General features: G+C 60.9%; 111 protein-coding genes (1 of these 111 running past the window's edge). 54 read left to right on the top strand and 57 right to left on the bottom strand.

The window, feature by feature from the left end:
- Positions 1-354, bottom strand: partial view of a response regulator transcription factor gene (locus CQ002_RS00555; protein ID WP_034110498.1) — the start only. The gene continues 369 nt to the left of window position 1, outside the view; 354 of the gene's 723 nt are visible here — the first part of the coding sequence; its start codon is at positions 352-354; its stop codon lies off the left edge, out of view.
- A gap of 287 nt (positions 355-641) precedes the next feature.
- Here CQ002_RS00555 and CQ002_RS00550 point away from each other — a divergent pair, with 287 nt between their 5' ends.
- Both CQ002_RS00550 and CQ002_RS00545 read left to right on the top strand, forming a co-directional pair.
- Positions 642-1,574 (top strand): FecR domain-containing protein, encoded by a 933-nt coding sequence (locus tag CQ002_RS00550; protein ID WP_105161404.1) that lies wholly within the window; start codon positions 642-644, stop codon positions 1,572-1,574.
- A 3-nt stretch (positions 1,575-1,577) separates the two neighbouring features.
- Positions 1,578-3,857: a CHASE2 domain-containing protein gene (locus tag CQ002_RS00545; RefSeq protein ID WP_105161405.1), complete on the top strand. Its 2,280-nt coding sequence runs from the start codon at positions 1,578-1,580 to the stop codon at positions 3,855-3,857.
- Positions 3,858-4,038: 181 nt separating this feature from the next.
- On the opposite strand, the gene CQ002_RS00540 is transcribed toward CQ002_RS00545, so the two are convergent.
- From CQ002_RS00540 to glyQ, 4 genes are all read right to left on the bottom strand, one after another.
- Positions 4,039-4,809 carry a 1-acyl-sn-glycerol-3-phosphate acyltransferase gene (locus CQ002_RS00540; RefSeq protein ID WP_034110504.1) on the bottom strand — a complete coding sequence of 257 codons (771 nt, stop codon included), beginning with the start codon at positions 4,807-4,809 and terminating at the stop codon, positions 4,039-4,041.
- 82 nt (positions 4,810-4,891) lie between these two features.
- Entirely contained in the window at positions 4,892-5,428 is a 537-nt protein-coding gene (gmhB, locus tag CQ002_RS00535) for a D-glycero-beta-D-manno-heptose 1,7-bisphosphate 7-phosphatase (protein ID WP_012721458.1), read from the bottom strand.
- 2 nt (positions 5,429-5,430) lie between these two features.
- Positions 5,431-7,485, bottom strand: a complete 2,055-nt coding sequence (glyS, locus tag CQ002_RS00530; RefSeq protein ID WP_069078628.1) for a glycine--tRNA ligase subunit beta — start codon at positions 7,483-7,485, stop codon at positions 5,431-5,433.
- Positions 7,482-8,435: a glycine--tRNA ligase subunit alpha gene (glyQ, locus tag CQ002_RS00525; protein ID WP_003187265.1), complete on the bottom strand. Its 954-nt coding sequence runs from the start codon at positions 8,433-8,435 to the stop codon at positions 7,482-7,484. Before glyQ ends, glyS begins: the two co-directional genes overlap by 4 nt.
- A gap of 81 nt (positions 8,436-8,516) precedes the next feature.
- On the opposite strand from glyQ, the gene CQ002_RS00520 reads away from it, so the two are divergent.
- Positions 8,517-9,074, top strand: coding sequence for a DNA-3-methyladenine glycosylase I (locus CQ002_RS00520; protein ID WP_034110508.1), 558 nt, complete (start codon positions 8,517-8,519; stop codon positions 9,072-9,074).
- 40 nt (positions 9,075-9,114) lie between these two features.
- Positions 9,115-10,002: a lysophospholipid acyltransferase gene (locus CQ002_RS00515; protein ID WP_034110510.1), complete on the top strand. Its 888-nt coding sequence runs from the start codon at positions 9,115-9,117 to the stop codon at positions 10,000-10,002.
- A 130-nt stretch (positions 10,003-10,132) separates the two neighbouring features.
- Here CQ002_RS00515 and CQ002_RS00510 read toward each other — a convergent pair whose 3' ends face one another.
- The 5 genes from CQ002_RS00510 to def form a co-directional block, all read right to left on the bottom strand.
- Positions 10,133-10,444, bottom strand: a complete 312-nt coding sequence (locus CQ002_RS00510; RefSeq protein ID WP_034110512.1) for a tetratricopeptide repeat protein — start codon at positions 10,442-10,444, stop codon at positions 10,133-10,135.
- A gap of 54 nt (positions 10,445-10,498) precedes the next feature.
- Positions 10,499-11,872 (bottom strand): Trk system potassium transporter TrkA, encoded by a 1,374-nt coding sequence (trkA, locus tag CQ002_RS00505; RefSeq protein ID WP_034110514.1) that lies wholly within the window; start codon positions 11,870-11,872, stop codon positions 10,499-10,501.
- A gap of 22 nt (positions 11,873-11,894) precedes the next feature.
- Entirely contained in the window at positions 11,895-13,205 is a 1,311-nt protein-coding gene (rsmB, locus tag CQ002_RS00500) for a 16S rRNA (cytosine(967)-C(5))-methyltransferase RsmB (protein ID WP_034110516.1), read from the bottom strand.
- Positions 13,202-14,155: a methionyl-tRNA formyltransferase gene (fmt, locus tag CQ002_RS00495; protein WP_098465466.1), complete on the bottom strand. Its 954-nt coding sequence runs from the start codon at positions 14,153-14,155 to the stop codon at positions 13,202-13,204. Before fmt ends, rsmB begins: the two co-directional genes overlap by 4 nt.
- Before the next feature lie 69 nt (positions 14,156-14,224).
- Positions 14,225-14,731, bottom strand: a complete 507-nt coding sequence (gene def, locus CQ002_RS00490; protein ID WP_034110518.1) for a peptide deformylase — start codon at positions 14,729-14,731, stop codon at positions 14,225-14,227.
- A 135-nt stretch (positions 14,732-14,866) separates the two neighbouring features.
- Here def and CQ002_RS00485 point away from each other — a divergent pair, with 135 nt between their 5' ends.
- From CQ002_RS00485 to CQ002_RS00475, 3 genes are all read left to right on the top strand, one after another.
- Positions 14,867-15,643 (top strand): peptidoglycan-binding protein, encoded by a 777-nt coding sequence (locus CQ002_RS00485; RefSeq protein WP_105161406.1) that lies wholly within the window; start codon positions 14,867-14,869, stop codon positions 15,641-15,643.
- Positions 15,644-15,706: 63 nt separating this feature from the next.
- Positions 15,707-16,801, top strand: coding sequence for a DNA-processing protein DprA (dprA, locus tag CQ002_RS00480; protein WP_105161407.1), 1,095 nt, complete (start codon positions 15,707-15,709; stop codon positions 16,799-16,801).
- Positions 16,802-16,855: 54 nt separating this feature from the next.
- Complete coding sequence (locus CQ002_RS00475) at positions 16,856-17,413, top strand: L-threonylcarbamoyladenylate synthase (RefSeq protein WP_034110523.1); 558 nt, start codon at positions 16,856-16,858, stop codon at positions 17,411-17,413.
- A gap of 131 nt (positions 17,414-17,544) precedes the next feature.
- Here the strand turns inward: CQ002_RS00475 and CQ002_RS00470 are convergent, their stop codons facing one another.
- Positions 17,545-18,522: a quinone oxidoreductase gene (locus CQ002_RS00470; RefSeq protein WP_069078632.1), complete on the bottom strand. Its 978-nt coding sequence runs from the start codon at positions 18,520-18,522 to the stop codon at positions 17,545-17,547.
- Positions 18,523-18,681: 159 nt separating this feature from the next.
- Here CQ002_RS00470 and hemF point away from each other — a divergent pair, with 159 nt between their 5' ends.
- Positions 18,682-19,614: an oxygen-dependent coproporphyrinogen oxidase gene (hemF, locus tag CQ002_RS00465; RefSeq protein WP_105161408.1), complete on the top strand. Its 933-nt coding sequence runs from the start codon at positions 18,682-18,684 to the stop codon at positions 19,612-19,614.
- Positions 19,614-20,432, top strand: a complete 819-nt coding sequence (gene aroE, locus CQ002_RS00460; RefSeq protein WP_105161409.1) for a shikimate dehydrogenase — start codon at positions 19,614-19,616, stop codon at positions 20,430-20,432. The genes hemF and aroE overlap by 1 nt, the downstream gene beginning before the upstream one ends.
- A 64-nt stretch (positions 20,433-20,496) precedes the next feature.
- Here the strand turns inward: aroE and CQ002_RS00455 are convergent, their stop codons facing one another.
- From CQ002_RS00455 to betC, 3 genes are all read right to left on the bottom strand, one after another.
- Entirely contained in the window at positions 20,497-22,065 is a 1,569-nt protein-coding gene (locus CQ002_RS00455; RefSeq protein ID WP_069078633.1) for a SulP family inorganic anion transporter, read from the bottom strand.
- 157 nt (positions 22,066-22,222) lie between these two features.
- Positions 22,223-23,137: a choline ABC transporter substrate-binding protein gene (gene choX, locus CQ002_RS00450; RefSeq protein ID WP_034110533.1), complete on the bottom strand. Its 915-nt coding sequence runs from the start codon at positions 23,135-23,137 to the stop codon at positions 22,223-22,225.
- An 18-nt stretch (positions 23,138-23,155) separates the two neighbouring features.
- Positions 23,156-24,670, bottom strand: a complete 1,515-nt coding sequence (gene betC, locus CQ002_RS00445; RefSeq protein ID WP_105161410.1) for a choline-sulfatase — start codon at positions 24,668-24,670, stop codon at positions 23,156-23,158.
- A 103-nt stretch (positions 24,671-24,773) separates the two neighbouring features.
- On the opposite strand from betC, the gene CQ002_RS00440 reads away from it, so the two are divergent.
- The 6 genes from CQ002_RS00440 (at position 24,774) to CQ002_RS00415 (ending at position 30,437) form a co-directional block, all read left to right on the top strand.
- Complete coding sequence (locus CQ002_RS00440; RefSeq protein ID WP_034110536.1) at positions 24,774-25,724, top strand: LysR family transcriptional regulator; 951 nt, start codon at positions 24,774-24,776, stop codon at positions 25,722-25,724.
- Between the two features lie 31 nt (positions 25,725-25,755).
- Positions 25,756-26,082, top strand: a complete 327-nt coding sequence (locus tag CQ002_RS00435) for a DOPA 4,5-dioxygenase family protein (protein WP_034110537.1) — start codon at positions 25,756-25,758, stop codon at positions 26,080-26,082.
- 152 nt (positions 26,083-26,234) lie between these two features.
- A complete protein-coding gene (locus CQ002_RS00430) occupies positions 26,235-27,194 on the top strand; it encodes a 2-dehydro-3-deoxygalactonokinase (protein ID WP_105161411.1) in 960 nt (319 codons plus the stop codon).
- 1 nt (position 27,195) lies between these two features.
- A complete protein-coding gene (locus tag CQ002_RS00425; protein WP_034110541.1) occupies positions 27,196-27,816 on the top strand; it encodes a 2-dehydro-3-deoxy-6-phosphogalactonate aldolase in 621 nt (206 codons plus the stop codon).
- A 49-nt stretch (positions 27,817-27,865) separates the two neighbouring features.
- Complete coding sequence (gene dgoD / locus CQ002_RS00420) at positions 27,866-29,014, top strand: galactonate dehydratase (protein ID WP_003170741.1); 1,149 nt, start codon at positions 27,866-27,868, stop codon at positions 29,012-29,014.
- 115 nt (positions 29,015-29,129) lie between these two features.
- Positions 29,130-30,437: an MFS transporter gene (locus tag CQ002_RS00415; protein WP_034110543.1), complete on the top strand. Its 1,308-nt coding sequence runs from the start codon at positions 29,130-29,132 to the stop codon at positions 30,435-30,437.
- Between the two features lie 53 nt (positions 30,438-30,490).
- Here the strand turns inward: CQ002_RS00415 and CQ002_RS00410 are convergent, their stop codons facing one another.
- The 3 genes from CQ002_RS00410 to trpB all read right to left on the bottom strand — a co-directional run bounded on the left by CQ002_RS00410 (position 30,491) and on the right by trpB (position 33,101).
- Entirely contained in the window at positions 30,491-30,931 is a 441-nt protein-coding gene (locus CQ002_RS00410) for an anti-virulence regulator CigR family protein (RefSeq protein ID WP_034110545.1), read from the bottom strand.
- A gap of 134 nt (positions 30,932-31,065) precedes the next feature.
- Positions 31,066-31,875 carry a tryptophan synthase subunit alpha gene (trpA, locus tag CQ002_RS00405; protein WP_034110547.1) on the bottom strand — a complete coding sequence of 270 codons (810 nt, stop codon included), beginning with the start codon at positions 31,873-31,875 and terminating at the stop codon, positions 31,066-31,068.
- The gene (trpB, locus tag CQ002_RS00400) at positions 31,875-33,101 is read right to left on the bottom strand and encodes a tryptophan synthase subunit beta (protein ID WP_034110549.1); all 1,227 of its coding nucleotides are present in this window, start codon (positions 33,099-33,101) and stop codon (positions 31,875-31,877) included. The genes trpA and trpB overlap by 1 nt, the downstream gene beginning before the upstream one ends.
- 111 nt (positions 33,102-33,212) lie before the next feature.
- On the opposite strand from trpB, the gene CQ002_RS00395 reads away from it, so the two are divergent.
- Positions 33,213-34,109, top strand: a complete 897-nt coding sequence (locus tag CQ002_RS00395) for a LysR family transcriptional regulator (protein WP_034110551.1) — start codon at positions 33,213-33,215, stop codon at positions 34,107-34,109.
- Between the two features lie 11 nt (positions 34,110-34,120).
- Here CQ002_RS00395 and CQ002_RS00390 read toward each other — a convergent pair whose 3' ends face one another.
- Positions 34,121-34,447 (bottom strand): YqjD family protein, encoded by a 327-nt coding sequence (locus CQ002_RS00390; protein ID WP_003170746.1) that lies wholly within the window; start codon positions 34,445-34,447, stop codon positions 34,121-34,123.
- Between the two features lie 155 nt (positions 34,448-34,602).
- Between CQ002_RS00390 and CQ002_RS00385 the strand changes: the two genes are divergently transcribed.
- Together CQ002_RS00385 and CQ002_RS00380 are read left to right on the top strand one after the other, a co-directional pair.
- Positions 34,603-34,818 carry a dodecin gene (locus CQ002_RS00385; RefSeq protein ID WP_005783406.1) on the top strand — a complete coding sequence of 72 codons (216 nt, stop codon included), beginning with the start codon at positions 34,603-34,605 and terminating at the stop codon, positions 34,816-34,818.
- Between the two features lie 115 nt (positions 34,819-34,933).
- On the top strand, positions 34,934-35,161 hold the full coding sequence (locus CQ002_RS00380) for a DUF1161 domain-containing protein (protein WP_034110552.1): 228 nt from the start codon (positions 34,934-34,936) through the stop codon (positions 35,159-35,161).
- Positions 35,162-35,221: 60 nt separating this feature from the next.
- Here the strand turns inward: CQ002_RS00380 and CQ002_RS00375 are convergent, their stop codons facing one another.
- Positions 35,222-36,223 carry an LLM class flavin-dependent oxidoreductase gene (locus CQ002_RS00375; protein ID WP_105161412.1) on the bottom strand — a complete coding sequence of 334 codons (1,002 nt, stop codon included), beginning with the start codon at positions 36,221-36,223 and terminating at the stop codon, positions 35,222-35,224.
- A gap of 217 nt (positions 36,224-36,440) precedes the next feature.
- Here CQ002_RS00375 and CQ002_RS00370 point away from each other — a divergent pair, with 217 nt between their 5' ends.
- Both CQ002_RS00370 and CQ002_RS00365 read left to right on the top strand, forming a co-directional pair.
- Positions 36,441-36,872 (top strand): OsmC family protein, encoded by a 432-nt coding sequence (locus CQ002_RS00370; RefSeq protein WP_034110556.1) that lies wholly within the window; start codon positions 36,441-36,443, stop codon positions 36,870-36,872.
- 236 nt (positions 36,873-37,108) lie between these two features.
- On the top strand, positions 37,109-37,348 hold the full coding sequence (locus CQ002_RS00365) for a DUF1161 domain-containing protein (protein ID WP_034110558.1): 240 nt from the start codon (positions 37,109-37,111) through the stop codon (positions 37,346-37,348).
- On the opposite strand, the gene CQ002_RS00360 is transcribed toward CQ002_RS00365, so the two are convergent.
- Positions 37,349-37,771, bottom strand: coding sequence for a hypothetical protein (locus CQ002_RS00360; protein WP_034110560.1), 423 nt, complete (start codon positions 37,769-37,771; stop codon positions 37,349-37,351).
- 141 nt (positions 37,772-37,912) lie between these two features.
- Here CQ002_RS00360 and CQ002_RS00355 point away from each other — a divergent pair, with 141 nt between their 5' ends.
- On the top strand, positions 37,913-38,956 hold the full coding sequence (locus tag CQ002_RS00355; protein WP_105161413.1) for an aminopeptidase: 1,044 nt from the start codon (positions 37,913-37,915) through the stop codon (positions 38,954-38,956).
- Positions 38,957-39,052: 96 nt separating this feature from the next.
- Here the strand turns inward: CQ002_RS00355 and CQ002_RS00350 are convergent, their stop codons facing one another.
- Together CQ002_RS00350 and CQ002_RS00345 are read right to left on the bottom strand one after the other, a co-directional pair.
- Positions 39,053-39,712 (bottom strand): HAD family hydrolase, encoded by a 660-nt coding sequence (locus CQ002_RS00350; RefSeq protein WP_034110564.1) that lies wholly within the window; start codon positions 39,710-39,712, stop codon positions 39,053-39,055.
- Positions 39,709-40,251, bottom strand: a complete 543-nt coding sequence (locus tag CQ002_RS00345) for a gamma carbonic anhydrase family protein (protein ID WP_058424404.1) — start codon at positions 40,249-40,251, stop codon at positions 39,709-39,711. Before CQ002_RS00345 ends, CQ002_RS00350 begins: the two co-directional genes overlap by 4 nt.
- A gap of 102 nt (positions 40,252-40,353) precedes the next feature.
- Between CQ002_RS00345 and prlC the strand changes: the two genes are divergently transcribed.
- Positions 40,354-42,405, top strand: coding sequence for an oligopeptidase A (prlC, locus tag CQ002_RS00340; RefSeq protein WP_105161414.1), 2,052 nt, complete (start codon positions 40,354-40,356; stop codon positions 42,403-42,405).
- Positions 42,402-42,677, top strand: a complete 276-nt coding sequence (locus CQ002_RS00335; RefSeq protein WP_034110570.1) for a YheV family putative zinc ribbon protein — start codon at positions 42,402-42,404, stop codon at positions 42,675-42,677. Before prlC ends, CQ002_RS00335 begins: the two co-directional genes overlap by 4 nt.
- Positions 42,678-42,711: 34 nt before the next feature.
- On the opposite strand, the gene CQ002_RS00330 is transcribed toward CQ002_RS00335, so the two are convergent.
- Positions 42,712-43,401 (bottom strand): tyrosine-protein phosphatase, encoded by a 690-nt coding sequence (locus CQ002_RS00330; protein ID WP_105163092.1) that lies wholly within the window; start codon positions 43,399-43,401, stop codon positions 42,712-42,714.
- A gap of 273 nt (positions 43,402-43,674) precedes the next feature.
- Between CQ002_RS00330 and CQ002_RS00325 the strand changes: the two genes are divergently transcribed.
- The 6 genes from CQ002_RS00325 to CQ002_RS00300 all read left to right on the top strand — a co-directional run bounded on the left by CQ002_RS00325 (position 43,675) and on the right by CQ002_RS00300 (position 51,257).
- Positions 43,675-44,427: a gluconate 2-dehydrogenase subunit 3 family protein gene (locus CQ002_RS00325; RefSeq protein ID WP_034110574.1), complete on the top strand. Its 753-nt coding sequence runs from the start codon at positions 43,675-43,677 to the stop codon at positions 44,425-44,427.
- Positions 44,428-44,429: 2 nt separating this feature from the next.
- Positions 44,430-46,214 carry a GMC family oxidoreductase gene (locus CQ002_RS00320; RefSeq protein ID WP_069078642.1) on the top strand — a complete coding sequence of 595 codons (1,785 nt, stop codon included), beginning with the start codon at positions 44,430-44,432 and terminating at the stop codon, positions 46,212-46,214.
- 12 nt (positions 46,215-46,226) lie between these two features.
- Entirely contained in the window at positions 46,227-47,525 is a 1,299-nt protein-coding gene (locus tag CQ002_RS00315) for a cytochrome c (protein WP_105161415.1), read from the top strand.
- Positions 47,526-47,606: 81 nt separating this feature from the next.
- The gene (locus tag CQ002_RS00310) at positions 47,607-48,665 is read left to right on the top strand and encodes a PA0069 family radical SAM protein (RefSeq protein ID WP_034110580.1); all 1,059 of its coding nucleotides are present in this window, start codon (positions 47,607-47,609) and stop codon (positions 48,663-48,665) included.
- Between the two features lie 227 nt (positions 48,666-48,892).
- On the top strand, positions 48,893-49,624 hold the full coding sequence (locus CQ002_RS00305) for a carbonic anhydrase (protein WP_034110582.1): 732 nt from the start codon (positions 48,893-48,895) through the stop codon (positions 49,622-49,624).
- A gap of 85 nt (positions 49,625-49,709) precedes the next feature.
- Positions 49,710-51,257, top strand: coding sequence for a SulP family inorganic anion transporter (locus tag CQ002_RS00300; protein ID WP_034110584.1), 1,548 nt, complete (start codon positions 49,710-49,712; stop codon positions 51,255-51,257).
- 68 nt (positions 51,258-51,325) lie between these two features.
- Here CQ002_RS00300 and CQ002_RS00295 read toward each other — a convergent pair whose 3' ends face one another.
- Complete coding sequence (locus CQ002_RS00295; RefSeq protein ID WP_034110585.1) at positions 51,326-51,973, bottom strand: hypothetical protein; 648 nt, start codon at positions 51,971-51,973, stop codon at positions 51,326-51,328.
- A gap of 367 nt (positions 51,974-52,340) precedes the next feature.
- Between CQ002_RS00295 and coxB the strand changes: the two genes are divergently transcribed.
- The 4 genes from coxB (at position 52,341) to CQ002_RS00275 (ending at position 56,738) form a co-directional block, all read left to right on the top strand.
- Positions 52,341-53,468 carry a cytochrome c oxidase subunit II gene (coxB, locus tag CQ002_RS00290; protein WP_105161416.1) on the top strand — a complete coding sequence of 376 codons (1,128 nt, stop codon included), beginning with the start codon at positions 52,341-52,343 and terminating at the stop codon, positions 53,466-53,468.
- Positions 53,469-53,526: 58 nt separating this feature from the next.
- Positions 53,527-55,113 (top strand): cytochrome c oxidase subunit I, encoded by a 1,587-nt coding sequence (ctaD, locus tag CQ002_RS00285; RefSeq protein WP_034110589.1) that lies wholly within the window; start codon positions 53,527-53,529, stop codon positions 55,111-55,113.
- A 150-nt stretch (positions 55,114-55,263) separates the two neighbouring features.
- Positions 55,264-55,815 (top strand): cytochrome c oxidase assembly protein, encoded by a 552-nt coding sequence (locus CQ002_RS00280; protein WP_034110591.1) that lies wholly within the window; start codon positions 55,264-55,266, stop codon positions 55,813-55,815.
- Between the two features lie 35 nt (positions 55,816-55,850).
- Positions 55,851-56,738 (top strand): cytochrome c oxidase subunit 3, encoded by an 888-nt coding sequence (locus tag CQ002_RS00275; protein ID WP_034110593.1) that lies wholly within the window; start codon positions 55,851-55,853, stop codon positions 56,736-56,738.
- Between the two features lie 6 nt (positions 56,739-56,744).
- Here the strand turns inward: CQ002_RS00275 and CQ002_RS00270 are convergent, their stop codons facing one another.
- On the bottom strand, positions 56,745-56,948 hold the full coding sequence (locus CQ002_RS00270) for a twin transmembrane helix small protein (RefSeq protein ID WP_012721507.1): 204 nt from the start codon (positions 56,946-56,948) through the stop codon (positions 56,745-56,747).
- Positions 56,949-56,976: 28 nt separating this feature from the next.
- Between CQ002_RS00270 and CQ002_RS00265 the strand changes: the two genes are divergently transcribed.
- From CQ002_RS00265 to CQ002_RS00245, 5 genes are read left to right on the top strand one after another with little or no spacing between them, the layout of a single operon-like run.
- Positions 56,977-57,741, top strand: coding sequence for an SURF1 family protein (locus tag CQ002_RS00265; RefSeq protein WP_034110595.1), 765 nt, complete (start codon positions 56,977-56,979; stop codon positions 57,739-57,741).
- A complete protein-coding gene (locus tag CQ002_RS00260) occupies positions 57,707-58,291 on the top strand; it encodes a hypothetical protein (RefSeq protein ID WP_034110700.1) in 585 nt (194 codons plus the stop codon). The genes CQ002_RS00265 and CQ002_RS00260 overlap by 35 nt, the downstream gene beginning before the upstream one ends.
- Positions 58,292-58,301: 10 nt before the next feature.
- On the top strand, positions 58,302-59,381 hold the full coding sequence (locus tag CQ002_RS00255; RefSeq protein ID WP_105161417.1) for a heme A synthase: 1,080 nt from the start codon (positions 58,302-58,304) through the stop codon (positions 59,379-59,381).
- Complete coding sequence (gene cyoE / locus CQ002_RS00250; RefSeq protein WP_105161418.1) at positions 59,369-60,268, top strand: heme o synthase; 900 nt, start codon at positions 59,369-59,371, stop codon at positions 60,266-60,268. The genes CQ002_RS00255 and cyoE overlap by 13 nt, the downstream gene beginning before the upstream one ends.
- Positions 60,265-60,900 (top strand): SCO family protein, encoded by a 636-nt coding sequence (locus CQ002_RS00245; RefSeq protein ID WP_034110600.1) that lies wholly within the window; start codon positions 60,265-60,267, stop codon positions 60,898-60,900. The genes cyoE and CQ002_RS00245 overlap by 4 nt, the downstream gene beginning before the upstream one ends.
- A gap of 87 nt (positions 60,901-60,987) precedes the next feature.
- Here the strand turns inward: CQ002_RS00245 and CQ002_RS00240 are convergent, their stop codons facing one another.
- From CQ002_RS00240 to CQ002_RS00230, 3 genes are read right to left on the bottom strand one after another with little or no spacing between them, the layout of a single operon-like run.
- The gene (locus CQ002_RS00240) at positions 60,988-61,758 is read right to left on the bottom strand and encodes a MetQ/NlpA family ABC transporter substrate-binding protein (RefSeq protein ID WP_069078648.1); all 771 of its coding nucleotides are present in this window, start codon (positions 61,756-61,758) and stop codon (positions 60,988-60,990) included.
- Between the two features lie 49 nt (positions 61,759-61,807).
- Complete coding sequence (locus tag CQ002_RS00235) at positions 61,808-62,482, bottom strand: methionine ABC transporter permease (RefSeq protein ID WP_034110605.1); 675 nt, start codon at positions 62,480-62,482, stop codon at positions 61,808-61,810.
- Positions 62,482-63,489: a methionine ABC transporter ATP-binding protein gene (locus CQ002_RS00230; RefSeq protein WP_034110607.1), complete on the bottom strand. Its 1,008-nt coding sequence runs from the start codon at positions 63,487-63,489 to the stop codon at positions 62,482-62,484. The genes CQ002_RS00235 and CQ002_RS00230 overlap by 1 nt, the downstream gene beginning before the upstream one ends.
- 244 nt (positions 63,490-63,733) lie before the next feature.
- Here CQ002_RS00230 and katE point away from each other — a divergent pair, with 244 nt between their 5' ends.
- Positions 63,734-65,896, top strand: coding sequence for a catalase HPII (gene katE, locus CQ002_RS00225; protein ID WP_256589265.1), 2,163 nt, complete (start codon positions 63,734-63,736; stop codon positions 65,894-65,896).
- A 94-nt stretch (positions 65,897-65,990) separates the two neighbouring features.
- On the opposite strand, the gene CQ002_RS00220 is transcribed toward katE, so the two are convergent.
- From CQ002_RS00220 to CQ002_RS00205, 4 genes are read right to left on the bottom strand one after another with little or no spacing between them, the layout of a single operon-like run.
- Positions 65,991-66,710, bottom strand: coding sequence for a PA5502 family lipoprotein (locus tag CQ002_RS00220; RefSeq protein ID WP_034110611.1), 720 nt, complete (start codon positions 66,708-66,710; stop codon positions 65,991-65,993).
- Positions 66,711-66,747: 37 nt separating this feature from the next.
- Positions 66,748-67,536 carry a zinc ABC transporter permease subunit ZnuB gene (znuB, locus tag CQ002_RS00215; RefSeq protein ID WP_034110613.1) on the bottom strand — a complete coding sequence of 263 codons (789 nt, stop codon included), beginning with the start codon at positions 67,534-67,536 and terminating at the stop codon, positions 66,748-66,750.
- Entirely contained in the window at positions 67,529-68,314 is a 786-nt protein-coding gene (gene znuC, locus CQ002_RS00210) for a zinc ABC transporter ATP-binding protein ZnuC (protein WP_034110615.1), read from the bottom strand. The genes znuB and znuC overlap by 8 nt, the downstream gene beginning before the upstream one ends.
- Positions 68,314-68,796, bottom strand: coding sequence for a Fur family transcriptional regulator (locus tag CQ002_RS00205; RefSeq protein ID WP_034110617.1), 483 nt, complete (start codon positions 68,794-68,796; stop codon positions 68,314-68,316). The genes znuC and CQ002_RS00205 overlap by 1 nt, the downstream gene beginning before the upstream one ends.
- A 58-nt stretch (positions 68,797-68,854) precedes the next feature.
- Here CQ002_RS00205 and CQ002_RS00200 point away from each other — a divergent pair, with 58 nt between their 5' ends.
- The gene (locus CQ002_RS00200) at positions 68,855-69,784 is read left to right on the top strand and encodes a zinc ABC transporter substrate-binding protein ZnuA (RefSeq protein ID WP_034110619.1); all 930 of its coding nucleotides are present in this window, start codon (positions 68,855-68,857) and stop codon (positions 69,782-69,784) included.
- Positions 69,785-69,867: 83 nt separating this feature from the next.
- Here the strand turns inward: CQ002_RS00200 and CQ002_RS00195 are convergent, their stop codons facing one another.
- Both CQ002_RS00195 and CQ002_RS00190 read right to left on the bottom strand, forming a co-directional pair.
- The gene (locus CQ002_RS00195; protein ID WP_034110621.1) at positions 69,868-70,821 is read right to left on the bottom strand and encodes a homoserine kinase; all 954 of its coding nucleotides are present in this window, start codon (positions 70,819-70,821) and stop codon (positions 69,868-69,870) included.
- Between the two features lie 56 nt (positions 70,822-70,877).
- On the bottom strand, positions 70,878-71,168 hold the full coding sequence (locus CQ002_RS00190) for a DUF2782 domain-containing protein (protein WP_012721523.1): 291 nt from the start codon (positions 71,166-71,168) through the stop codon (positions 70,878-70,880).
- Positions 71,169-71,242: 74 nt separating this feature from the next.
- On the opposite strand from CQ002_RS00190, the gene polA reads away from it, so the two are divergent.
- On the top strand, positions 71,243-74,020 hold the full coding sequence (polA, locus tag CQ002_RS00185; protein WP_105161419.1) for a DNA polymerase I: 2,778 nt from the start codon (positions 71,243-71,245) through the stop codon (positions 74,018-74,020).
- Positions 74,021-74,289: 269 nt separating this feature from the next.
- On the opposite strand, the gene yihA is transcribed toward polA, so the two are convergent.
- A complete protein-coding gene (yihA, locus tag CQ002_RS00180) occupies positions 74,290-74,931 on the bottom strand; it encodes a ribosome biogenesis GTP-binding protein YihA/YsxC (RefSeq protein WP_025854318.1) in 642 nt (213 codons plus the stop codon).
- Positions 74,932-75,123: 192 nt separating this feature from the next.
- Here yihA and CQ002_RS00175 point away from each other — a divergent pair, with 192 nt between their 5' ends.
- The 6 genes from CQ002_RS00175 to CQ002_RS00150 all read left to right on the top strand — a co-directional run bounded on the left by CQ002_RS00175 (position 75,124) and on the right by CQ002_RS00150 (position 80,701).
- A complete protein-coding gene (locus tag CQ002_RS00175; protein WP_034110625.1) occupies positions 75,124-75,426 on the top strand; it encodes a cytochrome c5 family protein in 303 nt (100 codons plus the stop codon).
- Positions 75,427-75,460: 34 nt separating this feature from the next.
- Positions 75,461-76,087 (top strand): cytochrome c4, encoded by a 627-nt coding sequence (locus CQ002_RS00170; protein WP_034110627.1) that lies wholly within the window; start codon positions 75,461-75,463, stop codon positions 76,085-76,087.
- 168 nt (positions 76,088-76,255) lie between these two features.
- The gene (dsbA, locus tag CQ002_RS00165) at positions 76,256-76,891 is read left to right on the top strand and encodes a thiol:disulfide interchange protein DsbA (RefSeq protein ID WP_033899253.1); all 636 of its coding nucleotides are present in this window, start codon (positions 76,256-76,258) and stop codon (positions 76,889-76,891) included.
- A 10-nt stretch (positions 76,892-76,901) separates the two neighbouring features.
- Complete coding sequence (locus tag CQ002_RS00160; RefSeq protein WP_034110630.1) at positions 76,902-77,780, top strand: endonuclease/exonuclease/phosphatase family protein; 879 nt, start codon at positions 76,902-76,904, stop codon at positions 77,778-77,780.
- Positions 77,777-79,834, top strand: a complete 2,058-nt coding sequence (locus CQ002_RS00155) for a GGDEF domain-containing protein (RefSeq protein ID WP_105161420.1) — start codon at positions 77,777-77,779, stop codon at positions 79,832-79,834. Before CQ002_RS00160 ends, CQ002_RS00155 begins: the two co-directional genes overlap by 4 nt.
- Before the next feature lie 90 nt (positions 79,835-79,924).
- Positions 79,925-80,701 (top strand): N-acetylmuramoyl-L-alanine amidase, encoded by a 777-nt coding sequence (locus CQ002_RS00150; RefSeq protein ID WP_034110634.1) that lies wholly within the window; start codon positions 79,925-79,927, stop codon positions 80,699-80,701.
- Here the strand turns inward: CQ002_RS00150 and CQ002_RS00145 are convergent.
- Complete coding sequence (locus CQ002_RS00145; protein WP_034110635.1) at positions 80,698-82,485, bottom strand: ATP-binding protein; 1,788 nt, start codon at positions 82,483-82,485, stop codon at positions 80,698-80,700. The two genes, CQ002_RS00150 and CQ002_RS00145, sit on opposite strands and share 4 nt — an antisense overlap.
- Positions 82,486-82,495: 10 nt before the next feature.
- Positions 82,496-83,842 carry a sigma-54-dependent response regulator transcription factor AlgB gene (algB, locus tag CQ002_RS00140; protein WP_025854310.1) on the bottom strand — a complete coding sequence of 449 codons (1,347 nt, stop codon included), beginning with the start codon at positions 83,840-83,842 and terminating at the stop codon, positions 82,496-82,498.
- A 386-nt stretch (positions 83,843-84,228) separates the two neighbouring features.
- On the opposite strand from algB, the gene CQ002_RS00135 reads away from it, so the two are divergent.
- The 5 genes from CQ002_RS00135 (at position 84,229) to CQ002_RS00115 (ending at position 88,616) form a co-directional block, all read left to right on the top strand.
- Positions 84,229-84,513 (top strand): hypothetical protein, encoded by a 285-nt coding sequence (locus tag CQ002_RS00135; protein ID WP_034110702.1) that lies wholly within the window; start codon positions 84,229-84,231, stop codon positions 84,511-84,513.
- Positions 84,514-84,592: 79 nt separating this feature from the next.
- Positions 84,593-84,757 (top strand): DUF1328 domain-containing protein, encoded by a 165-nt coding sequence (locus tag CQ002_RS00130; protein WP_003170804.1) that lies wholly within the window; start codon positions 84,593-84,595, stop codon positions 84,755-84,757.
- A 2-nt stretch (positions 84,758-84,759) separates the two neighbouring features.
- On the top strand, positions 84,760-85,227 hold the full coding sequence (locus tag CQ002_RS00125) for an inhibitor of vertebrate lysozyme family protein (protein WP_010207846.1): 468 nt from the start codon (positions 84,760-84,762) through the stop codon (positions 85,225-85,227).
- A 729-nt stretch (positions 85,228-85,956) separates the two neighbouring features.
- Positions 85,957-87,288 (top strand): glutamate/aspartate:proton symporter GltP, encoded by a 1,332-nt coding sequence (gene gltP / locus CQ002_RS00120; protein WP_034110638.1) that lies wholly within the window; start codon positions 85,957-85,959, stop codon positions 87,286-87,288.
- Positions 87,289-87,386: 98 nt separating this feature from the next.
- A complete protein-coding gene (locus tag CQ002_RS00115) occupies positions 87,387-88,616 on the top strand; it encodes a nucleoside recognition domain-containing protein (protein WP_034110640.1) in 1,230 nt (409 codons plus the stop codon).
- Positions 88,617-88,719: 103 nt separating this feature from the next.
- Here the strand turns inward: CQ002_RS00115 and CQ002_RS00110 are convergent, their stop codons facing one another.
- The 20 genes from CQ002_RS00110 to CQ002_RS00015 all read right to left on the bottom strand — a co-directional run bounded on the left by CQ002_RS00110 (position 88,720) and on the right by CQ002_RS00015 (position 109,297).
- Positions 88,720-89,331 carry an ABC-type transport auxiliary lipoprotein family protein gene (locus tag CQ002_RS00110; protein WP_034110642.1) on the bottom strand — a complete coding sequence of 204 codons (612 nt, stop codon included), beginning with the start codon at positions 89,329-89,331 and terminating at the stop codon, positions 88,720-88,722.
- Positions 89,328-90,266 (bottom strand): MlaD family protein, encoded by a 939-nt coding sequence (locus CQ002_RS00105; RefSeq protein WP_069078660.1) that lies wholly within the window; start codon positions 90,264-90,266, stop codon positions 89,328-89,330. Before CQ002_RS00105 ends, CQ002_RS00110 begins: the two co-directional genes overlap by 4 nt.
- A 1-nt stretch (position 90,267) precedes the next feature.
- A complete protein-coding gene (locus tag CQ002_RS00100) occupies positions 90,268-91,071 on the bottom strand; it encodes an ABC transporter ATP-binding protein (protein WP_034110645.1) in 804 nt (267 codons plus the stop codon).
- Positions 91,068-92,216, bottom strand: coding sequence for an ABC transporter permease (locus CQ002_RS00095; protein ID WP_034110647.1), 1,149 nt, complete (start codon positions 92,214-92,216; stop codon positions 91,068-91,070). The genes CQ002_RS00100 and CQ002_RS00095 overlap by 4 nt, the downstream gene beginning before the upstream one ends.
- A 54-nt stretch (positions 92,217-92,270) precedes the next feature.
- The gene (locus CQ002_RS00090) at positions 92,271-93,302 is read right to left on the bottom strand and encodes a DUF5924 family protein (RefSeq protein ID WP_034110649.1); all 1,032 of its coding nucleotides are present in this window, start codon (positions 93,300-93,302) and stop codon (positions 92,271-92,273) included.
- Between the two features lie 72 nt (positions 93,303-93,374).
- Complete coding sequence (locus tag CQ002_RS00085) at positions 93,375-94,757, bottom strand: pitrilysin family protein (protein WP_105161421.1); 1,383 nt, start codon at positions 94,755-94,757, stop codon at positions 93,375-93,377.
- 57 nt (positions 94,758-94,814) lie between these two features.
- Positions 94,815-96,473, bottom strand: coding sequence for a Na/Pi cotransporter family protein (locus tag CQ002_RS00080; protein ID WP_034110651.1), 1,659 nt, complete (start codon positions 96,471-96,473; stop codon positions 94,815-94,817).
- A gap of 252 nt (positions 96,474-96,725) precedes the next feature.
- The gene (locus CQ002_RS00075; RefSeq protein WP_014716354.1) at positions 96,726-97,493 is read right to left on the bottom strand and encodes a TerC family protein; all 768 of its coding nucleotides are present in this window, start codon (positions 97,491-97,493) and stop codon (positions 96,726-96,728) included.
- Positions 97,494-97,561: 68 nt separating this feature from the next.
- Positions 97,562-98,869 (bottom strand): CitMHS family transporter, encoded by a 1,308-nt coding sequence (locus tag CQ002_RS00070; RefSeq protein WP_003187405.1) that lies wholly within the window; start codon positions 98,867-98,869, stop codon positions 97,562-97,564.
- Between the two features lie 377 nt (positions 98,870-99,246).
- Positions 99,247-101,208: a DUF4105 domain-containing protein gene (locus tag CQ002_RS00065; RefSeq protein WP_034110653.1), complete on the bottom strand. Its 1,962-nt coding sequence runs from the start codon at positions 101,206-101,208 to the stop codon at positions 99,247-99,249.
- Positions 101,205-101,525, bottom strand: a complete 321-nt coding sequence (locus CQ002_RS00060) for a DUF2388 domain-containing protein (protein WP_034110655.1) — start codon at positions 101,523-101,525, stop codon at positions 101,205-101,207. Before CQ002_RS00060 ends, CQ002_RS00065 begins: the two co-directional genes overlap by 4 nt.
- 25 nt (positions 101,526-101,550) lie before the next feature.
- Positions 101,551-101,859, bottom strand: coding sequence for a DUF2388 domain-containing protein (locus tag CQ002_RS00055; RefSeq protein WP_034110704.1), 309 nt, complete (start codon positions 101,857-101,859; stop codon positions 101,551-101,553).
- Between the two features lie 80 nt (positions 101,860-101,939).
- Positions 101,940-102,260 (bottom strand): DUF2388 domain-containing protein, encoded by a 321-nt coding sequence (locus CQ002_RS00050; RefSeq protein WP_025854295.1) that lies wholly within the window; start codon positions 102,258-102,260, stop codon positions 101,940-101,942.
- A gap of 136 nt (positions 102,261-102,396) precedes the next feature.
- Positions 102,397-102,582 (bottom strand): DUF1127 domain-containing protein, encoded by a 186-nt coding sequence (locus tag CQ002_RS00045; RefSeq protein ID WP_098465488.1) that lies wholly within the window; start codon positions 102,580-102,582, stop codon positions 102,397-102,399.
- Positions 102,583-102,844: 262 nt separating this feature from the next.
- Positions 102,845-103,060, bottom strand: a complete 216-nt coding sequence (locus CQ002_RS00040; protein ID WP_010168694.1) for a DUF1127 domain-containing protein — start codon at positions 103,058-103,060, stop codon at positions 102,845-102,847.
- Positions 103,061-103,378: 318 nt separating this feature from the next.
- Positions 103,379-104,872, bottom strand: a complete 1,494-nt coding sequence (locus tag CQ002_RS00035) for an acetyl-CoA hydrolase/transferase family protein (protein ID WP_105161422.1) — start codon at positions 104,870-104,872, stop codon at positions 103,379-103,381.
- Between the two features lie 179 nt (positions 104,873-105,051).
- Positions 105,052-106,488 (bottom strand): NAD(P)(+) transhydrogenase (Re/Si-specific) subunit beta, encoded by a 1,437-nt coding sequence (locus tag CQ002_RS00030; protein WP_034110663.1) that lies wholly within the window; start codon positions 106,486-106,488, stop codon positions 105,052-105,054.
- Positions 106,488-106,808, bottom strand: coding sequence for an NAD(P) transhydrogenase subunit alpha (locus tag CQ002_RS00025; RefSeq protein WP_003233786.1), 321 nt, complete (start codon positions 106,806-106,808; stop codon positions 106,488-106,490). Before CQ002_RS00025 ends, CQ002_RS00030 begins: the two co-directional genes overlap by 1 nt.
- A gap of 15 nt (positions 106,809-106,823) precedes the next feature.
- On the bottom strand, positions 106,824-107,945 hold the full coding sequence (locus tag CQ002_RS00020; protein WP_105161423.1) for a Re/Si-specific NAD(P)(+) transhydrogenase subunit alpha: 1,122 nt from the start codon (positions 107,943-107,945) through the stop codon (positions 106,824-106,826).
- Between the two features lie 452 nt (positions 107,946-108,397).
- Positions 108,398-109,297 carry a LysR family transcriptional regulator gene (locus tag CQ002_RS00015; RefSeq protein WP_034110666.1) on the bottom strand — a complete coding sequence of 300 codons (900 nt, stop codon included), beginning with the start codon at positions 109,295-109,297 and terminating at the stop codon, positions 108,398-108,400.
- A gap of 158 nt (positions 109,298-109,455) precedes the next feature.
- Between CQ002_RS00015 and CQ002_RS00010 the strand changes: the two genes are divergently transcribed.
- Together CQ002_RS00010 and CQ002_RS00005 are read left to right on the top strand one after the other, a co-directional pair.
- Positions 109,456-110,637 (top strand): acyl-CoA dehydrogenase, encoded by a 1,182-nt coding sequence (locus CQ002_RS00010; protein ID WP_003170842.1) that lies wholly within the window; start codon positions 109,456-109,458, stop codon positions 110,635-110,637.
- Positions 110,638-110,649: 12 nt separating this feature from the next.
- Entirely contained in the window at positions 110,650-111,870 is a 1,221-nt protein-coding gene (locus CQ002_RS00005) for a CaiB/BaiF CoA-transferase family protein (protein ID WP_105161424.1), read from the top strand.
- Positions 111,871-112,094 lie beyond the last annotated feature (224 nt).

Below are 112,094 nucleotides of genomic sequence, written 5' to 3'. Positions count from 1 at the left end.
TCGAGCCTTCAATTCGTTAGGGCGAAAGGGTTTGCTGACGTAATCATCTGCCCCGCTGTTGAGTGCAGTAACGATATCGCTCTCGGCATCACGGCTGGTGAGCATGATGACGGCGGGCGGTGACTCCATGTGTTCACGCGTCCATCGCAACAGTGCGATACCGGTGATATCGGGCAATTGCCAGTCGAGTATCAACAGGTCGAAGGTTTCCCGGCGAAGTTGGCGAAGCAGGTCTTCTCCGCGTTCGAAGCAATGCAGTGTCCAGGGCTGTTCGGCTGTGCTGGGGATTTGTCGCAGTGTCTGTTCAACCCGACGCAGTTCCGCGGGTTCGTCATCCAGTATTGCGACACGCATGGGTGGATCCTTTCTTCTTGAGAGTACGGCAGCCGTCGGCCTGATCGTTCATGGGCACGTACTGCGCAGATGCCGGTCTTTGAATCTGAAGAATTGTGCTCAGATTCGTCGACCCCTTGGATCTCTCGGTACGCTGGAGTCAATAAGGGGTTAACCCGTATAAGTCCTCGTGACCGATGTAGGAAAGATACCGGCTCCCGAGAGTAAGGAAAAGGATCAGCCGACGCATGCGCTGTCGTAAACTCCTGTGCGCTGATGTCAGATGCCCTCTGGAACCCCCAACCTTGATGAGCGCCATGATCCTTTCACCGAACCGATTGCGCTGCGCCCTCCCCTCATTGCTGATCATGATGGTCGGCACTGCGGGTGCTGCCGCCAAGGCGCGTTCCCCTTATATCGATGACCACTTAATGTGCCGGGCACAGCCATTGCCGGCGGTGGTCCAGCACCTCACCGGGCAGGCGTGGAAACTCGACACCAAGGGCAACTCAAGCCCCTTGCTGGAAGGCATGACCATTGATGAGCAGGAGGGTGTGAAGACATCGGCGTCGGCGTTCGTCAGCCTGTTGCTCGGTGATGGATCCCGGGTGGTATTGCCGTCCAGTTCCCAGGTGCGACTGCATCTGGAGAAGAAGCAATCGATTCCCCAGGTCGTACTCGAACAAGGCCAGGCGGAGGCGTATGTGATCAAGCGCGCCAGCGACCATGATCGTTTCCAGATCGTGACGCCAGTGGGCGTGCTGGGTGTTCGAGGCACACACTTTCGAGTGCGTAACGACGCTGAGCAATCGGTACTCGAGGTGTTGGATGGGCAGGTCGCCGTCAACCGCGAGGTCAAAACCCAACCGGTGGAACAGGAGACCAAAGTTGGCGCCCGGCAAGGTTTGCTCTTCAAGAAACAGGGCGAGCTGAAACCCGTTGAGTTACTCGCTGCACCGAAGCTTGTAGGTCAAGATGGGCAAAAAGGCGATGCGCCGGTATGGAGCTTGTACCTCCGGCCTTTGGAGGGTGCCCAGCGATACCGTGCCCAGGTTGCTACCGACAAAGCCTTTATGAACATCAAGCAGGAAAACTTCTCCAGCGCGCCGAAAATGAGCTTCACTGGGCTCAAAGCCTCGTTCTATCACGTGCGCTTGTCGGCCTACGATGAAAACGGCCTGGAGGGAGAAACCGGGGTCTATGACATCTTCTACTACCCACCAACCGCCCAGGCACGTTGACCTATGATGCTCTGGGGCAAAGCCGAAAAACGTCAACCCACCCATGCCCAGCGCCTGTTCCACGGCCTGGTGCGTGAATGGCTGTGGATTGGTTTGCTGCTGCTGCCGATCACCGCGTACCTGTCCTTGAGCCCGGGCCTGGCGTTGAACAACCCCTTGTATGACAGTCTGCGCCGCCTTACACCGCTGCCCGTAGACCCCCGTATACTGCTGGTGACCATTGACGATCCCAGCCTGAAAAAGCTTGGCCAATGGCCCTGGCCGCGCAGCCTGCACGCCGACCTGATCGACCGCCTTAGCGCTGCGCAACCGGCAGGTATTCTGTTCGACGTGATCTTCAGTGAGGCCGGCGACCCCGCCAATGACAAACGCCTGGCCGAAGCGGTCTGCAATGCCGGTAATGTTCTGCTACCACTGGTACGTGAAGGCACTGCGAGCTACAGCCAGCCCGGCGCGCAGATGCTGCCGTTGCTCCAATGTGCCAAAGGGGTGGGCCATATCAATGTGGAGGCCGACAGCGACGGCGTGGTCCGCAGCCTTTATCTACGTGAGGGGCCGCCCGATGCCACAGCGCCACAGCTGGCTTGGCTGGCTTACGAGATGAGCGGCGATTTGTCGGATATGCCGGGCGAGCCGCGGCGGCCGCTCACGGAGCATTGGCACCGTGAACACGCTATCCGCATCCCTTTCATTGCGCCTCATTCCCATTTTCCCAGTGTTTCATACGTCAGCGTATTACGCGGTGAAGTGCCGCCAGAACAGCTGCGCAACCGCCTGATCCTGGTGGGGTCGACGGCCTCCGGGATGGGTGATCGTTTTGTCACGCCGCTGTCCTCCACGGTAGGCACAACGGCCGGCGTGGAGATTCAGGCCAATGTGCTCAATGGCTTGCTGCAAGGCCGCAGCATCGTCGACCTACCGAGCTGGCTCGCGGCGCTGATGGCGACTTCCCTGGTGGCATTGCTGCTGGGCTTGCTGCTCTATCGCCCGCGCTATGCGCTGTGGATGACCCTGGGCTGCATGGCCACCGCCCTGCTTGGCTCCTGGGCCCTGTTACGCCTTGGCCACTGGTGGTCGCCCGCAGCCTGCCTGATCGGTTTGTTGCTCAGCTACCTGATCTGGAATTGGCGTCGCCTCAGTGTGATCCTTGCCTATTTCGGTTGGGAACTGGCGCGGCTGGACAACGAACCTAAAGTCCTGCCCGAACGCCGCCGTGCGCCCGCCAGCAAAGGTGACGTGTTGCAGGCGCGTATCTTCGCCCTGGAGCAAGCCGTAAGTCGCACGCGCGACACGCGGCGTTTTATGGCCGATGGCCTGGAGTGTTTGCCAGTGGCGACGCTGATTACCGATCCCAAGGGTAATATCCTGCTGGCCAACCGCATCGCCCGTGACATATTCGGCAATGACCTTGTCACCGAGAACCTGTTGGAGCAATTGGCCGACCTCGGCTATCCGCCGCTGCACAATGGTGTGCGCCCTGCCCTTTCGGCGTTGGAGCTCGTCGAGTTTCGGGATATCCACCAACGTAGCCTGCGCATGGAGCTTGCGCCCTTGCTGCCGGCTGAAGGCGATGTGGCGCTTGGCTGGCTGTTGAGCCTTACGGATTTGAGCAAGGAGCGCGAAGCCCAGCAACATCGCGAGACGATGTTACGGTTCCTCTCCCACGATCTGCGGGCGCCGCACTCGGCGATCCTCGCGCTGCTGGATGTGCATAACGGCGAATCGCCGGTGTTCACGCAGATCGAACAACAAGTTCGCCGCGCCTTGAGCCTCACAGAGTCTTTCGTCCAACTGGCCAAGGCCGAGGCTGACGGTTACCAGTTCCAGCCAACGTTGTTCGCGATGTTGGTCATGGATGCTTTTGATCAAGTGGCATTGATCGCCCAGCTCAAGGGGATCCACTTGGTTCACGACCTGGATGAGGCCGACGAGGGCATGGTGTCTGCGGATCAATCGCTGCTCACTCGAGCGTTGTTCAACGTCCTGGAGAACGCTATTAAATACTCACCCTCCGGTACAACCGTGCGTTTGAGGCACAGCAGTGCGCAGGGCTGGTTGGAATGTCGGATCAGTGATCAGGGGCCGGGTATTGCCGCAGAGGATTTGCCGGAACTGTTCAGCCAATACCGTCGCTTTGATTCGGCCCAGGGCAGTGAGGGGCTGGGGTTGGGACTGACCATGGTCAAGGCTGTGGTGGAGCGCCACGGTGGACGTGTCAGCTGTGAAAGTGTGGTCGGCAAAGGCACCACTTTCAGCCTGCAACTGCCCCTGTTGGACGACTGAAAAACGTACTTTCCCGTTGTGCATAAAAAACCGGTCGCCAGGACCGGTTTTTTTATGCGGGAAAAACTTATGCACCTTTTCCGCGATTTTATGAGCTTAGGAAATATGTAAGTAAATCAGCTTCTTATAAGTCAAAAAGGCCAATTCGCCAACAAACCGTGCACAGGTTATCCACAGATGCTCAAATCACCGGAGTGTCGACTACAACCGGCTCGGGCGGCAGTGAACCCATGGCGCGTTGCTGCGCTTCGTTCCATGCCGCGGCACGGTCATTGAGCGCAGCAATTGCTCGTGGTCCTTCACCTTCGGCGTACATCGGTTCGCCGATCACCACAGTGATGGTGCCTGCGCGTTTGGCCCAGCCGGTTTTTGGCCAGAACTTGCCGGCGTTGTGGGCAATCGGCAGCACGGGCAGGTTGGCATTTACCGCCAACGCTGTACCACCGCGTGAGAACTTGCCTACAGTGCCGAAAGGCACGCGAGTACCTTCGGGGAAGATCAGCACCCACACACCGTCCTTGAGCAGCTCGTCGCCCTTCTTGGCCACGTGCTTGAGTGCGGCCTTGGGGTTGTCACGGTCGATGGCGATCGGACGCAACATGGCCATGGCCCAGCCGAAGAACGGTACATACAGCAACTCACGCTTGAGCACCTGGCTCAACGGCGAGAAGTACGCCGAGAGAAAGAACGTCTCCCAAGTGCTCTGGTGGTTCGACAGGATCACGCAGGGCTGGTCCGGGACGTTTTCCGCGCCCTTGATCTCGAAGCGAATGTTCAGGAACACCTTGGTCAGCCACAACGCGCAGCGGCACCAATAGACGTTGATGAAGCGATAGCGCGCCTTGAACGGCAGGAAGGGCGCGATAAAAAAGCTCAGGGTGCACCAGAGAAACGAACTGGTGCCCAACAGCAGGTAAAAGAAAAAGGTTCTGATGGCCTGCAAAATCGACATGGCGGCATTTACCGTTGCGGGACAATGCCCGCCTGCTAAAAGCGCACTCCCGAACAGTCCTTGGTCAGGAAGTCGAGGGCGGCTAGTTGTTGATAAGTTCTGCGGCAACAGCCGCCAGATCGTCAAAAATCAAAGTGCCTACCGGCAGGTTTTTCGCCTGGGTCTTTTCGCCTTTCCCGGTCTTAACCAAAACTGGCTGAGAGTCGACGGCTTTGGCCGCCTCCAGGTCACCGAGGCTGTCCCCGACGAACCATATCCCAGCCAACGGCACCTTGTAATGTTCTGCAATGGTTTTCAACATGCCAGGCTTGGGTTTGCGGCAATCGCAGCCCTCATCCGGCCCGTGGGGGCAGTAGACCACCAGCCCCACCTCACCGCCCTGCTCGGCCACCAACGTGCGCAAGCGCGCGTGCATGGCGTCCAGGGTGGCGATGTCGTAATAACCGCGGGCAATGCCGGACTGGTTGGTGGCGATGGCCACCGTCCAGCCGGCTTTGCTTAACTGCGCGATGGCCTCGATCGAGCCAGGCAGTGGAATCCACTCCGCGACCGACTTGATGTAAGCGTCGGAGTCGTAGTTGATCACCCCGTCCCGGTCGAGAATCAGCAGTTTCAGCATGGTCAGCTCAGCGTCGAAATGTCAGCGATATTGACGAACAGACCACGCAGGCGCGCCAGCATGGCGTAGCGGTTTTTGCGCACGCCGGCATCTTCGGCATTGATCATTACCGCTTCAAAGAACGCGTCCACCGGCTCACGCAAGGTTGCCAGGCGCGCCAGTGCTTCGGCGTAGTTGCGTTCAGCGATCAGCGGCTTCACGGCGTTTTCAGCCTTGGCGATGGCCGAGTTCAGCGAGAACTCCTTGGCATCGGCAAACAGGCCAGGGTCGACGTCGGCGTTGCCCAGGCCTTCGGCCTTGCCCAGCAGGTTCGACACACGCTTGTTCACGGCGGCCAGGGCGTCGGCTTCCGGCAATTTGCGGAAAGCCTGCACGGCTTGTACGCGTTGGTCGAAGTCCAACGCCGAACCCGGCTGCAGGGCACGTACCGACAGGTACACCGACACGTCCACGCCTTCGTCTTCGTAACGCGCGCGCAGGCGGTCGAACACGAACTCCAGCACTTGCTCGGCCAGGCCGGCCTGCTTGACCTTGGCACCGAACTGGCCGACGGCGAACACCACGGCCTGGGTCAGGTCGAGGTCGAGCTTCTTGTCGATCAGGATACGCAGCACGCCCAGGGCCGCACGGCGCAGGGCATACGGGTCTTTGCTGCCGGTTGGCAACATGCCGATACCGAAGATGCCCACGAGCGTGTCCAGCTTGTCGGCAATAGCCACGGCTGCACCGGTCAGGGTGGTCGGCAGTTCAGCACCGGCACCGCGCGGCATGTACTGCTCGTTCAGCGCCAGGGCGACATCGTCCGGCTCGCCATCGTTGAGGGCGTAGTAGTAGCCGGCAACACCCTGCATCTCCGGGAACTCGCCGACCATCTCGGTGGCCAGGTCGCACTTGGACAGCAAGCCTGCCCGTGCAGCCCAGGCAGCATCACCACCAATGCGCGGCGCAATATAGGCCGCCAGCTTGGAAACCCGTACGGCCTTGTCGTAGACGCTGCCGAGTTTTTCCTGGAACACCACGTTTTGCAGGCGCAGGTTGAAGTCTTCGAGCTTCTGCTTCTTGTCTTGCTTGAAGAAGAACTCGGCATCGGTCAGGCGCGGGCGAACGACTTTTTCGTTACCGGCGATGATCTGCTGCGGGTCCTTGCTCTCGATGTTGGCCACGGTGATGAAGCGCGGCAGCAATTTGCCGTCCACGTCCAGCAGGCAGAAATACTTCTGGTTGTCCTGCATGGTGGTGATCAGGGCTTCCTGTGGCACGTCGAGGAAACGTTCCTCGAACGAGCACACCAGCGGCACCGGCCATTCAACCAACGCCGTCACTTCGTCGAGCAGGCTTGGCGGCACGATGGCGGTGCCTTCCTGCAGACGGGCCAGCTCTTCGGTGCGTTTGCTGATCAGCTCGCGACGCTCGTTGGCGTCAGCCAGCACATAGGCAGCGCGCAGGTCGTTGAGGTAGTTGGCCGGCGACGTGATGCGCACGGCTTCTGGGTGGTGGAAGCGGTGGCCACGGGAGTCACGGCCGGCCTTTTGGGCGAGGATGGTGCAGTCGATGACCTGGTCACCGAGCAGCATCACCAGCCATTGGGTCGGACGCACGAACTCTTCCTTGCGTGCACCCCAGCGCATGCGCTTGGGGATCGGCAGGTCGTTCAGGGAATCTTCGACGATGGTCGGCAACAGGCTGGCGGTCGGCTTACCGGTGATGACTTGGCTGAAACGCAGTTTCGGGCCGCTCTGGTCGATCTCGCTCAGTTCCACGCCACACTTCTTGGCAAAGCCAAGTGCGGCTTGGGTCGGGTTGCCTTCGGCGTCGAACGCCGCCTGGCGCGGTGGGCCGTCGAGGTTGATGCTGCGGTCCGGCTGCTGGGTTTCCAGCGCGGTCAGCAACACGGCCAGGCGACGTGGCGCGGCGTAGACTTTCTTCGCTTCGAACTTCAGGCCAGCGCTGTGCAGGCCTTTTTCGATACCGGCCAGGAACGCGTCGGCCAGGGTATTGAGTGCCTTGGGTGGCAGCTCTTCGGTGCCCAGTTCAACCAGGAAATCTTGAGCACTCATTGTGCAGCCTCCAGCTTAGCCAACACTTCATCACGCAGGTCTGGGGTCGCCATCGGGAAGCCCAGCTTGGCACGCGCCAGCAGGTAGGCTTGAGCGACGGAACGCGCCAGGGTGCGCACACGCAGGATGTATTGCTGGCGTGCGGTGACCGAGATAGCACGGCGCGCATCCAGCAGGTTGAAGGTATGGGACGCCTTCAACACCATTTCATAGCTCGGCAACGGCAGCGGCTGGTCGAGTTCGATCAGGCGCTTGGCTTCGCTTTCATAGAAGTCGAACAGTTCGAACAGCTTGTCGACGTTGGCGTGTTCGAAGTTGTAGGTGGACTGCTCCACTTCGTTCTGGTGGAACACATCGCCATAGGTCACTTTACCGAACGGGCCGTCGGCCCACACCAGGTCGTAGACCGAGTCGACGCCTTGCAGGTACATGGCCAGGCGCTCGAGACCGTAGGTGATCTCACCGGTCACCGGGTAGCACTCGATGCCACCGGCTTGCTGGAAGTAAGTGAACTGCGTCACTTCCATGCCGTTGAGCCAGACTTCCCAGCCCAGGCCCCAGGCGCCCAGGGTCGGTGACTCCCAGTTGTCTTCCACGAAGCGGATGTCGTGCACCAGTGGGTCCAGGCCCACGTGCTTGAGCGAGCCCAGGTACAGTTCCTGGAAGTTGTCCGGGTTCGGCTTCAGTACCACCTGGAACTGGTAGTAATGCTGCAGGCGGTTCGGGTTTTCGCCGTAGCGGCCGTCAGTCGGGCGACGACTGGGCTGCACATAAGCGGCGTTCCAGGTTTCCGGGCCAATGGCCCGCAGGAATGTAGCGGTGTGGAAAGTGCCGGCGCCTACTTCCATATCGTAGGGCTGAAGTACCACACAACCTTGCTCGGCCCAGTATTGCTGGAGGGCGAGGATCAAGTCTTGGAAGGTACGCACGGCTGGCGTAGGCTGGCTCACGAAATTCACCTGTTACTTGGGCTGCGATTTAAAGAGCGGGAGTATACCCGATTCGGCCGCGCCACCATCCCCTGGAGCCTTATGCCACGCTGCTTTTGGTGTTCTGAAGATCCGCTGTACATGGCTTATCACGATCAGGAGTGGGGAACGCCGCTGCGCGATGCGCAGGGTTTGTTCGAGTTGCTTTTGCTCGAAGGGTTCCAGGCGGGCCTTTCCTGGATCACCGTTTTACGCAAACGCGAGCATTATCGAAAGGTCTTGTTCGGGTTTGATGCGCAACGTCTGGCGACGCTGACCGATGCGCAAATCGAGGCGCTGATGCTTGATCCGGGCATCGTACGCAATCGCCTCAAGCTCAACGCCACTCGACGCAATGCCGCCGCCTGGCTGGCGCTGGAGGACCCGGTGGGGTTGCTCTGGTCCTTTGTCGGCGGCCAACCCAAGGTCAATCATTTCAAGGATCGCAGCGAAGTCCCGGCGATTACGCCCGAGGCCGAAGCGATGAGCAAGGCGCTGAAAAAAGCCGGCTTTACCTTCGTCGGGCCGACCATTTGCTACGCCTTCATGCAGGCCTCGGGCATGGTCATGGACCACACTCAGGACTGCGACCGTTACGCGGACTTGGTCAACGCCGGTTAGAATGCCGGCTTTGCGCACCACACACGATCAGGAGTGACCTGTGGAAAAGTTTAAAGGCGCCTTGCTGGTAGGCGCTCTCCGGCTGTTTGCCCTGCTGCCTTGGCGCGCTGTCCAGGCGGTAGGCACGGCCATCGGCTGGATCATGTGGAAAACCCCCAACCGTTCCCGCGACACCGTGCGGATCAACCTCTCCAAGTGCTTCCCGGAGATGGACCCCGTTGAGCGCGAAGCGCTGGTCGGCCGCAGCCTGATGGACATCGGCAAGTCCCTGACCGAAAGCGCCTGCGCCTGGATCTGGCCGGCCCAGCGCTCCATCGACCTGGTGCGTGAAGTCGAAGGCCTGGAAGTGCTGCACGAAGCCCTCGCCTCAGGCAAAGGCGTGGTTGGCATCACCAGCCATCTGGGCAACTGGGAAGTGCTGAACCACTTCTATTGCAGCCAGTGCAAACCGATCATTTTCTACCGTCCGCCCAAGCTCAAGGCGGTGGATGAGTTGCTGCGAAAACAGCGCGTGCAGTTGGGCAACCGCGTGGCGGCGTCTACCAAGGAAGGCATCCTCAGTGTGATCAAGGAAGTGCGCAAAGGCGGCCAAGTGGGTATTCCCGCCGACCCGGAACCGGCTGAATCCGCCGGGATCTTCGTGCCGTTCTTCGCCACCCAGGCGCTCACCAGCAAGTTTGTGCCGAACATGCTCGCCGGCCACAAAGCCGTGGGTGTGTTCCTGCATGCCCTGCGGCTGCCGGATGGCTCGGGTTATAAAGTGATCCTGGAAGCGGCACCGGAAGACATGTACAGCACTGACACCGCCACGTCCTGCGCGGCGATGAGCAAGGTGGTGGAGCGGTATGTCGGCGCGTATCCGAGCCAGTACATGTGGAGCATGAAGCGCTTCAAGAAGCGCCCGCCGGGCGAGGCGCGGTGGTACTGAGCCACCCCTGACTCAAGACCCATGCAGATCTAATGTGGGCGCTGGCTTGCCTGCGATGGCATCAACTCGGTTTAACTGAAAGACCGAGTTGCCTGCATCGCAGGCAAGCCAGCTCCCACAGGAGATCGGCTCAAGGTTGGCGATCGAGTTTCTTCAGGAACACCGCCATCTCTTTCTCGGCCTGCTTGTCGCCATGGGCTTGTGCCGCTTCGATGCCCTTCTCCCAGGCTTGTCGGGCTGCCGCGCTATCGCCTTGAGCGTGGTGCGCCTTACCCAACAGCTTCCACGCCGCCGAATACTTCGGATCGAACTCGACGCATTTCTGCAGATGCTCCGCTGCCTTGCTGTTGTCCTTCGCGTCCAGGTAACCCTTGCCCAAACCAAAACGCAGCAGCGCGTTATCCACACCCTTGGCGAGCATTTTCTCCAGTGACTCAAGCATACAGAACCCCCTTGTAGGCGCCGGGGGGACGCCTATTCCTTGCCGGCGACGGCGTCAGAAAAAACTCAGCCCCACGTGGAACAATTTCTCCACGTCGCGAATATGTTTCTTGTCCACCAGGAACAGGATCACATGGTCACCCGTGGCGATCACCGTATCGTCGTGGGCAATGATCACCTCTTCGTCACGAATGATCGCGCCAATGGTGGTGCCTGGCGGCAAGCCGATATCGCGGATGGCCTTGCCGATCACCTTGCTCGACTTCGAGTCGCCGTGTGCAATCGCTTCGATGGCTTCCGCCGCGCCGCGCCGCAGGGAGTGCACGCTGACGATATCGCCGCGGCGCACGTGGGCGAGCAAGGTGCCGATGGTGGCCAGCTGCGGGCTGATGGCGATGTCGATATCGCCGCCCTGGATCAAGTCCACATAGGCCGGGTTGTTGATGATGGTCATCACTTTCTTCGCGCCCAGGCGCTTGGCCAGCAACGACGACATGATGTTGGCTTCGTCATCGTTGGTCAGCGCGAGGAAGATATCGGCGTCGGCGATGTTTTCTTCCATCAGCAGGTCGCGGTCCGAGGCACTGCCTTGCAGTACGACAGTGCTGTCCAAGGTGTCAGACAAATGCCGGCAACGAGCCGGGCTCATCTCGATGATCTTTACCTGGTAGCGGCTTTCGATGGCTTCGGCCAAACGCTCGCCGATCTGCCCGCCACCCGCGATGACGATGCGTTTGTAGGTCTCGTCGAGGCGGCGCATTTCACTCATGACGGCGCGAATATTCGCCTTGGCCGCGATGAAAAACACTTCGTCGTCAGCCTCGATCACTGTATCGCCCTGGGGCAGGATCGGGCGGTCACGGCGGAAAATTGCGGCTACGCGGGTTTCCACATTGGGCATGTGCTCACGCAACTGGCGCAGTTGCTGGCCCACCAGCGGGCCACCGTAATAAGCCTTCACCGCGACCAATTGCGCCTTGCCACCGGCAAAGTCGATCACCTGCAAGGCGCCCGGGATTTCGATCAGGCGCTTGATGTAATGAGTGACCACTTGTTCAGGGCTGATCAGTACGTCCACCGGAATCGCGTCGTTGTCGAACAGGCCGGCGCGGGTCAGGTAGGCCGCTTCGCGCACACGAGCGATCTTGGTCGGGGTATGGAACAGGGTGTGGGCGACCTGGCAGGCGACCATGTTGGTTTCATCGCTGTTGGTCACGGCGACGAGCATATCGGCATCGTCGGCACCGGCCTGGCGCAGCACTGTCGGAAACGACGCTCGACCCTGTACCGTACGGATATCCAGGCGGTCGCCGAGGTTGCGCAGGCGCTCGGCATCGGTGTCGACCACGGTGATGTCGTTGGCTTCGCTGGCCAAATGTTCGGCCAGCGAACCGCCGACCTGCCCTGCCCCAAGGATGATGATTTTCATCCGGTCACTCCCTTAAAACCATTCAGCCGCGCGCGGCGGCGATCTTGATCAGTTTGGCGTAGTAGAAGCCATCATGTCCGCCTTCTTGCACGAGCAATTGGCGGCCATGGGGCTGCTTGATGCCAGCCGTGGTGGCGAGGTCCAGCTCCCGGGCGCCGCTGGTGCGGGCGAGGAAGGCTTCGATGACCTCGGTGTTCTCGGTGGGCAAGGTGGAGCAGGTGGCGTAAAGCAGGATGCCGCCGACTTCCAGGGTCGGCCACAGCGCGTCGAGCAGTTCGCCTTGCAGCACGGCCAGGGCGGCAATGTCGTCGGGTTGGCGGGTGAGTTTGATATCCGGGTGCCGGCGGATCACGCCAGTGGCTGAGCACGGTGCGTCCAGCAGGATGCGCTGGAACGGCTTGCCGTCCCACCATGCGGCAGTGTCGCGCCCATCGGCGGCGATCAGCTCGGCGCTCAAGCCCAGGCGCGCGAGGTTTTCCCGTACGCGCACCAAGCGCTTGGCTTCAAGATCCACAGCCACTACACCGGCCAGGTCTTTTTCGACCTCCAGGATGTGGCACGTCTTACCGCCGGGCGCACAGCAGGCGTCGAGTACGCGCTGGCCGGGAGCCAAGTCGAGCAAGTCGGCGGCCAACTGCGCAGCCTCGTCCTGCACACTGATCCAGCCTTCGGTAAAGCCCGGCAGGCTGCGTACATCGGCGGCGGCCTCGAGCACGATGCCGTCAGTGCTGTACACGCACGGCGTAGCGTTGATGCCGGCGTCGGTGAGCAATTGCAGGTAGGCATCACGGCCGTGGTGACGCCGGTTGACCCGCAGGATCATCGGCGGATGTGCGTTGTTGGCCGCGCAGATCGCTTCCCATTGCTCGGGCCAGAAGGCTTTCAGGGACTTTTGCAGCCAGCGCGGGTGAGCGGTACGCACTACTGGATCGTGTTCCAGCTCGGCCAGCAGCGCTTCGCTCTCGCGCTGGGCACGGCGCAGCACGGCATTGAGCAAGGCCTTGGCCCAGGGCTTTTTCAGTTTGTCGGCACAACCGACGGTTTCACCGATGGCAGCGTGGGCCGGCACGCGGGTGTAGAGCAACTGATAGAGGCCCACCAGCAACAGTGCCTCGACGTCCGCGTCCGCGCCCTTGAACGGCTTTTGCAGCAGCTTGGCAGCCAGCGCAGACAAACGTGGTTGCCAACGGGCGGTGCCAAAGGCCAGGTCCTGGGTGAAACCGCGGTCGCGATCCTCGACTTTATCCAGCTGTGTCGGCAGTGAGCTGTTCAGCGAGGCCTTGCCGTTGAGGACAGCGGCGAGAGCCTTGGCGGCGGCCAGACGTGGGTTCATTGAGCGGCCACCCCAAGGATCGTGCCCAGGGCAAATTTCTCACGACGGCTGTTGAACAAATCGCTGAAGTTCAGCGCCTTGCCGCCGGGCAATTGCAGACGAGTCAGGCACAGTGCCTGTTCACCGCAAGCCACCACCAGGCCATCTTTGCTGGCGCCGATGATTTCCCCTGGGGCGCCTTTGCCATCGGCCAACGTCGCGGCGAGTACCTTCAAGGCTTCGCCGTCGAGGCTGCTGTGGCAGATCGGCCACGGGTTGAACGCACGCACCAGGCGTTCCAACTCCACGGCGGGACGGCTCCAGTCGATGCGCGCTTCGTCTTTGTTCAGCTTATGGGCGTAGGTAGCCAGGCTGTCGTCCTGGACTTCACCTTGCAGGGTGCCGGCCGCAAGGCCGGTGATGGCCTGGATCACCGCGGGCGGGCCCAGTTCAGCCAGACGGTCGTGCAGGCTGCCGCCGGTGTCTTCGGCGGTGATAGGCGTGGTGACCTTGAGCAGCATCGGGCCGGTGTCCAGGCCCGCCTCCATGCGCATCACGGTCACGCCGCTCTCGCCGTCGCCCGCTTCCACGGCGCGCTGGATCGGCGCTGCACCGCGCCAGCGTGGCAACAGCGAAGCATGACTGTTGATGCAGCCCAGCCGCGGAATATCCAGCACCGCCTGGGGCAGGATCAGGCCGTAGGCCACCACCACCAGCAAGTCCGGTTGCAGCGCGGCCAATTCAGCCTGGGCTTCTGCGTTACGCAGGGTCGGCGGCTGCAGTACGGGAATAGTGTGCTCCAGCGCCAACTGTTTGACCGGGCTCGGCATCAGTTTTTGCCCGCGACCGGCCGGGCGATCCGGCTGGGTGTACACCGCGACGATGTCATGAGGGCTGGCAAGCAGCGCCTTGAGGTGTTCGGCGGCAAATTCGGGGGTACCGGCAAAAACAATGCGCAGTGGCTCGGTCATGGGAGGTCTCGGTTAAAAGCAGTCACAAAAGAAAAAGGCTTGCCGCAGCAAGCCTTTGGAAGAAGGGCATCAAGCTTGCTGGCGATGTTTTTTTTCCAGCTTCTTCTTGATCCGGTCGCGCTTGAGCGTGGACAGGTAATCGACAAACAGCTTGCCATTGAGGTGGTCGCATTCGTGCTGGATGCACACTGCCAACAGGCCTTCGGCAATCAGCTCGAACGGCTTGCCGTCGCGGTCCAGGGCCTTGATCTTCACGCGCAGCGGGCGCTCGACGTTCTCGTAGAACTCCGGCACCGACAGGCAACCTTCCTGGTATTCGCCCATCTCGTCGGTCAGCGGTTCGAACTCGGGGTTGATGTACACCATCGGTTCGCTGCGGTCTTCCGACAGGTCCATGACCACGATGCGCTGATGCACGTTGACCTGGGTCGCGGCGAGGCCGATGCCCGGGGCTTCATACATTGTTTCAAACATGTCATCGACCAACTGACGAACCTTGTCGTCCACTACGGCCACCGGTTTGGCGATCGTGCGCAGGCGCGAGTCGGGGAATTCGAGGATGTTCAAAATAGCCATAAGCGTAATTGCTGCACATGTGAGGTAGAGGCAAATCGGCGTTGGGATGGACCCAGACAGCCGGTGTGAAGCGCCCCGAAGCCGCGAAGGCTCTGGCATTTCACGCGAACGCACATAATAAAGGAGATTGACCCCATGAGGAAATCGCTACTCGTCTTGCTGCTGTGGGCCCCGTTCGCGATGGCCCTGCTGCCGCAGCCCGTCCAGCGACTGGATCAGCCGACGCAACACGCTATCCAGCGGTTTTTACTGCATAACCGCCTGCTTGATTCGCCCCAGGATCTGGACAACGCCCCGTACATTGTCGCCGCCGATGCAGGACGCGTGCTGGGTGCCAATGGCGAGCGGGTGCATGCCCGAGGCAACTTGGACCCTTCCCAGCCCGATTACGCAATCTTCCGACGGGGTAAGGTCTACACCGACCCCCACACCCAGGAACTGCTGGGCATCAATGCCGACGACATTGGCACTGCGCGATTTGTCGTGGCCGGTGACCTGACGACCCTGGCCGTACAGCGGATCACCCAGGAGGTACGTCCCGGCGACCGCCTGCTGCGCGTGCAGTCTCCCGTCGCCCCGACGACCTTTGCAGACACGCCGGCAGCGGCTTTTGTCGAAGGGCAAATCATCGATATCCCCAAAGGCGTCACTCAGATCGGCGTACTCGATGCAGTCACCCTGAACAAAGGCCGTCGCGACGGCCTGGTCGAAGGCCAACGCCTCAGTGTGATCAAGACTGGCGCTACCGTGCGCGACATCTTCACCGCAGCCCCGGTGAAACTTCCCGATGAACACGCCGGCGTCCTACTGGTGTTTCGCACCTACGAAAAGCTCAGTTACGCCCTTGTGCTCAGTGCCTCACGACCGTTGGCGGTGATGGACCGATTCGAGACTGCCCATCAAACACAATAAATAGCCTGCTAAATAAGTTACCAACAGAGTTATCCACAGCTTGTTCCGGTCAAGGATGATCAAATGAATCCGATAAACTGTCATGAAATATCCCCGTCAGAACTGGAAGCCCGACTACGCTTGCACAGGCTGCCGGAACTGGGTCCCAAGCGCTTTCGCTTGCTGATCGAAGCGTTCGGCTCTGCATCCAAGGCTCTCAGTGCACCCGCCAGTGCCTGGCGTTCACTGGGTGTGCCGGCCATCAGTGCCGACGCCCGTCGCAGCCATGAAGTCCGCGAGGGTGCCCGTTCGGCATTGGCCTGGCTGGCGTGCCCGGGCCAGCATTTGCTGATGTGGGACCAGCCGGAGTACCCCGTGCTGCTCGCCCAGATTGATGACGCGCCACCGCTGTTATTCGTCGCCGGTGACCCCCTGATCCTGGAAAAACCGCAACTGGCGATGGTGGGGAGCCGCCGCGCAACCCGTCCTGGCATGGACACGGCGGCCGCGTTTTCCCGCAGCCTGGCGAGTGCCGGTTTTGTCATCACCAGCGGCCTGGCCTTAGGCATCGACGGCGCAGCTCATCAAGCCGCATTGGACGTGGGCGGCCAGACAATCGGGGTACTCGGCACCGGGCTGGAAAATTTTTATCCACAGCGTCACACACGCCTGGCGGCGGCGATGATTGACCAAGGCAGTGCCGTGGTTTCCGAGTTTCCCCTGGACGCACCGCCCCAGGCCGGCAACTTCCCCAGGCGTAACCGCATCATCAGCGGGTTGTCCCTGGGCGTACTGGTGGTGGAAGCCAGCATGGCCAGTGGTTCGCTGATCACCGCGAAACTGGCGGCCGAGCAAGGCCGCGAGGTGTATGCCATTCCGGGGTCCATTCATCATCCCGGCGCCAAGGGCTGTCACCAGTTGATCCGTGACGGTGCGGTACTGGTGGAAACCATCGAGCACATTCTTGAAGGTTTGCGTGGCTGGCAGGCGCTGTCCCGACCGACGCCGATGCCTGTCGTGCATCCGCTGGTGGCGCTGCTGCACGCGGCGCCCCACACCAGTGAAGGCCTGGCGATTGCCAGCGGCAGGCCGTTGTCCCAGGTGTTGGCGACCCTGACCGAGCTTGAACTCGAAGGCCAGGTCATCTGCGAAAGCGGGCGCTGGCTTGCGCGCTGCTAGGTTTTGTAACGAAGATCGGTAAACTGCGCAGAGCTTTAGTCTGGAGAGTGAACCATGGTCAACCGGTGGCGTGTGCTGGAAACCGCACGAGAAATTCGCGCAGGCGCGGTGATTGCCTACCCAACCGAGGCAGTTTGGGGCTTGGGCTGCGACCCGTGGAACGAAGAAGCAGTGGACCGTTTGCTCGCCATCAAGAACCGTTCGGTGGACAAGGGCCTGATCCTGGTGGCGGACAACATCCGTCAGTTCGACTTCCTGTTCGAAGATTTCCCGCAGGATTGGATCGACCGCATGGCCAGCACCTGGCCGGGCCCGAACACCTGGCTGGTGCCTCATCAGGACATGCTGCCGGAATGGGTAACGGGTGTTCACGACACCGTGGCGCTGCGGGTAACCGATCATCCACTGGTGCGCGACTTGTGCTCGCTGGTGGGGCCGTTGATTTCCACGTCGGCCAACCCCCAGGGACGTCCGGCGGCGCGCTCGCGGATTCGCGTGGAGCAATACTTCCGTGGCCAGGTAGACCTGGTATTGGGTGGCGCCCTGGGTGGGCGCAAGAACCCGAGCCTGATTCGCGATCTGGTGACGGGTGAGGTGGTGCGGCCTTCCTGAGGCCCAGGCGCGGCCATCGTGGGCAAGCCCGGCGCCCATACTTGATCCGTGTTCGTCATGACAACACGGTCAAATGTGGGCGCCGGGCCTGCCCGCGATGAGGCGTTTACAGGCTCCAGATATCGATTGTCCTACGGCAACAGAATGGTCGACCCTGTCGTGCGCCGCCCGGACAACTCGGTCTGTGCCTTCGCCGCATCCGCCAGCGAATAGCGCTGGTTGATATCAATGCGCACCTTGCCGCTCTTGATCATCGAGAACAGGTCATCCGCCATTGCCTGCAGGTTCTGCGGGTTATTGGCGTAGGTCGCCAACGTCGGCCGGGTGACGTACAGCGAGCCTTTGGCCGCCAGAATCCCCAGGTTCACCCCGTCCACCGCACCCGACGCATTACCGAAACTCACCACCAGCCCCCGCGGCGCGACGCTGTCCAGTGACGTCAGCCAGGTGTCCTTGCCAACGCCGTCGTACACCACCGGGACTTTTTTGCCGTCGGTCAATTCCAGCACGCGCTGTGCGACATCTTCCTTGCTGTAGTCGATGGTTTCCCAGGCTCCTAAGGATTTGGCCAACGCGGCTTTTTCCGGCGAGCTGACGGTACCGATCAGCTTGACGCCCAGCGCCTTGGCCCATTGACAGGCCAGGGAGCCTACGCCGCCTGCGGCGGCATGGAACAGGATGGTTTCGCCGCCTTTCAGTTCGTAGGTCTGGCGCAACAGGTACTGCACGGTCAGGCCCTTGAGCATGGCGCCGGCGGCTTGTTCGTAGCTGATCTCATCCGGCAGGTGCACCAGGTTGGCGGCGGGCAACACGTGCAGCTGGCTATAGGCACCCAGCGGGCCGCTGCCATAGGCCACGCGGTCGCCGACCTTGAATTGGGTGACTTCGCTGCCGACAGCGTCGACCACACCGGCGCCCTCTGCGCCCAACCCCGATGGCAACGCGGGCGGCGCGTACAGGCCACTGCGGAAATAGGTGTCGATGAAGTTCAGGCCGATCGCCTCGTTACGCACACGCACCTGCTGCGGGCCCGGCTCCGCCGGCGTGTAGTCCACATACTCAAGCACTTCGGGGCCGCCATGGGCGCTGAACTGGATACGTTTTGCCATCTGCCTTCTCCTTGGGTCGAATTCGCGTAGCCCACTATCCCACTCCTAAGCTTGATCTTCGTCAACTGCGGCGCAATGGGGTGCAGTGGTATCCTGTGCGCCCATTTGCCGCCGACGCCCAATGGCCTCGCGTAGCTTTGCCCGATTCAAGGTGATGCCATGACTACCCGCACCGAGGCTGTAAAGGCCTACCTGCTAGACCTGCAAGACCGCATTTGCAGCGCCCTGGAAACCTTCGAGACGGACACTCGCTTTATCGAAGACGCCTGGACCCGGCCTGCCGGCGGCGGTGGTCGCACCCGTGTGATCGAGAACGGTTCGGTGATCGAAAAAGGCGGCGTTAACTTCTCCCACGTGTTTGGTAGCGGCCTCCCACCGTCCGCCAGCGCGCATCGGCCTGAACTGGCCGGTCGAGGCTTTGAAGCCCTGGGCGTGTCGCTGGTGATCCATCCGCATAACCCACATGTGCCGACTTCCCACGCCAACGTGCGGTTTTTCATCGCCGAGAAAGAGGGTGAAGAACCGGTATGGTGGTTCGGTGGTGGCTTCGACCTCACGCCTTACTACGGCAACGAAGAAGACTGCGTCCACTGGCACCGCGTGGCCGAGCAGGCCTGTGCGCCGTTCGGTCCGGATGTGTATTCGCGCTACAAGGCGTGGTGTGACACCTACTTCCATATCAAGCACCGCAACGAACCGCGCGGTATCGGCGGCCTGTTCTTCGATGACTTGAACGAGTGGGGCTTCGACACCTGCTTCGCCTTCATCCGGGCCATCGGCGACGCTTACATCGACGCCTACTTGCCGATCGTGCAACGCCGCAAGGCCCTCGCCTACACCGAGCAACAGCGCGAATTCCAGGAATTCCGTCGCGGTCGCTACGTTGAATTCAACCTGGTCTATGACCGTGGCACCCTGTTCGGCTTGCAGTCGGGTGGGCGCACCGAGTCGATCCTGATGTCGCTGCCGCCGCAAGTGCGCTGGAACTACGACTGGAAGGCCCAGGCCGGCAGCGAAGAGGCGCGTCTTACCGACTACTTCCTGCAAGACCGCGACTGGCTCGGCATCGCCGCGCCCAAGGCGGCTGTCTGATGGACCGTTACGTCGTCTTCGGCAACCCCATCGGCCACAGCAAGTCGCCGCTGATCCACCGGATGTTCGCCGAGCAGACGGGCGAGCAACTGGACTACAGCACCTTGCTGGCACCGCTGGAGGATTTCACCGGCTGTGCCCGTGAGTTTTTTCAACACGGCCGTGGCGCGAACGTCACGGTGCCGTTCAAGGAAGACGCCTACCGCCTGGCCAACACCCTGACCGAACGCGCCCAACGCGCGGGCGCGGTGAACACCCTGAGCAGGCTGGCCGACGGCAGGCTGCTGGGTGATAACACCGACGGCGCCGGCCTGGTGCGTGATCTCACGGTCAATGCCGGGCTGAAACTGCAGGGCCAGCGCATCCTGCTGCTGGGTGCCGGCGGTGCGGTACGTGGCGCGCTGGAGCCGCTGCTGGCCGAGCAACCGGCCTCGCTGATCATCGCCAACCGTACCGTGGAAAAAGCCGAGTTCCTCGCCGAGTTGTTCGACGACCTGGGCCCGGTGTCTGCCAGCGGTTTCGACTGGCTGCGTGAGCCGGTGGACGTGATCATCAACGCCACGTCCGCGAGCTTGTCAGGCGATGTACCGCCGATTGCCGGCAGCCTGATCGATCCGGGCAAGACCTTTTGCTACGACATGATGTACGCCAAGGAGCCGACCGCGTTCTGCCGCTGGGCGACTGAACAGGGCGCGTCCGTGACCATGGATGGCTTGGGCATGTTGGTGGAACAGGCGGCGGAAGCGTTCTTCCTGTGGCGCGGCGTGCGCCCGGATTCGGCGCCGGTGCTGGCCGAGTTGCGCCGGCAGTTGGCCTGACGCTATCTGACATGGGCACGGCACTGTGGGAGCAGGCAAGCCAGCGCCCACAGTTCAATGGTGTTTAGTCTTCGAACTGGATGGGGCACTTGTCGGCCCCTTCCAGTTTCCTCAACTCCTCCACCACCTGCGGCCTGGCCCTGCGCAACGTCAGGCTGCGTCCCAAGCCCTTCAGGCGCCGCGCTTCCTGATGCAGCATCTCCACCCCGGAATAGTCGATAAAGTTGATCTGCTGCGCCTCGATCACCACCCGTTCGCCCTGCAAACGTTGCAGGCGTACTTGCAGGTAATGGCTGGCGCCGAAAAAGATCGAGCCACCTACCCGCAGCACATCTTCGTCACCCTCACGCCACTGCTGCACTCGGGGTTGCGAGGTGCGCTTGAGGTAGAAAAACAGTGACGCCAGCACCCCGGCATAAATTGCCGTCTGCAGCTCCAGCAGCAAGGTGGCCACGCACGTCAGGCCCATCACCACAAACTCGGCGCGACTGACACGGAACAACGCACGAATGCCGCGATGGTCCACCAGGCCCCAGCAAATCAGCAGGATGCTCGCGGCCATGCTCGGGATCGGGATGTGTGCGATCAGCGCCGCCCCAAACACCGCGAACACCGCCACCCACAGCGCGGAAAACACGCCGGCCAATGGCGAGCAGGCGCCGGCCTCATAGCTGAGGCCGGAGCGAGTAAAGGACCCGGCTGACAAGTAGCCGGAGAAAAATCCGCCAACGATATTGGATAAACCCTGCGCGCGTACTTCTTGGTTGGCATCGAGCAATTGCTGTGAACGGGCCGACAGCGAGCGGGCGATCGACAGGCTGGTGACCAGCCCGAGCATGCCCACTGCCACGGCGCTGGGCAGCAGGCGAAGAATCATGTCCAGGTCCATCGGCAAGGGGCTGAACGGCGGCAGTTTGCCAACAAATGAACTGACCCGCGCCACATGCCCGAACATTGCCGGCCACACCCATGCGACCACGCTGCCCAGTGCCAGTGCAATCAACAGCGTTGGCCAGCGGGGTACCAGGTACTTGAGTAGCGCGCCCACCAGCAACGTGCCCAGCCCAAGGGCGAGGGACGCATGGTCCCATTCGCCGCTGTGGTGGATCAGTGCCAGCAGGCTATTGATCGCCGTAGCCTGGCTGGGTAAATCCAAACCCAGCAGGTTGGGCAACTGCCCCAGGGCAATCACCACGGCGGCACCCAGGGTGAAACCGAGCACCACCGAGTGAGAGACAAAATTCACCAGCGCGCCAAAGCGCAGCATGCCCAGCAGCCACTGGAAAACGCCGGCGAGGAAGGTGAGCAGCAGGATCAGGGTGATGTAGTCCTGGGACCCCGGCACGGCCAGGGGGCTGACACTGGCGTAAAGCACGATGGAAATGGCCGCCGTGGGGCCGCAGATCAGGTGCCAGGATGATCCCCAGAGGCAAGCGATCAGGACCGGGATAATCGCGGCATACAAGCCGTATTCGGGAGGCAGGCCGGCAATCAGTGCGTAGGCGATCGACTGCGGCAGGGCGAGCACGGCGCCGCTCAGGCCGACCAGTGCGTCACGGCCGACGCTGGCACGGGTCTGGCGCGGCAGCCAGGCGAGGAACGGAAAGAGTGATTGGCGGTTGGGCCGGGGCATCGCAGACTCGGGTCGGAAAAGGTGTGAGGCAGAGTATCAGTACACGCAAGCCCCTGTGGGCGCTGGCTTGCCTGCGATACTGGCACCTCGGTGTTACCGGAACACCACAGTGATGCTATCGCAGGCAAGCCAGCGTCCACCGGAGTGGCGGCGGCCGTCAGAGTTTGGCTTTTACAGCGGCCAGCGCATCCTTGCCATCCACGGTTTTCACGCCGTCCAGCCACTTGTCCAACACTGCCGGATTCGCCTTTAGCCACGCCTTGGCCGCATCGGCGTTGCTGACCTTTTTATTGGCCACCTCGGCCATGATGCTGTTCTCCATCTCCTGGGTAAAACTCAGGTTGGTCAGCAATTTTCCGACATTTGGGCAGGCCTGCGCATAGCCCTTGCGGGTCAAGGTATACACGCTGCCGGTGTCACCAAAGTATTTCTCGCCGCCCTTGAGGTAATGCATTTTCAATTGCACGTTCATCGGGTGCGGCGTCCAGCCGAGGAAGGTCACGAATTTCTGCTTCTTCACCGCTCGCGACACTTCGGCCAGCATCGCCTGTTCGCTGGACTCGATCAGCTTCCATTGGCCGAGGTCGAAGTCGTTTTTCTTGATGATCTCTTGCAACGAGATATTCGCCGGCGCGCCGGAGCCAATGCCGTAGATCTTCTTGTCGAACTTGTCGGCAAACGTGTTCAGGTCAGCAAAGTCATGCACACCGGCGTCCCACACGTAGTCGGGCACGGCGAGGGTGAACTCGGTGCCGTCGAGGTTTTTCGCCAGTTGCACCACATCGCCATTGGCCACGAACTTGTCGTAGAAGCCCTGCTGTGCCGGCATCCAGTTGCCCAGGAACACATCCACCTGGCCGTCCTTGAGCCCGCCGAAGGTGATCGGCACCGCGAGGGTGTCGACCTTGGCCTTGTAGCCCATGCCCGTCAGCAGGAAACCGGTGATGGCATTGGTGGCCGCGATATCGCTCCAGCCTGGATCGGCCATCTTTACCGTTTCGCAGCTGGTATCCGCGTACACGTTGACGCTGCTCAGCGCCAAGATGCCCAATACCACAGTCAACTTTTGCATGGCCTTCCCTCTGTCTATTTATGGGTGTTGGCAGGGTTGTGGATAACGTGCCTTGCGCTCCAGGTCGTCGAGATCGATATGGTTGCGCATGTATTGCTGACTGGCGTCCACCAGTGGCTGGTGATCCCAGCTCTTCAGCTTGCCCTGGGTCAGTGCTTCAAACACCAGGCGACGCCGACGTTGGCTGGCGAGCACCTGTTGGTGGATCGCCGGGATGTCCCATTTGGCCCGCGCCTCGTCCAGGAAGGCTGCAAACAGCGCCTGATGCTGCGGCGACTGGCTGAGTTCTTCCTGCTCCCGAGGGTCGTTGCGTACATCGAACAGTAGACAAGGGTCGTCTTCGCTGTAGATGAATTTGTAGGCGCCACGGCGAATCATCATCAGCGGGCTGATGGTGCCTTCGGCCATGTACTCGCCAAACACTTCGTCGTGCCCGCCCTGCCCCTGCAAGTGCGGCACCAGTGAGCGGCCATCCAGTGGCAGTCGCGGGTCCAGCTCGCCGCCGGCCAGTTCCACCAGGGTTGGCAACAGGTCGGCGGTGGACACCGCTTTGCTGACGCGGCCCGCCGCGAACTGCCCTGGCGCACTGACCAGCAGCGGCACGCGGGCGGCCATTTCAAACCAGTGCATCTTGTACCAGAGGCCCCGCTCGCCGAGCATGTCGCCGTGATCGCCGGAGAAGACAATGATGGTGTCATCGGCCAGGCCTGTGTCTTCCAGGGTCTGCAGCAGCTTGCCGACATTGCTGTCGATGTAGCTGCATGCGCCGAAATAGGCGCGGCGTGCATCGCGGATCTTATCCACAGGCAGCGGCTTGTCCCACAAGTCGTAGACCTTGAGCAGGCGCTGGGAGTGCGGGTCGAGATCGGCTTGGGCCGGCGTGGTAGGCAATGGAATGTCGGCGTCGTCGTACAGGTCCCAGAAAGGCTTGGGAATGGTGTACGGGTCGTGCGGGTGCGTCATCGACACGGTCAGGCAGAATGGCTGGTCGCCGTCTTCGCGGATATGGTCGAACAGGTATTGCTGGGCCTTGAACACCACCTCTTCATCGAAATCCAGCTGGTTGGTGCGCACGCATGGCCCGGCCTGCAGCACCGACGACATGTTGTGGTACCAAGTGGGGCGCACGTCTGGCTCGTCCCAGTTCACCGCCCAGCCATAGTCGGCGGGGTAGATGTCGCTGGTCAGGCGCTCTTCGTAACCGTGCAATTGGTCGGGGCCGCAGAAATGCATCTTGCCCGACAGCGCCGTGCGGTAGCCGAGGCGGCGCAGGTAGTGGGCGTAAGTCGGCACGTCGGCGGGGAAATCCGCCGCATTGTCATAGGCGCCGATTTTGCTCGGCAGTTGCCCGCTCACCAGGGTGAAGCGCGACGGTGCGCACAGCGGGCTGTTGCAATAGGCGGCGTCGAACACCACGCCTTGTGCAGCCAGACGGCTCAGGTTCGGCAGTTTGATCGGCGAAGAACCATAGAACGGAAGCAACGGTGCGGCCATTTGATCGGCCATGATGAAAAGAATGTTCTTGCGCTTCATGATCTATCGGCATTCCATAGGCAGTGTTTATGCGACTGAGCATGCAGCCCATGGAAAATGGGGTAAAGCCCATGAAAAGCAATGTCTAGGATAAGCACAGCTTATGTATGAAGCCCTCGGTGACCTGTCTCTCGATCTGCTGCGCGCCTTTGAAGCGGCAGCGCGTCATCGCAGCTTTACCGCCGCCGCGATGGAACTGGGCACCACCCAGCCAGCGATCAGCCAGCAGATCAAGCGCCTGGAAGAACAACTGGCGATCCGCCTGTTTGATCGCATCTACCGTGGCATCGAACTGACCGATGCTGGCGCCTTGTTGTTCGAGCATGTGCAAGGCGGTTTGCAGGCCATCAACGCCGGGCTCAGTGCGATCACCCAGCAGGATCAGCACGAAGTGCTGCAAGTGGCCACCGACTTCGCCTTCGCCGCGTATTGGTTGATGCCGCGCTTGCATCGCTTTCATGCGGCCAACCCTCAGGTGGATGTGAGCCTGGTGACCAGCGAGCGCAACCACGCCACCTTGCGCAGCGACATCGACGTGGCCGTACTGTTTGGCGATGGTCGTTTCAAGCAGGGCGACAGCCTGTGGCTATTCAACGAGGAAGTGTTCCCGGTGTGCAGCCCGCAGTGGCTCAAGGAACAGGCCAGGCCGTTGTCTGTACAAAATTTGCACGATTTTCCGTTGCTGCACCTTCGCCAGGAGAACAACAGCCAGTGGTTCGACTGGAGCGGCGTGTTTCGCGAACTGGGCATCGCCAGTGCACCGACGCCCGGCCAACTGCGCTTCGACAACTACACGCTGTTGATTCAAGCGGCGATTGCCGGCCAGGGCGTGGCTATCGGCTGGCGCCACTTGGTGGATAACCTGCTGGAACAGAACTGGTTGTGTCGGCCGATCAGCGACACCGTGATCTCGCGTTTTGGCTATTACGTGGTGCAACCGCAACGCAAACGCCGGGGGCAGTTAGTGGAGCGTTTTGTCGACTGGCTGGTCGCCGAGCAGGCCAGTAGTGCGCAGTCCTTGACCGGGCTGGCCCTGCCGTCGATTGCGGTCTAGCATCTGGCGCATATTGGATCCGGAGTCCGTCATGCAACGTATCAAGGGTTACCACGCCCATATCTACTTCGACGCAAACACGATCGACCAGGCGCGCACCCTGTGCGAAGACGCCGCCAAACTCTTCCCGCTGCGTATGGGGCGCGTGCATGAGCGGCCCGTGGGCCCGCACCCGGACTGGAGCTGCCAACTGGCGTTCGATGCCGAGTACATCGGCGTGGTGCTGCCGTGGTTGGTGATCAATCGGAATGGGTTAGTGGTGTTCCTGCATCCCGATACTGGCGATGACCTCAAGGACCACACCGATTACGCGATCTGGATGGGCGCGATGCGCGAGTTGGATTTGTCTATTTTTTAATCGATCCCGTCACCTGGCTGCGCAAAGGGACGGGATTTTTATTGCCTTCTCCCACTATATGGGACTGTTATTTATATATTGAGATATAGCTAAGCATAGGTTTATATTCGCCCATCTGCTTTTTTCAGCACCCACTCAATTCAGGTGAAGCGATGCAGGCGCAATTGATCGCGCTCGATTGGGGTACCAGCTCCCTTCGTGCTTATAAACTCGGCCCCGCAGGCGTGGTGCTGGAACAGCGCTCGCTGGCGTGGGGCATCATGCATTTGCCCACCGAGCCCCGCGATATAGCCGGCGTACGCTGCAGCGATGGCTTCGAGTTGGCGTTCGATGCGGCCTGCGGGGATTGGCTCGACGCCGCGCCCAACGTGCCGGTGATCGCCTGCGGCATGGTCGGCAGCGCCCAGGGCTGGAGCGAAGCGGCCTACCGCAACACTCCGGTCGATGTTGCGAGCCTTGGCCAAGCGCTGCATCGCGTGCGCAGTGTGCGTGGCGTCGACGTGCATATCGTGCCGGGCGTGATCGAGCGGGTTGGCTTGCCCAATGTGATGCGCGGCGAAGAAACCCAAGTATTGGGCGTGCTGCAAGGGTTGGGCGCCAATGGGTTGATCGGCCTGCCCGGCAGCCATTCCAAGTGGGTCGAGGTGGTCGAGGGCTGCATCACCCACTTCGACACCTTCATGACCGGCGAGCTGTTCGCGGTGCTGAGCAAACACAGCATCCTGGGGCGCACCCAGCAACCCAGCGAACAATTCCAGGCTGACGCCTTTGACCGAGGCGTGCACGTAGCGCTCTCCAAAGACGGCCAGCGCGGTGTGCTGTCGACCCTGTTCAGCGCGCGCACCCTTGGACTTACCGCGCAACTCGCCCCCGACCAGCAGCCTGATTACCTCTCGGGTTTGCTCATCGGCCATGAACTCGCCGGTTTGCCCGGCCGCGCAAAACACCAGCCGATCATCCTGGTCGGCGCCGCTCCCCTCTGCGCCCGCTACCAACGCGCCCTCACCCTTTGCGGCTTTGCCCACGTCAGCCTGGCGCAGGAAGCCACCGAGCGTGGCCTGTGGCAATTGGCCGTGGCAGCCGAGCTCATTCAACCTGTAACGGAGGCCTGACATGCTCAAGCAAGCACTCGCGCAAAACGGTTTGATCGCCATTCTGCGCGGCATTCGCCCGGACGAAGCCGAGGCCGTCGGCCAGGTGCTGTATCAGGCCGGGTTTCGCGTGATCGAAGTCCCGCTGAACTCGCCCGACCCTTACACCAGCATCCGCACCCTGCGCGATACCCTGCCCGCCGATTGCCTGATCGGTGCCGGTACGGTGTTGCTGCCTGAGCAGGTCGAGCAAGTGAAGGCCGCCGGTGGCCAGGTGATCGTGATGCCCCACAGCGATGCCAAGGTGTTGCGTGCCGCCAAAGCCGCGGGTCTGTTCCTGTCGCCGGGTGTGGCGACGCCCACCGAAGCCTTTGCCGCATTGGCCGAAGGCGCCGACGTGTTGAAGCTGTTCCCAGCCGAGCAAATGGGCCCGGCGGTGATCAAGGCGTGGCTGGCGGTATTGCCGGCCGGCACCTTGTTGCTGCCGGTGGGCGGCATTACTCCGGACAACATGCAGGTGTTTATCGACGCTGGCGCCAAAGGCTTCGGGCTGGGCTCCGGGTTGTTCAAACCGGGCATGACCGTGGATCAGGTAGCGAGCCGCGCCCAGGCTTATGTCGCCGCCTGGAAAGCCCTGAGCTGAATTCAAGTTCCGCGCCCACAGGCGCTGCATCTAATAAGAGAGATAACAGATGAAAATCACCAAACTGACGACCTTTATCGTCCCGCCGCGCTGGTGCTTCCTCAAGGTCGAGACCGACCAGGGTGTGACCGGCTGGGGCGAGCCTGTCGTCGAGGGCCGCGCCCACACTGTGGCGGCGGCCGTCGAAGAGCTGTCCGACTACCTGATCGGCAAAGACCCCCGCAATATCGAAGACATCTGGACCGTGCTCTATCGCGGCGGCTTCTACCGGGGCGGTGCCGTGCACATGAGCGCCCTCGCCGGTATCGACCAGGCGCTGTGGGACATCAAGGGCAAGGCCCTGGGTGTGTCGGTCAGTGATCTCTTGGGTGGCCAGGTGCGTGACAAGATTCGTGTGTATTCATGGATCGGCGGCGACCGCCCGGCCGACACCGCCCGCGCCGCCAAAGAGGCCGTGGCCCGTGGCTTCACGGCGGTGAAAATGAACGGCACCGAGGAGCTGCAGTTCGTCGACAGCTTCGAAAAAGTCGACCTGGCCCTGGCCAACGTGGCCGCCGTGCGTGATGCGGTCGGCCCCAACGTCGGCATTGGCGTCGACTTTCATGGCCGCGTGCACAAGCCCATGGCCAAGGTGCTGATGAAGGAACTGGACCCGTACAAGCTGATGTTTATCGAAGAGCCGGTGCTCAGTGAAAACTACGAAGCGCTGAAGGAACTGGCACCGCTGACCAGCACCCCGATTGCCTTGGGCGAACGCCTGTTTTCGCGCTGGGACTTCAAGCGCGTGCTCAGCGAAGGTTACGTCGACATCATCCAACCGGATGCGTCCCACGCCGGTGGCATCACCGAAACCCGCAAGATCGCCAACATGGCCGAAGCCTACGATGTGGCGCTGGCCCTGCACTGCCCGCTGGGCCCGATTGCGTTGGCGGCCTGCCTGCAACTGGACGCGGTCTGCTACAACGCGTTCATCCAGGAGCAAAGCCTGGGCATTCACTACAACGAGAGCAATGACCTGCTCGACTATGTGCGCGACCCGGGCGTGTTCGACTATGACCAAGGCTTTGTGAAGATCCCCAACGGGCCGGGCCTGGGCATCGAGATCAACGAAGAGTACGTGATCGAACGCGCGGCCATCGGCCACCGCTGGCGCAACCCGATCTGGCGGCATGCCGACGGCAGTTTTGCCGAGTGGTAATTCCTGACTGACGCACAACAGGTGGGAGCGGGCTTGCCCGCTCCCACCTTGTTGATCCGGTTTATCCCGTCAGATCCATTTCAGACCTCAATAAGCATAAGAAGAGGCGACCCCCATGCACCCTGAATCCTTCACCGGGCAGGCTTCTTTAGTCACGCCTACCAGAAAGCGCTTTTTCATCATGCTGCTGTTGTTCATCACGGTGGTGATCAACTACCTCGACCGCAGCAACCTGTCGATCGCCGCGCCGGCGCTGACCAGCGAACTGGGTATCGACCCCGTGCACGTCGGGCTGATTTTCTCCGCGTTCGGCTGGACCTACGCCGCCATGCAAATCCCCGGCGGCTGGCTGGTAGACCGTGTGCCGCCGCGCATCCTCTACACCGCCGCGTTGTTGCTGTGGTCCATCGCCACCGTGATGCTCGGTTTCGCGGCCAGCTTCATCGCGCTGTTCGTGCTGCGCATGGCCGTCGGCGCCCTGGAAGCCCCGGCCTATCCGATCAACAGTCGCGTGGTCACCACCTGGTTTCCCGAGCGCGAGCGCGCCACGGCGATTGGCGTGTACACCTCCGGGCAGTTTGTCGGGCTGGCGTTCCTCACACCGGTTTTGGCTTGGCTGCAACACGCGTTTGGCTGGCACATGGTGTTTGTCGCCACAGGCGGCGTGGGCATTGTGTGGGCGATCATCTGGTACGCGGTGTATCGCGAACCCAAGGACTTCAAAGGCGCCAACGCAGCGGAGATCGAGCTCATCCGTGACGGCGGCGGGCTGGTGGATATGCAGGCGAAAACGGTCAAGGCGCCGTTCAGCTGGGTCGACTTGGGCATCGTGTTGAGCAAGCGCAAGCTCTGGGGCATCTACCTGGGGCAGTTCTGCCTGAACTCCACGCTGTGGTTCTTCCTGACGTGGTTCCCGACCTACCTGGTGAAATATCGCGGCATGGACTTCATCAAGTCCGGCCTGCTGGCGTCGTTGCCGTTTCTCGCGGCGTTTGTCGGCGTGCTGTGTTCCGGGGTCTTTTCCGACTGGTTGATTCGTCGCGGCGCGTCGGTAGGCTTTGCACGCAAATTGCCGATCATTGGCGGGTTGCTGATCTCCACGGCGATCATCGGCGCCAACTATGTGGACTCGACGGCGTGGGTGATTGCGTTCCTGGCGCTGGCGTTTTTTGGCAATGGCCTGGCGTCGATCACCTGGTCGTTGGTGTCGACCCTGGCGCCGGCGCGGCTGCTGGGGCTGACCGGTGGGGTGTTCAATTTCATCGGCAACCTGTCGGCGATTGCCACGCCAATCGTGATTGGCTTTCTCGCCAGCGGCGATTCGTTTGCGCCGGCAATTACTTATATTGCGGTGCTGGCGTTGCTCGGTGCGCTGTCCTACGTCTTGCTGGTTGGTAAGGTCGAGCGCATCGAACTCAAATAACCACCGCCCAACCTTGCAGGAGCCGGCAAGCCGGCTCCTGCAGTGGGAGTGGCTCAGTTGAGGACGCCGTCGAGGATCTCGTAGACGATGCCCGTGCCGACGGCAATCAACACCACATCCGGCCCCGAACGGCGCCATTCATAGCCCGGGTATACCGGCAAGCGCGCCAGGGCGCGGTTATCGAGGCGTTCGCCGTAGTAGCCACGGGGCAGTGGCTGGCCGCGCACCAGGCGCACATTTGGCGGTGGTGGTGCGCCGCGGGAGAACTGGCCGTGGTTGTCATGGATGATCTGCCGAACCGGACCGAAGTCCTGGGGTGGGCCGCCGCGACGGTTGTCCTGCGGGCCGCGATGGTCATCGCCACGTTGTTCGTGCTGGCCTTGCGGGCCGCCACGGTCAGGGCCGCCTTGGTCATAAGGCGCGGCTTGCACCAGGGCGCTGGCACCAAGCACCAGCACGCCGAGGCTTGCGATCACGGATTTGGGCATTTTCATCGGGTATTCCTCAGGGCACACACAAAAAAGGGATCTCGAACGAGGTTCGACATCCCTTGGTCTTGCTGTTTAGGCCGTGCCTGAGCAGGTTGATTCCTCTGTATCAGGAACTTTACCTATGGCTTACGGGGCGCTTACTTACGGGCGTTACGCACGCCTTCCGATAGCGCCGCACACAAGCCCAGTACGCCATCGATGGCTTGCTGGTCATTGCTGGCGTTGGCGATGTGATCGATCAGCGCCGAACCCACGACCACGCCATCGGCCAGGCGGGCGATGGCCGCCGCCTGTTCCGGCGTACGGATACCAAAACCGATGCTGATCGGCAGGTCGGTGTGGCGACGCAGGCGGGTCACGGCTTCTTCGACATGCTCCAGGGTCGCTGCACCCGCACCTGTAACACCGGCCACTGACACGTAGTACACAAAACCGGAGCTGCCATTCAGGACGGTCGGCAAGCGCACATCGTCAGTGGTTGGCGTGGTCAGGCGGATAAAGTCGATGCCGGCAGCCTGGGCCGGGTCGCACAGCTCACCGTTATGCTCGGGCGGCATGTCGACCACGATCAGGCCGTCGACGCCGGCTTCCTTGGCATCGGCAATGAACGCCGTCACACCGTATTTATGGATCGGGTTGAAGTAACCCATCAATACCAGCGGCGTGTCGTGGTTGTCCTTGCGGAACTCGCGGACCATCTGCAGGGTTTTCGCCAGGTTCTGCTTGGCTTCCAGCGCGCGGATATTGGCCAGCTGGATCGCCGGGCCGTCTGCCATTGGGTCGGTGAAGGGCATGCCCAGCTCGATCACATCGGCACCGGCGGCTGGCAAGCCCTTGAGGATCGCCAGGGAGGTGTCATAACCCGGGTCGCCGGCGGTGACGAAGGTCACCAGGGCGGCGCGGTTTTCTTCTTTAAGCTGCGCAAAGCGGGCTTGCAGGCGGCTCATCAGTGTTTCTCCTGCTTAGACTGTTCCATATGGTGCATCACGGTCTGCATGTCTTTGTCGCCACGGCCCGAGAGGTTGAGCACCATCAGGTGATCCTTCGGCAGGGTGGGTGCGCGCTTGAACACTTCGGCCAGCGCGTGGGCGCTTTCCAGTGCAGGAATAATCCCTTCCAGGCGGCAGCATTTGTGGAACGCATCCAGGGCCTCATCGTCGGTCACCGAGGTGTACTGGACACGGCCGATGTCATGCAACCAAGCGTGTTCAGGGCCGATGCCGGGGTAGTCGAGGCCCGCGGAGATGGAGTGGGCGTCGATAATCTGGCCATCGTCGTCTTGCAGCAGGAAAGTGCGGTTGCCGTGCAGTACGCCGGGCACGCCACCGTTTAGGCTGGCGGCATGCTTGCCGGTCTCAATGCCGTGGCCGGCGGCTTCAACGCCGATGATCTGGACGCTGGTGTCATCCAGGAACGGGTGGAACAGGCCCATGGCATTGGAGCCGCCACCGATGCACGCCACCAGGCTGTCCGGCAGGCGGCCTTCCTGGGCTTGCAACTGGTCGCGGGTTTCCTTGCCGATCACGGCTTGGAAGTCACGCACCATGGCAGGGTACGGGTGTGGGCCGGCGACGGTGCCGATCAGGTAGAACGTGTCGTCGACGTTGGTCACCCAATCACGCAGGGCTTCGTTCATTGCGTCTTTGAGCGTGCCGGTGCCGGCCACTACCGGGATCACCTCGGCGCCCAGCAGCTTCATGCGGAACACGTTGGCTTGCTGGCGCTCAATGTCAGTGGTGCCCATGTAGATCACGCATTGCAGGCCGAAGCGCGCCGCCACGGTGGCGGTGGCCACGCCGTGCATGCCGGCGCCGGTCTCGGCAATGATGCGTTTCTTGCCCATGCGCCGTGCCAACAGGATCTGGCCGATGCAGTTGTTGATCTTGTGCGCGCCGGTGTGGTTCAGCTCTTCACGCTTGAGGTAGATCTTGGCGCCGCCGCAGAATTCGGTCAGGCGTTCGGCGAAATACAGTGGGCTTGGACGGCCGACATAGTCGCGCTGGAAGTAAGCCAGTTCTTCTTTGAACGCCGGATCTTCCTTGGCCGCTTCGTATTCGCGGGCCAGTTCGAGGATCAACGGCATCAGGGTTTCAGCGACGTAGCGGCCGCCGAACGCGCCAAACAGGCCGTTGACGTCTGGGCCGTTACGTAGATCGGTCTGGGACTGAGTCATGGGACGCTCCAGGAAAGAATGGGGGGTGTAAAGCAATGAGGACCACTCTACCCCTGACCTTCTACGCTGAAAACCGATAAGATCGCCGTAACCTGTCAGGAAAACTCACATATGAGCCGCGACCTTCCTCCCCTTAACGCGCTGCGTGCCTTTGAAGCCACCGCGCGCCTTAACAGCGTCAGCCAGGCTGCCGAGCAATTGCATGTGACCCACGGTGCCGTCAGCCGACAGTTGAAGGTGCTGGAAGAGCATTTGGGGGTGAGTTTGTTCGTCAAGGATGGACGCGGCCTTAAACTCACAGATTCCGGTATCCGTTTGCGTGACGCCAGCGCAGAAGCGTTCGAGCGGTTGAGGGATGTGTGTGCCGAACTCACCCAAAGCAGCGCCGACGCGCCGTTCGTGCTGGGGTGTTCGGGCAGCTTGCTGGCGCGCTGGTTGATCCCGCGCCTTGGCCGCCTGAACGCGGACCTGCCGGACCTGCGCCTGCATTTGTCGGCAGGTGATGGCGATCTCGATCCTCGCCGTCCTGGGCTGGATGCCCTGCTGGTGTTTGCCGAGCCGCCATGGCCCGCGGACATGCAGGTGTATGAGCTGGCCAGCGAGCGCATCGGCCCGGTGATGAGCCCGCTCTTCGCCGGCTATGAGCGCCTGCGCCAGGCGCCTGCCCAAGCCTTGTGTGGCGAAGCCTTGTTGCACACCACCTCACGCCCGCAAGCCTGGCCCAGTTGGGCGCAGCAACACGGGATCGCGCCCGGCACGTTGAAGCATGGCCAGGGGTTCGAGCATTTGTATTATTTGCTGGAGGCGGCGGTGGCAGGATTGGGGGTGGCGATCGCACCCGAACCGCTGGTGGCAGAGGACTTGCGAGCGGGTCGCCTGGTGGCGCCATGGGGGTTCAGTGAAACCCCGGCCCACCTGGCGCTGTGGCTACCCAAGCGCGCCGCAGACGGTCGCGCTGGGCAGCTGGCGCAGTGGCTCAAGGCTGAGCTGTTGCGCCAGCCGGGTTAGCCGGTAAACCATCAGTCACCGCGTTTGCACAGCAGATAAGCCGCCAGCAGACCCAATGCACCGACAGCGACGCCGGCGGTGGTCCATGGGTGTTCTTGCGCGTAATCGCGGGTTGCAACACCGGTTTCGCGGATTTTGACTTTGCTTTCTTCGTAGGCATCGCTGATCAGGTGACGGGAGTGCTTGAGGGCATTCTCGGCATTGCTTTTCAGGGCCTTCAGCGTTTTGCGCGACTCATCGGACGCATCGTCCTTGAGGCTCTCAAGTGACTTGAGCAGGCTCGAAATCTCGGCTTCCATGCTTTCCAGCGACGCTTTGCGTAAAGAAGTGTTGGCCATGTGGACTCTCCTGAATGATTGAGTGGCGTGTGTAGATACCGACTGCGGCCATTTCAGAAAGTGCAGTAAATCTGAACTTTCAGGTAGGAATGGTCGCCAGAAGCAGTACGAACATTGACTGCTACGCTTGCTAAACGACCCTTAGGAGAACTGCCATGAGTGATCATCACACTTACAAGAAAGTCGAATTGGTTGGCTCGTCCACCACCAGCATCGAAGACGCGATCAACAATGCCCTGGCCGAAGCCAACAAGAGCATCAAGCACCTGGAATGGTTCGAGGTGACCGAAACCCGTGGTCACATCAAGGACGGCAAGGCGGCACACTTCCAAGTCACCCTCAAAGTGGGGTTCCGAATTGCCAGTAGTTGATCACATCGGTTGAACTTGCCGACTGGCCGATTGCCATAACCTGCGCTACAACCAATGGGTGCCGATGCCACAAGCGTCGGCACGCTCTTTTCGATCAGCGCAAGGAAAGTAACGGATGAAGAAGTTCTTGTTAGCGGTAGGTTTGTTGAGCATTGCAGGCACAGCCCTGGCGGCGGGCAAGCCTTGTGAAGAGCTGAAAAGCGAAATTGCAGCGAAAATCGACGCCAAGGGCGCCTCGGGTTATTCGTTGGAAGTGGTGGATAAAGGCGCTGCAGCCGAGGGTTATACCGTAGTCGGCAGCTGCGAAGCCGGCACCAAGGAAATCGCCTACAAGCGCGGTTAATCCCGTGTTGCAGACATAAAAACCGACGCACGTGCGTCGGTTTTTTTTCGCCTGAAGGTTTTAGCCTTTCATCAACTGCGCCAGCAACTCATAGGAATGAATCCGGTCGGCGTGCTCGTACAGGTCGCAGGTAAAGATCAACTCATCGGCACCGGTTTGCTCGATCAGCACGTCCAGTTTGGCGCGGATCTTCGCCGGGCTGCCCACCATTGCCAGGCCAAGAAAGCTGGCGACTGCGTCTTTTTCATGGGGCAGCCATAGGCCTTCCATGGTTTTCACCGGGGGGCGCTGCACCAGGCTCTGCCCGCGCATCAGCGCGAGAATGCGTTGGTATACGGACGTGGCCAGGTAGTCGGCTTGCTCATCGGTGTCAGCGGCCACCAACGGAATGCCAAGCATCACGTAGGGTTTGTCCAGCACGGCCGAAGGCTTGAAGTGGTTGCGGTACACGCGAATCGCTTCATGCATCAGGCGTGGTGCGAAATGCGAGGCGAAGGCGTAGGGCAAGCCGCGTTCGCCCGCCAGTTGGGCGCTGAACAGGCTGGAGCCCAGCAACCAGACCGGTACGTTGGTGCCGGTGCCGGGAACGGCAATTACCCGTTGGTCGGGCGTGCGTGGGCCCAGGTAGGCCATCAACTCGGCCACATCTTCCGGGAAGTCATCGGCACTGCCCGAGCGCTCACGGCGCAGGGCGCGAGCGGTCATCTGGTCGGAGCCGGGTGCACGACCCAGGCCCAGGTCGATACGGCCAGGGTAGAGGCTTTCCAGGGTGCCGAACTGCTCGGCGATCACCAGGGGGGCGTGGTTGGGCAGCATCACGCCGCCGGAGCCGACGCGAATGGTCGAAGTGCCACCGGCCAGGTAACCCAGCAGCACAGAGGTGGCCGAGCTGGCGATGCCGTCCATATTGTGGTGTTCAGCCACCCAGAAACGGTTGTAGCCGGACTTTTCCACGTGCTGGGCCAGGTCCAGGGAATTGCGCAGCGACTGCGCCGGACTGCCGTTGGCCCGCACGGGCACCAAGTCGAGGGTCGAGAACTTTACGTCGGACAGCGATTTCATAAGCCTGCTTCTCCAAGGGGGCCGCAGGCTTTTTAGACGAACCAAAACCTGCCGCTGCATGTGCATACCTATGCAATGAGGGCATATACCCGAGATTCAATAGTTGGGCCGGAAATTTCCTACTGCATCACTAGGTTTCTCCGACAAGATGAACTTTGCCTGGCCGTCTATCCTCAGAACCCTTACTGACGCAAAACCACCGTTCGAGGAGACCGCTATGAGTATCGTTAAAAAAGCATCCGCGCATTGGGAAGGTGACCTGAAGACTGGCCTGGGTTCCATCTCAACGGAAACCGGGGTACTGCGCGAAGCGCCCTACGGCTTCAAGGCCCGTTTCGAAGGCGGTAAGGGCACCAACCCGGAAGAGTTGATCGGCGCAGCCCACGCTGGCTGTTTTTCCATGGCGTTTTCCATGATTCTCGGCGACGCCGGGCTCAAGGCTGACAGCATCGACACCCACGCTGAGGTGACCCTGGACCAGGTCGACGGTGGTTTCGCGATCACTGCGGTGCACTTGGTCCTCAAGGCCAAGATTCCAGGCGCTAGCCAGGCCCAGTTTGATGAACTGAGCAAGAAGGCCAAGGAAGGGTGCCCGGTGTCCAAGGTGCTGAACGCGACCATCACACTGGATGGCACGCTCGTAAACTGACACCGCTGTAGCGTTTAGGCGCCGGCTTCTGTAGGCGCTGGCTTGTCTGCGATGCATTACCTCGGCGTCATTGCAAAACCGAGGCGCCTGCATCGCGGGCATGCCCGGCCCCCACAGAGCTGTGTGCCGACATTTAGTTATGCGTTAAATCAGAACTCGTGTTTCACCGATGTGGTCCTATAGCCTATGCAGCCTTAGCCGCACACTCGTGCGCAATGCATTTAGGGAGCTTCAACATGAAACGTTTTGCCTTGGCGATCATCTGCGGTGTATTGGCCACATCGGCTGTGGCCGCACCAAAAGACTGCGAAGAGCTCAGGAAAGAGATCGAGGTCAAGATCCAGGCGAATGCGGTTCCGTCCTACACCCTGGAGATCGTCAGCAAGGAAGAAGCCGACAAGCACGACGTAGCCATGGTCGTCGGCAGCTGCGAGAACGGCACTAAAGCCATCGTCTACCAGAAAAACAACGACTGATCAGATGCAGTTGACGCTGCGTTCTTCTGCAAGCAACTGACGCGCCGAGTCATACAGCCGGATATTGGGTGTGAAGGCCAGTGAGCGGCCTTCCAGCACATAGCGCTGGCCGGCCTGGAAGTGGTCGTATTCCAGGGTCATGAAGCAGGTGCGGTACATCATTTGGCTCAGCCCACCCAAACCGCCGCCAGCAGGGACTTCAAAGTCGAAACGCACCATCAGTTCGTGATGGCCGGGCGGGAACTGGAAATAGCGCCCGTCATCCAGGTTCTTGCCGTCCAGCCGCTGCGCCATCACCAGCTTGGAACCCGGCGTCGGCGTGGTGAAATCCACCCAGGCTTGCTGCGGATCCACAGGGGGTACGGGGGTTGTCGTGCAGGCGCTAAGGAACACGGCGGCGACGGGAAGCAAGAGCTGACGCATGGCAGGCACTCGACAGAAAGAGAGAATTGAGCCTGACGCGACGGCAGCAGACTCCCTATGAGTATAAACACGTCAGGCCATGGAAAAATTCCGCACAGGCACGATAGTCTGGCGAGCAAATTACCCAGGAGCGGTCGGGGCATGGTCAGGCGTTTTCTTCCAGGGTTGATGGCTGTGCTGCTGAGCGGCTGCTCCAGTGTCAGTTATTACGGCCAGTTGGCCAGTGGTCAGTGGCAATTGCTACGGGCTCGTGAGCCGGTGGCGCGGGTGACTGCCGACCCCACCCGTCCCGCATTGCTGCGCGAGCATCTGGTGCAATCGCAGAAAGCGCGCACGTTCGCCAGTGAACACCTGCACCTTCCCGACAACCAGAGTTACAGGTTGTACGCTGATATTGGCCGGCCGTACGTGGTCTGGAACGTCTTCGCCACGCAGGAGTTTTCCCTGTCCCCCGAAACCCATTGCTTCCCCATCGCCGGCTGCGTGGCGTATCGCGGCTACTACAACCAGGGCGCGGCGCGCGGCGAGGCGGCGTTGTTGAAGCAACGGGGCATGGATGTATCGATCGGTGGCGTCGAGGCTTACTCGACCTTGGGCTGGTTCAATGACCCCATCATGAATTCAATGATGAACTGGGGGGATGAGCGCCTGGCTACGCTGATCTTCCATGAGCTGGCGCACCAGCGTTTCTATGTGAAGGACGACACCGAGTTCAACGAGTCGTTTGCCAATTTCGTCGAGCAGGAAGGCACGCGCCAATGGCGCGCGGCACGTGGGTTGGCGCCGGATAGCCTGTCGACTTCAACGCAGCGTGATCAGTTTATCCAGTTGGTCCTCGATACCCGTCAACGTCTGCAGGCCCTGTACGCGCAACCCTTGGCGGTTGATGCGATGCGCCAGGCCAAGGCGGCGCAATTCGAACGTTTGCGCCGTGATTACCGGCACCTGCGGGATAGCCAATGGGGCGGCGATAAACGTTATGACGGCTGGGTCAACCAGCCCATGAACAATGCGCGGCTGTTGCCGTTCGGGCTGTACGACCAGTGGGTGCCGGCGTTCGCGGCCTTGTTTGCGCAGGAGGGAGGGGATTGGGTGAGGTTCTATGCGGCGGTGGAGAAGCTGGGAGGGTTGCCGGTGGAACGGCGCAAGGCGGCGTTGAGACAGTTGGAGAGTCCTGGCCATTAGGGCCTCTTCGCGGGCTAGCCCGCTCCCACAGGTGACCGCCTTTCAACAGCTAGAGTGCGGTCGAACGTGGGAGCGGGCTTGCCGCCGAATGGGGTCTCAAGGCCGCTGCAAAAACGCCTCATGCATCTGTGCCAACGTCTCGAAATGCCAGGTCGGCGCTTCGGCATTCAACTCTTCGAAGCTGCCAAACCCGTACCCCACCGCCGCCGAATCCAGCCCATTGCTGCGCGCGCCGATCAAGTCATGCTTGCGGTCACCAATCATCAGGGTGGTGGCCGGGTCCAGGCCTTCTTCGCTGAGCACATGGGCGATCAGCTCAACCTTATTGGTGCGCGTGCCGTCCAATTCGCTGCCGTAGATCACCTTGAAGTGCTTGGCGAAATCGAAATGCCGGGCGATCTCGCGGGCAAACACCCACGGCTTGGACGTCGCCACATAGAGCTGGCGACCTTGGCCGCTCAGGTCTTCCAGCAGCGGCATCACGCCGTCAAACACACGGTTTTCATACAGGCCGGTGACCTTGAAGCGCTCGCGATAGAAATTCACCGCGTCCCAGGCCTTGGCTTCATCGAAGCCGTAGAACTGCATGAACGCTTGCAGCAAGGGCGGGCCGATGAAGTGTTCGAGTTGGGTCAGGTCCGGCTCATCAATGCCGAGTTTTGCGAGGGCGTACTGGATCGAGCGGGTGATGCCTTCTCGCGGGTCGGTGAGGGTGCCGTCCAGGTCGAACAGGACGGTTTGGTAGTGCAGGGTCATCGGTCGAATCCTTCAGCCAGGTGCAGGTCTTTGAGCTTCACGTAGTTCGCGGCGCTGTAGGTGAAAAAGGCGCGTTCCTTGTCAGTCAGCGGGCGGATCTGTTTAACCGGGCTGCCGACATACAAGAACCCGCTCTCGAGTTTCTTGCCTGGCGGCACCAGGCTGCCAGCGCCGATGATCACGTCGTCTTCCACCACGGCGCCGTCCATCACGATGCTGCCCATGCCGATCAGGATGCGGCTACCCACGGTGCAGCCATGCAGCATGACCTTGTGGGCGATGGTGACGTCGTCGCCGATCAACAGCGGGAAACCGTCCGGGTTGAAGGGGCCTGCGTGGGTGATGTGCAGCACGCAGCCATCCTGCACGCTGGTGCGCGCACCGATGCGGATGCGGTGCATGTCGCCGCGGATCACGGTCAGCGGCCAGACCGAGCTGTCGGCGCCGATTTCGACATCGCCGATCACCACCGCCGAAATATCGACAAAAGCCCCGGCGCCCAGGGCTGGCGTGTGGTTCTGATAGGTGCGAAGGGTCACGATAGCCTCTCTCTCTTCTGCTGATAGCTGCGGTGGGCGTTGATTGTAATTAAGATGGCCCCATCTTTGTTCTTACATGTTTCTTCAGCCAAGGTGCCAACCGTGAGCGCGAACAACCCTCTTCTGCAGTCCTACGACCTGCCGCCGTTCTCGGCGATCCGTGCCGAGCACGTCCAGCCGGCCATCGAACAGATCCTCGCTGACAACCGCGTTGCCATCGAAGGTATCCTGCAAAGCCAGGGTAAAAATCCGACCTGGGCCGGCCTGGTGCTGGCCATGGACGAGCTGAACGACCGCCTGGGCGCTGCCTGGAGCCCTGTCAGCCACCTCAATGCCGTGTGCAACAGCGCCGAACTGCGCGAAGCCTATGAAGGCTGCCTGCCGGCGCTGAGTGCCTACTCCACCGAGATGGGCCAGAACCGCGCGCTGTTCCAAGCCTTCGAAGCCCTGGCCAACAGCCCGGAAGCCGCCGGTTTCGACGTGGCGCAAAAAACCATCCTGGAGCATTCCCTGCGCGACTTCCGCCTGTCGGGTATCGATTTGCCGCCCGAGCAGCAAAAACGCTACGCCGAAGTGCAGAGCAAGCTGTCCGAACTGGGCAGCAAATTCTCCAACCAGTTGCTGGACGCTACCCAGGCCTGGACCAAACACGTGACCGACGAGGCCACCCTCGCCGGCCTCACTAACTCGGCCAAGGCGCAAATGGCCGCGGCCGCCCAGGCCAAAAGCCTCGACGGCTGGCTGATCACCCTGGAATTCCCGAGCTACTACGCGGTGATGACCTACGCCCAGGATCGCGCCCTGCGTGAAGAAGTCTACGCGGCCTACTGCACCCGTGCGTCGGACCAGGGCCCGAATGCCGGTCAGAACGATAACGGCCCGGTGATGGAACAGATCCTCGACCTGCGTCAGGAACTGGCTCAGTTGCTCGGTTACGCGTCCTTCTCCGAACTGAGCCTGGCCACCAAGATGGCCGAGTCCAGTGACCAGGTGCTGAGCTTCCTGCGCGACCTGGCCAAGCGCAGCAAGCCGTTCGCCGCTCAGGACCTGCAACAACTCAAGGCCTACGCCGCCGAACAAGGCTGCACCGACCTGCAAAGCTGGGACAGCGGTTTCTACGGCGAAAAACTCCGTGAGCAGCGCTACAGCGTGTCCCAGGAAGCCCTGCGCGCCTATTTCCCGATCGACAAAGTGCTGGGCGGCCTGTTCGCCATTGTGCAGCGCCTGTACGGCATCGAGATCGCCGAGCAGAAAGGCTTCGACACCTGGCACCCGGATGTCCGCCTGTTTGAAATCAAGGAAAACGGCCAGCACGTCGGCCGCTTCTTCTTCGACCTGTACGCTCGCGCCAACAAGCGTGGCGGTGCCTGGATGGACGGCGCCCGCGATCGTCGTCGTACGATCGACGGCGTACTGCAAAGCCCGGTGGCCAACCTGGTGTGCAACTTCACCCCGGCCGACAGCGGCAAGCCTGCGCTGCTGACCCACGATGAAGTCACCACGCTGTTCCACGAATTCGGCCATGGCCTGCATCACTTGTTGACCCGTGTCGAACACGCGGGAGTGTCCGGCATCAACGGCGTGGCCTGGGATGCGGTGGAGTTGCCGAGCCAGTTCATGGAGAACTGGTGCTGGGAGCCGGAAGGCCTGGCGCTGATCTCCGGTCACTACGAAACCGGCGAGCCACTGCCTCAGGACCTGTTGGAAAAAATGCTTGCGGCCAAGAACTTCCAGTCCGGCCTGATGATGGTGCGCCAGTTGGAATTCTCGCTGTTCGACTTCGAACTGCATGCCACCCACGGTGATGGCCGCAGTGTGGCCCAAGTGCTGGAAGGCGTGCGCGACGAGGTATCGGTGATGCGTCCGCCGGCCTACAACCGCTTCCCCAACAGCTTTGCGCACATCTTCGCCGGGGGTTACGCGGCGGGGTACTACAGCTACAAGTGGGCCGAAGTGCTGTCGGCAGATGCCTTCTCCAAGTTCGAAGAAGACGGCGTGCTCAATGCCGAAACCGGCCGCGCCTTCCGTGAGGCGATCCTGGCGCGGGGCGGTTCGCAGGAGCCGATGGTGCTGTTCGTCGACTTCCGCGGACGAGCGCCGTCGATTGACGCACTCTTGCGCCACAGCGGCTTGAGTGAGGACGCGGCAGCATGAGTGAGGGGCCTGTGATTACCAAAAAGCAATTCATCGCCGGGGCGGTCTGCCCGGCGTGCAGCGAGCCGGACAAGCTGAAGATGTGGACCGAAGACAACGTGCCGCATCGCGAGTGCGTGGCCTGCGGCTATACCGACACGCTGAATGACCAGGGGCTGTCGGTGCCCAAAGAGTTGGGTACGCGAGTGAATACCTCGGCGTTGAAAGCGCCTGCGGACCCTAAGGTGCAGGCGGTGCAGTTCTTTCCTAATCCGAAGCTGAAAAAAGTCTGACCGTTGTAGGAGCCCGGCTTGCCAGCGATAGCGCTCATGGGATCGCTATCGCTGGCAAGCTTGGCGCCTCCCCTTGTTTTTCGTCCTTGCCTGTCGTCGTGATCCAATCCTTCATTGAGCACAGTGCAAACGCACTCGTGCTGCAATCGCCATTCGCCAAAGCCGTGCGCAGCTTGTCGACATCGGCTCCCATCATGTAGCGGATGCCGTCCTTGAAGCCGTTACTGGTGCCAAAGCCGCCCAGCGTCATCTCGTTCAGAGCCTCTTCCTTGCTCCACCCCTGGATCACCACCCGATACATCGCCGCCATCAGGCCGGTACGGTCAGAGCCATGTTTGCAATGCATGAGCACCGGGCCGTCGGCTTCGGCTTCCCGGATTGTTCTCAGCGCGGCCAACACTTCGGAATCATCCACGTGATTGGTGCGGTAACTCAGCTGAACCTGGCGGACGTTGGGAGATTTGAGCCAGTTGGCATCGGACTCCGGCAAGAAGTTGATCACCGTGCCTATCTTCAGTTTTTCCAGCAGGGGCGCTGCCTTGCTATCCGGTAACGCGCTGCGATAGAGCGTCGGGGTCATCTGGTAGAGGTTGTAGTGGTCCCCTACAGACTGCGCCCATTCGGCTGAACGAATGGACGTGGGCTCGTCGGCCTGGGTATAGGCGCTGGTGAACACCGCTATGAATGCAAGGCCCCAGCCCGACAGCCATTGATTCTTGAGCATCTGTGACATAACCGAGCAGAGGGTGGGAGAGAGTGCCCAGCTTCATCTGCAGGGGGTCAAGGAGGCGTGAGGGGTTCGTCAAAGAATCGTTAAGCCTCAGTCTTTAGTCGCTGAAACGATTCTCTATATCCTTAGCCTGCTATCATTTGTAACTATTGATTGCCGCTGCGTTCTATCCCCTTGGATAGGTTGGATCCATTTCGCTGCTGAAAAACCCACAAGCTGCTCCCAGAAGCGGCTGATAACTCCGTGACCACATGATGAGGTGCCACCATGTCTGATCAAGATCAAGACAACCCCCGGCGTGACTTTCTGCGCAAATCCTTGACCCTGATCCCGGTGGTCACGGTTGCCAGCACCGGCCTTGGCGGTTCGATGCTGATGGCTACGCCTGAGCCCGCCCAGGCGGCACCTGCCAAGCCAGTGGTTACCGAAAAGTCCTACGAGCCCACGTATTTCACCGCTGAGGAATGGGCGTTTATCAACGCCGCCGTCGAGCGCTTGATCCCTGCCGATGCTCAAGGCCCGGGCGCCTTGGAAGCGGGCGCGCCGGAATATATCGACCGCCAGATGAACACCCCTTACGCCAGCGGCGCCCTATGGTTCATGCAAGGCCCGTTCAACGCCGATGCGCCGCCGGAAATGGGCTGGCAGAGCAAATTGGTGCCCAAGGACATTTATCGACTGGGCATTGCCGCGACGGATGCATGGTCGAAGGCGTTCAACGGTAAAACTTTTGCTGCGCAAGACAGCGCTACCCGAGACGATATATTGCGCCGCCTCGAGGCAGGTGGCAGCGAAGTGACAGCGCATTTTGAGGCGGTGCCGCCGAAGATGTTCTTCAACCTGTTGCTGCAAAACACCAAGGAAGGGTTCTTCTGCGACCCGATCCACGGTGGCAACAAAGGCATGGTCGGCTGGACCATGATCGGCTTCCCCGGCGCCCGCGCCGATTTCATGGATTGGGTGGAACGCAACGAGCAGTACCCCTTCCCGGCAGTTTCAATCCGCGGCGAGAGGGCCTGAACGTGGCGACCATCATGAAAAAAGTGGATGCGGTGATCGTAGGCTTCGGCTGGACCGGCGCGATCATGGCCAAGGAACTGACGGAAGCGGGCCTCAACGTGGTAGCGCTGGAGCGCGGCCCGATGCAGGACACTTATCCGGACGGCAACTACCCCCAGGTCATCGACGAATTGACCTACAGCGTGCGTAAGAAACTCTTTCAGGACATCTCTAAAGAGACGGTGACCATTCGCCATAGCGTGAATGACGTTGCCCTGCCTAACCGTCAGCTGGGTGCGTTCTTGCCGGGCAACGGCGTGGGCGGCGCAGGCCTGCACTGGTCGGGCGTGCATTTCCGTGTCGACCCGATTGAGCTGCGCATGCGCAGCCACTACGAGGAGCGCTACGGCAAAAGCTTCATTCCCAAGGACATGACCATCCAGGACTTCGGCGTGAGCTATGAAGAGCTCGAGCCGTTTTTCGACTACGCAGAAAAAGTCTTCGGCACTTCCGGCCAGGCCTGGACCGTAAAAGGCCAGTTGGTCGGCGAAGGGCGTGGCGGCAACCCGTACGCACCGGATCGCTCCAACCCGTTCCCTCTGCAAGCGCAGAAAAACACGGTGTCGGCGCAGTTGTTCCAGAAAGCCGCTGCCAGCGTCGGGTACAAACCCTACAACCTGCCCTCGGCCAATACCTCGGGGCCTTACACCAACCCCTATGGCGCGCAGATGGGCCCGTGCAACTTCTGCGGTTTTTGCAGTGGCTACGTGTGCTACATGTACTCCAAGGCCTCGCCGAACGTGAATATCCTGCCGGCGTTGCGCCAGGTGCCGAACTTCGAGCTGCGGCCTAATTCCCATGTGCTCAAGGTCAACCTCGACAGCACCAAGAGCAAGGCCACCGGCGTGACCTACATCGACGCCCAGGGGCGCGAATGCGAGCAGCCGGCGGACTTGGTAATCCTTGGCGCCTTCCAGTTCCACAACGTGCGTCTGATGCTGCTGTCGGGCATCGGCAAGCCCTACGACCCGATTACCAACGAGGGCGTGGTGGGCAGGAACTTCGCCTACCAGAACATGGCGACCATCAAGGCCTTCTTCGACAAGGACACCCACACCAACAACTTCATCGGTGCGGGCGGTAATGGCGTGGCCATCGATGACTTCAACGCCGACAACTTCGACCACGGCCCCCACGGTTTCGTGGGCGGTTCGCCGATGTGGGTGAACCAGGCGGGCAGCCGGCCGATTGCAGGCACCTCCAACCCGCCGGGCACCCCGGCCTGGGGCAGCGCGTGGAAACGTGCCACTGCCGATTATTACACCCACCAGGTGTCGATGGATGCCCACGGCGCCCATCAATCCTACCGGGGCAACTACCTGGATCTGGACCCGGTTTACCGCGATGCCTACGGCCTGCCGTTGCTGCGTATGACGTTCGACTGGCAGGAAAACGACATCAAGATGAACCGCTTCATGGTCGAGAAGATGGGCAAGGTTGCTGAAGCGATGAACCCCAAGGCGATCGCGGTACTCGGCAAAAAGGTGGGTGAACACTTCAACACGGCGTCCTACCAGACCACCCACCTCAACGGCGGCGCGATCATGGGCACCGACCCGAAAACCAGCGCGTTGAACCGTTATCTGCAGAGCTGGGATGTACACAACGTATTCGTCCCAGGCGCGTCCGCTTTCCCACAGGGCTTAGGTTACAACCCGACCGGCCTGGTGGCGGCATTGACCTACTGGTCGGCCCGGGCGATCCGCGAGCAGTATCTGAAAAACCCCGGCCCACTGGTTCAGGCATAAGGAGCGATGACCATGAAAGCACTTGTTATCGCGACCTTTGCCCTTTTCAGCAGTTACTCTGTGAGCGCCGCTGAAACCGACTTGATCAAGCAGGGTGAATACCTGGCCCGGGCGGGTGACTGCGTGGCCTGCCACACCGCCAAGGGCGGTAAGCCCTTTGCCGGCGGCCTGCCGATGGAAACCCCCATTGGTGTGATCTATTCCACCAACATCACGCCGGACAAGACCGGCCTGGGCGACTACAGCTTCGAAGATTTCGACAAGGCCGTACGCCATGGCGTCGCCAAGAACGGCAGTACGCTTTACCCGGCGATGCCCTACCCGTCTTACGCACGCGTCAGCGACAGCGATATGCAGGCGTTGTATGCGTACTTCATGAAGGGGGTCGAACCCGTTGCCCAGGAGAATAAGGACAGTGATATTCCCTGGCCCTTGAGCATGCGTTGGCCGTTGGCGGCGTGGCGTTGGATGTTTGCGCCTGCAGTCGACGCGCATCAGGCGCAAGCCGCTGCCGACCCGGTGATCAGCCGCGGTGCCTACTTGGTCGAAGGCCTCGGCCACTGCGGCGCGTGCCATACGCCACGGGCCCTGACCATGCAGGAAAAAGCCCTGAGTGCCACTGACGGCGACGCTTTCCTGTCCGGCAGCGCGCCACTGGAAGGCTGGATCGCCAAGAGCCTGCGCGGCGACCACAAGGACGGTCTCGGCAGTTGGAGCGAGGAGCAACTAGTGCAATTCCTCAAGACCGGTCGCAGTGATCGCAGTGCGGTGTTTGGGGGCATGAGCGATGTCGTCGTCCACAGCATGCAGTACATGTCTGAAAATGACCTGACAGCTATCGCCCGTTACCTCAAGAGCCTGCCGGCGGTGGACCCCAAGGACACGCCGCACTCGTACGACAAGCAGGTGGCGGATGCGCTGTGGAAAGGCGATGACAGTCAGCGGGGCGCCTCGGTGTATATCGACAACTGCGCCGCTTGCCACCGTACCGATGGCCATGGCTATACACGCGTGTTCCCGGCATTGGCGGGCAACCCTGTCCTGCAGACCGCGGATGCCACGTCATTGATCAACATCGTGTTGAACGGTGGCACCTTGCCGGCCACCCACACGGCGCCGTCCACGTTCACCATGCCGGCGTTCGCCTGGCGCCTGTCGGATCAGGAAGTGGCGGATGTGGTCAGTTTTATCCGCGGCAGTTGGGGTAACCAAGGCACGCCGGTAAACGCCAGTGAGGTGGCGGACCTGCGCAAGAACGATATGCGCACAACCTCTGGCGATGACCTGGGGCAAGTGACGCAAAAGCACTGATCCCTCCCTGACCGCCAAACGGCACTGGTCAGAAGCCTTGCGCCTCGATACTGTATATAAAAACAGTATCGAGGCGTTTTCATGTCTACTCCGCTGCCGCCCCGAGGCCGAGGCACGGCCACCAACCTGCATAACCGCTTTGCGCCCACTGTCAGCGTGGCCGAGGACGATGGCTGGTTCCAGGAAGTGCCGCCGACCCAGGGCACGGAAGTGCGCATCGAGACGGCCAGGACCATCATCACCCGCAACAACTCGCCGGACTTGCCCTTTGATCGCTCGATCAACCCTTACCGCGGTTGCGAGCATGGCTGCATCTACTGCTACGCCCGGCCCAGCCATGCGTATTGGGACATGTCGCCAGGGTTGGATTTCGAAACCAAACTGATCGCCAAGACCAACGCCGCGGATGTGCTGGAACAGCAGCTGTCGAAGCCGGGTTATGTGTGTGCGCCGATCAACCTGGGTTCCAACACCGACCCGTACCAGCCGATCGAGCGCGAGTACAGGATCACCCGCAAAACCCTGGAAGTGTTGCTGCGGTATCGCCACCCGGTGACCATCATCACCAAGGGTTCGCTGATTTTGCGCGATCTGGATCTGCTGACCGAGTTGGCGCGCCAGCGGCTGGTGGCCGTGATGATCAGCCTCACCAGCCTGGACGACGAACTCAAGCGCATCCTGGAGCCACGCACGGCGGCGCCCAAGGCGCGATTGCGGGCGATTCGGGTGATGCGTGAGGCGGGGATCCCGGTGGGTGTGCTGTGCTCGCCGATGATCCCGATGATCAACGACAGTGAGTTGGAAAGCCTGTTGACCGAAGCCCATGCCGCTGGCGCGCAAAGCGCGGCGTACATGATGCTGCGCCTGCCGCTGGAGGTGGCACCATTGTTCGAGGAGTGGCTGGCAGCCCATTACCCGCAACGTGCGGCCCATGTGATGAGCCTGGTGCGCCAGGTGCGTGGCGGCGAGGTCTATGACAGCCGGTTCGGCGTGCGCATGCGTGGCGAAGGCCCGTTTGCCGATTTGCTGGCGCAGCGCTTCAGCAAGGCGATCAAGCGCCTTGGGCTGAACCGGCGGGAGGGTTTCAATCTGGATTGCACAGCCTTTTGTCCACCGGGCAGGCAGATGGCTTTGTTGTAGAATGAGCAGGCAGAATGTGAGGTTCCTGTAGGAATAGTCGCGTTTTGACATCACTGAAACCCGCGTCCTAGAGCGGTTCATTCAGTTTGAGTTAAGTTTCGACGGTTACCTTGTTCAGCGAGTGACTGATGAGTCGACGTTCTGGTCTGTGGTATTTACAACTATTGCACCAGCCTGGCGTCAGAACTGAGCTGAAAACTCCCCTGCATTAATCAAGAGGATGAATCATGAGTGACAAGGATAAACAGCCGTTGGCTGCGTCGGCTTCTGCCTCTCCAGTGGCGGAAACCGCCGATGCAGCGCTAAAGCATATCGTTGACGGCTTTTTGCATTTCCATCACGACGTCTTCCCGCAGCAGGAAGAACTCTTCAAGAAACTCGCCACGGCACAGAGCCCACGGGCGATGTTCATTACCTGCGCCGACTCGCGCATCGTGCCTGAGTTGATCACCCAGAGTTCGCCTGGCGATCTGTTCGTAACCCGTAACGTCGGTAACGTCGTGCCGCCTTATGGGCAGATGAACGGCGGTGTTTCCACGGCCATCGAGTACGCGGTACTTGCCCTGGGCGTGCAGCACATCATCGTCTGCGGGCACTCCGATTGCGGCGCCATGCGTGCGGTTCTCAACCCGGCCAGCCTGGAGAAGATGCCAACCGTCCGGGCTTGGCTGCGACACGCCGAGGTCGCCAAGTCCATGGTCGAGGACAACTGCGACTGCGCCAACGAAGGCGAGAGCATGAAGGTGCTGACCGAAGAAAACGTCATTGCCCAGCTGCAGCATTTGCGTACCCACCCTTCCGTGGCTTCGCGCATGGCCAATGGTCAGTTGTTTATCCACGGTTGGATCTACAACATCGAGACCAGCGAAATACGCGCCTACGATGCCGACCAGTCGGCGTTCCGACCGTTGGGCGGCGACGGGCCGATCCCTTGCGCGACGCCTAAAGCGCGCTTCTAAAACACTTCCCTGCCGGGTAAAGCGGTGGCTGCCATGGACGCAGCCAGGCTTTACCGCGCCCGGCGAATGCCTCGGGAGAGTCATCATGCGTGCTGCTCAATTGAAAGCTGTATTGCCACGGGAGCTGCTCGCTTCCGTGGTTGTGTTTCTGGTCGCCCTGCCCCTGTGCATGGGCATCGCGATCGCCTCCGGCATGCCGCCTGCCAAAGGCCTGATCACCGGGATCATCGGTGGCCTGGTCGTGGGTTGGCTGGCGGGTTCGCCGTTGCAGGTCAGTGGTCCCGCCGCCGGTTTGGCTGTGTTGGTATTCGAACTGGTGCGCCAGCACGGGATGCTGATGCTCGGGCCGATCCTGTTGCTGGCCGGCTTTCTGCAACTGGTAGCCGGGCGTTTGCGCCTGGGTTGCTGGTTTCGCGTCACGGCCCCGGCGGTGGTATACGGCATGCTGGCGGGGATTGGCGTACTGATTGTGCTATCCCAGATTCACGTGATGCTCGACGGCGCGCCCAAGCCCTCGGGGTTGGACAACTTGACAGGCTTCCCGGCGGCGTTGGCCGAGGCGATCCCGACCCTGGGCGGTGGCCTGGGCTGGCAGGCGGGATTGCTCGGGTTGTCGACGATGCTGGTGATGTACGCCTGGGATAAATGCCGCCCGCAGACGCTGCGATTTGTGCCCGGCGCCTTGTTGGGCGTGGGCCTGACCACCGTTGTCAGCCTGATCCTGGCGTTGCAGGTCAAGCGCGTCGAGGTCCCGGAGAACCTCGCCGACGCCATCGATTGGTTGCGTCCAAGCGACCTGTTGAACCTCGCAGATCCCCAACTGTTGATCGCTGCTTTTGCGGTCGCGTTTATCGCGAGCGCAGAAACCCTGCTCTCCGCCGCGGCAGTCGACCGCATGCACAGTGGTCAGCGTTCTGATTTCGATAAGGAATTGTCCGCTCAGGGTGTAGGCAACATGCTCTGTGGCCTGGTCGGCGCTTTACCGATGACCGGCGTGATCGTGCGCAGTTCGGCCAACGTGCAAGCCGGTGCTACCACGCGTTTGTCGGCGATGTTCCATGGCCTGTGGCTGCTGGCGTTCGTGCTTCTGCTGTCGAGTGTGCTGCAAAGCATCCCGGTGGCGAGCCTGGCGGGCGTGCTGGTGTACACCGGTATCAAGCTGGTGGACGTCAAGGCGTTCAAGGCGTTGGGCCGCTATGGGCGGATGCCGATGTTCACCTACGCGGCTACGGCGCTGGCGATCATCTTTACCGACCTGCTGACCGGCGTGCTGGTGGGCTTCGGGTTGACGTTGGTCAAGCTGGCATTCAAGGCTTCACGCCTCAAGGTCAGCCTGATCGACTTGCCCCAGGAAGGTGAGATGGAGTTGCGCTTGACCGGTGCGGCGACCTTTCTGAAAGTGCCGGCGTTGACTCAAGTGCTGTCGACGGTGCCTGCGGGGAGCACTGTGCACGTGCCGCTCAATAACTTGAGTTACATCGACCATTCCTGCCTGGAGTTGCTGGAGGAGTGGGGGCGGGCCAATGCGGCCAAGGGCTCGAAGCTGGTGATCGAGGCGCGCGGGTTGAAGCGCCGGTTGGAAGGCAGGGTGCGGACGACGACGGGGATAGGTTCAGCGGCTTCAACAGGCTGACGAAACCGGGTCAAAGATGGGGGAGCGGACAAGCCTGCTCCCCCATTTGACCTCTGAGGGGCTGGAAATCAGGCAGGCTGATCCAGCGCCAACTCGACCCCCAACTGCCGCGACAGGCACGGCCAGCGCTTCCACGCAGCTTCCGTGTCCGGGCTCTTCAGCTGGTCGCGATAGGCTTCGACCGACTCCAGCGCAAAGCTGTCCTCGTTAAGCATTTCGTCCACCGCGTGGTGCACGGCTTCATCCAACTGGTTGGCGAATGCCTCGCCGATCAGTTGATGGGCAATGACATTAGCCACCGTGGTGTCGGCCGGAATCAACGGCTGGCCAAAATGCTTGATATAGAGATCGTTGACTTCCTCCACCAAGCGATGGGCCAGGTAGGCCTCGTCCAGAAGGCTGTCGAGCCCTTCATGGCCGGCCAGGATGGCGGGCGGTTGCAGGAAGAAATGCTCGGCAATCTTCAGCACCGGCTTGATCTGGCTTTCGATACCCGCCTCGCGGGCTACGTCGTTGGCGGCGTCGAGCAAGTCCGGGACGAGGTCGATGTAGGCCGTTACAAAGCGGGTCATGACAATGTTGCGATCACCGTCAGCCAGGGAGATGGCCGAATGCAGGTGCGGCAATTGTTTTTCCAGTTGCTGGGCAAGCTGGCCCGTGCTGGCTTCGTGTTGATGGGCACGGGAAATCTGCTCGCGCAATGCGGCGGTGTTCATGAAAGCTCCAGTGATGCAGGCGTAGGAAAAGGGAGAGGATAAGGTAGCTCGTTTATACGAGCGCCTAAGACGCATTTGTCATAATTATTTCATGGTTATGCACCCGCGTTATATCCAATTGCCATCGTTCGTCGGATAAACGATTCCGCCCCCGTATTTATTAGCGCCAACCGGTCATTTCTGCTCATTTGCCCCTACACATTGCGGGGTTGCAGAGCGTGTCTATACTCGGATTTGTACGCGATTAGCTGATGACGCCAGACTGCATAAGCAGGCAAGGCTAAGCGGTTGTAAGCAGTATGGAAGCCGCTCCCTTCGACGCAGGTGCAAACCGGCGGGATAACAAGAACGATAAGGGGAACCCGCAATGATGCGACATCCACACGTTTGGATGGGCCTCCTGTTGTGGTCGGTATTCGGCCAGGCACATGCCGCCTGGACAACGAATATGGCGCCAGGGGCGACAGAAGTCAGTTACGCCGTGTTCGACCTGCACATGACCATTTTCTGGATCTGTGTAGTGATCGGCATCATCGTGTTTGGCGCGATGTTCTGGTCGATGATCGTTCATCGCCGGTCCACGGGCCAGGTCGCGGCCAAGTTCCACGAGAGCACTACCGTGGAGATCCTCTGGACCGTCGTGCCCTTGCTGATCCTGATCGCGATGGCCATTCCGGCGACCAAGACCCTGATCAACATCTACGACAGCAGTGAATCGGATATCGATATCCAGGTCACCGGCTACCAGTGGAAGTGGCATTACAAATACCTGGGCCAGGACGTGGAATTCTTCAGCAACCTGGCCACGCCCGCCGAGCAGATCCACAACCAGGCGACCAAGGGCGAACATTACCTGTTGGAGGTTGACCAGCCGCTGGTGTTGCCGGTGGGGGCCAAGGTGCGGTTCCTGGTAACGGCTGCCGACGTGATCCACTCCTGGTGGGTGCCAGCATTTGCGGTCAAGCGCGACGCCATTCCAGGCTTCGTCAACGAGGCCTGGACCCGAGTCGAGAAGCCCGGCATCTACCGCGGCCAGTGCGCCGAGCTGTGCGGCAAGGACCATGGCTTCATGCCCATCGTGGTCGAGGTCAAGTCCAAGGCCGACTATGACACCTGGCTTGGCGAACGCAAGGAAGAAGCGGCCAAGCTCAAGGAGCTGACCTCCAAAGAGTGGACGCTGGAGGAGTTGGTGGCCCGTGGCGACAAGGTCTACCACACCACCTGCGTGGCCTGTCACCAGGCCGAGGGCCAGGGCCTGCCGCCGATGTTCCCCGCGCTCAAGGGCTCCAAGATCGCCACCGGGCCGAAAGAGGGCCATCTGAGCATCGTTTACCACGGCAAGCCTGGCACCGCGATGGCGGCCTTTGGCAAGCAGCTTTCGGAAGTGGATATCGCCGCCGTGGTGACCTACGAGCGCAATGCCTGGGGCAACAACAAGGGCGACATGGTCACGCCTAAAGATGTGCTGGCCATCAAGCAGGCGGAAAGCAAATGACCGACTTGATCGCTTTCACCTCGACCCGCCCCGCCCACTCGCTTGCAGGAGAACGGCCATGAGCACTGTGATCGATGACCATGGTCACGCCGACCATGCACACGGCCCCGCCAAAGGGTTGATGCGCTGGGTGCTGACCACCAACCACAAAGACATCGGTACCCTGTACCTGTGGTTCGCCTTCACCATGTTCCTGCTCGGCGGCTCGTTCGCCATGGTGATCCGGGCTGAGCTGTTCCAGCCCGGCTTGCAGATTGTCGAGCCGGCGTTTTTCAACCAGATGACCACCATGCACGGCTTGATCATGGTGTTCGGCGCGGTCATGCCGGCGTTCGTCGGCCTGGCCAACTGGATGATCCCGCTGATGATCGGCGCGCCGGACATGGCCCTGCCGCGCATGAACAACTTCAGCTTCTGGCTGCTCCCGGCGGCGTTCCTGCTGCTGGTCTCGACGCTGTTCACGCCGGGTGGCGGACCGAACTTCGGCTGGACCTTCTACGCCCCGCTCTCCACCACCTACGCGCCGGAAAGCGTGACGTTCTTCATCTTCGCCATCCACCTGATGGGCATCAGCTCGATCATGGGCGCGATTAACGTCGTCGCCACGATCCTCAACCTGCGCGCGCCCGGCATGACGTTGATGAAAATGCCGCTGTTCGTCTGGACCTGGCTGATCACCGCGTTCCTATTGATTGCGGTAATGCCGGTCCTGGCGGGTTGCGTGACCATGATGCTGATGGATATCCACTTCGGCACCAGCTTCTTCAGTGCGGCCGGCGGCGGTGACCCGGTGCTGTTCCAACATGTGTTCTGGTTCTTTGGCCATCCCGAGGTGTACATCATGATCCTGCCGGCGTTTGGCGCCGTCAGCTCGATCATCCCGACCTTTTCGCGCAAGCCATTGTTCGGCTACACCTCAATGGTCTACGCCACGGCGAGCATCGCGTTCCTGTCGTTCATCGTGTGGGCGCACCACATGTTCGTGGTCGGTATCCCATTGGTGGGCGAACTGTTCTTCATGTACGCCACGCTGCTGATCGCCGTGCCGACGGGGGTGAAGGTGTTCAACTGGGTGAGCACCATGTGGCAAGGTTCGCTGACCTTCGAGACGCCGATGCTGTTTGCGGTGGCCTTCGTGATCCTGTTCACCATTGGCGGGTTTTCCGGGCTGATGTTGGCGATTGCGCCGGCGGACTTCCAGTACCACGACACCTATTTCGTGGTGGCGCACTTCCATTACGTACTGGTGCCCGGCGCGATCTTTGGAATCTTCGCCTCGGCCTACTACTGGCTGCCGAAATGGACCGGCCACATGTACGACGAGACCTTGGGCAAGCTGCACTTCTGGCTCTCGTTCGTGGGCATGAACATGGCGTTCTTCCCCATGCACTTCGTTGGGCTGGCGGGCATGCCGCGGCGTGTGCCGGACTACAACCTGCAGTTCGCGGACTTCAACATGGTCTCGTCGATTGGCGCCTTCATGTTTGGCGCTACGCAGATTTTCTTCCTGTTCATTGTGATCAAGTGCATCCGTGGCGGCCCGCCGGCGCCGGCCAAGCCATGGGATGGTGCAGAAGGCCTGGAATGGAGCGTCCCCTCGCCTGCGCCTTACCACACGTTCACCACGCCGCCGGAGGTGAAATGAACGCTCTGTTCGTCATGCTGGCACCCCTCCCTTGTGGGAGCGGGCTTGCCCGCGAAAGCGCTGTATCAGTGGCCACAAACAGTGCCTGGCAAGCCGCGTTCGCGGGCAAGCTCGCTCCCACATTGACCGCGTTCGGTTCGGGTGAAGGTCATGGCTGAGTCCGTGCCGCTCAAGCGCCTGGTCACCCGCCTGCTGATCCTGGTGGTGGCGATGTTCGCCTTCGGTTTTGCGCTGGTGCCGATCTACGACGTGATGTGCAAGGCGTTCGGCATCAACGGCAAGACTGCTGGACAGTACGAGGGCGAGCAGGTCGTTGACCTGTCGCGTCAGGTGCGGGTGCAGTTCTTATCCACCAATGCCATCGACATGGTCTGGGATTTCTACGCGAAGGCGGACGAAGTGGTGGTCAACCCGGGTGCGGTGACCGAGATGCTGTTCGTGGCCTACAACCCCACTGACAAGCCGATGACCGCCCAGGCCGTACCCAGTATCTCGCCGGCCGAAGCGGCGATGTATTTCCACAAGACCGAGTGCTTTTGCTTCACCCAGCAAGTGCTACAGCCAGGCCAGCGGATCGAGATGCCAGTGCGTTTCATTGTCGACCGCGACATGCCCAAGGATGTGAAGCATCTGACCCTGGCGTACACGCTGTTTGATATCACTGCGCGCCAACCGCCGGTGGCTGCCCATAGCGGCGGCTAGCTACTGTTTGCCCGCTCAATCAGGAGAGCGAATACATGTCGACTCATGATACGTACTACGTACCGGCGCAAAGCAAATGGCCGATAATTGCCACGATTGGCCTGCTGGTCACGGTGTACGGCCTGGCCGTGTGGTTCAACGACCTGAAGGCAGCACGCCCAGAATCCCACGGCCCGTGGATCTTCTTCGTCGGTGGCCTGCTGGTGGCCTATATGCTGTTTGGCTGGTTCGGCGCCGTGATCAAGGAAAGTCGCGCGGGTTTGTACAGCGCCCAGATGGACCGCTCGTTTCGCTGGGGCATGAGCTGGTTCATCTTTTCCGAAGTGATGTTCTTTATCGCGTTCTTCGGTGCGCTGTTTTATGTGCGGCACCTCTCCGGCCCCTGGCTGGGCGGCGAAGGTCACAAGGGCGTTGCGCACATGCTGTGGCCGAACTTCGAGTTTGCCTGGCCACTGCTCAACAACCCTGATCCCAAAATGTATCCCGCGCCGGAAGGCACCATCAGTCCTTGGGGCCTGCCGCTGGTCAATACCCTCTTGCTGGTGAGTTCCAGCGTCACCATCACCATCGCCCACCATGCCCTGCGCAAAGGCCATCGCGGCGCGCTGAAGGTCTGGCTGGCGCTTACCGTGCTGCTGGGCCTGGCGTTCCTCGGGTTCCAGGCCGAGGAATACATCCACGCCTATAAAGAGCTGGGCCTGACTTTGGGCTCGGGGGTGTATGGCGCGACGTTCTTCATGCTCACGGGCTTCCACGGCGCCCACGTCACCATTGGCACCCTCATCCTGTTCGTGATGCTGATGCGCATCCTCAAGGGGCATTTCAATGCCGAGCACCAGTTTGGTTTCGAAGCCGCCAGTTGGTATTGGCACTTTGTGGATGTGGTGTGGATCGGGCTGTTTTTCTTTGTCTATGTGCTGTGAGTCGACTTACCACGGCGCATGAGAAACCAGTTGGCCACTGAAAAACCCCCAGGTGATCAACGCCAGGGTGATCACGGCCAGTACGACACGCACGGTCAAGGCAGTGACGAGGCGGTTGGAGTTGCCCTCGTCCTTGACCAGGAAGAACAAGCCACTGAACAGGCTCACGACGGTCGCGATCAGCATCAGGGCAATAGCGGCTTTGAGCATGGTCGGGCTCCAATGGGATGGGCGGGCAATGAAAACAAGTATAGCCAGCGCCGCAAAACGCTTTCGTCCAGGGATCGCACCCACCTTAGTGGTGCTGGTCCTGCTGCCGTTGATGGTGGGCCTGGGGTTCTGGCAACTGTCTCGTGGCCATGAAAAGCAGCGGCTGGTGGACAGTTATACCGAGCGGCGCGCGGCGGACCCGATCAGCAGTGCGCAACTCAACGACATGGCTGACCCGGCCTTTCGCCGCGTGCGGCTGCGCGGGCAACTCGATGCCGAACATAGCATCTTCCTCGACAACCGCCTGCGCGACGGCAAGGCCGGCGTCGAACTGCTGCAGCCTTTCCACGACCAGGCCAGCGGGCTGTGGCTGTTGCTCAATCGCGGCTGGTTACCCTGGCCGGATCGGCGCACGCCGCCGGTCTTCAGCACTCCGGATCAACCTTTGAACCTGGATGCCTGGGTCTATGTCGCTCCCGGCGAAACCTTCCAGCTGCACGCCGACCCGACGGGTGCGCAATGGCCGCGACTGCTGACGGCATTGCACCCTGGCGCGTTGTGGGCAGAGTTGGGGCGCAGCGGTTTCGCCTACGAGCTACGGGCCGAAGCCGGCCCGGGTACCTATGAAACCACCTGGCCTATCGTGGCCATGGGGCCGGAAAAACACCTGGCTTACGCCGTGCAGTGGTTCGCCATGTCGCTGGCCCTGCTGGCGCTTTATCTCTACCTCGGATGGCACAACAAAAAGGAGAAGCCCCATGGGAGCGGCCATGAATCCACTCAACATGTCTGAAGTGCCTGATCGGCGCAAAGGCCGTTGGCAGCTGATGCTGATCTTGATGATGGTGATCGGCCCGATGGCGCTGGCGACCTTCATGTACAAGCTGCAGTTCTGGGTGCCGGACAGCCGCAGCTACCACGGGGAGATGATCGGCAACGGCCAGACCCGTGCCGATATTGGCGTGCAGGCCGATGAGCAGCGCTGGCAACTGCTGGTGACCGCACCCGCGGCCTGCGCGGCAGATTGCCAGCAACTGGTGTACCTCGCGCGGCAATTGCAGATCGGCCTGGGGCGCGATGCCTCTCGCGCCAGTCACGCCCTGGCCAGTGCCCAGCCGCTCGGCAGCGACTACGAGGCCAAGCTCAAGGCGGAGTACCCGCAACTGCAGCGTTACCCGCTGGAACTGTCGACCTTCAGTAAAAACGCCGGTGCACCGGGGGATGCGCAACTGTGGATCGTCGATCCCCACGGCAACTTGGTGCTGCGCTACGACGCCAAGGTCAAGGGCAAGGACTTGCTCAACGACCTGCGCCACCTGCTGAAACTGTCGAACATCGGATAAGGGCATCGTCATGGCCAAACCTGGATTTCGCCTCGCGTTGTTTGCTACCTTGCTGGCGCTGATCGTGGTGCTGCTCGGCGCCTATACGCGCCTGACCCACGCCGGCCTCGGTTGCCCGGACTGGCCCGGCTGCTACGGCTTCATCAGCGTGCCCAACACCGAAGCCCAACTGGCCCATGCGCAGCTGCATTTCCCCGATACGCCGGTGGAGGCGGACAAGGGGTGGGCCGAGATGACTCATCGCTACTTTGCCGGCACCTTGGGCTTGCTGATCGTGCTGCTGGCCGCGCGCGCGTGGAGCCATCGGCGCGATCCGGGCCAGCCGGTGAAGCTGCCGCTATTTGTGCTGGCGGTGGTGGTCGCGCAGGCCGCATTCGGCATGTGGACGGTGACGCTGAAGCTGTGGCCGCAGGTGGTCACCGGGCATTTATTGGGCGGCTTTGCGACCTTGAGCCTGCTGTTTCTGCTGACCCTGCGCTTGTCCGGCGTATTGCCCGCCTTGATCGTGCCCAAGCGCCTGCAATATTGGGCGACCGCCGGCCTGGTGCTGGTGATCGGCCAGATTGCGTTGGGTGGCTGGGTCAGCTCCAACTACGCGGCGGTGGCGTGTATCGATTTGCCGACGTGCCATGGCCAATGGTGGCCTGCAGCGGATTTCGCCAATGGCTTTCATCTGACCCAGCACATCGGCCCCAACTACCTTGGCGGGCAGTTGGACAGCGAGGCGCGCACGGCCATCCACCTCACCCACCGCATCGGGGCTGTCATCGTCAGCCTGGTGCTGATCGGCTTGGCCTGGCAGCTGCGCGCGGTCGGTATGACACGGCTGGCCGGCGTGTTGCTGATCGCCCTCGCGGCGCAAATCTGCCTGGGCTTGAGCAACGTATATTTTCATCTGCCACTGCCGGTCGCGGTAGGGCATAACGCCGGCGGTGCTGCCTTGCTGCTGACGCTGGTACTGGTCAACTATCACGCCCGCACGAGCCTCGTCAGGGTGCGCAACCAGTTGCCGTTCGGCTGGCGCTTTATCCCGCGCAAACAGGTCTCGGGCCTGATTACCCTTAAAGGAGAGATGCCATGGCGACCTTGATCAGCGCGCGCCCCGGCCAGGCGATCTGGCGTGATTACCTGGAGCTGACCAAGCCGAAGGTGGTGGTGCTGATGCTCATCACCTCGCTGGTGGGGATGTTCCTGGCGACGCGTGCCGGCGTACCGTGGACGGTGCTGGTGTTTGGCAACCTGGGGATTGCGCTGTGTGCGGGTGGTGCGGCGGCGGTCAACCATGTGGTGGATCGGCGCATCGACGCGGTGATGGCGCGTACCCACAAGCGACCGTTGGCGCAGGGGCGGGTGTCGCCGTTGGCGACATTGGCGTTTGCATTGTTTCTGGCTGTTGCAGGATTGGCGCTGTTGCTGGCGTTTACCAATCCGCTGGCGGCCTGGCTGACGCTGGCCTCGCTGCTCGGTTATGCGGTGATCTACACCGGCTTTCTCAAGCGCGCGACGCCGCAGAATATCGTCATTGGTGGCCTCGCCGGTGCGGCGCCGCCGCTGCTGGGATGGGTCGCGGTCACCGGCCATGTGAGCGCCGAACCGTTGCTGCTGGTGCTGATCATCTTCGCCTGGACCCCGCCGCACTTCTGGGCCCTGGCCATCCATCGCAAGGAGGAATACGCCAAGGCCGACATCCCGATGTTGCCGGTGACCCATGGCGAGCACTACACCAAGGTGCACATCCTGCTCTATACCTTCGCCCTGCTGGCGGTGAGCCTGATGCCCTATGTGATTCATATGAGCGGCCTGCTGTACCTCGCGTGCGCACTGCTATTGGGCGGGCGCTTTCTGCAATGGGCCTGGGTGTTGTACCGTGGCGGTCGGCCGCACGCGGCGATCAACACCTTCAAGTACTCTATCTGGTACTTGCTGCTGCTGTTTATTGCCCTGCTCGTAGACCACTACCTACTGTTGAACCTATGACTCGAACTCAAAAAACTGTCTTCATCCTGGTGGCCCTGGTGGCATTGATCATGGGCCTGACCGTCAACAAAGTGCTCTCGGGCAAGGGCCAGGGCGACCCCACCGCCTTGATCGACGCCGGCATCATCCTGCTGCCGCAAAGCCGCCAGCTGCCGCCGGTGACCATGACCAATCAGGAAGGCCAGCCAGTGCTGGTCAACGACCTGAAAGGCAAGTGGAGCCTGCTGTTCTTCGGCTACACCTTCTGCCCGGACATCTGCCCGACCACCCTCGCCCAACTGCGCCAGATCAAGAGCGAACTGCCCAAGGAGGCGGTGGACAAGTTGCAGGTGATCCTGGTCAGTGTCGACCCGAACCGTGATACGCCGACCCAGCTCAAGCAGTACCTGGGTTATTTCGACCCGCAGTTCCAGGGCCTGACCGGCGCGAATGTGGAGGAGGTGCAGAAGGTCTCGAATGCGGTGAGCATTCCGTTCATCCCGGCCGATACCAGCAAGCCGAACTACACCGTCGACCACAGCGGCAACCTGGCGTTGATCGGGCCGGATGGGACGCAGCGTGGGTTTATTCGTGCGCCGTTGAATAACCAGAAGCTGGTCGCGCAGTTGCCGGGGTTGTTGAAGCGTCCATAAGCCTTGCGCCTATGCCGCGGCCAACCCCGCCCATTGTAGGAGCCGGCAAGCCAGCTTCTACAAGTGGGTTTTGGATGCTTCGGGGGATCAGAACGCGGGCTTGATCGCGCCTTTGTACTTCTCTTCGATGAATTGCTTCACTTCAGGCGTGTGCAGGGCTGCAACCAGCTTCTTCACGGCGTCCGAGTCCTTGTTGTCTTCGCGGGTCACCAGGATGTTCACGTAAGGCGAGTCGCTGCCTTCGATGACCAGCGCATCCTTGGAAGGGTCCAGCTTGGCTTCCAGCGCGTAGTTGGTGTTGATCAGCGCCAGGTCGACCTGGGTCAGCACGCGCGGCAGGGTGGCGGCTTCCAGTTCGCGGAACTTAAGGTTCTTGTCGTTCTTGGTGATGTCCTTGATGGTCGACAGGATGTTGGTCGGGTCCTTCAGGGTGATCAGGCCGTTCTTGGCCAGCAGCAACAGCGCGCGGCCGCCGTTGGTGGCGTCGTTCGGGATCACCACGTTGGCGCCGCTTGGCAGATCGTCGAGCTTCTTGTACTTGCTGGAGTAGGCGCCCAGGGGCTCCAGGTGCACAGCACCGACGCTCACCAGGTGAGTGCCCTTGGCTTTGTTGAATTCATCCAGGTACGGCTGGTGCTGGAAGAAGTTGGCGTCCAGGCGCTTTTCGGCGACTTGTACGTTTGGCTGCACGTAGTCGGTGAAGACTTTGACCTGCAGGTCTACACCTTCTTTGGCGAGGGCAGGTTTCACGAATTCGAGGATTTGCGCGTGGGGAACCGGCGAAGCGGCGACCGTGATGGTCTCGGCATGGGCGGAAAACGCGGCAACGGCGGCGAAAGCAACCAGTAGTTTTTTCATCCAACAAGCTCCTTGTTCGGGCATGGGCCGGCGCGGCCGGCCATGGCCGTTATTTTCGAGAAAAGTGCACCACCAGCTTGTCGCCGACGGTTTGCAGAATTTGCACCAGGATCAATAGCATCACCACGGTGACGACCATCACATCGGTCTGGAAGCGCTGGTAACCGAAGCGGATCGCCAGGTCGCCCAGGCCGCCGGCGCCCACTACACCGGCCATGGCCGTGTAGGACACCAGTGTAATCGCCGTCACCGTAATCGCTGCGAAAATGCCCGGGCGTGCTTCGGGCAGCAAGGCATTGATGATGATCTGGCGCGTGCTGGCCCCCATGGATTGCGTGGCCTCAATGATGCCGCGGTCAACTTCGCGCAGGGCGGTTTCCACCAGGCGCGCAAAGAACGGCGTGGCACCCACGACCAGCGGCGGAATTGCACCCGCCACGCCCAGCGAAGTGCCGGTGAGCAACACCGTGAACGGGATCATCACGATCAGCAGGATGATGAACGGCAGCGAACGCAGGATGTTCACGATCAGCGAGAGCAGCGCGTACAGGCCTTTCTGTTCGAACAGTTGGCGCGGGCTGGTGAGGAACAGCAACACGCCCAGGGGCAGGCCCAGCACCACGGTGAAGAACAGCGAGCCGAACAGCATGGTCATGGTGTCGCCAGTGGCCAGCCAGATTTCGGACCAGTCGATATTGGCGAAGAAACTCAATAGGACTTCCATTAGCGCAGGACCTCCATGTGGACGTCGGCGGCGGTGAAGCGGGCAAACGCGGCCTCCATGTCGCCGCCGGTAATGGCGAGGGTCAGTTGCCCGTAGGGGATGTCTTTGATGCGGTCGATACGACCGGCGAGGATGCTGTAGTCCACACCCGTTTCGCGGGCGACGGTACCCAGCAGCGGCGCGTAGGTCGCTTCTCCCTGGAAGGTCAGGCGCACGATACGGCCCGGTACGTGGGCGAAGTCATCGCGTTGCTCACCTTCGTCAACCTGCTCGGCTTCTTGCACGAAGCGCTTGGTGGTTGGGTGCTTGGGGTGCAGGAACACATCGGCCACCGAGCCTTGCTCGACAATCACGCCAGCGTCCATCACGGCCACCTGATCGCAGACGCGGCGGATCACGTCCATTTCATGGGTGATCAGCACGATGGTCAGCTTCAACTCGCGGTTGATCTCGGCCAGCAGTTGCAGCACCGACGCGGTGGTCTGCGGGTCGAGGGCGCTGGTGGCTTCGTCGCACAGCAAAATCTTTGGCTTGGTTGCCAGGGCGCGTGCAATGCCGACGCGTTGCTTTTGGCCACCGGACAATTGCGCCGGGTACTTCTTGGCGTGGTCCGACAGGCCAACGCGCGCGAGCAATTCTGCAACGCGCTGGTCGATTTCCTTGCGCGACAGCTCGCCCGCCAACGTTAGCGGCAGTGCCACGTTGTCAGCGACGGTCTTGGAGGCGAGCAGGTTGAAGTGCTGGAAGATCATCCCGACCTGCTGACGGAAACGGCGCAGGCCGTTGGCGTCCAGGGCGGTGACTTCTTCGCCATCCACCTTGATCTGGCCGCCACTCGGTTCTTCGAGGCGGTTGATCAGGCGCAGGAGTGTGCTTTTACCCGCACCGGAGTGGCCGATCAGGCCAAACACCTGGCCGTTTTCGACACTCAAGCTGGTGGAGTGCAGCGCGGGGATATCCTTACCGGCGACGCGGTAGGTTTTATGGACGTTATGAAACTCGATCACGTAGCGAACCTTGTGGGGCGCATGGAAAAGGGATCAGCGGTTAGCCGGGCGCGCATTTTAGCCTGTCCGTATAGCGTTTCTTAGCATTTATTTCGCATTCAACCAGCGATTTGGCAATAACGCGATCAAAGGTCATAAAAAAGGAACGGTGCAAAACGGTGTCAGTCATTACTTAAGCAACTCGATTTCCCAGGTGCCGTGCCTGGGGTTTTGCTCAAACGAGCCGGGGACCGCTCTGGCCACTTTGAATAAGGAGTTTTGTCTGATGAGTACCAAGAAGCCAGCCACCCCGCCGAAGAGTGAACTTGCGGGCACCGATACCTTGGACCGTGGCAACACCAACGCCAAACTGCAGGCCCTGGAGGAATTCCGCTCCGACGCGACCGGCCAGGCCCTGCGTACCAACCAAGGCGTTAAGATTTCCGACAACCAGAACACCCTGAAAGTCGGCTCCCGTGGCCCGTCGCTGCTGGAAGACTTCATCATGCGTGAAAAAATCACGCACTTTGACCATGAGCGCATCCCGGAGCGCATCGTGCATGCCCGGGGTACCGGCGCCCATGGCTATTTCCAGACTTACGAGAACCATTCAGCGCTGAGCAAGGCCGGGTTCCTGCGTAATCCCGAGCATAAAACCCCCGTGTTCGTGCGCTTCTCTACCGTGCAGGGCCCGCGCGGCTCGGGCGACACGGTGCGCGACGTGCGTGGTTTCGCCGTGAAGTTCTTCACCGACGAAGGCAACTTCGACCTGGTGGGTAACAACATGCCGGTGTTTTTCATTCAGGACGCGATCAAGTTTCCCGACTTTGTCCACGCGGTGAAACCTGAGCCTCATAACGAAATTCCTACGGGCGGCTCGGCCCACGATACGTTTTGGGATTTTGTTTCGCTGCAGCCGGAATCGGCGCATATGGTTCTGTGGGCAATGTCCGACCGTGCGATTCCGAAAAGCCTGCGTGCCATGCAGGGTTTCGGTATTCACACCTTTCGCTTGATCAACACCGAAGGTAAGTCGAGCTTCGTGAAATTCCACTGGCATCCGAAGGTCGGCACTTGCTCCCTGGTGTGGGACGAAGCGCAAAAGCTTGCCGGTAAAGATACCGATTACCACCGTCGTGACCTGTGGGAAGCCATTGAGGGGGGCGACTACCCCGAGTGGGAGCTGGGTGTGCAAATCGTCGCGGAAGAAGACGAGCACAAGTTCGACTTCGACCTGCTCGACCCGACCAAGATCATCCCCGAGGAGCTGGTGCCGATTACGCCGCTGGGCAAGATGGTACTTAACCGCAACCCGGACAACTTTTTCGCCGAAGTCGAACAGGTCGCCTTTTGCCCAGGCCACATCGTGCCGGGGATCGACTTCACCAACGACCCGCTGCTGCAAGGCCGTCTGTTTTCCTACACAGACACCCAGATCAGCCGTCTCGGTGGTCCGAACTTTCATGAGCTGCCTATAAATCGGCCCGTGGCGCCCTTCCACAATGGCCAGCGCGATGCCCAGCACCGCACCGTGATCGACAAGGGGCGTGCGGCGTACGAGCCTAATTCGATTGATGGCGGTTGGCCGAAGGAAACGCCACCGGCGGCTCAGGATGGTGGTTTCGAGACCTATTACGAGCGGGTCGATGCCAACAAAGTACGTGAGCGCAGTGAGTCGTTTGGTGATCATTTCTCCCAGGCCACGCTGTTCTTCAATAGCATGAGCCATCACGAGAAAGAGCACATCATCGCCGCCTACAGCTTCGAGTTGGGCAAGGTGGAACGCGAGTTCATCCGCGCCCGTCAGGTCAACGAGATCCTGGCCAATATCGACTTGGAGCTCGCCAAGCGCGTGGCGCAGAACCTGGGTCTGCCGGCACCAACCAAGGGCACTGTGCCGCCACGCAAGACCTCGCTGAAAGCGTCGCCAGCGCTGAGCCAGGTCAACTTGCTGTCGGGCGATATCAAGACGCGCAAAGTGGCGATTCTTGCAGCGAACGGCGTTGACGGTGCTGCAATTGATGCGCTGAAGAAGGCACTGGAAGCTGAGGGCGCACATGCCAAGCTGCTGGGGCCAACCTCGGCGCCGGTGAAGACCGCTGATGGCAAGAGCCTTAAGGTGGATGCGTCGATGGAAGGTATGCCGTCGATTGCATTCGATGCGGTGTTTGTCCCTGGCGGGAAAGACTCTGTGAAAGCCTTGAGTGGTGATGGCGTGGCGTTGCACTTCCTGTTGGAAGCGTACAAGCACCTGAAGGCGATTACCGTCGCCAGCGATGCCAAGCCATTGCTGGATCTGTTGAAGCTTGAGGCGGATGCGGGATTGATCGTCGGGTCGGATGCCAAGGCGTTCAAGGCCTTCTTTGCCGCGATTGCCCAGCACCGGGTCTGGGACCGTGAGCCGAAGGCCAAGGCGATTCCGGCTTAAGCGCCTGCTCGGCTACTAGAGCGCTTTCGCGGGCAAGCCCGCTCCCACATTTGAACTGCATTCACGTGTGGGAGCGGGCTTGCCCGCGATACTTTTACTCCGCCTTGCGCGGAATCAGCACAATCTGGGCCGGAATATTCTTAAGAATCTGCCGGTGAATCTTCAGGTCATACCCTGAGTCGATACGTTTCACCCGTTTGGTCAGCAACGTGGCCAGCCACGGGTAATCCTCCGTGCGCGGCGCCTGGATGCTCACATCGCACTGGTAATTCACCACGTCGGTGGCAATTGCATCCAGCTGGTGGCGCAGTTCTTCGATATTGGTGAGGTTCAATGCCACGGTCGTGCTAGGCGCAGCCGGGTCGATGACCTTGGCCGGGGGCTTGGCTTCGGCCGCTTTCAGGGCCGCCTCGGCTTTGTCCAGCTCGGCTTTGCGGGCATGGGTGATGGCGCTGTTCACGCCGCCGGTCAGCGCGGGGGCCTTGGGCATCAACGCCCGGGCACGGCTCAGGGCGGTAGCGGCTGCGTTGACATCACCCTTTTGCAGCACGACCTGGCTGCGCTGCAGGTAGGCTTCCGCCAGTTGGCGCTGATAGGCTTCCAGCGCCGGGTCATTAGGCGATTGGGCCTGCAACGCGGCCAGCTGGTCTTCGGCCGTGGCCAGCTCGCTGCTGGCCAGGTTTTGCTCCAGCTGCGCGATGGCCGCAGCGCGTGCGTCCGGGGCCTCGGGCGCGGCGGGCGGTGTGCTTTGACAGGCGCCCAGCAGCAGGGAAAATGCGGCAAGGAGCAGATAACGGGAGGTGAACGGCTTCATTCCTGCGACTCTCTATTTGCGCAAAAAGCGAGCAAGTCTACACCCCTCGACGGGGCAGGACAAAACTCAGCAGAAACAGGGCGGCGGCCGTGACCACTATCGATGGGCCGGCCGGCGTGTCCTTGAACCAGGACAGCGCCAAGCCCCCGCACACTGCAAGCATCCCCAACAGGCTGGCGCCGATCGCCATTTGCTCCGGCGAACGGGCATGGCGCTGGGCAGCGGCTGCAGGAATGATCAGCAACGACGTGATCAACAATACGCCCACTATCTTCATCGCGACAGCAATCACCACGGCGATCAACAGCATCAGGGCCATGCGCAGGCTCGGCACGGGCAAGCCTTCCACCGTCGCCAGTTCTTCGTGCACGGTAATCGCCAACAGTGGGCGCCACAGGGCTACCAGCAGCAGCAGTACCGCCGCGCTGCCGCCGAGGATCCACGCAAGGTCGGTGGGGCTGATCGCCAGCAGGTCGCCGAACAGGTAGGCCATCAAGTCGATGCGCACTTCGTGCATGAAGCTCAGCACCACCAGGCCCAGGGACAGCGTGCTCGGCGCCAGGATGCCCAGCAAGGTATCGGAAGCCAGGGGCTGACGCTGTTGCAGGGTCACCAGCAGCACCGCCAGGAGCAGGCAGCCCACCGTCACGGCGATGGTCGGGCTGACATCCAGCAAGAAGCCCATGGCCACGCCCAACAGCGCAGCATGTGACAACGTGTCGCCGAAATAAGCCATGCGCCGCCAGACCACGAACGAGCCCAGCGGGCCCGCTACCAACGCCAAAGCCAAGCCTGCCAGCAGGGCGTAAAGCAGAAAATCAGCCATGCTTGCAGCCATCTCCATGAACGTGGGTGTGAGGGGGGGTAGGATCGTCCACCACGGCGCCATGCAAATCGTGGGCGTGGTCGTGATGGTGGTGATAAATCGCCAGGCTCTGGGCGTTCTTGCCGAATAGCTCGACGAACGCCGGGTCACCGCTGACTTGCTCAGGGTGACCGGAGCAGCACACGTGACGGTTGAGGCACACTACCTGGTCGGTCGTGCTCATCACCAGGTGCAAATCGTGGGACACCATCAGCACGCCACAGCCATGGCGGTCGCGCAGGCGAGTGATCAGGCTGTACAGCTCGGCCTGGCCGGCGACATCGACGCCTTGTACGGGCTCATCCAGCACCAGCAGTTCCGGCTCGCGCAACAGGGCGCGGGCCAGCAGCACGCGCTGCATTTCGCCCCCGGAGATGCTTTGCACCGGGCTGTCGATCACCTGTTCAGCGCCGACTTCCTTGAGCGCTGCCTGGGCACGGGCGCGGTCAACCCCCGGCACCAGGCGCAGGAAGCGCAGCACGGACAGTGGCAGTGTCGGGTCCACGTGCAGCTTTTGCGGCATGTAGCCGACGCGCAGTTTGGGTTTGCGCCAGACGCTGCCGGTGTCGGGCTTGAGCAAGCCGAGTACGGCGCGCACCAGGGTGGTCTTGCCAGCGCCGTTGGGGCCGATCAGGGTGACGATCTGCCCAGGCTCCACGCTCAGTGCGATGTTATCCAGCACGTTTTGCCCGGCAAACGTGACCCCGACTTTTTCCAGGCGGATTAACGCGTTGCTCATCAAGCCCCCTGGCAGCCCGAGCACAGGCCGACCACTTCGACCGTTTGCCCTTCGACCTGGAAGCCGACCTCGGCAGAGCTTTTGACGATGGCGTCGCTGATGCTTTTCTGTTCAAGCTCGATGGCGGCGTGGCATTCGCGGCAGATCAGGAATTGGCCCTGATGCGCGTGTTCCGGGTGGCTGCAGCCAACGAAGGCGTTCAGCGAGGCAATGCGGTGCACCAGGCCGTTTTCGAGCAAAAAGTCCAGCGCGCGGTACACGGTCGGCGGCGCTGCGCGACGGCCATCTTGCTCGCTGAGCACGCCGAGAATGTCGTAGGCACCCAGTGGCTTGTGGCTCTGCCACACCAGCTCCAGCACGCGGCGACGCAAGGCGGTCAGGCGCAACCCCTTCTGTGTGCACAGGGTGTCGGCCTCCGACAGCGCGGTATGCACGCAGTGAGAGTGGTCATGGGGACGGCTGGCAAGCGGTGTTTTAGGCATGAGCGGCGACAGATATTTGATAGAGACGTTATTATGTTACCCGTTCCTACGCCATTGAGTGGTCATCGTGTCCCGACTTTTTCCCGTTTTTGTCGTATTTGTCACCAGTTTGTTCATCGCTGGCACCGCTCAGGCCGAGGTCAAGGTACTGACCAGCATCAAGCCATTGCAGTTGATTGCCGCTGCCGTGCAGGACGGCGTGGCGGTTCCCGAGGTGCTGCTGCCGCCGGGTGCATCGCCGCATAACTATGCGTTGCGACCATCCGACGTACGGCGTGTGCAGTCGGTGGACCTGCTGTACTGGATCGGCCCGGATATGGAGAGTTTCCTGCCGCGCGTGTTGAAAGGTCGTACGGCAGCAACGGTGGCAGTGCAGGATCTTCCCGGTATGAAGCTCCGTCGATTCGCCGAAGATAGCCACTCGCACGCCGACGATGCCGACGAACACGATCACGATCATCGCCCTGGCAGCCTGGACGCGCACCTGTGGTTATCGACCGTGAACGCGCGTGTGATTGCAGCACGCATGGCGACTGACCTGGCCGCCGCCGATCCGGCCAATGCCGCTCGTTACCAGCGCAATGTGAAGGCCTTCGATGAGCGCCTGGATGCTCTGGATGCTCGACTCAAGGCACGCCTGGCGCCGATTGGCAGCAAGCCGTATTTCGTGTTCCACGAGGCCTTCGATTACTTCGAAGACGCTTACGGGCTCAAGCATGCCGGTGTGTTCAGCGTTGCCGCAGAGGTGCAGCCCGGCGCGCAGCACGTAGCCGCGATGCGTACGCGTTTGCAGGAGGTGGGCAAGACGTGTGTGTTCAGTGAGCCGCCATTGCGTCCGCGGCTGGCTGAAACGCTGGTTGCCGGTTTGCCGGTGAAGCTGGCGGAGTTGGATGCGTTGGGTGGCTACACGTCGGCCACGGCTCAAGGCTACGAGCAGGTGTTGGAGAAGTTGGGGAATGATCTGGCGGGTTGCCTGGAATCGCTCTGACCGCCAGCCCCGGTCTCATGTGGGAGCTGGCGTGCCTGCGACGCCGTCAGGTCAGCCAGCTTCCCCGTCGACCCGCTGGTGTTCTAGAGCGCGAACGGCAGTTGGACGGTGACCTGCTGACGCTGCACCAGCCGATGCTCGAACTCCGCCGGGTCATGGATCAACACATCCTGCCCGGCAAATGATTCGGCTGCGATAAGGCGCGACAGCCAGAACCGCACGCAGGCCACACGCAGCATGGTCGGCCACAACTCCGCTTCCTTGGCGGTAAACGGTCGCAGGCCTGCGTAGGCGCCCAGCAATGCCCGAGCGCGTTGCCCATCAATCACGCCATCGGCGTCCGAGCACCAGTCATTCAAGGCGATCGCCACGTCATAGAGCATTGGCCCGGAGCAGGCGTTGTAGAAGTCGATCAGGCCCGTGAGATGCGTGCCTTCGAACATCGCGTTATCGCGAAACAGGTCGGCGTGAACGTTGGCGCGTGGCAGCGCGAGGATCTGGGCCTTGTGCGCTTCGATCTCGGTCAGCGCCTCTTGCAGCAGGCGCTGCTGTGCATCGTTCAAGTGCGAAATGAGTTGCGCGCCTTCGCTGAGCATCCAGTCCAGGCCGCGATCGGTCCTGCGTTCCAGCACCTTTTCGCCTTGCGTTGCCAGGTGCAGGTGGCCAAGCAGGTCGCCCACCTGGGCACAGTGCTGGGCATTGGCGTCCTTGATGTGCTTGCCGGCCAGGCGCGGTTGCAGCAGGGCCGGTTTACCCTTCAGTTCGCGCAGGGCCACGCCATCGGTGGTGCGCAGGGCGTAGGGCACGGGCAGTTCGGCGTCGTGCAGCACGTCGAGCAATTCGATGAAGAAGGGCATTTCTGCGACCGGGCCGCGTTCAACCAGGGTCAGGACGAACTCGCCCTGCTCCAGGCTGATAAAGAAATTGGTGTTTTCACTGCCGGCGGCAATCCCCTGGAAGTCGATCAGGCGGCCGAGCCCGTAAGGGGCGAGAAAGGTTTCCAGCTCGGGCCGAGCCAGGGGGGTGAACACAGACATGGTTAAAACTGCCAGTACGGGCGCCGCGGTGCGCGGCGCCAATTGATGTTAAGAAATCATTTCCATTCGAAGATCTTCCATGACGGGATCAGCATATCCGGCTGGTCAGAGCGGATGAAGTTCGCATCGGTTCCGTCCGCGCGCACCAGGAAATACGGGGGTGCCCCCTTCGGTGTCACCTTGATTGCGTACAGGAAACCATTCTGGCGGTACTCCTGGATGGTCTTGTCGCCCTCCGTGCGAATGGTCACTTCCGGATCGCCTCCGGGGGCGTCGTCTGCCGCCATGGCAGCCATCGGAGCGAGTGCAATCAAGCCGGTCAACAGCAGGCGATTGAATGTACGCATGATAACCTTGTCCCTTTGTCGTCATTGGTCCGGCTATTCTAGCGCCTGACCCGCCGAAAAGGTTGATTCTGCTCATGAGCCAAGCACCCCTCGTCCTGGTGGACGGTTCTTCCTATCTGTACCGCGCCTTCCACGCGCTGCCACCGCTGACCACCTCCAAAGGCCTGCCCACCGGCGCGGTCAAGGGCGTGTTGAACATGCTCAAAAGCCTGCGCAGGCAGTATCCGGACAGCCCGTTCGCGGTGGTGTTCGACGCCAAGGGTGGGACCTTTCGCGATGACATGTATGCCGAATACAAGGCCAACCGCCCCAGCATGCCCGATGACATGCGACTGCAGATCGAGCCCCTGCACCAGAGCGTGATCGCCCTGGGGTTCCCGCTGTTGTGCGTCGAAGGCGTCGAGGCCGATGACGTGATCGGCACCTTGGCCCGCAGCAGTGCGGCCGCTGACCGTCCGGTGGTGATTTCCACTGGGGACAAGGACATGGCCCAACTGGTCGACGGGCACATTACCTTGGTCAACACCATGACCGGTAGCGCCATGGACATTGAGGGCGTGAAGGAGAAATTCGGCGTCGCTCCCGAGCAGATCATCGACTATCTGGCATTGATGGGCGATTCCTCCGACAACATCCCGGGCGTCCCGGGCATCGGTCCGAAGACCGCTTCGGGCTTGCTGGTCGGCGTGAACGGTGGCCTCAAAGAGCTGTATGAGCAGCTGGATATTGTGCCGACCCTGCCTATCCGCGGGGCGAAGACGCTGCCAGCGAAGCTGGAAGAGCACAAGGAGATGGCCTTCTTGTCCTATCAGCTGGCGACGATCAAGGTCGATGTACCGCTGGACGTGGGCCTGGAAGATCTGCACCTGATCGAACCCGACCGTGAAAAGCTGCTGGAGCTGTACACGCTGCTGGAGTTCAAGAGCTGGTATGAAGAGATCCAGCGCGACGCCAAGCGGGTTGAGCTCAAGGCGGCTCCTGTTGTTGAAGAGGTCATTGAAACTGTGGCGCCGGCAGAGGCGACCTACACCACCATCCTCGACCAGGCGACGTTCGACGTCTGGCTGAAGAAACTCAACGACGCCTCGCTGTTCGCCTTCGACACCGAAACCACCGGGATCGACGCCCAGCGCGCCCAGTTGGTGGGGGTCTCCTTCGCTGTGCAGCCCCATGAAGCGGCCTACATCCCACTGACCCACTCCTACATCGGCGCGCCAGAGCAGTTGGACCGCGACACCGTGCTGCTGGCCCTGAAACCATTGCTGGAAGACCCGACCAAGCTCAAGGTCGGCCAGCACGCCAAGTTCGACATGAACATCCTGGCCAACTGCGCCATCGGCGGCGACCCGGCACACGGCATTACCGTGCGTGGCATCGCGTTCGACACCATGCTCGAATCCTACGTGCTGAACGCCACCGCAACGCGGCATGACATGGACAGCCTGGCCAAGAAATACCTGGACTACGACACCGTCGCCTTCCAGGACATCGCTGGCAAGGGCGCCAAGCAGCTGACCTTCGATCAGATCGCGCTGGAGCAGGCCGGCCCCTATGCGGCGGAAGACGCCGATGTGACCTTGCGTCTGCACCAGGCGCTGTTTGCGCAACTGAGCGCCCTCCCTAGCCTGACAAGTGTACTCACGGATATCGAGATGCCGTTGGTGCCGGTGCTGGCCCGTATCGAGCGCCAGGGCGCGCTGGTCGACAAGGATCTGCTGGGCATCCAGAGCATCGAGCTGGGCAACAAGATGGTCGAACTCGAGCGCCAGGCGTTCGAGATCGCCGGTGAGGAGTTCAATTTGGGTTCGCCCAAGCAACTGGGCGCGATCCTGTACGAAAAACTCGGCCTGCCGGTGTTGAAAAAAACCGGCAAGGGCCAGGCTTCGACGGCCGAAGAAGTGCTGGCAAAGCTCGCCGAAGATGACTACCCGCTGCCCAAGGTGCTGATGCAGTATCGCAGCATGAGCAAGCTGAAAAGCACCTACACCGACCGCCTGCCGGAACAGATCAACCCGCGCACCGGGCGTATCCACACGTCCTATCACCAGGCGGTGGCAGCGACTGGGCGGTTGTCTTCCAGTGATCCGAACCTGCAGAACATCCCGGTGCGTACCGCCGAAGGTCGGCGGATTCGCCAGGCGTTCATCGCGCCCAAGGGCTACAAACTGCTGGCGGCGGATTATTCCCAGATCGAGCTGCGGATCATGGCGCACCTGTCCAAAGACGAAGGGTTGATGAATGCCTTCCGTCACAACCTCGACGTACACACGGCCACCGCGGCCGAGGTGTTCAAGGTTGAGCTGGGCGATGTCACTTCCGACCAGCGTCGCAGTGCCAAGGCGATCAACTTCGGTTTGATCTACGGCATGGGCGCGCAGAAGCTGGGCAAGGACATTGGCGTCGATACCAAGACGGCCAAGGCCTACATCGATGTGTATTTCGCCCGTTATCCCGGGGTTCGCGAGTACATGGAGCGCACCCGCGCCCAGGCATCCGATCAAGGCTTCGTCGAGACTTTCTTCGGTCGCCGCCTCTACTTGCCGGATATCCATTCCAACAAGCCCCAGGAGCGCGCGGCCGCAGAGCGCACCGCGATCAACGCGCCGATGCAGGGCACGGCGGCAGACATCATCAAGAAAGCCATGGTGCTGGTGGACAACTGGCTGGCCGATTCAGGCCTGGATGCCAAGGTGATCCTGCAGGTGCACGACGAATTGGTGCTGGAAGTGCGCGAGGACCTGGTCGCGCAAGTCAGCGAGAAGATTCGCGAGCACATGAGTGCCGCTGCCCAGCTGGACGTGCCGTTGCTGGTGGAAGTGGGCGTGGGCGATAACTGGGACGAAGCGCACTGATTGCGGGGATTTGCCACCACGTTGCGTGGTGGCAGAGTGCTTTAGTGCAGAAGGTACCGTCAGTTATTTCCAATAGTTTTTTGAACCTGCCGGAACTTAACCCGTGAACTGCCACTCAGAGTTACTGAATGGGTGGTGAAGCCCTTCAATGCTCCTATGTTGTGTTAAGTGTTGGCAGATATCTGGACCCCGCCCTAGCGGTCCGGAACTTGAACCCCGAACTTCCCCTCCCCATACGAAGTCCGGGGTTTTTTTTGCCCGCAGAAAAGTTACTCCGCGATTTCCGCGCCTTTGTCTGCCAGCTCCATCCAGCCGGCCAGCACGGTGTAAGCCTCTTCCAGGCCCATGCGTTTGGGCGCCGAGAACAGCTGGATGGTGATCGCATCACCCCAGCCTTTACGGATTTCTGACTGCACTTTGAGCAGGGTGTTCTTGGCGGCGCCGTAGGTCAGCTTGTCGGCCTTGGTCAGCAGGATATGCATCGGCATGCCGCTGGCCACAGCCCAATCGAGCATCAGCAGGTCGAAATCGGTCATCGGATGGCGGATGTCCATCATCAGAATCAAACCCTTCAAACTCTCCCGGCCACCCAGGTAAGCCTCCAGGTGACGCTGCCAATGCAGCTTCAGCGGGATAGGTACTTTTGCGTAACCGTAGCCCGGCAGGTCGACCAGACGCCGATCATCGTCTAGCTTGAAGAAATTGAGTAGTTGCGTACGGCCCGGGGTTTTCGAGGTGCGTGCCAGGCTGGCGTGAGTCAGGGTGTTCAGCGCGCTGGACTTACCGGCGTTGGAACGACCGGCAAAGGCGACTTCAAAGCCTTCGTCATCGGGGCATTGGTCAACTTTGGCGGCGCTGAGCATAAACGTGGACTGTTGGCACAGGCCGAGGATGGGATTCTTGAGTTGCATGAGTTTTCCGATGTGGGCGGTGCCGAGAAAAGGTGCGGCAAGCGGTGTCGTTTCCGTTTCAGTAGCGCCAGTATATAATGCCGCAGATTTTGTGTGTGCTTTGTCCCAGCGAAGGATGAAGTTCACGGGAGCGATAGACCTTTATTGCGCATTAGAACGCAAAACGCTCTCAAACCCTGAAATGGTCGACGTATGACCAAGTGGTTGCTTGCTATCGGTGTCCTGCTCCCGCTTTACGGCGCTCAGGCTACACAGGATCCGGAAGCGGTGTACAACCGAGTTTGCGTGGCTTGCCATGCCGGCCAACTGCCCAATGCCCCCAAGCGGGGTGATCAAGCAGCTTGGAAGCCAAGACTGGCTAAGGGCATGGACACGCTGGTGCAACACGTGACCCAGGGTTTCAAGGCAATGCCGCCGCGTGGTTTGTGCATGGACTGCAGTACTGAGGATTACCAGGCCATCATTGAGTTGATGGTGAGTAAACCCGGTAGATAACTCTTAAACCCCTTAGCCGTAGTTGGATTAGCTGATGAACAAACTGATCGTGAGTCTGCTGTTGACCTTGGGCATCACAGGCGTCGCCGTCGCTGCAGAGGGCCCCCTAAAAGGTGATGCCACTGCCGGGCAAGCGAAAGCCGCCGTATGTGGTGCCTGCCATGGACCGGATGGTAACAGCCCGGCGCCGAACTTCCCCAAGCTGGCTGGCCAGGGTGAGCGTTACCTGACCAAGCAACTGCACGACATCAAGGATGGCAAGCGCACGGTGCTGGAAATGACCGGCTTGCTGACCAACCTCAGCGATCAGGACCTGGCAGACCTCGCGGCGTATTTTGCCAGCCAGAAAGGCAGCGTGGGAGCTGCTGATCCGAAACTGGTGGCCCGTGGAGAAAAACTGTTCCGCGGCGGCGACCTGGAAAAAGGTCTGCCAGCCTGCACCGGCTGCCACTCGCCAAATGGCGCGGGCATAGCCGCCGCCGGCTTCCCGCATCTGAGTGGCCAGCACGCGACCTACATTGCCAAGCAGTTGACCGATTTCCGTAAGGAAGAGGCGGGACGAGCCAACGATGGCGACGCCGCGATCATGCGCACCATCGCCCGCAAGCTGAGTGATGAAGACATTGCAGCGGTCTCCAGCTACATCCAGGGCCTGCACTGAGGTGCATGCAACGTTAACACTCGATTAATCCGGTGATGCAAGCATAAAAAGGGTGGCCCAGGCCGCCCTTTTTTGTGGCCGGTGCCGTTACACTAACGAACTCATGCCCGCGTAGACCTGTCACAACAAAGGTCGCGTGAGGCGACTTTATTTGTCCAGGAGTAAAGCATGCGTAATCTGATCCTCAGCGCCGCTCTCGTCACTGCCAGCCTCTTCGGCATGACCGCACAAGCTGCCGATGTGCCGCTTGAAGCCGGTAAAACCTATGTTGAATTGGCTAACCCGGTTCCGGTTTCGGAGCCAGGCAAGATCGAGGTGGTGGAGCTGTTCTGGTACGGCTGCCCGCATTGCTATGCTTTTGAGCCGACCATCAACCCATGGGTCGAGAAACTGCCTAAAGACGTCAACTTCAAGCGTATCCCTGCCATGTTCGGCGGCCCATGGGATGCACACGGCCAACTGTTCCTGACCCTGGAAGCCATGGGTGTGGAGCACAAGGTCCACAACGCGGTATTCGATGCGATCCAGAAGCAGGGTAAGCGCCTGACCAAGCCAGACGAAATGGCTGACTTCGTGGCCACCCAGGGTGTCGACAAGGACAAGTTCCTGGCCACATTCAACTCTTTCGCGATCCAGGGCCAGATCAAGCAGGCCAAGGAACTCGCGCAGAAGTATGGCGTGCAGGGCGTTCCAACCATGATCGTCAACGGCAAATACCGTTTCGACCTGGGTACCTCCGGTGGTCCTGAACAGACTCTCAATGTTGCCGACCAGCTGATCGCCAAAGAGCGCGCAGCCAAGTAAGGGGCCTGTCATGCGCCGCTGGGGTACCGAACGTGCTGTTGGCCTGCATGATCCGCAGGTCAACGAACATCACCTGGAGTCCACGGGCCTGCCGGCAGACAGTCGCCTGCGGCTGCTGAGCTTTAATATTCAGGTGGGCATCAGTACCGAGAAATACCGGCATTACCTCACCCGTGGCTGGCAGCACCTGCTGCCCCACAACGGGCGTGCCGGCAACCTGCAGAAGATCGGCAACCTGTTGAATGACTTCGACCTGGTTGCCCTGCAGGAAGCTGACGGCGGCAGCATGCGCTCCGGTTACATCAACCAGGTGGAACACCTGGCCCAACTCGGTGCTTTCCCTTACTGGTACCAGCAGCTCAATCGCAACCTCGGGCGCCTGGCACAGCACAGCAATGGCGTGCTCAGCCGCTTGAAGCCCTCCGCCATCGAAGACCACCCGCTACCAGGCCCCAAGGGGCGGGGTGCGATCCTCGTGCGTTTTGGCGAAGGCCCGGAGGCCTTGGTGGTGGTGATGATGCACCTGGCGCTGGGTGCCCGTACCCGCACCCTGCAATTGGCCTACATCCGAGAGCTGATTGGCAATTACAAACACCAGGTGCTGATGGGGGACATGAATACCCACGCCAGCGACCTGTTGATGAATTCTCCGTTGCGCGACCTCGGGCTACTGGCACCGCAAGCCGAAGCCACGTTCCCAAGCTGGCGCCCGCAACGCTGTCTTGACCATATCCTGCTCAGTCCTACCCTCACGCTCGAGAGTGTGCAGGTGCTGGCGCAGCCCATCTCCGATCACCTGCCGGTCGCGGTAGAGATTCGTCTGCCGGGTTCGCTGACGGCTGATGCATTACCCGCGTTGAGCCCCGGCCCTCGCGGACCCCTTGCATGAGCGACGACGCCCAGCGCTGGAAAGAGAAATACCTCAAAAGCATCGAGCAACAGGAAAAGCTCGAACGCCGGTGGGCCGCCCGCCTCGACTTGCTGCGCCGTGGGCTGGTGCGCAGCACGCTGGCCGCCGAGGGCACCGACCGCGCGGTCGACCAATGCATGAAGGAAATGCGCGACGTCGTGCGTACCGATGATATGGACGCCGCGCTTGCCGCCTTGTTGCCGCGCCTGGAAAAAGCCGTACTGGATTCGGAGCAGCGCCGCGAAACCCGGGTCGATCAGATCAGCACCGCGCTGACGTCCCTGGTCACTCAACTGCAAAAACTGCCATTACCCCGTGAAGTGGCCCGGCCGCTGAAGGCGTTCGCCAAGCAGTTGGACGGTCGAGTCAGCCAGGCACGTGAGATCCCCTTGCTGCTCAGCGAGTTGAGCGGCCTTCAAGGCCAGGCGCTGAACAACCTGGAGCCGGACGGCGAAACCACGCGGCCTGGGCCTGGGCTTCTGCAGCGCCTGTTCGGTTCCAAGGAGGTCGCAAACGAGGGCGTGACCAGCGAGCCAACACCCGCCCCTGCCGCGCAACCCGCAGTGGCCAAGCCTGTTGCTGAGCCTCAGCCGCCCGAGCCTGAGCCCGAGCAGTCCGAGGCGTTGACACAGGCCCTGCGCGCCTTTGCGCCGCAGTCTCAAGAGGCGGTTGCCCCCGCAGTTGAGCTGGCCGCACCCGCCAAGGTTGCCGAAGCTGCCAGCGAGACGTTTGTCTACGAAGCCCCGGCTCAGGCTGCTCTCCTTGACGTGCCCTTGGCGCGTGTCGAACCCGAGCCTCAGGCCGAACAAGCTGCATCGCAAAGCGCCCTCGCCGCCTTTATTGAACCGCCTGACGTCAAGGTCGAAGCCCCCGATGAGACCGTCATCGGTAGTCTGTCGCTCCCTCCCGTGCTGGAGGTCGAGCAGTCCGACCCTGACGAGCTGCAAGCGGGCGGCCCTTACTCCCTGCCCGATTCGCCGGAGCCATCCTACAGCTCCGTGGCCAAGCACATTGAAGACACCCTGCTTGGCCTGCTGGATGAGCTTTCCTTGCCCGAGCGCCATCGGCCCCAGGCCGAAGCCATGCGCGAGCGTCTTGCCCACGGCTTGAACTGGTATGAATTGCTGCCGATCCTCGATGACCTGGCCGTGTTGATGCTGGCGGTCACCGACAGTGGCCAGCATGAGTTCGAGGCTTACCTCAAGCAGCTCAACGAGCGTCTCGAAGCGTTCCAAGGGCATTTGCAGGTCGCCAGTGACGGCCATGCCGATAGCCGTTCCGCCGCCCGGGAGTTGGACACGCAGATCCGTGAACAGGTCGACGGGCTGCAAAGCAGCGTGCAGGACGCCGCCGACCTGGAAAGCCTCAAGCACGTATTGGAAAGCCACCTCGAAGGCCTGCTCGGCACCATGGATGAACACCAGCAGCAGCGCGACCAGCGCGAGCAGGAAACGGCGGCACGTCTTAAAGGCCTGGCTGAGCGGGTCGCCAATATGGAGCAGGAAGCCCAGGGCTATCGCGAGCACCTGGAGGTGCAGCGCCAGAAGGCCTTGATCGATCCGCTCACCGGCCTGCCCAACCGCGCCGCCTGGAGTGAGCGTCTGGATCATGAAGTCAATGCCTGGCATCAATGTGGCAACAGCCTGTCGCTGGCGATGCTGGACCTCGATCACTTCAAGCGCATCAACGACGGCTACGGCCACCTGGCTGGCGACAAAGTGCTGAAAATCATCGCCAGCGTGCTGCGAAAGCGCCTGCGCCCGACCGACTTTATCGCGCGTTTCGGCGGTGAAGAGTTTGTGTTGCTGATGCCAGACTCATCCCTGTCGGATGCCCTGGCAGCGGGCGAGGTATTGCGTGCAGCGATCGAAGCCTGCCCATTTCACTTCAAGGGCGAGCCGGTGACCATCACCGTGTCCATGGGTGTGGCACAGTTTCAACCGGGAGAACGCAGTGACTTGGCGCTCAAGCGTGCCGATGCGGCGCTGTATCGGGCCAAGGCAGCAGGGCGTAACCAAGTACAGGCAGCCTAAAAAGATGTTCCATTTTGTAATTTGACGGCTGGGTCATAAACGGTACGTTACACTGTTGCATTATTGTCCTTCAGCGTAACGTCTTCCGCCATGAAATCCTTGTACATCGCCTTTGTGTTTCTTCTGCTCGCGGGCTGCGCCAGCGGCCCGCGCCTGGACACCACCCACCCCTCGGTAAACCACGACAACCGCATACAGTTCGTGGTCGTGCATTACACCTCCACCAACCTTGAACGTTCCCTGGCATTGCTCACCCACGGCCAGGTCAGCAGCCATTACCTGATCGGTGACGACGCCTCAGGCACCCTCTACAAGCTGGTGGATGAGAGCCAGCGCGCCTGGCATGCCGGGGAAAGCGAGTGGATGGGCCGTACCTGGCTCAACTCCAGCTCCATTGGTATCGAGATCGTGAACCCTGGCTACAAGGACACGCCGACAGGCCGCTTGTGGTATCCGTATTCCGAGGCGCAAGTGAAGTCCCTGGTGGTCTTGCTCAAGGACATCAGCAAGCGCAACGGCATCGACCCCAAGAACATCATTGGCCACAGTGACATTGCGCCGCTGCGCAAGCTTGACCCGGGCCCCCTATTCCCCTGGAAGCGCCTGGCGGATGAAGGGCTAGGCGTCTGGCCGGATGCCCAGGCGGTCGCGCGGTTCCAAGTGCAATACGCCGCGGAACTGCCCAGCATTACCTGGTTCCAGGAAGAATTGGCTCGCCTTGGCTATCAGACGCCCCAGACCGGCGAGCTGGATGTGGCCACGCGTCACGTGATCGCGGCGTTCCAGATGCATTTCCGGCCATCGCTGTTTGATGGCACGCCGGATGCGGAAAGTGCCGCGATCCTGCGTGCGTTGAACCGTCGTTAGAGCGGCAGCGCCATATAGAATTGAGTACCCTGCCCCGGCCGCGAGTACACGCCCATGCGGCCGCCGTGCAACTGCACGATCTCCTTGCACAGCGCCAGCCCGAGGCCGGCGCCGCCTTTCTTGCGGCCCACCTGGACAAAGGGTTCAAAGATGCGCCCCTGCTGCCCGTACGCAATGCCCTCGCCGTTATCCTCGACGCTGATAATGACCCGCTCGCCATGGCGGCGTGCCTGCAGACGAATTTGCCCGCCAGCAGCGGTATGGCGCAGGGCGTTGCCCAGCAGGTTGTCGAGCACCCTTTCCAGTTGTGCCTGGTCCGCGTAGAGCCGCGGTAGATCGGGTTGAGCTTCTACGAGCAGTTCGATGTCTTGCGCGTTGGCTGGCTCGACGAAACGCGCCCGGGCATGTTCGAGCAGATCCGTGACATCGCACGGCCCCAGCGTGAGTTTCTGCAAGCCGTTCTGGTAGCGCGAGAAGTTGAGCAGGTCGTTGATCAGCTGCATCAGCCGCTGCATCTCCTCGTTGACCGTATCCAGCAGATCCGCTTCACGGGAGTCCGCAGGAAATTTAGCACGCTCGCGGAACAGCCCGAATGCCATGTGCATGCCGGTCACCGGAGTACGCAGTTCATGGGAGGCACGCAATACGAACTCGCTGCGCACCCGTTCGAAGGCGCGTTGTTCGGTGACGTCATGCAGCACCATCACTGCCCCGAGGATATGCCCCTGGATATGGCTGACGGGGGTCAGGCTATAGGTCAACAGGCGAAGTTCGCCTTCGACCTCCACTTCCAGGTCATCCGGTGCCCGTTCCAGGTTGCCGCCGCGCAATACCAGTTGCAGTTGCTCATCCAGTTCCGGCCGCGCCAGCGCCTCGCCCAGGCCCTGGCCGAGGCGTTGCTCATCCCAGCCCAGTTGACGCTGAGCCACAGGGTTGAGGTGCTCCAGGCGGCCTTGGCGGTCAATCATCAGCAAACCATCGTCGATGCTGTCGAGCACCGCTTGCAGGCGCTGTTGACCGGCCAGAAGTTCATCGACATTGGTCGCCTGATGCTGGCGTACCGCTTCGGCCATGATGCCGAAGCGACGGGTCAGCTGGTTCATTTCCGCTGCCGATGAGATCGGCAGCGTCACCTCGAAATCGCCTTGCCCGATCTTGTCCGCCGCCTTGGCCAGCGCCTCGATCGGCCCGCCAAAACGCCGCGCGATACCATGCGCCGTCACAAAGCCGATGATCAGCACCGCGAGGCCTACCAACCCCAGCAACCCGGCGATCAGCAAGGCGCGTTCGCGAGACTTGTGCTCGCTGTTGCTGATGTTTTCCAACGCCTGCTTGTGTTCGCTGATCAGGCCGTTGCGCAGCGTATTGAAGGTGTCGGTGAGTTTTTCCTTGGTGCCTGGCGGGGGGGTTGGTTGCTGGGATTCGTCAAAGGCCCCCAGTAGTCGCTGATACTGGCTTCGGGCCTCGCTGAAGCCTGTCCCGCGTCCGTCGCGCTGTTCATGGGCTATGCCCTGGTCCAGCAGTTCGAAGTAGCGCTGCTTGGAGGCTTGCAGTGCCTCGGGGTCTGGGCGGTCCTCCAGCATCATGATCAGTTGGTCACCCAGGCTCTGGCGCAGCTTGAGCCCCAGGTCCAGGGTGATGAAGTTGCTGCGAATTAGGGATTCCTGGGTCTTGGCCATTTGCATGACGCTCACCAGGCCCAGGATCAGGCCCAACAGGGCGACGGTGATCAATGCTGAGATACTCAGGAATAACCGAGTGCGCAGCTTCATCGCTAACTTCATAAGGTACAGCTCACAGGTTGTACTGTTTGCGTTTGCGGTACAGGGTCGACGCGTCGATACCCAGGGTGCGAGCAGCCTGGTCCAGGGTGTCGCTGGTGGCGAGCACGGCGCCGATGTGGGCTTTCTCCAGTTCGTCCAGGCTCAGCGCCGCCCCGATGCGTGGAGCGTTGTTGGTCGGCTGCTCGGCCATCCCCAGGTGGCTGATTTCAACCTTCTCCTGTGGGCAGATGATACTGGCGCGCTCAACCACGTTACGCAGTTCTCGAATGTTCCCCGGCCAGCGGTAGTTGAGCAATGCTTCGCGCGCTTCATCGCTGAAACCGCGTGCCGGTCGGGCGTATTCCTTGACGAAACGCGCCAGGAACCGATCGGCCAGGGTCAGGATGTCTTCGCTGCGCTCGCGCAGCGGCGGCAGGTGCAAGGTGATCACGTTGAGGCGATAAAGCAGATCCTCTCGGAAGCGACCATCACGCACCATGTCTTCCAGGTTCAGGTTAGTGGCGGCGAGAATGCGTACATCGGCACGGCGGGTGACGGGGTCACCCACTCGCTCGTACTCCTTGTCCTGGATAAACCGCAGCAACTTGGGTTGCAATGTGAGGGGAAAGTCGCCGATCTCGTCGAGAAACAGGGTGCCTCCGTCGGCCTGGTTGACGCGCCCCAAGGTGCTCTCACTGGCCCCGGTAAAGGCGCCACGGCTGTGGCCGAACAGCTCGCTTTCCATCAGCTCAGCCGTCAGCGACGGGCAGTTGATGGTCACGCAGGACTTCTTCGAGCGTTTGCTCCAGCCGTGGATGGCGCGGGCCAGCTCACCTTTACCGGTGCCGGATTCACCCAGGATCAGGATGTTGGCGTCTGTCCCGGCCACCTGGCGCGCAGTTTCCAGCACCACCATCATGGATGGGCTATGGGAGTCCAGGCCGTCCTTGGGCTGGCGTACTTCGCCTTCGAGGGCTTCAAGGCGCGCAGAGAGCTGGCGCACTTCCAACTGCTTGGCAGTGGCAAGGCGTAGTTGGTCGGGGCTGCAGGGCTTGACCAAGTAGTCGGCGGCTCCGGCCTGGATCGCATCCACGGCGGTATCGACCGCCGAGTGGGCGGTGACTATCACCACGCGCATCCACGGTGCCTGAATGCGCATCTGGGCCAGCACGTCCAACCCATTGTCTTCGCCCAGGCGCAGGTCGAGGAAGCACAGGTCGAAGACCTGGCGCTGCATCAAGGTATCCGCCTGGGCTGCACTGTTGGCGGTGGCTACGGTGTAACCCTCGTCTTCCAGGCAATAACGGAAAGTGCGGAGGATCGCGGATTCGTCATCCACTAAAAGAATGCGGCCTTGAAGTTCCTTGGCTGATTCCATCTGTCCCGCGCTCCTTAAACTATGTGTGTATGAATGATGGTGTTTAGTCCCGGAATAATCGGGCAAGTTGCATGGTTCATTCTGATCGATAAAAGGCAATGTCGTGCAGCTATCTGCATCGCGTCCTACAAAGCCCCGCCTGATGGCGTTTTCATGCCTTCTTGCCAGTTCGGCAACACGCTTCACGTGTTCTATCCCTTGATCCGACCGCTGGCGATCGTGCATTTCGCACGGCTTGCGGGGGTGCATCGTGCAGGATGCTGGGCAGTCGTGTGACTGATAATATTTAACTCATTGATTTTATTGAGTTTTATTTTGTAAAAAAGCTGGCATGCGCTCTGCAATATCTCTCCCAACGAATAATCAGAATGCGGGAGAACAGCAGCATGACTCGCCAAACCCTCAGCCAACTGCGTGTATCGCCACTGCACTTGCAACAAGGCCTGTTTGCCAGCCTGGCCTTGATGGTCACGCTGATCGGTGGCCAGCAGTTGCAGCATTGGCAGCAGAGTCAGCAGCAGATTCCCCAGTTCGAACGTCCGGCCATGACCCAGACCCATTTCCGTTCCGTTGGCAGTGTTGCTGCCGATGTAACAGCCCCGCAACTGCAGATGGTTGACCAGGAATCTTCCCTGAGTGAACTGCCATCCCAGGAGCGTTGGGTGTTCTAGGCACCACAAGGCCACTCGTGTTGAGTGGCTGCACAGCACTACCGCTGTTACCTCTTAAAGAAGCATAAGGAGAATCACCATGTTGAGTTGGGCAATCACATTTCTGATCATCGCCATTGTGGCTGCAGTCCTGGGCTTCGGTGGCATCGCGGGCACCGCCACGGGTATCGCAAAAATTCTGTTTGTGGTCTTCCTGGTGATGTTCATCGCTTCGTTCTTCTTTGGTCGTCGCGGCCGAGGCTGAACATGACCACTTTGTCTTTCAAAGCCATTACTGCCGCCCTGCTGCTGGGCGGTAGCGGCTTGGCAATGGCCGCCAATGACGGCCAATCCCGAGCCAACGAATTGCTCAGCGCGGACCCGCAATACCGTGAAACGTGGCAAGGCGTAGTGAAGAAAGAAGAGCGCCTGCCGGAATGGGTCATGAACCTGTCTGGTACGGCCGAGCAGATGAATGCCGTGGAAGAAGATGGCGACAAGTACTTGGTCGGGCCGCTCTGCGAAACCGCGGACACCTGCCTGAACAAGCGCCTGATTGTTGCCTTCAGCCTCGACAAGGAGGATGCCTACGCCATGTTGGTGGAAGTCCCGGCCGGCCTGCCGGCGGACAAGTCCCCCACGCGGCACGCCGACTACCGCTTTATCGGTAAACCGGATGAAGGCATGCAGAAGTTGCTGATGGAGCAACTGAAGAAAGATCCGAATTGGTACTAGGTTCCGTCTGACGCGTTTGTCGTCTACGGGGCCAGCGTCCATAGAAAGAAGCCCCCTCGCTTCTTTCTGTCTGCATTGCCCGCCAAGGGCGGTGCATGACCAAGGGGCCGGGTTGCTCTGATCAATCGCGATCGGCGTGACCTACGGGTACAGGGAGTGCCTGCGCAAGGGCCGGGTCAGGTGAAAAGCTGCGACGCAGGTTCACAAGCCCATGGCTTGCTGAACTTGCGGCGGGCTTGTCAGGCTCACCTGCCGCTTCGTATGCCCCACATAGTTGATAATTCCCTTTCTGCTCTTGGCCAACCGTTACTTGGTGTGTCGGCCCGACCATCTATCGATAAAATCTGGTCTGGTCCATAGGACACTTCCGACGCTAAACACCGGTATTCCCAGGCATTTCTGCCACACCCCGAGAGACGTCCTGATTCTCTGAGCGAGCCGGCTTTGGCAGGTTCACGGCATGTCTGCCGGACAAAATGTCACATTTGAACTGACCGTTCGGACAGTTATTATTAAAAAAAGCCATGCCGATTCGGCATAGGGTAGGCGTTTACGGCATTAGACGTCGCTCCCTTGCATGGGAATAGTTGCGCCTTTTTTCGCCTGCCAGTAAGCCATTTCGGCCACGCTGCGGTGACCTTCCATGGAGGCAGATGCACACACTTTTTCGCTTTCGAGCGTTGCGGCTGGCGCATTTGCCTTGAGTTCACTTGAAGTAAGGGTAATGACATGAAGAAGGCAAAGCTAAGCCTCGCCTGGCAGATCCTCATCGGTTTGGTGCTGGGGATCGCAATCGGTGCAGTGCTCAACCATTTCAGTGCTGAAAAGGCCTGGTGGATCAGCAATGTGTTGCAGCCAGCGGGCGATATCTTTATCCGCCTGATCAAGATGATCGTGATCCCGATTGTGATCTCCTCGCTCATCGTCGGCATTGCCGGTGTCGGCGACGCGAAGAAACTCGGGCGTATCGGCGTCAAAACCATCCTTTACTTCGAAATCGTCACCACCATCGCCATCGTGGTTGGCCTGCTGCTGGCCAACCTGTTCCATCCGGGTGCCGGTATCGACATGAGTACCCTGGGTACCGTCGACATCTCCAAGTACACCGCCACTGCCGCTGAAGTGCAGCACGAGCATGCGTTCATCCAGACTATCCTCAACCTGATCCCTTCGAACATCTTCGCCGCCGTTGCCCGTGGCGAAATGCTGCCGATCATTTTCTTCTCGGTGCTGTTCGGCCTCGGCTTGTCGAGCCTCAAGCCTGAGCTGCGCGAGCCGCTGGTGACCATGTTCCAGGGCGTGTCCGAGAGCATGTTCAAAGTCACCCACATGATCATGAAGTACGCGCCGATCGGCGTCTTTGCACTGATCGCCGTGACCGTCGCCAACTTCGGCTTCGCCTCCTTGCTGCCATTGGCCAAGCTGGTGATCCTGGTTTACGTCGCCATCCTGTTCTTCGCTTTCGTGATCCTCGGTCTCATCGCCCGCCTGTTTGGCTTCTCGGTGATCAAGCTGATGCGCATCTTCAAGGATGAGCTGGTGCTGGCCTATTCCACCGCCAGCTCCGAAACCGTGCTGCCGCGTGTGATCGAGAAGATGGAAGCCTACGGCGCGCCGAAGGCGATCTGCAGCTTCGTGGTACCGACTGGCTACTCGTTCAACCTCGACGGTTCGACCCTGTACCAGAGCATCGCCGCGATCTTCATCGCCCAGCTGTATGGCATCGACCTGTCGATCGGCCAGCAACTGATGCTGGTGCTGACGCTGATGGTCACTTCCAAAGGCATCGCCGGCGTACCGGGCGTGTCCTTCGTGGTGCTGCTGGCCACCTTGGGCAGCGTGGGCATTCCGCTGGAAGGCCTGGCGTTCATCGCCGGTGTCGACCGCATCATGGACATGGCGCGAACAGCCCTTAACGTGATCGGCAACGCGCTTGCCGTGCTGGTGATCTCTCGTTGGGAAGGCATGTATGACGACGCCAAGGGCGAGCGCTACTGGAACTCGCTGCCGCACTGGCGCAGCAAGGAAGCGTCGCCGGCCGCGCAAGCCACCCGCAGCTGATAGCCCGATGGCGCCAAGACAAACCCCGGAGAATTCCGGGGTTTGTCGTTTCTGCCAGCCCCGCTATCATTCGCTCCATTCTTCGAGGGGTTTAACTGATGCTCAATGGCCTGTGGCTTGGCTTCTTTGTCGTGGCAATGGTGTCGGCACTGGCGCAATGGCTGGTCGGCGGTAACGCCGGGATTTTCGCGGCGATGGTGGAAAGCATTTTCGCCATGGCCAAATTGTCGGTTGAAGTCATGGTGCTGCTGTTCGGCACCCTGACGTTGTGGCTGGGCTTTTTGCGCATTGCCGAAAAAGCCGGGATCGTCGATTGGCTGGCCAAGGCGCTTGGCCCGCTGTTCCGCCGCCTGATGCCGGAAGTGCCTGCCGGCCACCCGGCCATCGGCTTGATCACCCTCAACTTCGCTGCCAATGGCCTGGGCCTTGATAACGCCGCCACGCCCATTGGCTTGAAAGCGATGAAGGCGCTGCAGGAACTGAACCCCATCCCCAACACCGCGAGTAATGCGCAGATCCTGTTCCTGGTGCTCAACGCGTCTTCGCTGACGTTGTTGCCGGTGACCATCTTCATGTACCGCGCCCAGCAAGGTGCTGCAGACCCAACGCTGGTGTTCCTGCCGATCCTGCTGGCGACCAGCGCCTCGACCCTGGTCGGCCTGCTCTCGGTCGCGATCATGCAGCGCCTGCGGCTGTGGGACCCGGTGGTGCTGGCGTACCTGATTCCGGGTGCACTGGTGCTCGGCGGTTTCATGGCGCTGCTGGCGACCCTCTCCGCCACCGCGCTGGCCGGGCTGTCGTCGATCCTCGGCAACCTCACGCTATTCGGCCTGATCATGTTGTTCCTGGTGATCGGGGCGCTGCGCAAGGTCAAGGTGTACGAGGCGTTTGTCGAAGGCGCCAAGGAAGGCTTCGACGTGGCCAAGAACCTGCTGCCGTACCTGGTGGCGATGCTGTGTGCGGTGGGTGTGTTGCGTGCCTCCGGGGCGCTGGACTTTGGTCTTGAAGGCATCCGTCATGTGGTCGCCTGGACGGGCATGGACACGCGCTTTGTCGATGCCTTGCCGACCGCGATGGTCAAGCCGTTCTCCGGCAGCGCCGCGCGGGCAATGTTGATCGAGACCATGCAGACCCAGGGCGTGGACAGCTTCCCGGCGCTGGTCGCGGCGACGATCCAGGGCAGTACCGAGACCACCTTCTATGTGTTGGCGGTGTACTTCGGTTCGGTCGGGATCCAGCGGGCCAGGCATGCCGTGGGGTGTGCGTTGCTGGCGGAGTTGGCCGGTGTGGTGGCGGCGATTGCGGTCTGCTACTGGTTCTTCGCTTAAGGCTGATACCGCTGTCGCAGGCGAGCCAGCTCCCACAGTTGACCGCGTTTATCCTGATGAAATGCGTTCGGATGTGGGGGCTGGCTCGCCTGCGAAAAGGCCGTCAGCGTTTCGCTGCAGTGTTGCCCTGCGCCACCACCCAATCCACCACCTGCTTGTTCAACTGATCCCCCGCCTGCCCAAACCCGGCAACCACCGCCGGCACCTGGGTGCCGCTCACCGGCTGCCTCACCTCAAACCGTCGGCTGGCAACAATCCGCTGATCACTGCCGCGCACCAGGCGTGCATCCAGGCGAATCACCACCTCCACCGCAGTACCGCGGTATTCACTCTGGAACGCCTGCAGTTGCCCACCCAACTCATAGTCGGACTGCAAATTGGTGTCGTCGGTGCTCAGCAGCGTTACCCGGCCATCGCGCTGGAAGCCATCCATGAAGCGGTTGCGCAGGAGCACGGGCGACGGGTCGCTCCAGCGCGAGTGGGCATAGCTGCTGATCAGGTCACCGTTGGGCACCACGGCAATGCGCGGGCTGTCGAGAAACTCGCTGGTCTGCGGCTTGTTCACGCGCAGTGACCAGCTGACCGGCGTGCCCTGGCTGGCGGTCTGGGCCGTCGCCAGGCGATACACATCCGAAGGGTCGGCCTTAGGCAGGATCGAGCACGCGCTCACGAGCGCCAGCGCTAGAGGGGCAATCAGTTGGTAAGCACGCTTCATGGCGTGAACTCCTTGTTCTTGTCGCTGCCCAGCAGGTAACCGCTGGGGTTGGCTTCCAGGCGGCGGGAGATAGCGCGCAGCGAGCCCAGGGTTTCGCGCAATTCGCGCACGGCCGGCGCCAGTTCGTTGAGGCCTTGCATGCCGCTGTTCACCGAGTCCTTATTGTGGGTCAACAAGGTGTTGATGGTCGCGGTGCTTTGCTCAAGGGATTTCATCGCCTGCTCGGCGCTGCCGAAGGCCTGCTTGCCTTGCTCGTTGAGCAAGCCGTTGGCGTTGCGCATCAGCACGGTGGTTTGCTCCAGGGCGGCGCTCGCCTGCTTGCTCACCTGCATCAGCTGCTGCATCACCACCTTGATATCGCCGCGCTGGTCGGCAATGGCGCCGGTGGTTTGTTGCAGGTTATCCAAGGTGTTGCTCAGGCGCTCGACGTTCTCGCGGGAGAACATGTGGTTGGCGTTGTGCAGCAACAAGTTGATGCTGGTCATCAGGTCGTTGCTATTGTTCAGCAGCCGGGCGATGGGCGATGGCGAGGCGATGATTTCCGGCAGGTTGCCGTCCTTGCCCTTGAGTTCGGGGCTCTGCGGTGTGCCGCCACTGAGCTGGATGATCGAGGTGCCGGTGATGCCGGTCAGTGCCAGCTTGGCCTGGGTGTCCTCCTTGATCGGTGTCTGCCCTGCCAGGCGGATGCGCGCCAGCACGCGGCGCGGGTCGTTGGGGTCCAGGCGCAGACTGATCACGTCGCCCACCTTGATCCCGCTGTACTGCACTGAACTGCCCTGCGACAGGCCGCTGACCGCCTCGTTGAAGATCACTTCGTAATCCTGGAAGGCGCTGTCGACGCTGGATTTGGCCAGCCACAGGCCAAACAGCATCGCGCCGACCACCACGATCACGCTGAACAGACCGATCATCACATGATGGGCTCGGGTTTCCATGTCATACCTCGTTGAGCGGTTGAGCGGCATCCAATGCCGCGCGGCCCCGGGGGCCGTGGAAATATTCGTGAATCCAGGCGTCGTTCGTTTCCGAGACGATGTCGATGGCGTCGGCCACCAGCACCTTCTTCTGCGCCAGCACCGCCACGCGGTCAGTGATGGTGTACAGCGTGTCCAGGTCGTGGGTGACCAGAAACACGCTCAGGCCCAGCGCGTCGCGCAGGGTCAGGATCAGTTGGTCGAACTGCGCCGCGCCAATCGGGTCGAGGCCAGCGGTGGGCTCGTCGAGGAACAGGATGTCCGGGTCCAACGCCAAAGCACGGGCCAGGGCGGCGCGCTTGATCATGCCGCCGGACAGTGACGCCGGGTACTTGTCGGCCGCCGACAGCGGCAACCCGGCCAGTGCCAGTTTGACCGCTGCCAAGTGCTCCGCATCGGCGCGGCTGAGGCCGGCATGTTCAATGAGTGGCAGGGCTACGTTCTCGGTCACCGTCAGCGAGGAAAACAGCGCGCCCTTCTGGAACAACACGCCAAAGCGCCGTTCCACCAGCGAGCGTTCATGTTCCGGCAGGCTCGGCAGGTTTTTGCCGAACACCCGCACCTGGCCTTCGCTGGGCCGGCGCAGGCCGACGATGCTACGCAACAGTACCGACTTGCCGCTGCCGGACCCGCCGACCACGGCAAGGATCTCACCCTTGTACAAATCGAGGTCGAGGTTCTCGTGCACGCTCTGGCTGCCAAAGCGATTACACAAGCCACGCACCTCAATGACCGCCTCGGCGGGCGCACGGTGTAGACGACTCACCAGCCCATCTCCATGAAGAACAACGCCGCGACCGCATCCAGCACGATCACCACAAAGATCGATTGCACCACGCTGGAGGTGGTGTGGGCGCCCACCGACTCGGCACTGCCGCTGACCTTGAAGCCTTCCAGGCAGCCAATGGCCGCGATCAGGAACGCGAAGATCGGCGCTTTCACCAAGCCCACCAGCAAGTGCTGCACGCCAATGTCCGATTGCAGCAACGAGAGGAACATCGCCGGCGAAATATCCAGCGCCACGGCACAGACCACGCCGCCACCGACAATCCCCGAAAGCATCGCCAGGAAGGTCAGCATCGGCAGGGCCACCAGCAGCGCCAGCACGCGCGGCAATACCAGCAATTCCATTGGGTCCAGGCCCAGGGTGCGGATCGCGTCGATTTCCTCGTTGGCCTTCATCGAGCCGATTTGGGCGGTGAAGGCACTGGCGGTGCGACCGGCGATCAGGATGGCCGTCAGCAGTACGCCGAATTCCCGCAGGAAAGAGAACGCCACCAGGTCGACGGTGAAAATAGTTGCGCCAAAACTCTTGAGCACGGTGGCGCCGAGGAACGCCACCACGGCGCCGACCAAGAACGTGAGCAGGGCCACGATGGGCGCGGCGTCGAGGCCGACCTGTTCCAGATGCGCGACCATCGGCGTCAGGCGCCAGCGTTTGGGCCGCAAAATGCCACGGGCGAAGGTTTCGAGAATCAGGCCGATAAAGCCCAGCAGTTTCTTGCTGTCTTGCCAGACGGTGTCCACCGCCCGGCCAATACGGGCCAACACTTGGATCCCGGCGGCTTCTTCCGGTGCCTTGTCCGGCACGCAAAAGTCATTCAGGGAGCGGTAGACGGTCTTGAGCAGTGCGCGGTCAGCGGCAGACAAGCTGCAATCGGTCTGCTCGGCGGATTGCTCGATACGGGTCGGCCCCAGCAACTCCACCAGCAGTGAGGCGCCGGCAGTATCGAGGGCGCCGAGGCCGTTGAGGTCGATGCGTGCGCCGGCGTCGTATTGGCCATCGAGCTTGTCCGACAGCTTCTTCAGGCTGGCATAGTGGGCAAGCGTCCAGTCCCCCGTGACCCTCAGTTGTGGCGGGGTGGTGGACGTGTCGAGGTGGGCGGCGCCGGCCGTCGTACTGGTGGTCATAAGCTCCGAGCTTGTTTGGCTTTCCACAATTCCTACGTAATAGCACGAACCTGCCTACTTTGGGTTGTCCGTTTGTGCTGAGTCCGTCACTTTGAAACGCAGCACGCCGATCACCTGCCCGTCTTCGGTCAACACCCTTACCTGCCAGCGGCCTACCGCGTCGCCGGGGAAGTTCTGCTTGTGGGTCCAGGCGCGATAGCCCTCTTTGCGCCCGCCGTGAATATCCAGGGCGATGCGGTCGACCTCTTTGCCGTTGAATTGCCACACGTGGTAGATCCGCTCATCCAGCCCCCGGGGAGCGTTGATCGCGGTGTAGGCGTACAGCCCGCCGCTGCGCAGTTGGGCGGCGGTGACTTCCTTGAGGTCGTCGCCTGGCGTGCGGTCTTGCAGTTGAGTGCTGATCGCCACCTCGGTCATCCACAGGGTGGCCGGCGGTACCCAACTGCGCAGGAACCAACCGGCGCAGCCAATGGCGGCCGTAACGCCGAGCAGCATCGCCCAGCCCTTGAGGCTACGCAGTGGCAGGCTTACCGCCAGGCTTGGGATCGACAACGCCATGGCCACGCCGAGGGCCAGCTTGTAACTCTCGGCGGTGGTCAGGTGCAGGATGATCGGCAGCGCGGTCAGCAGTGCCGCGAACAGCGTCAGCGTGTGCAGCGCGAGGAACAATGAGCGCTTGGGCGCCAGCCACTTGTAGTACAACGGGTCGGTAATCGACACCAGCGCGGCCGCGCCGAGCAGACCGGTGAACACCGATTGCCCGCTGTTCCACGCGGTGGTGACAAAAAAGAACGGCAGCACGAAGAACAGACTTTCCTGGTGGATCATCTGGGTCGCGTAGCGCAGCAGCGGTTCGGGGATTTCGCGCTTGAAGACCTTGGTGAACAGTTGCGTGAAGCTGTTCTCCAGCATCAGCCACAGCCAGCTCACCAGCATGATCACCGCTATCCAACTGGCCATGCCCTGCTGGCGATCCACCAGAATGAAGCTGCACACACCCGAGATGAAGCCGCCGAGTGCAATTACCCCTGGGTAACGCTTCATCAGTTCGAGGATGCGGGTGATCAAGCGAGTCACGTTTTGCATTCGGCAGTTCGCAGTCTTTGTAGGAAAAAATCCCAGACAGAATAACGTCTTAGCCCGGCGTCTGGTGCCCCATTACGCGATCCGTTTGCGATAAACCCGCACGCCGATCAACACAATGGCGATCAGGCCGAGCAGGCTTGCGCCGATCCAACTGAGGGCGTCGTAGCTCAGCAGTGGTTTCTCGATGCGCCAGTAGCCTGGCTGCTGGAACACTTGGCGCATGGCCTGGTTGGTCTGTTCCAGGCTCACGGCCTTGATGCGTTTGACCGGGTCGCTGAAGTGGCCGTTGTGGTAGTCACCGGACGCACTCCAGTAGTAGTCGGCCAACGCGCTGTTGCCCTGCACCGCCCATGCCTGGCGTGCGATGGCGGCCTGTTGCAGGCGAGCGAATACTGCCGGGTCGAGGCCCTCCTTGAGCAGTTGCGCCCTGAGTGCCTGGAGGACCTGTTCTGCTTCAGGAAGGTTTTCCCGCTCAAGGTCGGCATTCAGGCTGAGGAAGCCGACGCCGCCGAGTACTTCGCGTTCGCTCCAGGGGCCGTAGGACAAACCGTGCTTGAGGCGCAGTTGGCGGTATAGCGCCCAGTCGAGGTAATCCTTGAGCAGGTCGTAGGTTTCGTCATGCCCGTCATCCAATACCGGCTCGGGGAACAGCCAGTGCAGCTTGGCGCTGTCGCCAACCCAGCCGTGGATGAGTTCGCGATGGCTGGCGGCGTCGTGCTGGATTTCCGGCAACGCCGGGTGCTCGGTGGGCTCGACCGGTTCGAGTTGGCCGTAGGTGCGTTCCAGATAGGCCGGCAGCAGTTTGTCCAGGTCGCCCACGATGATCAGGCTCATGTTGTTGGGTGCGTACCAGTGTTTGCGCAGGTTCTCCAACTGGTCGCGGGTCAGGTGGTCGACCTCGGCGCGTTCGGCGCATTTGAGTCCCAGTTCGACGGCCAACTGGTTGCTGGCGGTGTGGCCGAGGTCCTGGCGGTCCAACAGGCGTTGCAGGTGTGAGTAGTGGCCGCCGTCCTCGCGTTCGACGACACGCTTGGCTGCATTGATATTGGCGTCGGTCAGTTCGGTGCGAGTGATGATCGCCAGCAGCAGGTCGAGCACCTTGCGCTGGTTTTGCGCCGGCGCCTCGATCACGAAGGTGGTGTCGGCGTTGCTGGTGTAGGCGTTCCATTCGCCGCCCAGGGCTTGCATGCGGTCTTCGAGTTCACCTTCGCCGCCACCGTCGATGCCGCTGAACAGCAAGTGTTCCAGCAGGTGAGGTAATTCCTTGTCTTCGCAGCCGAAGTCATCCAGGCCCACGCCTACCACCAGGCGGATTGCCACATGCCCGCGCTCGGTGCCCGGTTTGAGCAGCAATTGCAGGCCGTTGGGCAAGGTGTAACCCTCGACTTGCAGACGGTCAAAGGCGAAGACGTGGGCAGAACCCATGAGCAGGCAAGCGAACAACAGGCGACGCATAACAAGCTTCCTGGCGAGTGAGGTCAGTTTTAACTGACTTCACGGGCCATCGTACGTTCAGGGCGAATGTGTGATGTCGGCAATATCTTCGGCGGAGAGCGCGCCGGTGTCGGACGTTTCCAACACTACATAGGCACTGCTGCAGAACAGTGAATTCAAGCGTTTCATGTCGGCAATCAGCTCCAGGTGCAGGGAGCTGGTTTCCAGGCTCTGCACGATCTTGCGCTGCAGCCGGCTGACATGAGCGTGCGCCAGACGGCGTTCCTGGGCGCGGAAACGGCGCTTTTCGCGCAGCAATTGTCGAGCGCTTTCCGGGTCTGCACTGAGGAACACTGACAGCCCGAGGCGCAGGTTGGCGATCAACTGGCTGTGCAGGCCCGTGAGTTCCTCCAGGCCGACTTCCGAGAACTGGCGGCGCTGGGAGGTTTTCTGCTGTTGGACTTTGCGCAGCATGCGTTCGATCAGGTCGCCGGCCAGCTTGAGATTGATCGACAGTTCGATGATTTCGGCCCAGCGCCGGCTGTCCTGCTCGCTGAGGTCCTCGCGGGGCATTTGCGCCAGGTAGAGTTTGATCGCGCTGTAGAGCGCCTCGACGTCGTCGCTGAGGCTGCGCATTTCCTGGGTAATGGCCGTCTGTTTACCGCGCAGTACTTCCTGCATGGCGGTGAGCATGTTGTCGATCAGGTCGCCCAGGCGCAGGGTTTCCCGCGCGGCGTTGGCCAATGCCAGGCTCGGCGTGGTGAGCGCGGCCAGGTCCAGGTGGCGGGGTTTGGCCTTGCCATTGGTCTCTTCGCGCTCGGGCAGCAGCCAGGCGCACAGCCGTGCCATCGGCCCGATGGTGGGCAGCAGAATGAGGCAGCGCGTGACGTTGTAGAGCAGGTGGAAGGTGATGACCATGCCTTGGGCGCTGTAGTCCAGGCCGTCCATCCACAGCACCAGCGGGTCGAGTACCGGGATGATCAGCAACAGGCCGATCAATTTGTACAACAGGCTGCCCAGCGCGACTTGGCGACCGGCGGCGTTCTGCATGCTGGTGCTGAGGAAGGCCAGCACGCCGCTGCCGATATTGGCGCCGATCACCAAGCCGATGGCCACGTGCAAGCCGATCACACCGGCGCCGGCCAGGGTGGCGGTCAGTAGGACCGCAGCCAGGCTGGAGTAGGAGATCATCGCGAATAAGGCGCCGACCAAGGCGTCGAGCAGGATGTCGCCGGTCAAGGAGGCGAACAGCACCTTCACGCCCTGGGCATGGGTGATAGGCCCAGCGGCTTCGACGATGAGTTGCAGTGCGAGGATGATCAGCCCGAGGCCAATGCCCACCCGACCCAACTGCCCGGCGCGCGTCTGTTTGCGCGACAGGAAGAAAATCACCCCGAGAAAGATCAGCAGTGGCGACAGCCATGACAAGTCAAACGTCAGCACCCGCGCCATCAGTGCAGTACCCACGTCGGCGCCGAGCATCGTCGCCAGGGCGGGCATAAGCCCCATCAGGCCCTGGCCGACAAAGGACGTCACCAGCATTGCCGTGGCGTTGCTGCTCTGCACCATGGCAGTCACCAGGATACCGGCGATAAACGCCAGCCAGCGCTTGGACATGTTCTGCCCGATGACTTGGCGCAAGTTGGAACCGTAGACCCGCAGGATGCCGGTACGGACGATGTGCGTGCCCCAGATAAGCAGGGTCACGGCGGAAAGCAGATTGAGCAAGGTCAGCATGCTCGGCCCCCCGTGTGGGTGCGCTCCAGCAGGAGCGAAGAAAATTTTCCGCGTGCCGTTCTACGTCTTGTAGTTAAGCTGTAGTTGGCGAATGGGCTCTGCGCCAGCATCGCATAGCTAAAGTGGTGATTGAAACAAAACTGTCATGAAGATCGTTCCCGCGCCGGCGTGGGAATTCATCCTGTGACGCGTTGCGTTACCATCGCGCGCAAAAAAGGGGCTTCTAAAAGCCCCTTTTTGTCTGGCTCGGGTTTATTGACCCGGGATGTCTTTGCGCAGTTTCACAGGATCCTGCTGTTTCTTCTTTTTCGCGATGGCAGTGCGCATCTTGATGTTCACCGCTTCCACCGCCAGCGAGAACGCCATGGCGAAGTAAACGTAGCCTTTTGGCACGTGCACATCGAAGGATTCGGCGATCAGCACGGTACCCACTACCAGCAGGAACGACAGTGCCAGCATCTTCAACGACGGGTGCTTGTCGATGAATTCGCTGATGGTGCCAGCGGCGAGCATCATCACCAGTACCGCCACGACAATCGCCGCGACCATGACGGGCACATGGGAGACCATACCGACGGCGGTGATCACCGAGTCCAGGGAGAACACGATGTCGATGATCGCGATCTGGATGATGGTGTAGATGAACTTGCCACCGGCGCCCTTTGGCTCGTCATGGGTTTCGTCTTCTCCTTCCAGTGCGTGGTACATCTCCTGGGAGCTTTTCCACAGCAGGAACAGGCCACCGAAGAACAGGATCAGGTCGCGACCGGAAATACCCTGGCCGAAGACCACGAACAGGTCGGCGGTCAGTTGCATCACCCAGGTGATCGACAGCAGCAACAGGATGCGCGTGACCATGGCCAAGGCCAGGCCGAAGATCCGGGTGCGCGCCTGCATGTGCTTGGGCATGCGGCTGACCAGGATCGAAATCATGATGATGTTATCGATGCCCAGGACGATCTCGAGGGCCGTCAGGGTGAAGAAGGCAATCCAGATTTCCGGATTGGTCAGCCATTCCATGTGTATTCCTTTGAGCAAATGTTAAACCGCGCAAGCTGCAGCGCCGCGCGGTGAGTGAGTCGGTACGATTATAGAGTGCTGAACAGCGGAAAAATCCCCATCAGCAATGCGGCGAACATTATGCACAGGCACACCAGCACTGCCCACTTCAGGGTGAAGCGCTGGTGATCACCAAATTCGATACCGGCCAGCGCCACCAACAGGTAGGTCGACGGTACCAGCGGGCTGAGCAAGTGCACGGGCTGGCCAACGATCGAAGCGCGAGCCATTTCCACGGCGGTGATGCCGTAGTGGCTGGCGGCTTCGGCAAGTACTGGCAGTACGCCGTAGTAGAACGCGTCGTTGGACATGAAGAAGGTGAACGGCATGCTCACCAGGGCGGTGATTACCGCCAGGTACGGGCCCATGGCTTCCGGGATGACCGCCAGCAGGCTCTTGGACATGGCGTCGACCATGCCGGTACCGGACAGGATGCCGGTGAAGATACCCGCGGCGAAGATCAGCCCGACTACCGCCAGTACGCTGCCGGCGTGGGCGGCAACGCGGTCTTTCTGCTGTTGCAGGCACGGGTAGTTGACGATCATCGCGATGCTGAACGCCACCATGAACAGCACCGGCAGCGGCAACAGGCCGGCGATCAACGTGCACATCAAGGCCAGGGTCAGCGCACCGTTGAACCAGATCAGCTTCGGACGACGAGCATCCGGGAATTGCGACACGCTGATTTCGCTGTGGTCGATTTCATCACCTTGCAGGTGCAGCTCGCCCAGGCGCGCCCTTTCGCGTTTGCCGTACATGTAGGCAATCACCAGGATCGCCACCACGCCGGCGGCCATCGCCGGGATCATGGGGACGAAAATATCCGAAGGGTCCACATGCAGCGCACTGGCGGCACGGGCGGTGGGGCCACCCCAGGGGGTCATGTTCATCACGCCACCGGCGAGGATGATCAGGCCGGCCATGATCCGCGGGCTCATGCCGATGCGCTGGTACAGCGGCAGCATGGCGGCCACGCAGATCATGTAGGTGGTAGCCCCGTCACCGTCCAGGGACACGACCAAGGCCAGTACGGCGGTACCGACGGAGACCTTCAGCGGATCGCCCTTGACCATCTTGAGGATCTTGCGCACGGCCGGGTCGAACAGGCCGGAGTCGATCATCAGGGCAAAATAGAGAATGGCGAACATCAGCATCACGCCGGTCGGCGCGAGTTTGGTGATGCCTTCGAGCATCATCGGGCCGATCTTCGGTGCAAAACCGCCGAACAGCGCGAACAGGATCGGCACGATGATCAGGGCGATCAGCGCAGACAGGCGCTTGGTCATGATCAGGAACATGAACGTGATGACCATGGCAAAGCCAAGGAAAGTCAGCATAGGAATACTCCAGGCGTAGCGCGGCTAGGGAATGGCGAACCGGGTTGGGGTCAGCGCAGAGCGAAAGGCACGAGGCTTACGGGTGGAGTTGGGGCGAACAGGCGGGTACGAGCGGACATCGGGAATCACCATTGTTGTTGTTAACAGCCGGTCTGTTGCCGGCAGTGGGGGCGATCCTAGACGGGTAAGCTTTCAGCCAGCTTTCGCTGATAAAACAGGTGATGCGGGGGCGACACGCGGTCGTCAGGTCTAGACAGACCGACGTGTGGGAGCTGGCTTGCCTGCGATAGCGGTGTGTCATTCGCCAAACCGGTCGACTGAATGTCCGTTATCGCAGGCAAGCCAGCTCCCACATTTGAGGGGGGCCCCCGGCAGCCTCAGGGAAGTTCCAGGCCGCCCGCGGCTTTATGCAATGCCCGCAAGTGCTCGCCCACCTGCTTGAGGTTGGCTTCACAGGCGGCAATTTCGGCGGAGCGGGAGGGATCCAGCAGCGCCCTCACCTCTTTGTCGAGTTCGCCGGTAAGGGATTGCAGTTGCTTCTGGCGCTCGGCGCTTTCCGACTCCAGGCGCTTGGCTTCCGACGGTTGCGGCAGGCCGTAGCCGCCACTGCCCAGCAGTTCCGCCGGGCGGCTGAGGAAGCCGCTGTTGGCGAGGATCTGCTGCAGCGTGGCGTTCGCCTTCTCCATGCCGCCGTTTTTCAGCTCGCGGGCACCGAGGTAGCGTTGTTTGACTTCGTCCTGGGCCAGCATCAACTGCTTGCGAAAGCTCGCCTGCTCGAGCAGCAATAACGCGGCGCTGGTGCGCAGGTCGGCCTGACCGAACCACTGGCGGCGCTCCGCCGCACTGAGAGACAGCCAGTCTTCGACCTGGGTTTGTTTGATCGGCAGGTGTTTGCGCAGCACATCGAACATGGCCTGGTAGCGTTCGCGGAACGAATCGAAGTGATAACCCAGGCGCAGTGCCCGGCGTTTGTCATCCAGCACACGGGTGTCAGCCAGGCCGCGGGCACTCAGGACCTCGAGCAATCCGTTGGGGGTGATGTTGTCCAGGCCGGTGAGTTGTGGGTTGGCGCTGCCACTGCGTAACAGTTTCAGGCTCTCCACTGCGCAATTATTGGAGATAAAGAAGTAGTTGCCGTCGTAGCTCCAATGCATTTCGGCAGCGTGCTCGACGGTGTCGTTGATTTCCTGGCGGGTCAGTTTCAATGGTACCGAGGCGAGGCCGCGCAATTCGGTCTTGGTGTATTCGTCGATCACCTGCGCCAGCGGCAGTACAAACAATCGTGACGGGTATTTGCCGACCAGGCCATCCCAGCTCGACAACTGGACGTCACCCACGAACGCGCGGTAGGACAGCACCAGATGCTGGTCCAGATCCAGCCGACAATCTGGCCCACGCGGGCGGCCCGGCGCACAGATCACCAAGCGCAACATGCTGTGGCCCCAGCGGCTGACCAGGTTCTGGTTGGCTTCGGCCAGCAAGTAGTCGATTTCGTACACGCGTTCCGGGTCCACATGACCCAGCGGCGTCTTGGCGAAATCGTTACCGGCGTTCAGGAATGCGTAGGTGTTCGCGCAGGTGTCTTGCTCCGGTGGAGCCCAGCCAAAGTGCTCCTTGTAGTAGCGGAACAATGCCGGGCGACGGCAGCCGTAGCTCGGGTCGAGCAGGAAATACTCCATATTGACCGCCACGAATTCCAGCGGGCTGGTGGTTTCGTAGATGTCCGGGCTGCGCGCGACCTGATGGTTGTGCTGCTCACGCTCGCCGCGACGGCCGACGTATTGCGGCCAGCCGGCAAGGTCCAGCAGGCGCGGGTCATCACTGAGGGTAAAGCGTCGGCCATTCTGGCCACGGCATTGATCAGGCAGGCCGATCAGGCCGGTGAGATTGTTCTGGCGGCTGCAGCGATTGATCAGCGTGCGGTCATCGTTGGACCACAGGCGTGCACGGTCATAGATGTGGGTCAGTTCATGCAGCACCGTGGCGAGCATTTCGCGGCGCACAGTACCGTGGGGGCGATTGGTTTTCTGGGTGGCGGCGCTGCCGTCGGTCAGGCTGGCGAGCAGGTTGCGGTTGAGGTCCAGCTCGGACACCAGGGAGGCTTGCCCATAGGCGTTCTCAGGCATCTTGTCGGTCCAGCCGACATCGATGCGCCGGTCCAACTGCTCCACGAAGCGCGGCGGTAATGCGCGCATGGCTTCGTCGAGCAATGCCTGGCTGGCCTGCTGTTCAGCCGGGCTCAGACCGTCGGTCTTGAGCCGCAGTTGCAGGCTGGCCTGGGCTGCGCTGGCACACAGCAGCACAGTCCCGGCCAGGAGCCAGGCGACAACTCGCCTCACAGTGCGAGGATAGCTTCGGCGAGGGTCTGGTCACTGGCGTCGCGGGCTTCCGGCAGACGTGTACGCAGGGTGTCGAAGGCAGCTTCCAGGCGTGCACCCCGGATCTCGCCGTTGGTAGCAACGAAGCTGGCGGCGTCGTCGTGGGCTTCGCGCACAACTTTGGAGTCACGGATGGAGGTGGTGGTGTCCGAGGTGAAATCGATGGTGCGGCCAGAAGCACGAACAATGATGTTACTGGTGGCCACCAGAGTTTGCGCCTGGGCAACGTCGGCCAACAACAGCAGGCCAAGGGTGGCGGCGATCAGCGGGCTACGCATGGAATGACTCCGAATACAAAGATGATTATTGGACGAGAATTGCTTGCGCCAGTTCACGGTCGCTGGCGTTAAGTTTTGGTTGGCTGCGGCGCAGATAATCCAGCGCTGATTCCAGCCGCGCGCCCCGCCATTGGCCGTCAGTGGCGATAAACGCGGCAGCGTCATCCTGGGCGGCCATTATCACTTTTCTGTCGAAGGGCGCGGAGGTCACTTTGCTGGTGGCGTACGCGCTCACGACGGTGCTCTGGGTGGTGAGGTCAAAGGCCGAAGCCGACGGCGACCAGCCGCAGGAAAACAATACAGGGACGATTAAAAGGCGGTATGAAAAAGCCATGGGACTCGACAACTGAAAGCGAGCGCCAAGGCTAGCGTAATGCCCGGGCGAGAGCCAGCGCCCAGGCATCAGTCCTGTCGTCAGATAGCCAGGATAGCCTGGGCCAGCTGCGCGTCAGTCGCGGTGTTCAGTTGCGGCGCTTGTTGGCGGATCTGTGCCAGGGCGCTCTCCAGTTTCACGCCCCGAATGGCACCCTCACTGGCGACAAAGCTGGCGGCGTCGTCACGGGCGGCGCGCACGACCTTGTTGTCGCGCAGAGACGAAGTGGCATCGGAGCTGGCGTCCGAGGTGGCCTTCAGCGCGCCGACGATGGAGTCGGTGGTCACGATGAAGCTGGTCGCGTTGGCGTTGGCTGCCAGGGCCAACAGGGCGGCAGCACTCAGCAGGCGAAGACGGGACATGGGATGACTCCTGTAGATGAACGGATAATGTGGCGCAGCGCAGCCATTGGGGATCAGACGCCTCTGCGGCGTGGTTCGCCACGTGGTGACTGGATATTAAGCTGGCGTTTATCCATTCGGGAAGCTCCTTGACTGCCTAGTCACGCCAGAACGGCTTGGATATCTCGGCCATTCGGTCGCCCTGGCTGATGCCAAGGTCAGCGAGCTCTCTCGTATCAAGTTGTGACAGCTGGCGCCGTTCGTAGGCTTGGCGCCCCCATTTGGCGAGGGTAGCAGTCGTGCGATGTAACAGCCGCTTATAAATAGAAGAAGACGTATCCATGGCGAGTGCCTTTCATGAGGTCTTGGAACACCATGGTGGGTGAGACGGTCGGACCGATACAGATACACCGGAACCAAATTGTACTGCTTAATTGTTATATTTATTTAACTGTACCTATCGTTGCCAGGGGCTTCTGTTTTGCGCAGAAATCCTCGATTGCGCAAACAACAAAGCCCGCCTCCGGTTTCCCGGGGCGGGCTTTGTTTTGACAAATCAGGTTGCTGGCAGTGGACCCGGCAGGTCAGGGCCAGCGAGCGCTAAATTAGCGCCAGAACGGCTTGCTCAGCTCTTCGTAGCGTTGAGCTTCGCTGATACCTGCATCAGCCAGCAGACGCGAATCCAGGCGAGCCAGTTGGTGGCGGCTGGAGATGCGGCGCTGCCACAACATCAGGTTGGCGATAACGCGCAGAGGCAGGGAGGCCTGGGTGTTTACAGCTTTTTCTTCAAAGAACAGATCGGAACTGAGTGTACGTTCCATGATGACATCCTTCCGCTTGTGGCGGGATTAGGTAGTGGTTTAACTGATGCCAATGATCCTCCTCTGGCGCAAGACTCTCTAGATACAGTTCACCTGTATTGTGAGGGGCCAGTTAACTGTTTACAGGGGCTGTACGGTACAGAAATGGGGCAACTGTACCTGTCTGCACTGAAATAGTGCGAAATAGGCTTTTTAGGTAGGAGGTGGAAGGTATTTAGGTAGGAAATGACCGGTACAGCAGTACAGTTTTTTTAATAAGCGGCGAACAAGATACCGAGCTGATGAAACTGTGTTTGCATCAGCTCGCCTCTGTATCAATCACGCCTTGAGCATATGCCCTGTTTCTTCCAGGTTAATGTGCCAACTCAGTGCTTCGCGCAGGATGTGGGGGGTATGCCCGCCGACGGCGCAAGCGGCGTTGAAGTAACTGTTCAGCGCATCGCGGTAGGCGGGATGCACACAGTTGTCGATGATCACGCGGGCTCGTTCCCTTGGTGCCAGGCCCCGCAGGTCGGCCAGCCCGACTTCGGTCACTAGGATGTCAACGTCATGCTCTGTGTGGTCCACATGGCTGACCATGGGCACCACGCTGGAAATCGCCCCGCCCTTGGCAATCGACTTGGTAACGAAGATCGCCAGGTGCGCATTGCGTGCGAAATCCCCGGAGCCGCCAATACCGTTCATCATCCGCGTGCCGCAGACATGGGTGGAGTTGACGTTGCCGTAGATGTCGAACTCCAGCGCAGTGTTGATGCCGATGATGCCCAGGCGACGCACTACTTCCGGGTGATTGGAGATCTCCTGCGGGCGCAAGACCAGCTTGTCCTTATAGTGTTCCAGGTTGCCAAACACGTCGGCGTTGCGCCGTTCCGACAAGGTGATCGAACTGCCCGACGCGAAGCTCAGCTTGCCCGCGTCGATCAGGTCGAAGGTTGAATCCTGCAACACTTCCGAATACATGGTCAGGTCTTCGAACGGCGACTCGATCAGCCCGCACATCACCGCGTTGGCGATGTTGCCGATCCCGGCCTGCAGCGGGCCGAGCTTGTTGGTCATGCGGCCAGCGTCGACCTCCTGCTTGAGGAAGTTGATCAGGTGGTTGGCAATGCCTTGCGTGTCGCTATCGGGCGGCGTCACGGTGGAGGCGGAGTCGGCCTGGCTGGTGATGACGATGGCGACGATTTTTTCCGGGGGGATCGGAATGGCGGTGCTACCGATACGGTCGTCGACTTTCACCAGGGGTATTGGCGTGCGCGTCGGCCGATAGGTCGGGATATAGATGTCGTGCAGCCCTTCCAGGTTCGGATTGTGAGCCAGGTTGATCTCAACGATTACCTGCTTGGCGAAAATCGCGAAGCTGGCGGAGTTGCCCACTGAAGTGGTGGGCACGATATGGCCTTGTTCAGTGATCGCGACCGCTTCAATCACTGCGATATCCGGCAACTTGAGCTGGTTGTTGCGCAGTTGCTCGACGGTTTCCGACAGGTGTTGGTCGATAAACATCACCTCGCCGGCGTTGATCGCTTTGCGCAGAGTGCTGTCGACCTGGAACGGCATGCGTCGGGACAGCACGCCGGCTTCGGTCAGTTGCTTGTCCAGGTCATTGCCCAGGCTGGCGCCGGTCATCAGGGTGATTTTCAGCGGGGACGTCTTGGCGCGTTCGGCCAGGGCGTGGGGTACGGCCTTGGCTTCACCGGCGCGGGTGAAGCCGCTCATGCCAACGGTCATGCCGTCTTCAATCAGTGCAGCGGCGTCTGCCGCGCTCATGACCTTGTTCAACAACGAAGGCAAGCGGATGCGATCACGGTACATGGATTCTTATCTCAGGCTACGGAAGCAAGGTGCGCAGTTTAGTGATTTCAAAAAAATTCGGCCCGCTACCATGGTCGAATGCCAGGCCGCGATTTAGAGCCTTTGGTCGGGTTTCATGCAGTCATAAAAAACCCCAGCCTACGGGAGGCCGGGGTTTCGAGTATTGCGCTGAAGCAGTGTTACTCGACGGCTTTGACCATGTCTTCGATGACCTTCTTGGCATCACCGAAGACCATCATGGTCTTGTCCAGGTAGAACAGTTCGTTATCCAGGCCGGCATAGCCGCTGGCCATCGAGCGCTTGTTGACGATGATGGTCTTGGCCTTGAATGCTTCGAGGATCGGCATGCCGGCAATCGGCGAATTCGGGTCGTTCTTCGCGGCCGGGTTGACCACGTCGTTCGCACCCAGCACCAGCACCACGTCGGCCTGGCCGAATTCGGAGTTGATGTCCTCCATCTCGAACACCTGGTCGTAAGGCACTTCCGCCTCGGCGAGCAGCACGTTCATGTGTCCAGGCATACGGCCGGCCACCGGGTGGATCGCGTACTTTACGGTGACGCCATGGTGAGTCAGCTTCTCGGTCAGCTCCTTGAGGGCGTGTTGCGCCCGAGCCACCGCCAGGCCGTAGCCTGGAACGATGATCACGGTGTCGGCGTTGGTCAGCAGGAAGGTCGCATCGTCGGCCGAGCCGGATTTGACCGGGCGTGCTTCTTTAGAGCCCGCCGCCGCGCCCGCATCCGGGGCATTGCCGAAACCGCCGAGCAGTACGTTAAAGAACGAACGGTTCATCGCCTTGCACATGATGTACGAGAGGATCGCGCCGCTGGAACCTACCAGGGAACCGGCAATGATCAGCATCGAGTTGTTCAGCGAGAAGCCGATGCCCGCCGCAGCCCAACCGGAGTAGCTGTTGAGCATCGACACCACGACCGGCATATCGGCGCCGCCAATCGGGATGATGATCAGCACGCCGAGCACAAAGGCCAGGGCCAGCATCAGCGCAAAGGCCGTGAGGTTGCCGGTGAACATGAAGGTCAGGCCCAGGCCCAGTGTCAGCAAGCCAAGCACCAGGTTCAGTTTATGCTGGCCGCCGAACTGTACCGGTGCGCCTTGGAACAGGCGGAACTTGTACTTGCCCGACAGCTTGCCGAACGCAATCACCGAACCGGAGAAGGTGATGGCGCCGATGGCCGCGCCAAGGAACAGCTCCAGGCGGTTACCGGAAGGGATCGAGTCACCCAGGTGCTTGACGATGCCCAGCGACTGCGGCTCGACCACGGCGGCAATCGCAATGAACACTGCAGCCAGGCCGATCATGCTGTGCATGAAGGCAACCAGCTCCGGCATCTTGGTCATTTCTACGCGCTTGGCCATGATCGAGCCGGCGGTGCCGCCGATCAGCAGGCCAACGATCACATAGCCGATGCCAGCGGTTGCCAGCTCCGCGCCGAGCTTATAGATGAGGCCCACGGTGGTGAGCACCGCCAGCGCCATGCCAAGCATGCCAAACAGGTTGCCGCGTCGCGACGTGGTTGGGTGTGAAAGGCCCTTGAGCGCCTGGATGAAGCAGATCGACGCGATCAGGTAGAGCGTCGTTACCAAATTCATACTCATTACTTCTGCACCTCTTCTTTAGCTTTGGGCGCTTTCTTCTTGAACATCTCCAGCATCCTGCGAGTGACCAGGAAGCCGCCGAACACGTTAACGGCTGCGAGTGCAACGGCCAGGGTGCCCATGGTCTTGCCCAGCGGGGTAACGGTGAGCGCGGCGGCGAGCATCGCGCCGACGATCACAATGGCCGAAATCGCGTTGGTCACCGCCATCAAGGGTGTGTGCAATGCGGGTGTAACGTTCCAGACCACGTGGTAACCGACATAGATCGCCAGCACAAAGATGATCAGGTTGTAGATACCGGGGGAGATAAGCTCTTCCATCGTCTGAATCCCTGCTTAGGCGTTTTTGCGGATGACTTGGCCGTCGCGGCACATCAGGCACGCGGCGACGATGTCGTCTTCGAGGTTGATTTCAAACTGCCCTTCCTTGGTGAAGACCAGCTTCAGGAAGTCCAGCAGGTTGCGCGCGTACAGGGCCGAGGCATCGGCGGCGACAGCGCCGGCCAGGTTGGTCGGGCCACAGATGATCACGCCATTTTCCACCACCACCTGGTCGGCGACGGTCAGCGGGCAGTTGCCGCCTTGTGCGGCGGCGAGGTCGATCACCACCGAGCCGGGCTTCATCTGCGCGACAGTGTCGGCGCTGAGCAGGGTCGGCGCCTTGCGGCCCGGGATCAGTGCCGTGGTGATGACGATGTCGGCCTGCTTGGCGCGCTCATGCACGGCCAGGGCCTGGCGTTGCATCCAGCTGGTGGGCATTGGACGTGCGTAGCCACCGACGCCGACCGCGCATTCGCGCTCTTCGTCAGTTTCGTAAGGCACATCGACGAACTTGGCGCCGAGGGATTCGATCTGCTCCTTCACGGCCGGGCGAACGTCTGACGCTTCGATCACCGCACCCAGGCGCTTCGCCGTGGCAATCGCCTGCAGGCCTGCAACGCCGGCACCCAGAATCAGCACGCGCGCCGCTTTCACGGTGCCTGCGGCCGTCATCAGCATCGGCATGAAGCGCGGGTAGTGATGAGCGGCGAGCAGCACGGCTTTGTAGCCGGCGATGTTGGCCTGGGAGGACAGCACGTCGAGGCTCTGGGCGCGCGAGGTGCGTGGCGCGGCTTCGAGGGCGAAGGCCGTGATGCCGTGCTCGGCGAGCTTGGCAATGGTTTCGTTGCTGAACGGGTTGAGCATGCCCACCAACACGGTGCCGCTCTTGATCAGCGTCAGTTCGCTGTCGCTGGGGGCAACCACCTTGAGAATCAGCTCGGCGCCAAACGCATCGTTGGCACTGCCAATGGTTGCGCCTGCCGCTTCATAGGCACTGTCGACGATGCTGGCCTTGATGCCGGCTCCGCTTTGTACAGTGACCTTATGGCCCTGGCCGATCAGCTTCTTGATGGTTTCCGGGGTGGCAGCCACCCGCGTTTCACCGGTCTGGGTTTCGAGAGGAACACCAATGTGCACGTCAAATCTCCTGCATGATCTTTTTGCTTTTGATCTTTTTGTAAAAAGGCCAGTGCACCGCGAGTGGCGCAACTGGGGCGGCCGATCAGCACGATCCCGCTGAAATGACAGCGGGGCGCGGCATTTTGCAGGCGAACTTTACGGCCATCAAGGGATTATGACGGGTGACGAAAAATTAACTACAAGTCACCCTGTGACTGATTGTCGCAACTCACTTAAATAACCTCTTAAAATACATGGGCTTAAAGGGTTTCAGGCAGTTTTGCAATCTTTTGTCATCGTTGATGTGAATAGTCGGCTATTGGCTCGTAATAGTCGCTATAAGCCAAGCAGATCATGGCCTTGAGCCTTATTTTTGATCGACAGATACAGTCTGTTGAAATGCGACATATATGTATATCTGTAGGATTTAAAATTTACTGACTACAAAGTCAGCAATTGGCCGTTGGCCTTTAAATGCTGGGGCTGTAGCGCCGGGACTGGTCGATCAGCCAATCCCTGAAGGCATGCAATGAGGCCGATTCGACCTTTCTGTCCGGAATCATCAAGTAATAGGCTTTCGAGCTGCTGAGCGCCTCGGGGCTTGCGATCACCAGGTGGCCCTCCTCCAGCTCGCGTTGAATAAGGAACGGTGGAATCAGCGCGACCCCCATGTCATGCATGGCGGCCTGGGACAACATCGAGAATAGCTCGTAACGGGGGCCTGTCATGTCGCGGGGCACGTTCAGTTGTTGGGCGTTGAACCACTGGCGCCACGCGTAGGGTCGCGTGGTCTGCTGCAGGAGCGGCAGTGTGGCGATCTCCTGGGGGCTGAACTGTGTACGGTTCCCCAATAGCCGAGGGCTGCACACGGGCACAGGGTTTTCGCCCATCAGGCGGTGGGATTCGGTGCCGGACCAGTCGGCATCGCCGAAGTAGATCGCGGCATCGAAGTCGGTGTCGGCAAACAGGAAAGGCCGCGTTCGGTTCGTCAGGTTGACCGTGGCTTCAGGGTGCTGGCGCTGGAAGTCCTTGAGCCGGGGTATCAGCCATTGAGTGCCGAATGTAGGGACCACGGCCAGTTCGATAGTGTTGGCGCCCTGCTGGCCCATCACGGAAAGCGTGTCGCGCTCCACCGCATCCAATTGAGTGGCAACGCGTCGGCTATAAGACAGCCCCGCTTCAGTCAGCTTTACCCCGCGCCGTGAGCGGCGAAACAGCTCGACACTTAAAAACTCCTCAAGGCTGGCGATCTGTCGACAGATGGCACCTTGAGTGATCGAAAGCTCTTGAGCGGCCTTGGTAAAGCTCTCGTGGCGGGCCGCCGCCTCAAAACTGACAAGGGCGGTGGTACTGGGAATTTTCCTGCGCATATACCGGGTCCTCACTTAGTAAAGCGCATATGCGCGTTTTTCTGGTGTTTCGAAGTGAGAAATTAGCACAACCCTATGCAGAAACCTCGTTTGCCCTCTGCGCCTGCCGCGCCTAGGCTGCTTCCACGACTTCCGATTCTTTCCGCGAGGACTTATTCATGGCTGGCAAGGCAAGCTTCAACTGGATCGATCCACTCCTGCTGGATCAACAGCTCACCGAAGAAGAGCGCATGGTGCGTGACAGTGCTGAGCAATTCGCCCAGGACAAGTTGGCGCCGCGTGTGCTCGAAGCCTTTCGCCATGAAAAGACCGACCCTGCCATTTTCCGCGAGATGGGCGAGACCGGGTTGCTCGGCGCGATGATCCCCGAGCAGTACGGTGGCAGCGGCTTGAACTATGTCAGTTACGGGTTGATCGCGCGCGAGGTGGAGCGTGTCGATTCCGGCTATCGCTCGATGATGAGTGTGCAGTCGTCACTGGTCATGGTGCCGATCAATGAGTTCGGTACCGAGGCACAGAAACAGAAGTACCTGCCGAAACTGGCCTCTGGCGAATGGATCGGTTGTTTCGGCCTGACCGAACCCAATCATGGTTCCGACCCGGGCGCGATGATCACCCGTGCTCGCAAGGTTGAGGGGGGTTACAGCCTCACGGGCGCGAAGATGTGGATCACCAATAGCCCGATTGCGGACGTGTTCGTGGTATGGGGCAAGGACGATGCGGGCGATATTCGTGGCTTCGTCCTGGAGAAAGGCTGGAAGGGTCTGAGCGCTCCGGCGATTCACGGCAAGGTCGGGCTGCGCGCCTCTATCACTGGTGAAATCGTCATGGATAACGTGTTTGTCCCGGAAGAGAACATCTTTCCGGATGTGCGTGGTTTGAAGGGGCCGTTCACCTGCCTTAACTCTGCCCGCTATGGCATCTCCTGGGGGGCATTGGGGGCCGCTGAATTCTGTTGGCATACCGCTCGTCAATACACACTTGATCGCCATCAGTTCGGCCGTCCATTGGCGGCGACTCAGTTGATCCAGAAGAAGCTGGCCGATATGCAGACCGAGATCACCCTGGCCCTGCAGGGCTGCCTGCGTCTGGGGCGTATGAAGGACGAAGGTACGGCGGCGGTTGAGATCACTTCAATCATGAAGCGCAACTCGTGTGGCAAATCCCTGGATATCGCACGCATGGCGCGAGACATGCTGGGTGGCAACGGTATCTCCGACGAGTTCGGGGTGGCGCGTCATCTGGTTAACCTGGAGGTGGTGAATACCTATGAGGGTACTCATGACGTGCATGCCTTGATTCTGGGGCGTGCGCAAACCGGTCTTCAGGCGTTCTATTAATAGGAGCATTGCATGGGCGCGCTTTCGCATCTGCGGGTACTGGATTTATCGCGAGTACTGGCGGGCCCTTGGTCCGGGCAGATCCTTGCGGACCTTGGGGCTGAGGTCATCAAGGTCGAGCGGCCGGGCAGCGGCGACGACACGCGCGCCTGGGGGCCGCCCTTCCTCAAGGATGCCTATGGCGAGAACACCAGTGAGGCGGCTTATTACCTGTCTGCCAATCGCAACAAGCAGTCGGTGACTATCGATTTCACGCGGCCGGAGGGGCAGGCGCTGGTTCGCGACCTGGCCGCCAAGTCGGACATCCTGATCGAAAACTTCAAGGTCGGTGGCCTCGCCGCGTACGGGCTGGACTATGAGTCGCTGAAGGAGATCAATCCGGAGCTGATCTATTGTTCGATCACGGGCTTCGGTCAGACCGGGCCTTATGCGACACGTGCGGGTTATGACTTCATGATCCAGGGGCTGGGCGGGCTTATGAGCCTGACGGGTCGACCTGAGGGCGATGATGGCGCTGGACCGGTAAAGGTTGGCGTGGCGCTGACTGACATCCTTACAGGGCTTTACTCAACCGTGGCGATTCTGGCAGCACTGGCTCATCGGGATCACGATGGGGGTGGGCAGCACATAGATATGGCATTGCTGGATGTGCAGGTCGCCTGCCTGGCGAACCAGGCGATGAATTACTTGACGACCGGGGTGTCGCCCAAGCGCTTGGGTAATGCTCACCCGAACATCGTGCCTTATCAGGACTTTCCCACGGCCGACGGTGATTTCATCCTGACGGTGGGTAATGATGGGCAGTTCCGCAAGTTTGCCGAGGTGGCTGGGCAGCCGCAGTGGGCGGACGATCCGCGCTTCTCTACTAATAAGGTGAGGGTGGCCAATCGGGCGCAACTGATTCCGTTGATTCGTCAGGCCACGGTATTCAAGACAACAGCCGAGTGGGTGTCGCAGTTGGAGCGCGTTGGTGTGCCTTGTGGGCCGATCAATGACCTCGCTGAAGTTTTTGCGGACCCCCAAGTCAAGGCGCGTGGGTTGGCAATGGCGTTGCCGCATGCGTTGGCGGGCATGGTGCCTCAGGTTGCCAGTCCGATGCGGTTGTCCAAGACGCCTGTGGAGTACCGCAATGCACCTCCTCTTTTGGGAGAGCATACGGCCAAGGTGCTTCAGGAGGTGCTGGGGCTCGGGGTAGCGAATGTGATCGCTTTGAAGAAGGAGGGGGTGGTCTGAGCCCTTTCTTCTATATAGAAGGGATTTGCGCATCCTGATTGGTGGTTTTTTAATCAATCCTAACTAATTGATAGAAAAGCAAAATTAAGGGTTGACGGCAGATTCTAGAAGTCTATAATTCGCCCCACTTCCGGCGCAGTCGAAACGGAAAACTCCTTGGTAAACAAGTAGTTATGCAGAATTCGACAGCGAGTTGCTTCAGTTCATCGAAGCCCAGAAGGAGT

Source organism: Pseudomonas sp. MYb13, from assembly GCF_002980075.1.
Classification (GTDB): domain Bacteria; phylum Pseudomonadota; class Gammaproteobacteria; order Pseudomonadales; family Pseudomonadaceae; genus Aquipseudomonas; species Aquipseudomonas lurida.
This window is presented reverse-complemented; position numbering and strand designations above follow the sequence as displayed.

Coding starts and splice junctions, on each gene's coding strand:
- CQ002_RS00550 (WP_105161404.1), top strand. CDS start 642: ATGAGCGCCATGATCCTTTCACCGAACCGATTGCGCTGCGCCCTCCCC.
- CQ002_RS00545 (WP_105161405.1), top strand. CDS start 1,578: ATGATGCTCTGGGGCAAAGCCGAAAAACGTCAACCCACCCATGCCCAG.
- CQ002_RS00540 (WP_034110504.1), bottom strand. CDS start 4,809: ATGTCGATTTTGCAGGCCATCAGAACCTTTTTCTTTTACCTGCTGTTG.
- gmhB (WP_012721458.1), bottom strand. CDS start 5,428: ATGCTGAAACTGCTGATTCTCGACCGGGACGGGGTGATCAACTACGAC.
- glyS (WP_069078628.1), bottom strand. CDS start 7,485: ATGAGTGCTCAAGATTTCCTGGTTGAACTGGGCACCGAAGAGCTGCCA.
- CQ002_RS00520 (WP_034110508.1), top strand. CDS start 8,517: ATGCCACGCTGCTTTTGGTGTTCTGAAGATCCGCTGTACATGGCTTAT.
- CQ002_RS00510 (WP_034110512.1), bottom strand. CDS start 10,444: ATGCTTGAGTCACTGGAGAAAATGCTCGCCAAGGGTGTGGATAACGCG.
- trkA (WP_034110514.1), bottom strand. CDS start 11,872: ATGAAAATCATCATCCTTGGGGCAGGGCAGGTCGGCGGTTCGCTGGCC.
- rsmB (WP_034110516.1), bottom strand. CDS start 13,205: ATGAACCCACGTCTGGCCGCCGCCAAGGCTCTCGCCGCTGTCCTCAAC.
- fmt (WP_098465466.1), bottom strand. CDS start 14,155: ATGACCGAGCCACTGCGCATTGTTTTTGCCGGTACCCCCGAATTTGCC.
- def (WP_034110518.1), bottom strand. CDS start 14,731: ATGGCTATTTTGAACATCCTCGAATTCCCCGACTCGCGCCTGCGCACG.
- CQ002_RS00485 (WP_105161406.1), top strand. CDS start 14,867: ATGAGGAAATCGCTACTCGTCTTGCTGCTGTGGGCCCCGTTCGCGATG.
- dprA (WP_105161407.1), top strand. CDS start 15,707: ATGAATCCGATAAACTGTCATGAAATATCCCCGTCAGAACTGGAAGCC.
- CQ002_RS00475 (WP_034110523.1), top strand. CDS start 16,856: ATGGTCAACCGGTGGCGTGTGCTGGAAACCGCACGAGAAATTCGCGCA.
- CQ002_RS00470 (WP_069078632.1), bottom strand. CDS start 18,522: ATGGCAAAACGTATCCAGTTCAGCGCCCATGGCGGCCCCGAAGTGCTT.
- hemF (WP_105161408.1), top strand. CDS start 18,682: ATGACTACCCGCACCGAGGCTGTAAAGGCCTACCTGCTAGACCTGCAA.
- aroE (WP_105161409.1), top strand. CDS start 19,614: ATGGACCGTTACGTCGTCTTCGGCAACCCCATCGGCCACAGCAAGTCG.
- CQ002_RS00455 (WP_069078633.1), bottom strand. CDS start 22,065: ATGCCCCGGCCCAACCGCCAATCACTCTTTCCGTTCCTCGCCTGGCTG.
- choX (WP_034110533.1), bottom strand. CDS start 23,137: ATGCAAAAGTTGACTGTGGTATTGGGCATCTTGGCGCTGAGCAGCGTC.
- betC (WP_105161410.1), bottom strand. CDS start 24,670: ATGAAGCGCAAGAACATTCTTTTCATCATGGCCGATCAAATGGCCGCA.
- CQ002_RS00440 (WP_034110536.1), top strand. CDS start 24,774: ATGTATGAAGCCCTCGGTGACCTGTCTCTCGATCTGCTGCGCGCCTTT.
- CQ002_RS00435 (WP_034110537.1), top strand. CDS start 25,756: ATGCAACGTATCAAGGGTTACCACGCCCATATCTACTTCGACGCAAAC.
- CQ002_RS00430 (WP_105161411.1), top strand. CDS start 26,235: ATGCAGGCGCAATTGATCGCGCTCGATTGGGGTACCAGCTCCCTTCGT.
- CQ002_RS00425 (WP_034110541.1), top strand. CDS start 27,196: ATGCTCAAGCAAGCACTCGCGCAAAACGGTTTGATCGCCATTCTGCGC.
- dgoD (WP_003170741.1), top strand. CDS start 27,866: ATGAAAATCACCAAACTGACGACCTTTATCGTCCCGCCGCGCTGGTGC.
- CQ002_RS00415 (WP_034110543.1), top strand. CDS start 29,130: ATGCACCCTGAATCCTTCACCGGGCAGGCTTCTTTAGTCACGCCTACC.
- CQ002_RS00410 (WP_034110545.1), bottom strand. CDS start 30,931: ATGAAAATGCCCAAATCCGTGATCGCAAGCCTCGGCGTGCTGGTGCTT.
- trpA (WP_034110547.1), bottom strand. CDS start 31,875: ATGAGCCGCCTGCAAGCCCGCTTTGCGCAGCTTAAAGAAGAAAACCGC.
- trpB (WP_034110549.1), bottom strand. CDS start 33,101: ATGACTCAGTCCCAGACCGATCTACGTAACGGCCCAGACGTCAACGGC.
- CQ002_RS00395 (WP_034110551.1), top strand. CDS start 33,213: ATGAGCCGCGACCTTCCTCCCCTTAACGCGCTGCGTGCCTTTGAAGCC.
- CQ002_RS00390 (WP_003170746.1), bottom strand. CDS start 34,447: ATGGCCAACACTTCTTTACGCAAAGCGTCGCTGGAAAGCATGGAAGCC.
- CQ002_RS00385 (WP_005783406.1), top strand. CDS start 34,603: ATGAGTGATCATCACACTTACAAGAAAGTCGAATTGGTTGGCTCGTCC.
- CQ002_RS00380 (WP_034110552.1), top strand. CDS start 34,934: ATGAAGAAGTTCTTGTTAGCGGTAGGTTTGTTGAGCATTGCAGGCACA.
- CQ002_RS00375 (WP_105161412.1), bottom strand. CDS start 36,223: ATGAAATCGCTGTCCGACGTAAAGTTCTCGACCCTCGACTTGGTGCCC.
- CQ002_RS00370 (WP_034110556.1), top strand. CDS start 36,441: ATGAGTATCGTTAAAAAAGCATCCGCGCATTGGGAAGGTGACCTGAAG.
- CQ002_RS00365 (WP_034110558.1), top strand. CDS start 37,109: ATGAAACGTTTTGCCTTGGCGATCATCTGCGGTGTATTGGCCACATCG.
- CQ002_RS00360 (WP_034110560.1), bottom strand. CDS start 37,771: ATGCGTCAGCTCTTGCTTCCCGTCGCCGCCGTGTTCCTTAGCGCCTGC.
- CQ002_RS00355 (WP_105161413.1), top strand. CDS start 37,913: ATGGTCAGGCGTTTTCTTCCAGGGTTGATGGCTGTGCTGCTGAGCGGC.
- CQ002_RS00350 (WP_034110564.1), bottom strand. CDS start 39,712: ATGACCCTGCACTACCAAACCGTCCTGTTCGACCTGGACGGCACCCTC.
- CQ002_RS00335 (WP_034110570.1), top strand. CDS start 42,402: ATGAGTGAGGGGCCTGTGATTACCAAAAAGCAATTCATCGCCGGGGCG.
- CQ002_RS00330 (WP_105163092.1), bottom strand. CDS start 43,401: ATGCTCAAGAATCAATGGCTGTCGGGCTGGGGCCTTGCATTCATAGCG.
- CQ002_RS00325 (WP_034110574.1), top strand. CDS start 43,675: ATGTCTGATCAAGATCAAGACAACCCCCGGCGTGACTTTCTGCGCAAA.
- CQ002_RS00315 (WP_105161415.1), top strand. CDS start 46,227: ATGAAAGCACTTGTTATCGCGACCTTTGCCCTTTTCAGCAGTTACTCT.
- CQ002_RS00310 (WP_034110580.1), top strand. CDS start 47,607: ATGTCTACTCCGCTGCCGCCCCGAGGCCGAGGCACGGCCACCAACCTG.
- CQ002_RS00305 (WP_034110582.1), top strand. CDS start 48,893: ATGAGTGACAAGGATAAACAGCCGTTGGCTGCGTCGGCTTCTGCCTCT.
- CQ002_RS00300 (WP_034110584.1), top strand. CDS start 49,710: ATGCGTGCTGCTCAATTGAAAGCTGTATTGCCACGGGAGCTGCTCGCT.
- CQ002_RS00295 (WP_034110585.1), bottom strand. CDS start 51,973: ATGAACACCGCCGCATTGCGCGAGCAGATTTCCCGTGCCCATCAACAC.
- coxB (WP_105161416.1), top strand. CDS start 52,341: ATGATGCGACATCCACACGTTTGGATGGGCCTCCTGTTGTGGTCGGTA.
- ctaD (WP_034110589.1), top strand. CDS start 53,527: ATGAGCACTGTGATCGATGACCATGGTCACGCCGACCATGCACACGGC.
- CQ002_RS00280 (WP_034110591.1), top strand. CDS start 55,264: ATGGCTGAGTCCGTGCCGCTCAAGCGCCTGGTCACCCGCCTGCTGATC.
- CQ002_RS00275 (WP_034110593.1), top strand. CDS start 55,851: ATGTCGACTCATGATACGTACTACGTACCGGCGCAAAGCAAATGGCCG.
- CQ002_RS00270 (WP_012721507.1), bottom strand. CDS start 56,948: ATGCTCAAAGCCGCTATTGCCCTGATGCTGATCGCGACCGTCGTGAGC.
- CQ002_RS00265 (WP_034110595.1), top strand. CDS start 56,977: ATGAAAACAAGTATAGCCAGCGCCGCAAAACGCTTTCGTCCAGGGATC.
- CQ002_RS00260 (WP_034110700.1), top strand. CDS start 57,707: ATGGGAGCGGCCATGAATCCACTCAACATGTCTGAAGTGCCTGATCGG.
- CQ002_RS00255 (WP_105161417.1), top strand. CDS start 58,302: ATGGCCAAACCTGGATTTCGCCTCGCGTTGTTTGCTACCTTGCTGGCG.
- cyoE (WP_105161418.1), top strand. CDS start 59,369: ATGGCGACCTTGATCAGCGCGCGCCCCGGCCAGGCGATCTGGCGTGAT.
- CQ002_RS00245 (WP_034110600.1), top strand. CDS start 60,265: ATGACTCGAACTCAAAAAACTGTCTTCATCCTGGTGGCCCTGGTGGCA.
- CQ002_RS00240 (WP_069078648.1), bottom strand. CDS start 61,758: ATGAAAAAACTACTGGTTGCTTTCGCCGCCGTTGCCGCGTTTTCCGCC.
- CQ002_RS00235 (WP_034110605.1), bottom strand. CDS start 62,482: ATGGAAGTCCTATTGAGTTTCTTCGCCAATATCGACTGGTCCGAAATC.
- CQ002_RS00220 (WP_034110611.1), bottom strand. CDS start 66,710: ATGAAGCCGTTCACCTCCCGTTATCTGCTCCTTGCCGCATTTTCCCTG.
- znuB (WP_034110613.1), bottom strand. CDS start 67,536: ATGGCTGATTTTCTGCTTTACGCCCTGCTGGCAGGCTTGGCTTTGGCG.
- znuC (WP_034110615.1), bottom strand. CDS start 68,314: ATGAGCAACGCGTTAATCCGCCTGGAAAAAGTCGGGGTCACGTTTGCC.
- CQ002_RS00205 (WP_034110617.1), bottom strand. CDS start 68,796: ATGCCTAAAACACCGCTTGCCAGCCGTCCCCATGACCACTCTCACTGC.
- CQ002_RS00195 (WP_034110621.1), bottom strand. CDS start 70,821: ATGTCTGTGTTCACCCCCCTGGCTCGGCCCGAGCTGGAAACCTTTCTC.
- CQ002_RS00190 (WP_012721523.1), bottom strand. CDS start 71,168: ATGCGTACATTCAATCGCCTGCTGTTGACCGGCTTGATTGCACTCGCT.
- polA (WP_105161419.1), top strand. CDS start 71,243: ATGAGCCAAGCACCCCTCGTCCTGGTGGACGGTTCTTCCTATCTGTAC.
- yihA (WP_025854318.1), bottom strand. CDS start 74,931: ATGCAACTCAAGAATCCCATCCTCGGCCTGTGCCAACAGTCCACGTTT.
- CQ002_RS00175 (WP_034110625.1), top strand. CDS start 75,124: ATGACCAAGTGGTTGCTTGCTATCGGTGTCCTGCTCCCGCTTTACGGC.
- CQ002_RS00170 (WP_034110627.1), top strand. CDS start 75,461: ATGAACAAACTGATCGTGAGTCTGCTGTTGACCTTGGGCATCACAGGC.
- dsbA (WP_033899253.1), top strand. CDS start 76,256: ATGCGTAATCTGATCCTCAGCGCCGCTCTCGTCACTGCCAGCCTCTTC.
- CQ002_RS00160 (WP_034110630.1), top strand. CDS start 76,902: ATGCGCCGCTGGGGTACCGAACGTGCTGTTGGCCTGCATGATCCGCAG.
- CQ002_RS00155 (WP_105161420.1), top strand. CDS start 77,777: ATGAGCGACGACGCCCAGCGCTGGAAAGAGAAATACCTCAAAAGCATC.
- CQ002_RS00150 (WP_034110634.1), top strand. CDS start 79,925: ATGAAATCCTTGTACATCGCCTTTGTGTTTCTTCTGCTCGCGGGCTGC.
- CQ002_RS00145 (WP_034110635.1), bottom strand. CDS start 82,485: ATGAAGTTAGCGATGAAGCTGCGCACTCGGTTATTCCTGAGTATCTCA.
- algB (WP_025854310.1), bottom strand. CDS start 83,842: ATGGAATCAGCCAAGGAACTTCAAGGCCGCATTCTTTTAGTGGATGAC.
- CQ002_RS00135 (WP_034110702.1), top strand. CDS start 84,229: ATGACTCGCCAAACCCTCAGCCAACTGCGTGTATCGCCACTGCACTTG.
- CQ002_RS00130 (WP_003170804.1), top strand. CDS start 84,593: ATGTTGAGTTGGGCAATCACATTTCTGATCATCGCCATTGTGGCTGCA.
- CQ002_RS00125 (WP_010207846.1), top strand. CDS start 84,760: ATGACCACTTTGTCTTTCAAAGCCATTACTGCCGCCCTGCTGCTGGGC.
- gltP (WP_034110638.1), top strand. CDS start 85,957: ATGAAGAAGGCAAAGCTAAGCCTCGCCTGGCAGATCCTCATCGGTTTG.
- CQ002_RS00115 (WP_034110640.1), top strand. CDS start 87,387: ATGCTCAATGGCCTGTGGCTTGGCTTCTTTGTCGTGGCAATGGTGTCG.
- CQ002_RS00110 (WP_034110642.1), bottom strand. CDS start 89,331: ATGAAGCGTGCTTACCAACTGATTGCCCCTCTAGCGCTGGCGCTCGTG.
- CQ002_RS00105 (WP_069078660.1), bottom strand. CDS start 90,266: ATGGAAACCCGAGCCCATCATGTGATGATCGGTCTGTTCAGCGTGATC.
- CQ002_RS00095 (WP_034110647.1), bottom strand. CDS start 92,216: ATGACCACCAGTACGACGGCCGGCGCCGCCCACCTCGACACGTCCACC.
- CQ002_RS00090 (WP_034110649.1), bottom strand. CDS start 93,302: ATGCAAAACGTGACTCGCTTGATCACCCGCATCCTCGAACTGATGAAG.
- CQ002_RS00085 (WP_105161421.1), bottom strand. CDS start 94,757: ATGCGTCGCCTGTTGTTCGCTTGCCTGCTCATGGGTTCTGCCCACGTC.
- CQ002_RS00080 (WP_034110651.1), bottom strand. CDS start 96,473: ATGCTGACCTTGCTCAATCTGCTTTCCGCCGTGACCCTGCTTATCTGG.
- CQ002_RS00075 (WP_014716354.1), bottom strand. CDS start 97,493: ATGGAATGGCTGACCAATCCGGAAATCTGGATTGCCTTCTTCACCCTG.
- CQ002_RS00070 (WP_003187405.1), bottom strand. CDS start 98,869: ATGCTGACTTTCCTTGGCTTTGCCATGGTCATCACGTTCATGTTCCTG.
- CQ002_RS00060 (WP_034110655.1), bottom strand. CDS start 101,525: ATGCGTAGCCCGCTGATCGCCGCCACCCTTGGCCTGCTGTTGTTGGCC.
- CQ002_RS00055 (WP_034110704.1), bottom strand. CDS start 101,859: ATGGCTTTTTCATACCGCCTTTTAATCGTCCCTGTATTGTTTTCCTGC.
- CQ002_RS00050 (WP_025854295.1), bottom strand. CDS start 102,260: ATGTCCCGTCTTCGCCTGCTGAGTGCTGCCGCCCTGTTGGCCCTGGCA.
- CQ002_RS00045 (WP_098465488.1), bottom strand. CDS start 102,582: ATGGATACGTCTTCTTCTATTTATAAGCGGCTGTTACATCGCACGACT.
- CQ002_RS00040 (WP_010168694.1), bottom strand. CDS start 103,060: ATGGAACGTACACTCAGTTCCGATCTGTTCTTTGAAGAAAAAGCTGTA.
- CQ002_RS00035 (WP_105161422.1), bottom strand. CDS start 104,872: ATGTACCGTGATCGCATCCGCTTGCCTTCGTTGTTGAACAAGGTCATG.
- CQ002_RS00030 (WP_034110663.1), bottom strand. CDS start 106,488: ATGAGTATGAATTTGGTAACGACGCTCTACCTGATCGCGTCGATCTGC.
- CQ002_RS00025 (WP_003233786.1), bottom strand. CDS start 106,808: ATGGAAGAGCTTATCTCCCCCGGTATCTACAACCTGATCATCTTTGTG.
- CQ002_RS00015 (WP_034110666.1), bottom strand. CDS start 109,297: ATGCGCAGGAAAATTCCCAGTACCACCGCCCTTGTCAGTTTTGAGGCG.
- CQ002_RS00010 (WP_003170842.1), top strand. CDS start 109,456: ATGGCTGGCAAGGCAAGCTTCAACTGGATCGATCCACTCCTGCTGGAT.
- CQ002_RS00005 (WP_105161424.1), top strand. CDS start 110,650: ATGGGCGCGCTTTCGCATCTGCGGGTACTGGATTTATCGCGAGTACTG.